Raw genomic sequence first — 113,427 nt, 5'->3', positions numbered from 1 at the left:
CGGCCTTGTCGTATGTGCTATTGCAAGCGCGTCGAACGAATACGCTTCAGCGCGGCATGTGCCTTCACGATTGCCATCGGAAACTGATTGAAGAGTTTGGCAACGGAGAGCTCGCTCGCGCCGCGCTTCTGCGCAAAACCTTCAATGAGGTAGCCGGGCGCGATCACGGTCGCGTCGAACGCCGTCGCCTCCGGCCAATGCCGCCCGCCTTGCGTCGCTCCGGAAAAGGCACGCGGAATCACCACGATCGCAGCGTTGCGCTGATACCGCCGCGCAAAGGCAATGATGTGCGCCGCGTGAGGTCCGGTCACTTCAAGTGGTTCGTAGTCGCCGTCGGTGAAAACGGCGGCCATTGCGGCGCGGCGTTTCAACAGCTCACGCGTCCAGGCGAGCTTGATGTGGCCATCGTCCCAGTGTTGTGCCAGCGCGGCCCAGTCGGGCTCTCGCAGAGATGCCAGCACGTTTGCGCGTTCGGCGAAATCGACAGGGCGGCGGTTGTCCGGATCGACCAGCGAGAAATCCCAGAATTCGGTGCCTTGGTAGAAATCCGGCATGCCGGGAATGGTCGCTTTCAGTGTAATCTGGCTCAACGAGTTCAATGCGCCAATCAGCGAAGTGCGCTTGGCAAAGGTCTCAAGGGCCACAAGAAATTCCGGTGATTGCGCGGGATCGAGAATGCGCTCGAGAAAGACATGCAGGCCTTTTTCATAGGTGTCGTTCGGATTCAGCCAGCTCGTTTCCTGCTTGCCCTCACGCGCGGCCTTCAACGCATAGGCCTGCATGCGTTCGAGGAAGGTGTCATCGCGTGCACCAAGAGGCCACGCGCCAACCAGCGCCTGATACAGCATGTATTCGAACGCGGTGGAGGGCGAGCGCATCTCGCCGGCGACTACCAGATGCTCGGCATTCAGTATCTTCCAGCGACCGACCGCACTCGCCCATTCGCCCGGCATTTCCGCCAGCGCCAGCAATCGTGTACGAGCATCCTCGCCACGCTTGGTGTCATGGGTTGCCGTGGACGTCATGCCGTGCGGCCATTCCTGCGCACGCGTGACCATCATCTCGTGGAACCTGGCGACAGGTATCGCGTCTGCGGCCGGCTCACCGCCGACTTCATTGAGCGCCAGGAGGCGGTGATAGCGATAAAATGCAGTGTCTTCGAGCGACTTCGCCATGGTCGGCCCGGTGAATTGTTGCACCTTCAACGCAAAGCGCCGCACGCGTGGCTTGCTGTGGGCGGGCCGGCCCGGCTTCAGCAGGTCCAGCGTCAGCGCGTCGCGCAGGAAGTCGAACAGGCCTTCGTCGGTGCCGAACCAGTCGGCGCGGGCCTTCTCGATGGTGTTGGAAATCAATTGCCGATCCAGCGCCGATGGCCCCGTCGCGGTGAGATAGGTGCGATAGACCGGGAAATGCAGCACATAGAGTTCGAAGGCCTGACGTAACGTGTCGGCGGAGAAGTCGCGCGTCGAATAGTGGCCGTTTGCGATCCGCGCCAGCAGGCGCGTCAGCACGGTGAATTCGCTCAGCAGTAGCGTATCGAGCACGCGGCGCTTAGCTTCTGCCAGTTGTGGCTCGAATTTCGGCGAAGTATTGCTGACCTGACGCCATGTCTCGCCCAAGGGCTCCAGACCTTTCTCCTCGACCAGTACCTGGGTGATGACGTTGAGCCACTCATAGCCGGTGGTGCCATGCACGCCGGCGAAGGGCACCAGCTTCTCCTGCTCGCCGAGGATCTTCTCGACCACCACATAGAAGGGCTTCCAGCTGTTGCCATGTGCCTCGCGGACGAGGCGCCGCAGCCGCTGGAAATATTGCGAGGGATCGCGCAGCCCGTCGATATGATCGAGCCGCAGCCCTTGCAGTTTGTCCTCGGCGATCAGGCGTTTGACCAGCGAATGGATGGCCTCGAATGTGTCAGCATCCTCGACGCGCAAGCCGGCCAGCGTGTTGACGTCGAAGAAGCGGCGATAGTTGATCTCGCTCGAGGCGAGGCGCCACTGGCCGAGCTTGTAATGCTGGCGCTCCAGCAGCATGTGTAGCGCTTGGATCTGCGCCGGCCGGTCCAGTCCGGCGCGATAGGCGTCGAGGCCACGCGTGATCACTTCGGCTGCGCCCTCGATCGAAGTGAGTTGCTGCTTGAACGCTGGCGCTTCCTGCCGGTTTGGATGACGAAGGCTCTTGTGCTTGGCGGCCAGCGTCAGGATGGCGCGGCCGGCTGGCGTATCGCCCGCACTGGCTTCCTTGACGATGGTGCGCAGCATCTCGCTGTAGCGTTCCGGCGCGATGGGCAGGCGATGTTCGAAATACCAGGCCGAGAAACTGCCCTCTTTTGCGTCGTACTTCAGTTCGATCTCGCCGTTGTCCAGCGCCTCGCCATAAGAGCTGCCGATGATCGGCAGTAGCAGGCCCCCGCGTGCGCGGTAGGGTAAAGTATCCCAGTCGATGTCGAAGGAAACGGCGTGCGGCGAGGCCTGTCCCCATTCCAGCACGTCGAGCCACCACGGATTGTCAGCGAAATGCACGCCCACATGATTGGGCACAAAGTCGAGGATCAGGCCGATATCGCTGGCCTTCAGCGCAGCACTGAGGCGCTCGAAACCTTCTTCGCCGCCCAGCTCCGGATTGAGCTTGGTGTGATCGACAATGTCATAGCCATGCGTCGAGCCAGCGCGGGACTTCATGAAGGGTGAGGCATAGAGATGCGTGATGCCCAGCGCCTTCAGGTAGGGCGCAATGTTGGCCGCGGCATCGAAGTCGAAATTCTTGGTGAGCTGAATGCGGTAGGTCGCGAGGGGTATCGCAGGCGCCATTATTTGTCTCCGATCCGCCATTCGACGGACCACGGCGTCCCCACGCCAGTGTCGGTGTTGCCCCAGATTTTCATGCCGGATATCGGCTGCGCAGGCGTCACTGTCTCGTCGGACAGATTAGCCATTAGATGCAACCTGGTGCCATCACCCATCTTCCACGTTGCTGTGAGCAGACCCTCACCAGTCGCCTCGGCCTTGCCGAAGCGCGCACCCGCTAGGCGGGGCATGATGTGTTGCTTGCGCAGCGCGAGCAGTTCACGCACCAGAGCTAGCCGCTTCCGGCCGGACGCATTGTTGCGATTGTCCCAATCGACGAAGGCTGCCTGGAAGGAGCTCTCATGGAGCGGATCTGGAATCTCGTCGCCATATTTCTCATAGGCGCTGGCGAATTCCTTCTTGCGACCGTTACGCACGGCATTGGCGAGATCGCCTTCGAAATCGCAGAAAAATGGGAACGGCACTTTCGAGCCCCATTCCTCGCCCTGAAACAGCATCGGCACCATCGGCGCCAGGAGTGTAATGACCAGTGCAGCTTCGATGGCCTCGGGCCTGGCCAAGGTCTCCAGCCGATCGCCAAGCGCGCGATTGCCGATCTGGTCGTGGTTTTGCAGGAAGTTCACGAAGGCTGCCGGAGCGAGTTCGCCTGATGGTTCGCCGCGTTCAGCGCCCGCGCGATGCGCAGACGGTTGTCCCTGATAGGCGAAGCCGGAGCCCAGCGCATGCACGATATGATCGAGTGGGTTTTGCGCGTAGTCGCTGTAATAGCCTTTATCTTCGCCGGTCAGAAGCACGTGCCAGGCGTGATGATAGTCGTCGTTCCACTGTGCGCGATATTTGCCGCGCGGCGGGTTGGTGGCGGGATCGAGCAGGGTGGCACGGTTGTCGTCGTTTTCCAGAACGAGATGGATGTGTCGGCCGGTATCGGCGGCGAGCTTGCCGACTTCGCGGCTCAGCTCGTGCAGCATCGGGATCTCGCCCTGTTCGACGATGGCGTGGACGGCATCCAGTCGCAGCCCGTCGAAGCGATAGTCGCGCAGCCATGCCATGGCATTCTCGATGGCATAAGCGCGCACCTGCGGCAGGCGATAGTCGATGGCCGAGCCCCATGGAGTGTCGGCGCCGCCGAAGAAATCCGGCGCATAGAGGCCGAGATAATTCCCTTCCGGTCCGAAGTGATTGTAGACGACATCGAGAAACACCATCAGTCCGCGCAGATGCGCCTCGTCGATCAGCGCCTTAAGATCGTCCGGGCGGCCGAACATCGCGTCCGGCGCATACCACAGCACGCCGTCATAGCCCCAGTTGCGCTGGCCCGCGAAATCCGCCAGCGGCATCAGCTCAAGGGCGGTAATGCCGGTCGCGACCAGATGATCAAGCTTGTCGATCATGGCGCGATAAGTGCCCTCCGGCGTGAAGGTGCCGACATGGGTTTCGAGCAGCACGGTCTCTTCCCACGGCCGCCCGCGCCAGTCAGTGGCGCGCCACGGATAGGTCTTGTGGTCGATCACTTCGGAAAGGCCGGCGATGTCGTTCGGCTGAAAGCGTGAGCCCGGATCGGGGACATCGGTTTTGCCGTTGATCCTGAAGCGATAGGTCGCACCGGACTTCGCACCCGCGATCTCGGCCGCGAACCAGCCATCGTCGCCGGGCGTCAGTTGATGGATTTGACCGCCGAGCATCACATCGACGCGTTGAGCCGCCGGTGCCCACAACCGGAAGATTGCGCCTTTCTCAGTCAGCCGTGGTCCGAACGAATACCCGCTCATGCCGTCGTCCCTGCAAAAGCCAGCACCGAGCGCGGCGGCGCGTCGATGTCGCTGCCGGGCGGGAGGATGGCGATCGAGAGTTGATCCTCAGCAGTGTTAAGTATCTGCCGCCAGTTCTTGTATTCCAGCATCTTCGGCAGTTTGAACGGAATGCCATCGGGCGCCGCGTTAAGCACGATGAAGATCGGATTGGTGTTCTCGCCGGAGGCGCTCATCACGTAAGCGAGGAAGCGGCCGTCGGGAAACGCCCAGTCGGCCTCGGTCATCTCTTCGGCAGAGGGCGTCAGCCACAGAACGCCATAGCTGCCGTCCGCACGGCGACCTTCGAGCCAGCGCTGCGTGGTGATCTGAGGAAAGCGCCGTCGCAGTTGCGCCATATGGCCGATGAAGTCGGTGAGGTCGTCGTCCTTGTCGCCGAGATTCCCCCAGCCGACCCAGCCGATCTCGTTGTCCTGACAATAGGCGTTATTGTTACCGCCCTGGGTGTTGCCGACCTCGTCGCCGGCCAGCAGCAGCGGCACGCCCTGTGCGAGAAAGAGACAGGCGAGCTGGTTCTTGCGGAGCTGCCGACGCAGCGCCAACAGTGCGGGATCGTCCGTCGGGCCCTCGACGCCGAAATTGTTGCTGAGATTGTCACTGGAGCCGTCGCGATTGTCCTCGCCATTGGCCTCGTTGTGCTTCTCGTTATAGGCAAACAGATCGGCGAGCGGAAAACCGTCATGCACGGTGACGTGGTTTATGCCGGCGCGCTGCTTGCGGCAGTCATGGTTGAACACGTCGGATGAGCCGGTCATGCGGCTGGAGACTTCGCCGATCAGCGAGCCCTCGCCGCTCCAGTAGCGCCGCATGGCACTGCGATATTTGTCGTTCCATTCCGACCATTGCGACGGGAACGCACCGACCTGATAGCCGCCCATGCCGAGATCCCAGGGCTCTGCGACCATCTTGACGTTCGCAAGCACGGGGTCTTGCCTGATGGCGGTGAGGAAGCCGCTATTGCGATCGAAGCCATTCGGCCCGCGCGCCAGCGTGGTTGCAAGGTCGAAACGAAAGCCATCCACGTGACACACCTCGACCCAGTAACGCAGTGAATCCATCACCATCTGCAACACGCGCGGATGCGTAAGGTTCACCGAACTGCCACAGCCCGTGAAGTCGTCATAGAATCGTGGATTGTCCGGCATCAACCAATAATAGGAAGCGTTGTCGATGCCGCGATAGCTGAGCGTCGGGCCGAGGTGGTTGCCTTCGGCGGTGTGGTTATAGACCACGTCGAGCATCACTTCGATGCCCGCGTCATGCAGTCGCGCGACCGTCGTACGGAACGCATCGAGCGGATTGTCGGCGCCGTAGCGCGCTTCCGGGGCGAAGAAGGAGAGGGTATTGTAACCCCAGTAATTCACCAGCTTCATTTCCACCAGCCGACGGTCATCGACGAAGCTGTGCACCGGCAGCAGCTCGATGGTGGTAACGCCAAGCCGTTTGAGATGTTCAATCATCGACGGCGACGATAATCCGCGATAGGTCCCGCGCAGGCCGGCCGGGACATCCTTGCGTGTCTGCGTCAAGCCTTTGACATGGGCCTCATAGATGATGGTGTCTTCCCAGGGCACGCTCGGCCGCGTTTCCTTGCGCCCCCAGTTGAAAGTCTCGTCGACCACCACGGCCTTCGGCATGCCGCGCGCATTGTCGCGGCGATCGAAGGACAGATCCTCGCGCGAGGAGCCGGTGCGATAGCCGAAATGCGCATCGCTCCACGCAAGGCGCCCAGCCAGTTTTTTGGCATAGGGATCGAGGAGTAGCTTGTGTGCATTAAAGCGATGGCCGTGCTCGGGCTCATAGGGACCGTGTACGCGGTAGCCATAGAGCTGGCCAGGCGAAACATCATTGAGATAGCCGTGAAAGACGTGCTCGTTATATTCCGGCAGTTCGATGCGCTCAAGCTCACGTCGCCCCTGGCTGTCGAACAGACACAGTTCGACCTTGGTGGCGTTCGCAGAGAACAAGGCAAAGTTGGTCCCCCGTCCGTCCCAGTTTGCGCCGAGGCGGGAGGGCGTGCCGGCGGATAATCTCATGCTCTAGAATTCCGGTACGAGAAAGAGTGCGGCTAGCGGTGGAATGGTCAGACTGAGTTCGGGCACAAGTCCTGTTGCAATGACTTCGCCCGAATTTCCGACATTGCTGCCGCCGTAATGCGCGGCGTCGGAATTCAAGATCTCGCGCCATGTGCCTGTGAACGGCACGCGGACGCGGTAATTGTGATAGACGTTCGGCGAGAAATTCACGACCACGAGACATTGCGCGCGCGGATTGGTGCCTTTGCGCAGCCACGCGAAGACGTTGTTGCCGGCGTCGTCGGTGATCATCCATTCGAAGCCCGCTGGATCGCAGTCGAGCTCATGCAGCGCCGGTTGGTTGCGATACAGCTCGTTGAGATCGCGGATCAGTGAATGGATGCCGGCATGCTTGTCCTGTTCCAGCAGGTGCCAGTCCAGTGACGTGTCGTGATTCCACTCGCGTTCCTGGGCGAACTCGCAGCCCATGAACATCAGCTTCTTGCCGGGATGCCCGAACATGAAGGCGTAATACGCACGCAAATTGGCGAACCGCTGCCAGTCGTCGCCGGGCATGCGGCCTAAAATCGATCGCTTACCATGCACCACCTCGTCATGCGATAGTGGCAACACGAAATTTTCCGAGAAGGCGTATTGCAGCCCGAACAGAATGTCGTTGTGCTGGTACTTGCGATAGATCGGATCCTTGCTGATGTAATTCAGCGTGTCATGCATCCAGCCCATGTTCCACTTGTAGCCGAAACCGAGGCCGCCGAATTCGACCGGGCGTGACACCTGCGGCCATGCAGTGGATTCCTCCGCGGCCGTGGTGGCATGCGGAAATTTTGCGAACACCTCGGTGTTGAAGCGGCGCAGGAAGCTGATCGCCTCGATATTCTCGCGGCCACCATATTTGTTCGGAATCCAGGCGCCGGCTTCGCGGCTGTAATCGAGATACAGCATCGAGGCCACAGCATCAACGCGGAGACCATCGATGTTGTAGCGCTCGAGCCAGAACAGCGCGTTGGAGACGAGGAAGTTCACGACTTCCGTACGGCCGTAATTGTAGATCAGCGTGCCCCAGTCCATATGCCGGCCCTGCAGCGGGTTGGCGTGTTCATAAAGGGCTGTGCCGTCGAAATTGCCGAGGCCGTGCGGATCGTCGGGGAAGTGGCCCGGCACCCAGTCGAGCAGCACGCCGAGCCCTTCGGCGTGGCAAGCGTCGATCAGCAATGCGAATTCTGTCGGCGTGCCGAAACGGCTGGTCGGCGCATACATGCCGGTCGGCTGATAACCCCAGGAGCCGTCAAACGGATGCTCGTTGACGGGCAGGAATTCCACATGGGTGAAGCCGAGGTCGCGGACATAGCGCGGCAGCGTCTCCGCGAGATCGCGATAGGTCAGCCACTCATTGTCGCCCTTGCGGCGCCATGAACCGAGATGCACTTCATAGATCGACATCGGCTTGTTCAGCGCATTGACGTCGGTGGGCGCCGGGCGTGGATGCGGAATCCTGGTTTCGTCGAGCACGATCGAGGCCGTGGAGGGGCGTAGCTCCGCGGCGAAGGCCATCGGGTCGGATTTCTGCGTCAACTGGCCATGCGGGCCGATGATATCGAACTTGTAGTGATCGCCGGGCGTCGCGCCGGGGACGAACAATTCCCAGCAGCCGGGGCCGCGCACGCGCATCGGATGGCGACGCGCATCCCAGAAATTGAAATCGCCGACGACGCTGACGCGTTTCGCGTTCGGTGCAAGCACGACAAAGCCAACGCCGCTGACGCCTTCGAGTACCATCGGATGGGCGCCAAGCTTGTCATAGAGCCGTTGATGCGTGCCTTCACCGAGCAAATAGAGATCGAATTCGCTCAGGATGGGTGGAAAGCGATAGGGATCATCGAGATCGACGGACTTGTCGCCGTAACGCGCCCGCAATTGATACTTCGTCGAGCCATTGGCCAGCGCACCGACGAACAGGCCGGCATCATGCACACGCTCCAACGCCGTGGTGGCGCCATGATCGTCAATGGCATCGACATTCACGGCTTCAGGCAGGAAGGCGCGCACGACTGTTCTGTCGGCCTCCTTGTGGGGGCCGAGATAGTGGAATGGATCGGAGTGGCGGCCTTCGACGATTGCGTAAGCCTCCGCGGGCAAATTGGTCATACGACCTCCTCAGAATACTGGTTCAGAATGCGCAGGATGCCAGTCAGTGGCACGCGCAGCCAATCTGGCCTATGCGCAAGTTCGTATTCGATTTCGTAGAGCGCTTTCTCGATGAGAAAGAAATTCAGCATGCTCGTCGCAGCAGTCTGATCGGCAGGCCACAATCGCTTGTCGGTCATGGTCTCGCGATAGGCGTCAACGAAGGACGATGTGGCGCGTTCCCGCCAGGCATCGAGCGCCGCGGCAAGCTTGCCGGTGTCATCAGATGTAACCCTGAGCGCGCGTTCGAGCGCCGCCGTGGCTGAATAGTCGATCGAGCGGATGAGTCCGGCGATATCGCGTGCAGCGGGCGCCTTGCGGCGGCGGTCGGCAATCGACCGGCGCGGCTCGCCCTCGAAGTCGATGATGAAGATATCATCCTTGACGATCAGCATCTGGCCGAGATGGAAATCTCCATGATGGCGGATCTTCAGTCCGTCGGTATTCTCCGGCAGCAGCTCAGTCAGCCACCCCCGCAAGCCGTGGCGCAATTCCAGCACCTGATCGATCAGCGCGCGATCCGAATCCCTCGCAGCATTGCGACGTTGGGCGAGCGCGCTAAATACCGGCTCCGCACGCGCGACGATTTCGTTGATCCAGAGCCTGATATCGTCAGGTGACGTCGGCTCCGGCTTGAAATCCGGGATGTCGTCGCGGCTGGCCAGCGCCATCTGCATCTCGGCGACGCGGCGGCCAGTCTGCGACATATAGAGCAGATACGGTACCTGCTCTTCACTGTGCGGCGCGTGGTCATCCACCGCCAGCAGACGCTGCTCATCGGCAAAACGGTCGAGATAGGCCGATGTCACCGTCCAGGCATCGCCCTGATTCTGCACAAAGGCATGCACGATGGCGACGGCTGTGCGCTGATCGCCCTCAACCAGTTCGACGCTGCCAAGCAAAGCCGGCGTATTGGCGAATCCGGCGATATCCGTCAGGAACCGGCTGACTTCGATCTCCGGATTGATGCCGGCCTGCAGCTTGCGATAGATCTTCACAACATAATCGTTGTCGACCAGTGCAGTGCTGTTGGATTGTTCGGTCTCGACCGCACGGATATTCTCCAGCGGCGCAGCAGGTTTTTCAGCAAGCTTCGCGGTCGGCCGGAACTCCAGCCGGTTGCCCTCTTCTTCGACGGTCAGTGAAATTCGCAAATTGTGCAACAGCAGCGCAATGAAGATGTGGTCGGTGGCAACATCGAGCAGGGTACCTTCGCGCGCGCCCTGACGAACCGCGGCAAAGGCTTTCGGATTGTAGCGTTCGCGGTCGAAGCGGGTCCACTCGATCTGCATGGGCAGCAGATAGCGCGTCGCCACATTGCGCTGCGTGGTTTCGAAGAACGCCAGCCATGGGCGGTTGTCGCCGATCTCGCAGAACGGGATGGCTCCGGTGAGCACGGGCTGGATCGCCTTTTGCTGTCGCTCCGGATACCAGCGGCTGCGCGCCAGGAAGGAGGGCAGCACGTCGCGTTCGAACACACCACGCGTGCGGGCGAGAGTCATCCAGGTCGAGCCGAGCGGCACCACGAGCGTTTCGAATTCCGGCACCACCGGCGGCTGCGAATGTTCGGAGACATCGCGCAACTGCAACTGGAACCAGTAGAAACCGTAAGGCGCCAGCGTAATCATGTAAGGCAGGTCGCCGATCGGCGGAAATTTGGTGCGGCCGAGCATTTCCAGCGGCACGCGTTCCTTCCACGGCGACAGGTCGAGTTCGGTGGCCTGCGCGGCGCGCGACAGGTTGGCGACGCAGAGGATCGCTTCGTCGCCGAGTTGGCGTACATAAGCGAGAACGGAACGGTTGTCGGGGCGGATGAAGATCATGGTGCCGCGGCCGAAAGCGAGCGTTGATTTCCTGACAGCAATGAGGCGCTTGGTCGCCGATAGCAGCGACGACAGGCTGCGCGACTGCGCCTCCACGTTCACGGACTCGTAACCGTAGATCGGATCCATGATCGGCGGTGCATAAAGCCGCGCGGGATCGGCGCGCGAGAAGCCGCCATTGCGGTCCGGTGCCCATTGCATCGGTGTGCGCACGCCGTTGCGATCGCCGAGATAGATATTGTCGCCCATGCCAATCTCGTCGCCGTAATAGATGATCGGCGTACCGGGGAACGACAGCAACAGTGAATCCAGCAGCTCGATCTTGCGGCGATCGTTGTCCATCAAGGGCGCCAGGCGGCGGCGAATGCCGACATTGATGCGCGCACGCGGATCGTTCGCATAGGTCGACCACAGATAGTCGCGCTCGACGTCGGTGACCATTTCCAGCGTCAGCTCGTCGTGATTGCGCAGGAACATGGCCCATTGGCAGTCGGATGGAATATCCGGCGTCTGGCGCATGATGTCGGTGATCGGGAAACGGTCTTCCTGCGCGAGCGCCATATAGATGCGCGGCATCAGCGGGAAGTGATAGGCCATCTGGCATTCGTCGCTGTCGCCGAAATACTCCTGCACGTCCTCCGGCCACTGATTGGCTTCGGCGAGTAATAATTTGCCCGGCGCATAGGCGTCGAGCTCGGCGCGCAGATGCTTGATGACCTTGTGTGTCTCCGGCAGGTTCTCGTTGTTGGTGCCGTCGCGCTCGACCAGATAGGGGATCGCGTCCAGACGGAATCCGTCGACGCCGGCATCCAGCCAGCGCTTCATCACCTGCACCACTGCCGAGACTACGCGCGGATTGTCGAAATTCAGATCCGGCTGATGCGAGAAGAAGCGGTGCCAGTAATAGGCCTTGGCTTCCGGATCCCAGGTCCAGTTCGACTTCTCGGTATCGGTGAAGATGATCCGGGTGCCGTCGTACTTCTGGTCGGTGTCGCTCCAGACATACCAGTTGCGCGCGGATGAGCCTGCCGGGCTGCGTCGAGCGCGCTTGAACCAGTCGTGCTGGTCCGATGTGTGATTGATGACGAGTTCGGTAATCACACGCAGGCCGCGGCGCTTGGCTTCATGGATGAAGCGCTTGAAGTCCTTCATCGTGCCGAAGTCGGGATGGATGGTGCCGTAGTCGGCGATATCATAGCCATCGTCGCGGCCCGGCGAGGGATAGAATGGCATCAGCCACAGGGTGGTGACGCCGAGATCCTGCAGGTAATCCAGTTTTTCGGTCAGGCCCGCGAAATCGCCGATGCCATCATTGTTGCTGTCGGCAAAGGTCTTCACGTGCAGCTGGTAGATGATCGTGTCTTTGTACCAGAGCTTGTCGATCTCCTCAGCACGCTGTTTCGCTTTGACGTCGATATCGGTCATTACGTTCATGTCAACGCTTTCAGGCGAGGCAAAGGAAGAAGATGGCGGGGTCGCGTTGGGGATCGAGACGCAGGCGGATGCCGCCCCATTCGACGCCATGGCGCTCGCCGGTAATGATGTTCTCGATGGCGGCAACATTGCGCCGCTCGCCATCGACCATCACCTGCGTGTCGATGGGCAACCAGAATTCGTAAGCGTCGCGCGACAGCGCGATGGCGCCGGCGACCGTATTGGTGCCATCCACCGACTCCTTGACAAAGCCGATGATGTTGTCGTTCTCGACCGGCATGAAGCGCAGGTTCGATGTCTGCTGCAGTGCCGGGTTGGCGCGGCGCGCATGGTTCAGTGCAGTGATATAGGCCTTGATATTGCCCGGCGCATTCCAGTCGCGGGTCTTGATCTCGTATTTCTCCGAGTTCAGATATTCCTCTTTGCCCGGAATGGCCTCGTGTTCGAGCAGTTCGAAGCCGTTATAGATGCCATAGGTCGACGAAAGCGCGGCGGCCAGTGCCACCCGCGCCTTGAACATCCAGGCTTCACCGGATTGCAGGTGATAGGGCAGGATGTCCGGCGTGTTGACGAAGAAGTTGGGGCGATAGAATTCGCGCTCGGGATAGCCGCACAGTTCGTTGAGATACTGCTCGATCTCCCATTTCGCGGTGCGCCAGGTGAAATAGGTGTAGCTCTGCGAGAAGCCGAGCTTGGCGAGGCCCTTCATCAGCTTCGGACGCGTGAAGGCCTCCGCCAGAAACAGCGCATCCGGATGCTTCAACTGCACCTCGTGGATCGCCCATTCCCAGAACCGCAGCGGCTTGGTGTGCGGATTGTCGATGCGGAAGATCCTTACGCCCTGGTTGCACCAGAACAGCAGCATGTCGCGCAGCGCATTCCACAGCGATCCAGCGTCTTCGCAGTCGAAGTCGGGGTTGTGGATGTCTTCGTATTTCTTCGGCGGGTTCTCGGCATATTTCATCGAGCCGTCGGGCCGGCGCTTGAACCAGTCCGGATGCTCCTCGACCCACGGATGATCCGGCGAGCACTGCACGGCGACGTCGATCGCGACTTCCAGAGCGTGCTCCTCGCACGCAGCGATCAGCGCATGGAAATCCTCCATGGTGCCGAGTTCAGGATGAATCGCGTCATGGCCGCCTTCGGCGCCGCCGATGGCATAGGGGCTGCCGACATCGCCGGGCTCGGACGTCAGTGAATTGTTCTTGCCCTTGCGGTTGGTCTTGCCGATGGGATGAATCGGCGTGAAATACAGCACGTCGAAGCCCATCGCCTGCACGTCGGGCAGGCGGGCAATACAATCGCGGAACGTGCCATGCTGGCCGGGCACCGTGCTCTGGCTGCGCGGCACCATCTCATACCACGCGCCGTTGCGGGCACGGGGGCGGTCGATCATCAGCGGCAACAGCGGCGAGCGCGTCATGTCCGGGCGTAACTGCGCTTCGGCCATGGCGGTGCGCAGTTCAGGTGAGAGCAGCGGCTCATTGTCGCCGGTCTGCAGGAAATTCTCGCATTGCTTGACGATGAGCGCAGAAGCCTCGGGTCCGCCATTCTGCGCCTTGGTCATCAGGCCGGCGCCTTCGAGCGCATCCAGCGTGACATCCTGTCCGGCCTTCAGCTTCAGCTCGAAGCCGTGGCGCCAGGTCGCGAATTCGTCGGTCCAGGCCTCGATCGCATAGACATAGCGTCCGATGCCATCGGGGATGAATGAACCGCCCCAGCGGTCATTGACCTCCAGGGTCATCGGGACCCGATTCCACTCGCGGTCCTGCTCGCGGCGCCAGACGATGGCCGCGGCGATGATCTCGTGACCATCGCGGTACAGGTCGGCATAGACGGCGACAGGTTCGCCCACGATGCGTTTGACCGGAAAACGGCCAGCATCGATGATCGGATAGATGTTTTCGATATGGAATGCGCCGCCGATGCCGGCGGTGTCCACGATTTGGGATGTTTTGTTCACGGTGATGCCATCAACATGAGGTGTCGTCCCTGTTCGATTGTTCAAAAAGAGACGGTGCGATCATATACAAAGCCCCGTGACAGGGGTTTGGTTCCCCGTGGAACTCAGCTTAGATCGACGCGTTGAAATCGGCTATCCTCTTCCGCAAATTCAGAAATTTCCCAGCAACTTTCGATTGTTGCTCTGCAAACAGCGTGCCGAATGGACCTTTTCACTAAAGCTGCCGAACTCGGAATCCAGACCGGTTTTCATGACGGTCAGGGCCAGTGGCACACCACGAGCGAAGCGGCCCTGAAGATCATTCTGGACGCCATGCCGGTGCGCACGCCGCACCGTTTTGTGGAGAGTCCGGTCGTGGTCCGGGCCGGCGCGGCCGCCCGCACGGTCCTCAATGAGGCTGCCACTTTCCCTCTTGGCTGGAAAATCCTCGACGGGATTAAGGTTATCGCCGAAGGAACGACGGAGGGGCGCGAGATCGCGTGGCCGCGCGATCTGCCGGTCGGCGTGCACAGGCTCAGACTGGTGGACGCCAGGAAATTTCCCGACGAAGCGCCATTCATCGTCGCGCCGTCCAAGGCGTTCCCCGGCACCTTCGATCGGTCCTGGATACTGGCCGTTCAGCTCTATGGCGTGCGTTCGGAGCGCAATTGGGGCATCGGCGATTTCACCGATCTGCAGACCCTGATCAGACTAGCCGCCGATATCGGCGCAGGCGGCGTCGGCCTCAATCCGCTGCATGCGCTGTTCGACGACCGGCCGGCCGAATGCAGCCCGTATTCGCCGAACAGCCGGCTGTTTCTCAACCCGCTCTATATCGACGTCGAGGCGCTGCCCGAATATGCCGCAGGTGACTGCGGCAACAGACTTGCGGATCTGCGCGCGAGCCAATTCGTCGACTACGTGGATATCGCGGCCGCCAAGTCGAAGGCGATGCGTGCGGCCTTCGACGCATTCTGCGCGGACCCAGGTTCAGAACGTCAGAAGGCTTTTGCCGCATTCCGCGCCGAGCGTGCGCCGCTGCTGACGCGCTTTGCCTGTTTCGAGGTGCTGCGCCATCAGCAACAGACCGCATGGTGGGACTGGCCGTCGGAATGGCTGCTGCCCGATGATGCGACCTGCGAGGCCTTCCGCGCCGGGCCGGACGGCAAGGAAGTCGCTTATATCGAATACGTGCAGTGGAATGCCGACCTGCAGCTCAAGGCGTGCTTCGATTTGACGACGAAGCTCAGCATGCCCGTCGGCCTCTATCTCGACGTCGCCGTCGGCGTGCAGTCCGGCGGCTTCGATGCCTGGAACGAGCAGATCGCGATCTCGCGTCATCTCTCCGTCGGCGCGCCGCCCGATGCGCTGCAACCCGCCGGACAGAACTGGGGTCTTGCCGGCTTTAATGCCGCAGGCCTGGAAGTGCAGGGCTTCGCGCCATTCAAGGACATGCTGCGCGCCTCGATGCGCTATGCTGGCGCGGTTCGCCTCGATCATGTGCTCGGCCTCAATCGCCTTTACGTCGTGCCGCATGGCTACGACGCCGATAACGGCGCCTATGTAAGGATGCCGCTGGAAGCGCTGCTGGCCGTGACGGCGCAGGAGAGCGTCGCCAATCGCTGCGTGGTGATCGGTGAGGACCTCGGCACCGTGCCGGATGGCTTCCGCGATCATCTCGCATCCTGGGGCATCTGGTCGTATCTGGTGATGATGTTCGAGCGCGATGAACGCTATGCGTTCCGCGGCGTCGATTATTACCAGCCGAATGCGCTGGTGACCTTCAACACCCACGATCTGCCGACCTATGCCGGCTGGCGCAGCCTGCACGATCTGCAGCTGAAGCGTTCGCTCGGCATCGATCCCGGCGAGAGCGACGACGCCCGCCGCTATGCGCTGCAGATGCTCGGCGAGGCGCTGCGAGCGCAGGGCATCGAGACCGAGGATTTCCATGCCGTCGCTCACTTTCTCGCGCGTACGCGGACCCGTTTGCTGGCCGTGGCGTTGGAAGACCTGTTGGGTGTGATCGATCAGCCGAATATTCCTGGCACGATCAATGAGCATCCAAACTGGCGACAGCGGCTTCCGGTCGCGGTCGACAAGATGACCAAGGCCATCGATCTCGCGGCACTGAAACACGCCACAGCCGACCGGAGGCCAGTTACTTCCTAATTGATTGATCGGGCAGAAAGTCATTGTTCAGCAATATCGAAGATTATGCGCTGATCGGAGATTGCGAGACCGCCGCTCTGGTCAACCGCGACGGCTCCATCGACTGGCTCTGCTGGCCGGCCTTCGATTCCGATGCATGTTTCGCCGCGATCCTCGGCACCAAGGAACACGGCCGCTGGCTGATCAAGCCCGCCGCCGAAATCATCAAATGCGAACGTCGATATCAGGGCGATACACTGATCCTCGAAACGCGTCTGGTAACGGCCGACGGCGCGATCACACTGATCGACTTCATGCCGCCGCGCGGTGCCGCTTCCGACATCGTGCGCATCGTTCGCGGCGACCATGGCACCGTGAAGATGCGGATGGAATTGATCATCCGCTTCGGCTTCGGCAACAACATCCCATGGGTCAGACGCGCGGAAGACGGCGCGCTGCTCGCGATCTGCGGGCCGGACATGACGGTGCTGCGTTCGCCCATCGAGACCCATGGCGAGAACATGACCACGGTGGCCGAGTTCGACATCAAGGCCGGCGATAGCGTCCCCTTCGTGCTGACCTATGGTCCTTCGCATCTCAAACTGCCGGCGCCGATCAATCCTGACCATGCCCTGCGGGATACCGTCGAATTCTGGTCGGAGTGGAGCGGCCGCTGCACCTACAAAGGCCACCACCGCGATCTCGTGATGCGCTCGCTCATCACGCTAAAGGCGCTGACCTATGCGCCATCCGGCGGCATCGTCGCGGCGCCCACCACATCGCTGCCGGAAAAGCTCGGCGGCAGCAGAAACTGGGACTATCGCTTCTGCTGGGTCCGCGACGCGACCTTTACGCTGCTGGTGCTGATGAACAGCGGCTATACCGAAGAAGCGCGCGACTGGCACAACTGGCTGCTGCGCGCCGTTGCCGGCTCGCCCGCCGAAATGCAAATCATGTATGGCATCATGGGCCAGCGCCGCCTGCTGGAATGGGAGGCCGACTGGCTGCCGGGCTATGGCGGCGCGCTGCCCGTGCGCGTCGGCAACGCCGCCCATGCGCAGCTGCAGCTCGATGTCTACGGCGAGCTGATCGATTCATTCTATCAGACCCGCGTCGCCAATCTCGAACTCGATGGCGACACCTGGGCGGTCGAATGCGAAATTCTCGAACATCTGACAGCGGTCTGGCAGCGGCCGGATCACGGCATCTGGGAGCGACGCGGCAACGGCAAGCACTACGTGTTCTCCAAGATGATGTGCTGGGTGGCGTTCGATCGTGCCATCAAGAGCGCCGAGAAATTCGGGCTGGAGGGGCCGCTCGAGGCGTGGCGCAAGCTGCGCGACGAGATTCATCACGATGTCTGCGAGAAGGGCTATGACCCCCGCGAAAACACCTTCGTGGAATCCTATGGCTCGGACGTGCTCGATGCCAGCATCCTGCTGCTGCCGCTGGTTGGCTTCCTTCCGGCGTCAGACCCACGCGTGAAGGGCACTATCGCCGCGATCGAGAAGCACATGATGCGCGACGGCTTCGTGCTGCGCCACGATCCGCGCGAGGTGACCGACGAGATCCAGCCCATCGAAGGCGCGTTTCTCGCCTGCAGTTTGTGGCTGGCCGAGGCCTATATCAAGATGGGTGAGCTCGCCAAGGCCGAAGAATTGTTCGAACGTGTGGTGTCTATTGCCAACGATGTCGGGCTATTGGCGGAAGAATATGACCCGCTGGTGAAACGCCAGACCGGAAATTTTCCGCAGGCGCTGACCCATATCGCGCTGATCGCGGTGGCGCAGAATATCGATAGTGCGAAGCGTCCGCAGGAGAAGCCGGCGATGGAGCGGGCGAAGTAGGGCTCTTTCTTTTCCCTCCCCCCGCGCTTGCGTGGGGAGGGTGGCCGGCCACTTGGCCGGTCGGGTGGGGGTGGCGTGGCGAACTCCGAGCTCGTGGAGACACCCCACCCCGGCCTACCGGCCGACCCATGGCGGACGAATTCGTTCGCTAGACCCCACTGCGCTACGCTTGGGAGAGGGAGGCCGCTGTCGCCTGCGCCTCACCCCTCCGCGTTCTCCTTCAAAATAATCTCCACCGCGCCCGCAAAGCCTTCCTCCTCATTCGACGTCGTCACATCCGTCGCCTGCGATTTCACATCGTCGCTTGCATTGCCCATGGCGATCGACATGCCCGACACCTTGAACATTGGCAGGTCGTTGCGCATGTCGCCGATGGTGGCGATGGCGTCGGTAGAAATGCCCAGCCGCTGCGCCATCGCCTGCACGAAGGTGCCCTTGTTCTGATTGGGCGGCGTAATGTCGAGATAGTAGTTTTGCGAGCGCACCGCGACAGCCGTATCGCCCAGCGCCTTCTGCATGACGCCCTCGCAGCGCTCCAGCAGCGGAAAGTCCGCGCTGGCGCCGACGATCTTGCAGGCCTTGGCGAGATAGGGCGAGAAGTCATCCACCATCACGGCCTCATGCTGGATGGTGTCGCGCTCATGCGGCACATATTTGCCGTCGTCGCGCTTGATCACCCAGGCATCGTTGGTGAAAATCCAGATATCGACGCCGTGGTCTTCCAACACTTCAATGGCACGCTTGGTGGCAGCTTCCGGGATCAGGTGCTGCACGATGGGGTTGAGGTCGCCGTCCACCATGGAGCTGCCGTTGAACGGGCCGATCGGCAGCGTGATCCCCAGCGGCTTCACCAGGAAGCGCATGCCGACGGGCGGGCGGCTCGACGTGATGGTGAAGCCGATGCCGGCATCTTCCAGTTTCTTCACGGCCGCCTTGGCATTGTCGGTGAGGCGTTTATCGTGCGTGACCAGCGTGCCGTCGACATCGGACACCACGAGAGCGATTTTGGTCATGGTCTGATCCTTCAGGTCGGCAGTTGGCGGATGATGGCGGAGATGATGCTATCGACATCGTCATCGATGGATACCTTGATCGGGCGCTCGTCTAGGTCAGGGACTTCAAGCGTCCTGAACTGGCTGTCGAGCAGCGTCGGCGGCATGAAGTGATTCTTCCGCGCGGCCATGCGCTTGGCGATCAACTCCCTGGAGCCGTCGAGATAGACGATGCGAATGTCGTCGCGGCCGTGCAACAGCAGATCACGATAGGTGCGCTTGAGCGCAGAACAGGCAATCACGATTTTCTCGCCGGACGCGGTGGCGCGATTGATCTCGTCGGCAATGCTCTGCAGCCAGGGCCAGCGATCGTCGTCGGTGAGCGGCTGGCCCTGGCGCTGCTTCTCGACATTCGCCTTCGGGTGAAAATCGTCGCCATCGGCGAAGCGCCAGCCGAGGCGTTCAGCAAGCGCCTTCGCGATCGTGCTCTTGCCCGAGCTGGAGACGCCCATCACCACCAGAGCCTTGGGTGTCAGGGTCTTGGGTGCCAGAGTCTTGGGCGCGGTGTCAGCCACGCGCGTCGTCCGGCAGGGCGGCCTTGTCGCACAGCCACACGGTTTCGCCGTCCGACCGCGCGCGGTTGGCCGGTAGATCCTCGCCCTTTAACACGCGCGTCAGGATCGTGCGCTTGTCCTCGCCGCTCATCAGGAACAGCATCTCGCGGCATGAGGCCAGTGCCGGCAGCGTCAGGCTGACGCGCGGCACGAACGGCTTCACATGGGCTTCGGGCACGCCGACAACCCAGCGGTCTGTTACCTCGATGGCGGGGTAGCCGGGAAACAGCGAGGCCACGTGGCCGTCGGGGCCGACGCCGAGCAGTACCAGATCGAACAGCGGTTTGGCTTGATCGAGCTTGTCGGTGCCGTAGAAAGACTGCAGCTCGCGCGCATAGAGCGCGGCGCCTTCATCCGGATTCGCTGCATCGGTCTTGATCGCGTGCACATTCGCCGGCGGCGCGCAGGCGTCGAGGAACGCAGTTCGCGCCATTGTCATATTGTTGTTGGGATCGCCGGACGGCACGAAGCGGTCGTCGCCGATGAACCAGTGCACGCGGTCCCAGGGGATTTCGCTGCGATAGGGTTCGGTCGCGAGCAACTCATAGAGCCGCTTGGGGCTCGATCCGCCGGTCATGCAGATGGCGATGCGGCCGGGATTGGCTTCAATGCGCTCGATCAGCCGCTCGGCTGCGGCTTCTGCGAGAGCCGCCGCATCCTCGACCACGACGATATGGCGATTGGGCGCTGCCATGACGTCAGCTCAGTACGCGCCAGCTACGACCGTCGCGCTTGAGCAGGTCGTTGGCTTCTTCGGGACCTTCGCTGCCGGCGTTGTAGGTCTTCAGCCCGTCCTTGCCGGCCTTCTTCCAGGCATCGAGGAACGGTTGCACGGCACGCCAGCCGGCTTCCACGCTGTCGGCGCGCTGGAACAGGATGTTGTCGCCGATCATGCAGTCATAGATCAGCGTCTCGTATCCCGTCGCCGGCGCGGCCTGGAAGTAGTCCTTGTAGCGGAACTTCATCTCGACGCCGTCGATCTCCACGGCAGGGCCGGGCACCTTGGTGTTGAATTTCAGCGAGATGCCTTCGTTCGGCTCCACCGCGATGACGAGGAAATTCTCCGCGAGGCTTTCCACCGACATGTCGCGGAACATCGCGAAGGGCGCCTGCTTGAACTTGATCGCGACTTCGGTGCGTTTGATGCCGAGGGCCTTGCCGGTGCGCAGATAGAAGGGAACGCCGGCCCAGCGCCAGTTGTCGATCGACAGTTTCATCGCCGCATATGTCTCGGTGGTGCTGCCTTCCTTGACGTCCTTGGTCTTCAGATAATCACCAATGTCGGTATCGCCGACATGGCCGGCGACATATTGCGCGCGCACCGAATTATGCAGCGCTTCGGCTTCGGTCTGAGTGGTGACCGCGGCGAGCACTTCGGCTTTCTCGGAGCGCACAGCATTGGCCTCGAACCGCGCGGGCGGTTCCATGGCCACCAGCGATAGCAATTGAAACAGATGGTTCGGCACCATGTCGCGCAGCGCGCCGGTGGCGTCGTAGAACGAGCCGCGATGGCCAACGCCGAGTTTCTCGTCCACGGTGATCTGCACGTGATCGATATGGTTGCGATTCCAGATCGGCTCGAACATGCCATTGGCAAAGCGCAGCACCAGGATGTTCTGCACCGTCTCCTTGCCGAGATAGTGATCGATCCGGTAGATCTGCTGTTCGTTCATCAGGCTGAGCAGTTCGTTGTTCAGCGCTTTGGCGGAGGCGAGGTCGGTGCCGAACGGCTTCTCGACCACAAGGCGACGCCAGCAACCATTTTCCTTCAGCATGCCGGTGCGACCGAGTTGACGCGCGATTGGCGCGAAGGCCGATGGCGGCGTTGCCAGATAGAACAGACGATTGCCGCCGGTGCCGCGCGCTTCCTCGAGCTTGTCGAGGTCGTCGCGCATCTTGTCAAAGCTCTCCGGATCGCTCGGATCGGCCTCGATGCAGGTGACGCAATTCAGCAGTTTTTGCGCGATGGCGTCATCGACCGGGCGCGTCGCATATTGCTTGAGGCCCTTCATCAGGTCGTCGCGCAATTCGGCGCCGGTCATGTCCTTGCGGGCGATGCCGACGACGCAGAATTTCTCCGGCAGAAGATCGGACGCTTGCAGGTTATAAAGCGCCGCGATGACCAGCCGGTGCGCGAGATCGCCGGTGACGCCGAAGATCACGAATGCGCAAGGGTCTGGCTTCTTGGATTTGGCAAGGCCTGGAGCTTGTATCTCGGTCATGCGGGCTACGCCTTTGGTTTGATAATATCAGGCGCGTCCTGCCGTTTTGGATCCGGATGCTGATCGGGCTCTTTGTGGCCGCCGAAACCGGCGCGCATCGCGGATAGAATCTTCTCTGCAAATGTGTGTTCCTTGCGCGACCGGAACCGCGCAAACAGCGCCGCCGTGAGCACTTCGGCGGGCACAGCCTCGTCGATGGCGGCATTGACCGTCCAGCGGCCTTCGCCGGAATCCTCGACGAAGCCCGAATAAGTATCAAGCGTCTCGTTCTTGGCCAGCGCGGATGATGTGAGGTCGAGCAGCCATGACGGGATCACGCTGCCGCGGCGCCAAACTTCGGCGATATCGGGCAGATTGAGATCGAAGCGATGCGCCTCCGGCAGCGCCTCAATATTGGCATTCTTCATGATGTCGAAGCCTTCGGCATAGGCCTGCATCAATCCGTACTCGATGCCGTTATGGACCATCTTGACGAAGTGTCCGGCGCCGACCGGGCCGGCATGGATATAGCCGTTCTCGATGCGCGGATCGCGGTTGTCGCGGCCCGGCGTGCGCGGAATGTCGCCGATGCCCGGCGCCAATGTCTTGAAGATCGGATCGAGCCGGTCGACCACGGTCTTGTCGCCGCCGATCATCATGCAGTAGCCGCGATCGATGCCCCAGACGCCGCCCGACGTGCCGACGTCGATGTAGAACAGGCCCTTTTCCTTCAGCGCCTTGCCGCGGCGGACGTCGTCCTGCCAGAACGTGTTGCCGCCATCGATGATGGTGTCGCCGGGCTCCAGCAGCCTGGTCAGCGCATCGATGGTGGTTTCGGTGATCTTGCCGGCGGGCAGCATCACCCAGACCGCGCGCGGCTTGTCGAGCTTCCCAACGAAATCTTCCAGCGACGATCCGCCGGTGGCACCTTCGGAGGCGAGGCCGCTGACGGCCTTGGCGTCCTTGTCATAGACAACCGCGGTGTGACCGTTCTTCATCAGGCGGCGGACAATATTTCCGCCCATTCGGCCGAGACCGATCATGCCGAGCTGCATTGTGTGATGTCCTTTATTGATTGCGCATGACCCGAAGCAATGTCCGGGCCATGCGGGTCGTCGTTTAGTTCAATGCGGCAGTCATCGCCTTGTCGAGAACAGCAAGTCCGGCCTTGAGATCGCCCTTGAGATGGACGCGCAAAGCGCGGCGATTGCGATCCGTGAGTACGCCGAAGTCACCACGCGCCTGTGCAGCCTTGATGACACCGAACGACGCGCGGTAATCGGGGATGGCGAGATCCTTGGCATCATCAGCTGTGATCTGCAGGAATACGCCGGTATCGGGTCCGCCTTTGTAGGCCTGACCGGTTGAGTGCAGGAAGCGCGGTCCGAATTCGGCGCAGGTGGCGACCTTCTTCTTGTCGCGCACCGCCATCCGCATCTGCTGCAGCGTGTCGATATGCGCGCCGTCGCGTTCGACATAAGCGAGCAGGGCGACGTAATCGCCGGGCGTCACGCGGCGGAAATGCGCTTTCAGCCACGACGTCAGATCGCCATTGGCACCGGCCTTCTTCAGCAGTTCGGCATTGCTGTCGTCGGTGTAGAGGTCGACGTCCTTCGACGACACGACGGGTGTTTCCGGCGGCAGCGATCCGGTCTTCTCGAAGGCTTCCGTCAGCTCGCGTGTCTTGATCTTGGCGGCCTCGACATCCGGCTGGTTGAACGGGTTGATGCCCAAAATCGATCCCGCGACGGCTGTCGCGATCTCGAAGCGGAAGAATTCCTGGCCGAGATGGTCGATGGACGGCATCACGATGCGCGCAACGGGATGACCAGCTTTCTCCAGTGCCGCAAGTCTGTCGTCATGCCCCTTGTCGTCTTCGCCTGACGTGCGCAGGTCGATGAAGAAGCGATCGGTGCCATAGACGGAGGGCTCACCCAGCGTCTCGCCATCGATCGGGATCAGGCCCTTGCCGTCCTTGCCGGTGGATTCGGCGATGAGCTGTTCGGCCCATGCGCCGAAATCGGCGATCTTCTTGGATGAGAGGATCGTCACCTTGTCGCGGCCGTCCAGACCAGCATTGCCCATCGCGAGTCCGAGCTGGACGCCGGGATTTTCGGCGGGCGGCACGTCCGGTCCGCAGGAACGCACCATCGACAGCGTGAGATCCAGCAGTTTGGTGAGGTCGACGCCTGCGGCTGCTGCGGGCACGAGCCCGAAGGGCGACAGCACGGAGTAGCGGCCGCCGATGGTCGGATCGCCATGGAAGATGCGCGCGAATTTCTGCGTCTTGGCGACCTTCTCAAGCGACGAGCCGGGATCGGTGACGGCGACGAAATGGCCGCCGGCCTTGTCGGCGCCGACCGCCTTGGTCACTTCCTCGAAGAAATAGTTCTTCATCACATTCGGCTCGGTGGTGCCACCGGACTTGCTGGAGACGATGAACAGCGTGGTCGCGATCTTCACCGCGGCGCCCATGGCGCGTACCTGGGCGGGATCGGTGGAATCCAGCACATGCAGTTTCGGGAATCCCGATACCTTGGCGAAGGTCTGTGCCAGCACTTCCGGACCCAGGCTCGAGCCGCCCATGCCGAGCACCACCGCGTCGGTGAATCCCTCTGCCTTCACCCATTTGGCGAAGTCGTTGTAGTCGGCGAGCTTGGCCTTCTCGTCAAAGACGCTGTTCAGCCAGCCCAGCCACTTGTCTTCGTCCGCGCCGGTCCAGACCGACTTGTCCTTGTGCCAGAGCCGGCGAATTTTAGCAGCTGCGCGCCAGTCTTCGGTGGAGGTCTCGACCTTCTTCGTGATGCCGTCGCTGAGTGCCAGCTTCTGAGATCCGATCCCGTTACCCAGCGACGTGGCGCGCTTGTGCGCCACCGCGCCATAGAGCTTGTCGGCCGCGTCGGCGAACAGCTTGACGCCGTCCTCGACGAGATGGGTCGTGATCGCATCGAGCGAAATGCCGGTTTTGGCGAGATCGGCCAGCACCTTCTTCGCATCCTCGACATCCTCTTCAAGGCTGTCGCGCACCTCGCCGTGGTCGCGGAACGCGTCCAGCGTGGCGGGCGGCACGGTGTTGACGGTGTTCTTGCCGATCAGCTCTTCCACATAGAGCGTGTCGCGATAGTCCTTGCTCTTCACGCCGGTGGAGGCCCAGAGCAGCCGCTGCGGCTTGGCGCCCTTGGCGGCCAGTTTCTCCCAGCGCGGCCCGGCGAACAGTGTCAGATATTCCTGATAGGCCAGCTTGGCATTGGCGATGGCGACCTTGCCCTTGAGATCCCCAAGCCGGGCCTTCTCGGAGGGATCGTTGGCCTTGGCGATCTTGTCGTCGAGCTGCTTGTCGACCTGCGCATCGATGCGGCTGACGAAGAAAGAGGCGACGCTGGCCACATGGGAGGGATCGCCGCCACCGGCGACATACTTTTCGAGACCGTTGAGATAGGCCTCGGCCACCTCGACATAGGTCTTCTGCGCGAACAGCAGCGTCACATTGATGCTGATGCCTTCGCCGATCAGTTGCTGGATCGCGGGCAGCCCCTCCGGCGTCGCCGGCACCTTCACCATCAGGTTCGGGCGCTTGACGCTGGCCCAGAGGCGCTGGGCCTCGATGACGGTGCCCCTGGTGTCATTGGCGAGATAGGGCGAGACTTCGAGGCTGACGAAGCCATCGTCGCCCTTCATCTTGTCATAGACCGGCTTCAGCACATCGGCGGCGTGCTGGATGTCCTCGACGGCGATGTGCTCGAACAGGTCGGCAGGCGACTTGTCACCTGACTTCAGCGCCTCGGCAATCGGGGCATCATATTCGTCCGAACTTCCGATCGCCTTCTCGAAGATCGCCGGGTTCGACGTCACGCCCTTCACGGCGTCGGTGTCGATCAGCTTCTTGAGGTCGCCTTTGGCGACGAAGCCGCGGGCGAGGAAGTCCAGCCAGACGGCCTGACCATGGGATTCGAGTGCTTTGACGGGATTCATGATGCCTTGTTCTGCTTACAATTATCAAAAGGCCGATTGCCGCGTGAACGTGCCGCGGCCCGGTTCCAATGATCGCCCCAAACCCCTACGCATGGCAAGCCGAACGGTTCCATTCTGGCCGTGGGAGCCGGATCGCAATTCCGTGTTCGGCGGACCCGGTGCGCGAAATGACGATTGTGTAAATTTTGTGCGTCGGATTTATGAGGCTGTTTCCGCCGGAGACGCTGTCGGAGCACTTATGCGAAGGGCGATCGATGACCAAGGATGAGTTTTTGGAGGCCGCCCGAACGCGGAATATCGATCCGCGATCATTCGGTCTGGACCATCGTCGCGACGAGTGCCACGTACTGGAGACGCGCGACACAAAATGGACCGTATTTTACAGCGAGCGCGGCCTTGAGTCCGGCATCCGCCACTTTCCGACGGAATCAGATGCGTTGGAATACCTGTTGTCGGTCCTTCGCCCCGACTTCTGATCACGCTTTCCAGCCTGGATCGCGCTGCGCTTCGTCCGGGCTACGGTCGAATATAGAGATACCCTTGCGACTGCAGCTCTGCGATTTTGACCACGCCGCCTCGGTCGGCAATGGTGAAACCCGGCTGCAGCTGGGTGAGCGTTACCTCCTGCGCTCTCATTGTATTGGCGCAAGCGGCCATCTGCAGGCCGGCCTTGGCGAACTTCGCGACCCGGCTGGTCATATCGGGATTGGCCTGGGTCAGCGCGAAGGCGCGCAGCGCCGGGCCGAGCACGACCAGTGCGATGGTGACATTGTCAGGGCCGCCGACGCCGTCGAAATGATTTTGGATATTGCCGAGCGCAAAGCTAACCCGATCAGCATCGGCGAGATGATAGGCGACCTTCAGCTTGGCGGGCGGTTTCTCGTCGGCCGTCACGGCATTCGCTCGCGATGCCAATAATCCCGCGCCGACCGACGACAGGGCGGTACACAATAGGCTGCGTCGGTTCATGACCTGCTCCGGTTTGGCGTCAATCGCGCTCACTTGCTGCGCATCGCTGCGAGTTCCTTGCGGTCCGTGATCAACGATTCACATTCCTTCAGGTCCGTGCGGTCGAGCCGGAAAATCTTGTCGTCTTCGCCGCCGGTGAGCGCGTCGGTGCCGGGTTCTTCATCGGGCTTGCTGTTCTGCCAGATGCGGACCCGCTCGACGCGGACCAGCGTCGCGTCGTTTTCTTTGGCCAGGCCGATCCCAATGCCGCCGCCATCGCAATCGACGCTGCAAGCGAATTTCACTTCCTGGCCCTTGTCGGTATCCTGGATCTGGCCGCAAGAGCCGCTGGAATCCCAGTCGCCTTTGCGATGGCGATATTTGAATCCGAGCCGGAACGAGTAGGGCGTATAGCTTTCCTCGGGCGGATGCCCGGCGACGACCAGCAGCTTCATGGTGCTGACCTTCTGTTTGGGATGCCGTGCCAGATGCTCGGCGTCATAGCGCCGGACGAAGCAGGCATAGCTCAGCTTCGGACCCAGCGAGCCGGCAAACATGCGCTTGTTGAATTCGGCTGCCTTCACCGCATCGACCTTGACCGGCTCGTCCTCGGCGCGAGCAGCGCTGCCAGCAACGGCTGAAACCAGAAGGGCTGCGGTGAGGGCGGTGATCGGAAACACGCGGGCCATGGACGTCTCGCAAGGTGAAGCGGCCAGATCCGGGCCAGCTCACCTTGGTCGCGGCGGGGCTGGAATGCGTTCAAGACAGGGGAGATGAATCCTCAGATCGACCGGCACGAAAGTGCCGGTCGAAGCGGATTGGGGCGCCGGCCTCAGGCCGCGCGACGCAGTTGGACGTACTCGCCGACAGCCTTTTTTGCGGCGGGCGTTAGCGTGAACGAGAGCAAGGTCGAAGCGGCATCCTTGCGTGTGACGATGCCGCCCAGTTCGGCGCCGATCCCGTCGATGGTCAAAGTCATCGGCGCCCCGACGTTGGCGGCGGCAATGTTCTCGTCGATCATCGCGCCGCCCAATGAAAGGTCACGCACCGTCACATCGATGGAGCGGCCATGCAGCATAAGTTTGCCGCGGCGGCCGATCTCGAGGCGGATCGAGGTTCGCCGATCGACGTCGCTTGTGGATGTACGAATGACCCGTACCAGCGTGGCGCGCAACTGATCGATCTTGATCGCGATATCGGCCGATCCGTCGCGGATTTCCGCGGCGCGCCGGCCGGTTTCGATCGCTTCGTTCGAGACGGTGGAGATCTGGGCTGCAACCTCGCGAGCGGCATGCGAGGTCTCTTCGACGGTACGGGAGATCTCCTCGGTCACGATATTCTGCTCTTCGACTGCCGCTGCGATAACCGAGGATACTGCTTCAACCTTGCGGATCACGTCACCAATCAGGTTGATCGATGCGACCGATGCCAAGGTGGCTTCCTGGATCTCAGTGATCTGCAGTGCGATCTCGCTTGTCGCCTTGGCGGTCTGTTGAGCTAGCGATTTGACTTCCGAGGCGACCACGGCGAAGCCACGGCCCGCTTCACCCGCCCGTGCGGCTTCGATGGTCGCGTTGAGTGCCAGAAGATTGGTTTGGCTGGCGATCTCATTGATCAGGTTGGTCACCGTGCCGACCTTGGTCGCGGCCTCCGACAGCTTTCCGATCGTCGCCTGGGCGTGACCGGATGCGGTGACGGCTTCCAGGGTCAACGAACGCGAGGAGTTCACCTGCGTGGCGATTTCCGCGATCGACGAACTCAGTTGGGACGACGCCTTCGCGACGGTTTGCGCATTGGCGAGCGCTTCCTCCGCTGCGGCAGCAACGCTACTACTGTTCTCTCCGAGCATGACGGCGCTGTCGCTCATCAGCACAGCGCTGCCGCTCATCCGCTCGGTTCCGGCGGCTACTTCACCCACCGCGACGTTGGTTTCGCGCTCGACGGTCTCGGCCATCTCCTGTAACGCGCGCGCCTTGCTCTGTTCGGCACTGTGGCGACGCTCTTCTTCAAGCCTGGCCTCCGCTTGAGCCTTTTCGGCTGCCTTGATCTTGAACTGCTCGATCGAGCGTGCCATGTCACCAAGCTCGTCGCTACGGTTGAGGCCAGCGAGCCTGACGGTGAAGTCGCCTTCGCCGAGCTTCGTGACCGACCGGGTCATGGCCACAAGTGCAGACGACATCCGGCGAGCGATGATCAGCGTCACCGTGCCGAGCAGCGCAACGACGGCCAGAATGGCGATCATCAGGTTTTTTTCGCTGTTCCAAAGCTGAGCTTCGAGATCATCGATATAAACGCCGGTGCCGATCACCCACTGCCATGGCTGGAAGCCTGCCACATAAGACAGCTTCGGTTGCGGCGCAGCTTTGCCGGGTTTGGGCCATTGGTAGTCCACGAAACCGGCGCCGCTTGCGTTAACGACCTTCACGAATTCAACGAACAGCAGTTTGCCGGCGGGATCCTTCATGGAGCCGAGATCCTGCGTGTTCAGCTCAGGCTTGGTCGGATGCATGATCATGCGTGGACCAAAGTCATTGATCCAGAAATAATCGCCATTGCCGTAGCGCAGTTTTGAAATTCGCTCGGCAGCCTGTTTGCGGGCAACGTCATCGGTGACGCGACCATCGAGTGATGCGCCGTGCTCTTCCTTGGCAATACTGAGCGCAACCTCGGTGAGGTGCCGCAGTTCTTCCTGACGCTGCTCTTTCAGAGAATCCCTGAGATTGATCGTCTGCATCGCGGCCAGTCCGATCAAGCCGCAGAAACTCAATCCGATTATACTATAAATACGAAGTCCAACGGAAAAACGAAAGCGTGGCATGGCGGCCTATCCTTGATAAATGTCAACCAGTCCAATCTGAGTGGTTGCCTATTGTCGCATCAGGATGCCGCTATACTGTTAATCATCGCGTTGTTATCGGCGGTATTCGTACGAACTATCTATTTAAAAGTATCATCGCGCGAATTGTAGTAGCCAAATTGCGCACTGTTCACTCAAATCCTGCGCAGTCACTGTGATGAACGATTCAGAGGTCGCTCTTCGCCAGATCCCACATCAGCCGGTAGGTCCCCTCGGAAATCAGCTCCGCGGAAGCTGCCTTGACGGCTGCATCGAAGCGACCGTTCATGGTCGCCGTCACCGCATCCACATCGGTGCCGTCGATCATCACATACCAGTCGCGCGCCGCCGGATTGGGCGCGGCGGGATCGTCGGTGAGTGGCTTCGACAGCCGCGGATCGCTCTCCATCAGATGCATCGAGATGATGCCGTTGATATCGCCGGGATCGAGCTGTGCTTCGATAGCACTGCGCAGTGTGTCACCGCCATCGACGGGGGGGCGGATACGCACCAGACCCAATGCCGCGCCACGGCCCTGACCGCGGCTGACGGTGATCCGCGCTACCGAGCGCAACATGTTCTGGAAGCGGCCGATATTGGCCAGCGACCACTTGGTCTGGTTGGCCAGTGCCGTGCGATAGGCGTCGCTGTCCAGCACGTCGAATGTCGCGGTCGAATAGAGCCCGAGATATTTCGGCCTGGCGTTGACGGCCACGTAACGCCGGGCCTCGACGAAGCCTTCGATGGCGACGCGCTCGGCGAGATGCTCGCGGTCGTACCACGCGTTGAATTCCTGCTCATGTGCCGCGTCGATATCCATCGACGTCATCAGCATTCCCGTTCCCGCGATCGGCATTCCGGAAGTCCTATTTCAGTTTCCAAGCCTACTTCGACTTTGACGCCACATCGGCGATGGCCTTCATCACCGCATCGCGCATGCCGGGGTCATACAGGCTATGACCGGCGCCTTCAACGATGCGCATCTCAGCATCCGTCCAGCGCCTGGCCAGGGCGTGCGATGTCGCGGGCGGGCAGAGGAAGTCGTAACGGCCCTGAATGATGACGCCGGGAATGCCGGCGAGTTTGCCTACGTCTTCCATGAGCTGGTGCGGCCGCATGAAGCAATCGTGCTGGAAGTAATGTGCTTCCATCGCCGGCGTGGCCGGCATCGGCCGCGTGGTGTTGCCGAGTTCGGCACGGTCGAGCCGCGTGCGCTTCGGCGCGATTTCCGACAGGACGGCTTCGGTGCCGCCCCAGGCGCGGATCGCCGGGACATGCACGGCCGGATCGGCATCGAGAATACGGCGATAGAAGTTCGGCAACGGATCGGCGCGCTCGGCTTCGGGAAGGGCGCTCAGAAAATCTTCATGCAGGCCGGGATAGTGCCGCGGCAACATGACGTCGAATACATCATGCAATTCTTCCCGCGTGCCGAGAAACGTTGCACGCAGCACGATGCCGGTGACGCGGTCCGGGTGGGCCCGCGCATAAGCGAGTGCCAGCGTCGCGCCCCAGGAGCCGCCGACCACCAGCCATTTGTCGAAGCCGAATTTGGTGCGGATCGTTTCTATATCTGCGATCAGGTGGGGCAGCGTATTCGCCTCGCGAAAACCCTTCGGCTTGCTGCGACCGGCACCGCGCTGGTCGAACAGGACGGTGTGAAAGCGCTGCGGATCGAACAGCCGGCGATGATCGGGCTGGCAGCCCGAGCCGGGGCCGCCATGCAGATATACTGCAGGGATACCGCCCCGGTGGCCGACGGACTCCACATGGATCGTGTGGCCGTCGCCGACGTCGAGATGCTCGGAAGTGAGAGGCGCGAAGGGATCGGACGAACCGGTGGTTTTGCCGATATCGGCGTCAGGCGCCATGAGTGCTGTCCAAATGTGGTTCTTCCACTTCCAGCGTGCCGCCGTTGAAGTTGCGATAGATGAAACGGTCGCGGCCCTCAGTGGATTCCATCTCGGCCATCTTGAAGATTTCGGCGTGAACAGGCGACAGCGTGCAGGCCGGGTCGGTATTCCCGGCGTCGCCGGTCAGCGCAAAGGCCTGGCAGCGGCAGCCGCCGAAATCCACTTCCTTGAATTCGCAGCTCCGGCACGGCTCGGGCATCCAGCCGGTGCCGCGATAGCGATTGAAGGCTTCGGAATTCTGCCAGATCCAGGCGATCGAATGATTGGAGCGTACGGATTCGAATTCCATTCCGGTGATGGTCTCGGCGGCGTGGCACGGCAGCACTTTGCCGGCCGGGGAGATATTGAAGAATTGCCGGCCCCAGCCGCCCATGCATTTCTTCGGTCGCAGCGCGTAGTAATCCGGTACGACATAGTCGATATCGAGGATGCCCTTTAGGCGTACCTGCGCATCCTCGACGATGCGGCTGGTCTCGTCGATCTGATCGATGGTCGGCATCAGGGCGGCGCGGTTCTTCAGTGCCCAGCCGTAGTACTGCACATTGGCGACTTCGAGCCGGTCGGCATCGAGATCGACGGCCATCTGGATGATGTCCGGGAGCTGATGCAGGTTCTGCCGGTGCATCACGGCGTTCACCGTGAGCGGCAGATCGAGTTCGCGGGTCCACTTCGCGACTTCGAGCTTCTTCACGTGGCCATTCTTCAAGCCGCCGACGCGATCGGCAACCACGGGTTCATTGCCCTGGAAGCTGATCTGCACATGGCACAGCCCGGCATCCGCCAGTGCGCTGAGCTTGTCGCGCGTCAGCAGCACGGCCGAGGTGATGAGGTTGGAATACAGCCCGACATCGGTGGCGTGTTGCACCAGCTCGACGATGTCCTTGCGCGCGGTCGGCTCGCCGCCGGAGAAGTGGATCTGCAACACGCCGATCTCGGCGAGCTCGGAGAGGACCTTCTTCCATTCGTCGGTGGTGAGCTCCGTGCCGCCGCGATCGAGCTCGACGGGATTGGAGCAATACGGGCATTGCAGCGGGCAGCGATGGGTCAGCTCGGCGAGCACGGCCAAGGGAATGCCGAAGGTTTCAGCGGTCGAGCGCGTGCGCTCCATGATCGCAAGACTGTCGGCGGGATCGGCGAAGACGGGACTGGCATCTGTGAGAGTAGGGCTCATGCTGTCTTCTCCCGCGCTTGCGTGAGGAAGCCCTTGTCGGCGAGGTCCTGCAGCATGGCGACAACGTCGGCACCAATGTCGTCGCGCGGCGCGGCGTATTTCGCCACCAGCAAGTCGATGATGTCGGTGACGTTGCGCACGCCATCGCAGAGCTGCAGAATTTCCACGGCGATGTCGTCGGGCGCCAGCACGCGCTCCGGCGCGAGGATCACCCAGCGCTGGCGCGTTTCGTCGAATTTCAGCTTGGCGTGGCGCGGCAGCACGGGCTTGCTGTCCGCGCTGACGCTGATCCGGCGATTGCTGCGCAATTCCGACATCTCTCAGCCTCTAGTTCGCTGCCGGGACGAACGCGCCCGGCGGCACATGGCCGTCCACATAGGCATGATACAGCGCATCGAGCTGCACCCACAACACATTGGTCTTGAAGATCAGTGCATTGCACACTGCACGGCGCTCGGCCGGCGTGGTGGCGTGCTGCTTGACGTAATCCAGCGCAAAGCCGGCATCGCGCGGCGCCTGGGTCAGGCGGCGGCTGAAATAGCTCATGATGTCAGGGTTCACGAAATCATAGTGCTTCAGCATGCCGGAGATGCGCTCCTCATGCAGGTTCGGCGCGAACAGTTCCGTCAGCGACGAGGCGATCGCTTCCAGCGGTGTCTTGTCGCGCACGAAATGCACATAGGCCTCCACGGCAAAGCGCGTCGCCGGCAGGATGCCTTCGGTGGATTCCACATAGGCGCTGTCGAGGCCGAGGCCTTCGGTGAGCTTCAGCCAGCGTTCGATGCCACCCTCGGTGCCGGCATCGCCATCGTGATCCTCTATCCGGTGCCGCCATTCCATCCGTGTCGCGCGGTCGCGAAACCGCGAGATGACTACCGCATCCTTGATGGGGATCGTGCTCTGGTAATAATAGCGGTTCAGCGCCCAGGCCTGCACTTGGCCCTTGTTGAGCTTGCCGCCATGCAACAATTTATGAAACGGATGCAGGCTGTGATAGCGCGTCGCGCCGATATGCCGCAGCGTCTCTTCCAGTTGCGCGGCGTTGTCGAGCGAGACCGACACATCGAGCGACAGCGCAGATATCTTCACAGGGTGATCTCCATGCCGTTGCCGGGGATTTGCCAGCCGGCGGTGGTCAATGCGGCGCGCTCGGTGGAATCATGCAGCAGCGCCGGGTTCGAATTGTTGATGTGCAGGAAGAACTTTCTGGCGATGCCGGCGTCGGCCAATTCGCTGATGGCGCCCTGCGTGCCGGACATTGACAGATGCCCCATGCTCTGGCCGGTCTTCTGACCCAATCCCGCAGCGATCAACTCGTCGTCGCGCCAGACGGTGCCGTCGAAGAACACCAGCGGAGCGCCTGCGATGCGCGTCTTCAGTTCGGGCGTCACGCGCGCGCAGGCCGCAATGAAATAGAAATACTTGCCGCTAGCCTTCTCGGCGATGCGAAGTCCCAGCGTATCGCCGTCACCATCTTCGCCAGCCGGATGTGCCTGTCCTTCAAGATACCACGCGCTTTTGCCGGGGACGACGAAGGGCAGCACCTGCAGGCCGGACGGCGTGCCATCCTGCAGCGTCGGTTCGAAAGATTCGTCAATCTGGATGGCTTCGCGGCGCACGTTTTTATCCGAGAGCACGTTGAAGATGCTGTTGGCTTTCAGGATCGCCAGCACACGCTGGTGCGCATAGATTGTAAATGGCGAACCTTCCCGCATGGACAAGAGCCCGGCCACCGCATCGACCTCACCATTGGTGAGGATCACGCCGGCGATGGGCGAGTGCCTGACATGATCGGGATGGGGATGAAGCTGGGGCGTAGCGGTCACCTGCTGCCGCAGATCGGGCGACGCATTGACCAGGAACCAGTTGGCATTGTCGGTCGAGATCGCGACCGAGGCCTGACCGCTTTGCAGCTCCGGTCGTTCGCTGCGTGCCGCACGACAAATCCGGCATCCGCAGTTCCATTGCGGAACACCGCCGCCGGCCGCGGCTCCAAGAACGACAACACGCAACATGAAATCGCCCCGAACCGCCTAATTTGTCTCTTGAGCCATTCGCGTCTCGTGAAAAGACGCGGGGCGCCCGTCAGTGACGAAGGCGCCCCAAAACTTAAGATCTTAGCGTGAGCTCAAGTCTTACTTGCGCGCTGCGCAGGCGTACATGTTGATTTCCATGCCGACTGCAACTTCGACGATCTTTGGTGCTTTCCAGGCCATCATAATCTCCCGCTTGTCTGCAGTCAGGTACTGCATGACCACAACTGTAATCCCTGCCCAAAGGTTCGCCAACAACTTCGTCATCACAATGTGAAGCTGCGGGGGTACAATATGCGTGCAATGCACAATCGATTGCGCTGCAATATTGCAATGGCGAAAACGTTCCATAGATAGCGAAGGCCTTCGATTGAGGGGCACTCGATTCGTGTTCAGGCGCCGCATCTTCCGGGATTTTGGCGTCAGGGGTTTCCAGCGCCAAAGAGAATTGCCATGCCGCTTTATTTCTTCAACACGCGCATCAACGACGAGCTGGTGGTCGATCCCGAAGGCGAGGAGCTGCGCGATCCCGATCATGCCTGGGATGTGGCCCGGTCGATGATCCTGCAATTGCTGCGCTCCGAGGGCACGCCGAGCGATCTGCTGAAAGCGGTGCTGGAAGTCACGGACAAGGACGGTGAGATCGTGCTCGAATTCCCGTTCACCGAAGCGCTGCTCGATGCCACCGACGAGTCCGCAACACGGCATTAGAGCGTTGTCGAGCGAAGTGGGCACCGGTTCGCGTCAATACAAAAAGCCAGTGCCTCGGTTCTGATTCTATCAGAACCGAGGCACTGGTCGATTGCGGGAATCCGTGCAGACTTGCTCGCGCGCCATGTTTTGATTGCGCAGCGGCGTAAAAATATCCAACAGTGCGATCTGGAAAGCCTCGGGGGCGGCGCATCAGATGTGTGCTGCGCGCAGAGAAGGCTTCCTTGAAAGGGGAGAGATCCATGAGTGTTTACACCTCCGCACGTCAGGCATTGCTTGCCGGTGCGTTCATCGGCGTCTTTGCGAGCGGCGCCTTCGCCCAGCAATCCGACACGACACCAGCCACGCCGCCTGCGGCGTCGCCACCCGCTGCCGCGGCTCCAGCCCCGGCAGTCGCTCCCGCACCCGCTGCGCCGCAAGCTGCAGCTCCCGCGCCGGCCGCAACTGCGGCAGCAGCGCCTGCTGCGCCAGCCCTGCCGCCCGGCTCGCCGCTGATCGGCCGTCCAGACGGCGCCGCCGCAGCCAAGCTCGCGCCGGTTGCGCCGCCGCCGATTCCCTCCGCCGCCGACAAGCTGCCGCTCGCGAAGCTGAAGGTCCCCGCGGGCTTCAATATCGAGGTTTACGCCGCCGGCATGGCCAATGCGCGCTCGATGCGCGAAGGCGACAAGGGCACGGTCTTTGTGGGCTCGCGCCTCGTCGACAAGGTCTATGCCGTCATGAACAAGGACGGCAAGCGCCAGGTGAAGGTGCTCGCGTCTGGCCTCTATCGCCCGAACGGTCTCGCCTTCAAGGACGGCACGCTCTACATCGCCGAACTCTCGAAGATCTCCAAGATCGACAAGGTGGAGGACAATCTCGAAAATCCGCCGAAGCCGACCATGATCTACGACAACCTTCCGAAGGATGAAGCCCATGGCTGGAAGTTCATCGGCATCGGGCCGGACAACAAGCTCTATGTGCCGGTCGGCCAGCCCGGCAACAACGTGCTGCATGACGAGGCTCATGGCCAGATTCGCCGCATGAATCTCGATGGCACCGGCGCCGAGGTCTATGTGAAGGGCGTCCGCAACACTGTCGGCTTCGACTGGAATCCGACCAGCAAGCAGATGTACTTCACCGACAACGGCCGCGACTGGATGTCGGAAGCGGTGCCGGAGGACGAACTCAACCGTGTCACCAAGGCGGGTGAAGACTTCGGCGCGCCTTACTGTCTGCAGGGTAATATTCTCGATCCGGAATTCGGCTGGGGCAAGTCCTGCGCGGACTACACGGCGCCGGTCGGCCTGCTCGGGTCACATACGGCGGCACTGGGCATGCGGTTCTACACCGGCAAGATGTTCCCGGCCGCTTACAAGGACGCGATCTTCATCGCGCGCCACGGCTCCTGGAACAAGACCACGAAGCTCGGCGGTGACGTCGTTGTCGCGAAGCTGAACAAGGACGGCACGGTGAAATCCGTCGAGCCGTTCCTCACCGGCTTCATCGAGGATAACAAATATCTCGGCCGCCCTGTGGACGTGCTGCAGATGAAGGACGGATCGATGCTGGTGTCCGACGACTGGAACGGCGCGATCTATCGTATCACCTATGGCAAGCAGAAGGTGGCGGGCGCGAAGTAGCCAAACACCGTCATTCCCGGTTCACGCGCGCATCTTCGCGCGCGTGAACCCGGAATCCAGAAGTGTTTTATTTCCACTGTCACTCCGGGGCGTACGAAAGCGGCGAAGACGCTGAAGTACGGACCTCAGCCACTCCAATTGGAGTGGTGGTGAATCTCAAAGTGTTCAGCCATGTCGGGATTCCGGGTTCGCGCAAGAGCGCGCCCCGGAATGACGAGCTAAGTCGAAAGAAGCAACCCGATGCGCCCGTTTGCCGTCATCGTCCTCTCACTCGTCTCGTTGTCGTGCCTCGCTACGCCATCCCTGTCAGCCGAACCCATCACCGAGCGCGCCGCGCCGTGCCTTGCGTGCCATGGCGAGAAGGGCGTGTCTGAAACCGACAACACGCCGTCGCTCGGTGCGCAGCAGCCGGCCTATTCGCTGATCCAGCTCTATATGTTTCGCGAGAAGCTTCGTGTCGCCGAGCCTATGAACGACATGGCCAAAGAGCTCACCGACGACGATCTGCGCCTGTTCTCGGATTATCTGGCGACGCTGCCGAAGCCAGTCGCGCGCGAAGCCGGCGACCCTGCACGGATGCAGGCGGCGAAGGCGCTGACCTCGCAATTCCGCTGCGATAGCTGCCACAACGCGGATTTCTCCGGCCGCGACAACATTCCGCGCATTGCCAATCAGCGCGAGGATTATCTCGCCAAGACCATGCGCGAATACAAGGACAACTCCCGCCACGGCTACGATGCCACCATGGCCGATGTGATGCAGTCGATCTCCGAAGCGCAGATCGTGGAGCTGGCGTATTTTCTCGCAAGGGTGAACTGACATCGCGCGGGAGCCCGCGCGATGTCACTTCGGGACCTTTGTGGTTGGGGCCGGATTAAACATTTTTTCCTAGCTCCCATTGACAGTATCCCTTTCAGGATTATTATCCACATCGTCCGGCCCCGATGAGAGGGGCGATCGCGATCGTCACGGTCGCGGGGCTGGATGCGGTGGGCGCTGGAGATGCGGCGTTACGCGGTTCATGGAGGACGTCTGTCTTCGGGCAGGACGGATCTGCGCCAGCACTGCCACTGGCAAGGAGACGGCCGACCTTTGGATGGAAAGAATCCTGGACAGTGTGACGGACGACTTCATCCGAGGCGTTCGGTTCTTGGCTGCGCTAATCCGACTCATCGCAATGAGTCAGACAATGGTGATCTGAGGATTCATCTGGAAAGCCGGGCACCCCGTCAAACACCGCGTGCGGAACGCTGGGCACTTCCTCGCCCTGCGCCTCCGAAAGTCCTGATGCATTCACTATTGCGGAAGACCGCATCGCATCAGGTCCAAGGGTGCAACGGGCACCCGGCGTTCCGCACGCCCTCTCGATTGAGGGTGGGAAGGAATGCTCATAACTCGGACGCTTCGGCGCCGCGAGACTGCGAAATCGCGCCTGATTGGCAATCTCCGCCCGCCTGCGTTAACAAGCGACAAGCAATGGAGCACTGCATGAACGATCTCTGGCGCCTGTCGGCAACTGACCTCTCCGCACTCATTCGTACCCGCAAGGTGTCCGCCAGGGAGGCGACGGTGGCTGGCCTCGCACGGCTCGATGCAGTGAACCCCGCCGTCAATGCCGTGGTCGACCATCGGCCCGATGAGGCGCTGGCACGGGCGGATGCGATCGATGCGGCCATCGCTGATGGAGAGAATGTCGGCCCGCTCGGCGGCGTGCCTGTCACGGTCAAGGTGAATATCGATTACGCGACCTATCCGACATCGAACGGCGTGAAGATCCAGAACGGCATCATCGCCACGACCAACAGCCCGGTGATCGACAATCTGCTGAAGGCCGGCGCCGTCATCATCGGCCGCACCAATTGCCCGGCATTTTCCTATCGCTGGTTCACCACCAATCAGCTCTATGGCGATACCAAAAACCCGCGTGATCCCTCGCTGACGCCGGGCGGTTCGTCAGGTGGCGCGGGGAGCGCGGTCGCCGCGGGCATCGGTCACATCGCCCATGGCACCGATATCGCCGGCTCGATCCGCTATCCCGCTTATGCCTGCGGCGTGCACGGTCTGCGTCCAACCGTCGGCCGCATCGCCGCCTATAATCAGGCGTTGCCCGAGCGCATCATCTCCGGCCAGATCACTGCGGTGTCAGGCCCGCTGGCGCGCACCATCAACGATGTCCGCCTCGGCCTTGCCGCGATGTCGCAGCCCGACGCGCGCGATCCATGGTGGGTGCCGGCGCCGCTCGAAGGACCAAAGCGCGCAAAGCGCGCCGCCATGTGTCTGCGGCCCGACGGGCTTGCTATATCAGCCGATGTCGAAGCCGCGGTGCGCGATGCCGGAAAGCGGCTGGAGCGGGCAGGGTGGATCGTCGAGGAAGTCGAGAACACGCCGGCGCTGCGCGAGGCCGCAGCGCTGCAGACGCAAATCTGGTTCGGCGATGGCTATCAGGGCATGCTGGACGCTGCCGAGCGCGAGGGCGATCCCGCGGCGCTGGTCTGCCTACGCGGCCAGAAGGACAAGCTGGTCGACTTCGACAACGGCGGCCTGTCACGGGCGCTGGTGCGCCGCTCCACCTTCGTGCGCGACTGGGAGCTATTCCTGCAGACCTACAGCGTGGTGCTGATGCCGATGTCTGGCGAACTGCCATTCCCGGATCATCTGGATATGCAGGGCCAGGAATCGTTCGATCGCGTTTGGGCCGCCCAGATGCCACAAATTGGAATTCCCTTCATGGGCCTGCCGGCGCTGAGCGTCGCCACCGGCCTCGTCGGCCGCGCGCCGACCGGTGTGCAGGTAGTCGCCGGCCGCTACCGCGAGGATCTGTGTCTGCTGGCCGGCGAAGCCATAGAGGCCGGCGGTACCCCGCCGATGCCCTGCGATCCCATGACGGCCTGAAAGGGATCAGTGCGATGACCGGCATCTCGGATTTCTCTGCGAATGCACTGTCCGGCGAAACCGTCGCGCTCCGGCAGTTCGAAGGCCAGGTGCTGCTGATCGTCAACACGGCGAGCGCATGCGGATTTACGCCGCAATATGAGGGGCTGGAGAAATTGCAGCAGGATTTTGCGCCGCGCGGATTTTCTGTGCTGGGCTTTCCCTGCAACCAGTTCGGCGCGCAGGAGCCCGGCGATGCCAAGGCGATCGAGAGCTTCTGCGAGACCAATTACCACGTCACCTTCCCATTGTTTGAGAAGATCGACGTGAATGGCGCTCACGCGCATCCATTGTATAATTACCTGAAATCTGAAAAGTCCGGATTGCTGGGGTCGGGAATCAAATGGAATTTCACCAAATTCCTGGTCGACCGTTCCGGACGGGTCGTCGAGCGTTTTGCGCCGACCACCAAACCTGAATCACTGCGAGAGAAAATCGAGGCGCTGCTATGACCGACAACACCAACGCATCAACCGATCTGCCCGATCGCCTGTCCACCGATCCGCGAAGCCCGTTCTACAATGCCGAAGTGCTGCAGCGCGATGTCGGCATTCGCTTCAAGGGCGCCGAGAAGACCAATGTCGAAGAGTATTGTGTCAGCGAAGGCTGGGTGAAGGTGCCCGCAGGTGCAGCAAAGGACCGGTACGGCAATCCGCTGCTGATCAAGCTGTCGGGCCCTGTGGAGCCGTATTTCCGCGATTAAGGCCGGGAAAGCGCCGAAAGCCCTGCTGCCGGAAATTGACCTGTTCGCAGCAGGGGCTGACTAGCAAAAAGGCGTTGCCCGCATAAATTTGAAGCTTAAAGTAATTGCAGTTTCCGGCTACGCTGTGTCCGTCAGCATGATGGACACAGTCGGGCCGTCGTGATTGCAATGCGTGCATGGCAAATGAAGGACCGGGAATGCAGGTGGTGTCGCTACGTTCGGACGCTCACACTGATGCGGAACCGGTTTCCGGCCGCAAATCTTCCGGTGTCGATTCTGCAGCGGCGATGATCGAGATCGATCACGTCTCGCAGCGCTTCCAGACCTCCGGCAAGCAAAGCCATCTGGCGCTGTCGGATATCAACCTCACCATCGAAGACGGCGCCTTCGTCTCGATCCTTGGACCTTCAGGCTGCGGCAAGTCGACCTTGCTCTATATTGTCGGTGGCTTCGTGCAGCCGACCGATGGCGTGGCCAAGGTGAAGGGTAAGGCGATCACGGGACCGGGTCCCGACCGCGGTCCGGTGTTTCAGGAATTCGCGCTGTTCCCGTGGAAGAACGTGCTCGGCAACGTCATGTACGGCCTGCGCCAGCAGGGCGTGAAGAGGGCCGAAGCGGAAGCCCGTGGCCGCAAGCTCTTGGAAATGGTTGGCCTCAAGGGCTACGAGAATTTCTATCCGAAAGAACTCTCCGGCGGCATGAAACAGCGCGTCGCGATTGCACGTACGCTCGCCTATGATCCTGCTGTCTTGCTGATGGACGAGCCGTTTGGCGCGCTCGATGCGCATACGCGCACGCGGCTGCAGAACGATCTGCTCGATATCTGGGATCGTCAGCGCAAGACCGTGTTGTTCGTGACGCATTCGGTCGAGGAAGCCGTCTATCTCTCTGACAAGGTGATCGTGATGTCGCGCTCGCCCGGCTCGATCAAGCAGATTGTCGATATCGACCTGCCGCGACCGCGCAAGCGTGCTGACCTCTTGCTCGATGCGCGCTTCCAGAAATACATCGTCGATATCGAGAAGATGATCGACGATGGCGGCAAGGATCATCTGTGATGACCGTGCGCGGGGTGCTCAAGACACTTTCGCCATTGTTCGCCTGCATCGGCTTGCTGTGTGTCTGGCAGATTGCCTCGCTGCGGCTGGATACCGAAAGCTCTCCGACCGCGCTGGAGGCGATCAAGGCCATTCCATCGATTCTCGGCGACAAGGGATCGCTGCTGAACATTCTCGATTCCATCCGTCGCATGGCCATCGGCCTCGTGCTCGCGGTGATGTTTGCGATCCCGCTCGGTTTGCTGATGGGGCGCATCAAGGCCGTCGCGGCCTTCTTCAATCCGCTGATGATGATCATCTATCCGGTGCCGAAAGCGGCGCTGATGCCCATCATCATGCTGTGGATGGGCGTCGGCGACGTCTCCAAGATCCTCGTTATCTTCCTCGGCGTCTCGCTGCCGATCATCTATCATGCCTTCCAGGGCTCCAAGGCCGTCGAAGAGAAGATGCTGTGGTCCGGTGCTGCGATGGGGATGTCGGCGCCGATGCGCATGCTGCGTATCGTGCTGCCCGCGGCGCTGCCCGAAATTCTCACGGGCTGCCGCACCGGTCTGGTGCTGGCATTGATCACGATGATCACCTCCGAGATGATCGCGCGCCAGTCTGGCGCGGGCAACATCCTGTTCAACTCGCTCGACATGGCGCAATACGACACAGTGTTCGCCATGATCCTGATCATCGGCGCCATGGGCATCGTCTTCGATGCGGCCTTCGAGAAGCTTCGCTTGTCACTGGTGCGCTGGTCGCAACCGCGTGACGACATGCCTCTCAGCTTCACGTGAGCGCAACATGACCCAGACACGCATCAATTCGGTTCTGCTGGGCATCACGCCGATCGTGCTGTTCATCGCGCTGTGGCAGTCGCTGATCTCTTTTGGCTTCGCGCCGACGAGCCTGTTGCCGCCGCCGGGCGCCGTGTTCGGCAAGCTGGCGAAGGACTTCTTCAACGGCGACTTCCTGCACGATATCGCCGCGACCCTGATCCGTCTGTTCGCCGGCTTCGGCATCGCGGTCGTTGTCGGCGTATTCATCGGTCTTGCCGCAGCGGTGAGTCCGGCGATCAATGCTGTGGTCAAGCCGCTGGTGCGCGTGCTGGCGCCGATTCCGAAGATCGCGCTGTACCCGGCACTGCTGCTGATCCTCGGCTTCGACCACGCCTCCAAGATCACGCTCGTCACCGCCGACGCACTGTTTCCGATCCTGCTCTCGACCTATTACGGCGCGTCGATGGTCGAGCAGAAGCTGATCTGGTCGGCGATGGCCGCCGGCACGCCGCGCTGGCAGATCCTGTTCAAGGTGGTGCTGCCCGCCGCGATGCCGTCGATCCTCACCGGCTGCCGCATCGGCCTCGTGATCTCCTGCATCGTGGTGTTCCTGGCCGAGATGATCACCTCGACCGACGGTCTCGGTCACATGCTGGTGCAGGCCGCGCGTACGTTCCAGACCGTGGACATGTTCGTGCCCCTGATCATGATCTCGATGCTCGGTCTGATCCTGAACAGCCTGCTGCACTGGCTGCGCAGCTATCTGCTGCGCGGATTTCCGGAGGTGTAGAAAGTACTGGCCGGTGCTCAAAGCACCGGCGGCTTCTGCAGCTGAAAGTGCTTCAGCAGATCCACGAAGGCCGACAGCCGTCCTTCACGATAGGCATCGACATCGAGCCCCTCGTAATTGAGGAAGCCTTCGCCGGTCTTGAGGCCGATCTTGCCCTCGGCCATATTGCGGCCGACGATCTCCGGCGACGAATAGCGATCGTTGTTCAGTGCACCGGTCAGGTACTTGCTGGCGTAGTACAGAATATCGCCGCCGCCCCAATCGACGAATTCAAGCAGGCCCAGCACCGCGAAGCGGAATCCGAAACCGTATTTGATCGCCTTGTCGATATCCTCGGGGCTCGCAACGCCTTCCTCGACCATGCGTGCCGCTTCGTTCATGGCCATCGCCTGGATACGCGGTACGATATAGCCGGGCGTCGCGGCGCAAACCACCGGCACTTTGCCGATGCCTTCGAGCATCTCCTTCACCCGCGCGGTGACCGCCGGATCGGTCTTGGCGCCTGGCGAGACTTCGACCAGCGGCACGAGATAGGCCGGATTCAGCCAGTGCGCATTGAGAAAGCGTTCGGGATGCTCGACGGCGCTGGAGATATCGTCGACCAGAATGGTGGAGGTCGTCGATGCGATGACCGGTGAGGGACCAGCGAGCTGTGACGCGCGGGCCAGCGCGTCACGCTTCTGATCGAGCACTTCAGGTACGCCTTCGAAGATGATCGCAGAGCTGCTCAGCGCGGCGCCGGCACCTGCTTCCGGGACGACGATGACGCGCGACACCAGCGTCTCAATGTCGGCTTCAGTGAGCAGGCCGAAGCGCGCCATGCTGGCAAAAGTCTTGCGAATCTCGCCGAGCGCCTCGGCTTCCAGCGCCTTGAACTTGTCGGCGTAGCGCGCCTTGAAGTCGACTATCGCGACATTGTGGCCGGCATAGGCAAAGGCGACGGCAATGCCGCGGCCCATGCGACCTGCGCCGAGACATGCGATGGCGGGACGAATGCTCATGCGGCAAAGCCTTCGCGCAGCAGCTTCAACAGACCGGCGCGGTCGAGCTTGCCGAAGCCGAGGCTGTCGAGCGTGCGGCCGCCTTCGAGGAAGTTCTCGCCGCAGATCGCGCCGCCGATGGCGAGGAACGCCTTGACCAGCGGTGTCTCCACGCCGGCGAGCGTAGCGCAGGACAGGAAGAACGACAGGCCAGTGCGCAGATCCTCGCGCATGTAGCGATGCTCGGTCAGCACGATATGCTCGCGCCAGTCACCTGAGTCGGTCAGGCGATCATGCGAGCCACGGCCATACATCCACTCTTCGCCTTCCTTGGCGTAGTGGTCTGCTAGCGGGAAATGCGCGCCGTTGTACCCGAAGGCCTCGCGGATCGCGATGCGCTCGGCATCGAGCGCATCGGTGACGCGACGGATCGCGGGCTGCGTACCCTCCTTGTGAATGTCCCAGGTCGGGAAATGCTCCAATGGTCCGGCATTCATCACGATCAGCGGCGGATGGATGATCGGGCCGGCATTCATCAGCGCGCCGGACAGCGCGTCACCACACGGCTCGATGACGCCGGGGAAGGCCTTGTCGATGACTTTGCAGGCGTAGTCCATCATGTGAAGCGGGAACACGCCGGTCGGGAGCCGCTTGGCGCGGATGGTGATAGCGACCTCGAACGGGCCATGCTTGCGCGCCAGCCAGGGCAGCGTGCCCGTCTCGGCGAAAGCGACCTTGGCGGTGTTGCCGGCGTCGTGCGCGGCCTTGGCGAAAATCATTGAGCCGAAGGTGGCCGGCGGCAGATAGACGACCTGACCGTCCTTGAGGTGAGGCGCGATCCGCTTGGCGATATCGGGCTGCGCAAAGGCTGGTGCGGGGCAGAGGATCAGTTCGACGTCCTTGATCGCTTCAGCAATATCCGTCGTCACCAGCGTCAATTGCGTATCGTGGGTGCCCTGCGCATTCTTGACCTTGATGCGCGAGCCGGCCTTCTTGTGTTCGGCAACAGCCTCGGTATCGCGACGCCACAAGCGGACATCATGGCCCTGCAATGCGAAATCACCCGCGGCTGCGAAGGAACCGTTGCCGCCACCCAATACTGCGATCTTCAATTGGTCTCTCCGTCGCTCGGCGTTCCCGCCTGAACCTGCTTCAGTCTGAAATGCTGCACCTTGCCGAGCGCCGTGCGCGGCAAATCTGTAACGAATACGATGTCGCGCGGCTGCTTGTAGCGCGCGAGCTGCGTCAGAACATGGGCCTTCAGCGCCTCGGCCGTCACGCTGCAATTTGGCCGCAGCAGGACATAGGCAACGGGCACTTCCTGCCATTTGGGATCGGGCACGCCGACAACGCCGACATCGGCGACATCAGGATGTTCGAGCAGCACGCGCTCGACCTCGGCGGGATAGACGTTCTCGCCGCCGGAAATGATCATGTTCTTCTTGCGGTCGTGGACCCAGAAATAACCGTCATCATCGCGTGTGCCGATATCGCCGGTGCGATACCAACCGTCATGAAGCGCCTCGCGCGTCGCGGCCTCGTTGCCCCAATATTCGTAGAACACGTTGGGGCCGCGCACCGCGATCTCGCCGGTGGCCTTGGCAGGCAGCTCGTTGCCGTTGTCGTCGATGATGATGGCTTCGCAGCACAGGCCAGGCAAACCCGTCGATCCCGTACGCGACAGGTCGCCGCCGAGCCGCGTATAGACCGAGATCGGGCAGGTCTCGGTCGAGCCATAGACCTGTAGCACCGGAATGCCGCGCTTGGTCAGGCGTTCGATCAGATGCGGCGGCACGATGCTGGAGCCGGTGGACACGGCCTTGAGGCAGGACACATCGGTCGGAGCCCAGCCGGGATGCTCGGTCATCGCCTGGATGAGCGCGGGTACCCAGACGGTCAATGTCGGGCGCTCCCGCGCGATCGCTGCGAGCGTCGAGTCCGGCGTAAAGCGCGCATGGATCGTGACGCTCGCGCCATGATGCAGCGCCGGTGTCGTCTGGATGTTGAGGCCGCCGACATGGAAGAACGGCAGCACGGTCAGCACGTGATCGTCCGAGGTGAGGCCATGCATGTGCTGGCTCATCACGCCGTTCCACAGCAGCGCTTCCTGGCGCAGTACGGCGCCTTTCGGGCGACCGGTGGTGCCCGACGTGTAAACGATCAGCAGCGGGCAGGAGAGATCGGTATGCGGATTACGGCCATCGCCGGAGGCGCGGGACAGCAGGGTGTCGAGTGTCTGGCCGGGCGCAGGTGGTGTGAAGTCGAACGCGACCACGCGGGTGTCCGGCAAATCCTTCGCAAGCGATGGCAGGATCGCCGCAAAGCCTTCTTCCAGCACCAGCACCTTCACCGAGGCGTCGGAGAGGATGAACAATTGCTCGGCAACCGCGAGCCGCCAGTTCAGCGGCACCATGATCGCGCCAAGCCGCGCGCAGGCATAGAGCAGTACGAGATAGTCCGGCCTGTTCAGGCTCAGGATCGCGACGCGATCGCCGCGACCGACGCCGCATTCTGTCTTCAGTGCCTTCGCCGTGGCCTCGATCCGCGTGTTGAACGCGGTATAGCTGAGCGTCTCGCCCTCAAAATGAATCGCGGGCTTGTCCGGCGTGAATGCGGCGTTGCGTGCGATGAGGCTCGAGAGATCCACGATTACTCGTCTTTCTCGCCGGCCTCGTAGAGTGCTTCGCGACCGATACGGTCGAGGCAGAGTTCGGCGGTCCAGGGCAGCATCAGCGCGCCGCAGCGGCTGTCGCGATAGATGCGCTCCAGCGGCAGCGTCTTCAGCATGGCCTGGCCGCCGCAGGTTCGGATTGCCAGTGCGGCAAGTTCGTTGGCGCCTTCCATCACGGTGTACTGAGCGGCGTAGGCGCGCAGCACCTGCTCCTTGCTCGGATTGGCACAGGCTTCGGTCACGGCCTGGAACCAGGTCGACTTGAGCTGTTCGAGCTTGATTTGCATTTGCGCGACGGCAATCTGCTTGGTCGGATACATCCGGCGCTTGACCGGCGGCATGCCCGGGATTTCGCCGCGGAGATACTTCACGGTGAAATCGTAGGAGGCCTGCGCGAGGCCAACGTAAGTTGGCGACAGCGTCAGGAACATGTGTGGCCAGCGCATCGCTGCCTGGAAATAGACGCCGCGCGGCATCAGAGCTGCGTCTTCCGGGACAAATACGTCCTTGAAGATCAGCGTACGCGAAACCGTGCCGCGCATACCGAGCGGATCCCAGTCGCCGACGACCGAGACGCCTTCGGACTTGGCCGAGATCGCAAGATACAGCGTGTTACGGCGTGAAGCCTTTTCGCCCTCGGCTACCTCAGTGCAGAGTACGCCGTAGTAATCGGCGAAGCCCGACAGCGACGCGAAGATCTTCTTGCCGTTGACGATCCAGCCGCCCTTGACGGGCCTGGCTTCGGTGCCGAAGGCTACGCCGCCGGCAGCTGCTGCGCCGCCTTCGGAGAACGGCTGCGAATAGATCGCGCCGTCTTCGACAATGCGCTTGTAGTGGATGGCGCGGCGGCGGTGCTGTTCGGCGCGCATCTGGTCATCCATGTCGAGGTCATCGGCGAGTGGGCCGGACCACAGCGTCGAGCAGACATGCATGTTCCAGGTCAGCGCGGTAGCGCCGCAATAGCGGCCGATTTCGGCAGCAGCGAGCGAATAGGTCTGATAGCCGGCGCCCGAACCGCCATTGGCTTTCGGGATCGAGATACCCAGCAGGCCCGCCTTGTGCAGGTCCTTGTAGTTCTCCAGCGGAAAGGTGGCCTCGGTATCCCACTTCGCGGCGCGGCCAGCGAAATTGGCCTGCGCCAGCTCGCGCGCCTTGGTGATCAACCCGGCCTGTTCGTCATCGAGACGATGAGCCTTGGGATCGAACATCGGCTTATCGAGGACGATGCTGTCGAGGTCGGGCTTGCTGGCAGGCTTGTTCATGAGGTTGACCCCGAAAGGTTGTGGCTGGTTTTGAGGAAGTCGGCGAGTACTTCATTGAATTCGTGTGGACGTTCGAAGCTGGCGAGATGGCCGACGCCTTCGAGTTCGACATAGGTCGAGCCGGGCACGAGGCCTGCCATCTTTGCCATCGTCTTTGCCGGAGCGTTGTTGTCTTTTGAACCGGATAGGACTAAAGTCGGTATTTTGATGTCCGCGATGTTCTTGCGCAGATCGAAGCCGATCATCGCCTTCATCGAAGCGCGATAGGTGTCGGGCTTGACGGAGGCCATGCAGTCGCGTGCGAGTTCAAGGCCGGCAGGATCTGCATCATCGCCGATCAGGCCCGCGACCAGCTTCGGCGCCATCGAGACCATGGTCTCGCCGCGGTCGAGCGGGCCAAGCCGGGCGTCGATGAAGTTCTTTTGCCATTCGCCGTCTGAACTGCCGAAGGCCGAGGTCGTCTGAGCGAGCACGATGGCGCCGGCGAGATCGGGATAGTCGACCATGAACCGCTGTACGATCATGCCGCCGATGGAATGACCGACCAGTACGGGCTTCACGGCGCCGATCTGTGCGAGAAAATCCTTCAGCGCTTCGGCGAAAGCCGGAATGCTTGGCGCCGGTAGCTGCGCCGAGCCGCCATAGCCCGGCATGTCCCAGCCGATAGCGTAATAGCGGTCGCCGAATGTATCGATCTGGTGGCGCCAGCCGCGGCCGGCGCCGCCGATCCCATGGAGAAACACCAGCGGCGTTGCTGCGGAATCGCCTTTGGCTTCAAAGCCGAAGCGGCCGTCCTTCGTCGTCAGGGCTGCAGAATTTGGCACGCGTAGGCCTCCTGTGCTGTCGGACAAGACAATCCTAGCATGTCCGAGATATATGAAAAGCGATAGTTTTAGACTTAAAGGGTTGTGGGTTGCCTCATCCGGAGGCACGGCCGGTGTCGCCGGTCACGCCTCCAATCGAGGGATTATGCATCTCGGCTTGGCAACGGTGTGGTGCCCGGCAATCGCCCTTGTCCGAAATTTCTTTAGGTTTAAAACAATGTCGATTGCCGATGTATCGAGGGAGGAAGCCATGTCCGATCAGTCATTTTTGTCCTGGCCATTTTTCGAGGACCATCACCGCGAACTGGCCACGGGTCTGTCGCGCTGGGCGAAAGCGACCTTGCCGGGATTGGTCGATCATCATGACGTCGACGGCTCCTGCAAGCGTCTCGTGAGGGCGCTTGGCGATGGCGGGTGGCTACGCGCGGCGGTGCCGGCGAGCCATGGCGGAATGTATCCAACTTTCGATGTGCGCTCACTGTGTCTGATCCGCGAAACGCTGGCCTATGAAACTGGTCTCGCTGACTTTGCGTTTGCGATGCAGGGTCTGGGCACCGGTCCGATCAGTCTGTTCGGTTCGGAGGCGCTGAAAGATCGCTATCTGCCACGCGTCGGCAGCGGCGAAGCCATCGCGGCTTTCGCATTGTCCGAACCTGATGCTGGTTCGGACGTCGCTGCCATGTCGACGACGGCTGTGCCGGATGGTCCTGATCATGTTCGGATCAACGGTTTGAAGACCTGGATTTCCAATGGCGGCATTGCCGACCAGTATGTGGTGTTCCTGCGCACCGGCGAATCCGGCGCGCGTGGCATCAGTGCTTTCGTCGTCGATGCCGGTACGCCCGGCTTCACCATTGCGGAGCGTATCGATGTGATCGCGCCGCATCCGCTGGCGACGCTGAAGTTCGAGGATTGCCGCGTGCCTCTGGCGAACCGCATCGGCAAGGAAGGCGAAGGCTTCAAGGTGGCGATGGCGACGCTCGATGTGTTCCGCTCGACGGTAGGCGCAGCCGCGCTTGGCCTCGCACGACGTGCGCTCGACGAGGCGCTGCATCGGTCGGTAACGCGGAAAATGTTCGGTCATACGCTGGGCGATCTTCAGCTGACGCAAGCGGGACTCGCGGAGATGGCCACGTCCATCGATGCGTCGGCTCTGCTGGTCTATCGCTCGGCCTGGACCAAGGATCAGGGCGCGGCGCGCATCACACGCGAAGCCGCCATGGCAAAGATGTATGCGACCGAAGCAGCGCAGACCGTGATCGACCGCGCGGTGCAAATCTTCGGTGGCATGGGTGTGCAGTCCGGCGTCAAGGTCGAAGAGCTCTATCGAGAGATCCGTGCGCTGCGCATCTATGAAGGCGCCACCGAAGTGCAGAAGGTGATCATTGGTCGCGAGCTGATCAAGGCGGCACAATCCAACTAAGTCGATCAGGCGAGCCGATCACGGCTCGCCTGACACTTCACGCGGCTGTCGCTTCCGCTTTGTAGTTCGGCGCCGATGCGAGAAAACGCGCATAGGCATCGGCGTCCGGCGGTGTGAATTTCTCCACCAGCGCGCCGCGCCGTTTGCTGGTGGCACCCATGTCGTCGAGCAGTTCGTCGAAATGCTTGAAGTGATAGGGCGCCACACAAAGTCCGCCATAAACGCCGGCAGCGGGGCGTTCGACGCGCTTGAAATGTAGCATCTTGTCCATGTCGGCGTACATCTCGGCAGGCGTTGGCTGTTTAGCAAGCTTTTCGTCGGCATAGCGCACGAGCCAGTTGGCTGCCATCTCCGCCGTTAGCACCGAACAGAAGCTGGAATTGAAGCCGACAAAACCCATGTCCGGCAGATCCGGATTGGCGATCACACGATACAGCCGATATTGCCCATCTGCCTGGATCAGCTTGTCGCGATATTGCTGCGGCAGAAACGGCACGCCGAGTTTAAAGCCAATGGCCAGCACCGCAACGTCAGCCTCGACACGCTGACGGCCTGACATGACGATGGTCTTCCCGTCATAGTGATCGAAGGTGCCGCGAATGGCCTTGATGCGGCCATCTGCGACCATGGGGAAGAAGTTTGGGGTGGCGATCGGCACCGAGCAGTTGATGCCGTCCTCGATGCGTCCTTCCGGCACCATGTCGCATTTCTTCAGCTTGAGCTGGGTCTTCAACATGGCCTCCAGCCCGCGCCAATTGGCCCAGATGAAAGGCTTGGCAATGGCATGGTTGATCTTCGACAGCGCACTCGATCCCCAGCCGCGGAACATTTCCTCCTGCGCGCGAATATAGAGAATGCGCTTGAAGTTGATCAGGCCGCCGATGAAATAGGGAATGCGCCACACCGGCTCGCGATAGACGAAGGTAACGGCGCTGGCGCCGGTATTGACCGAATGCACGGCGATATCAGTGGCCGATTTCGAGCCGCCGAGCACGACGACTTTCTTGCCTTTGACAACGGATGAATCGGTGTGCTCCGCCGAATGCAGGATCACGCCGCCGCTAGCCTTGAACGTGTCTTCGCCGGGGTGATGCAGCTCCTTGCGCTCGTTGAATTGTCCGGTGCAAACCGCGACGAAATCGAATGTTTCCTGTGCGGTGGTGTCAGCCGCATCGCGTGTCTCAAGCGTCCAGCCGGGCAGGCCGTCACTGCGCCGATTCATGCTGATGACGGCGGTGTTGAAACGCATCAGGGGGATCAGATTGTAGTCCCGTGCATAGTCGGTCAGATAAGCGTGGACCTGCGGTCCCTTGGGCCATTCGGGATAGTTCGCGGGCATCGGCTTGTCAGTGAAGCGATAGAGCTCCTTGGGGCTCTGGGTCTGCACCTCCGGATAAGAGCGCGCCGGCTCCCAGACGCCGCCGAGATCGCCGCTGCGCTCCAGCACGGTGACCTTATGGCCGCGTGCGGCGAAGGATTTTGCGGCGGCAAGGCCAGCGATGCCGGCGCCGATAACGCAAACACTCTTCTGCTTGACCATGGCTTATCTCCTGTTTGAATGCAGCGACGGATAGCAGGCGTGCGGGGTCACGCGCGCCGACAGGTGTCTGCGTGGAACGCCTGCGATATGTGAAGGTGAAGTTCGGTCGACGCGGCCTAGTCGTTGGCTTCCGGTGGCAGGAAGTTCACTTCATGCTCGGCGGAGACCCGCACGATGGCTTCAATGTCGCTCATATTGTGCAATTGCTTGAACAGGGCTTCGAGCTTCTGCGTCGGCGAGACCCAGAACAGGGCCCGGGCGGGCTTGTCCGACTTGTTGAAATAGCCATGCGGAATGCCGCGGGGCAGGCGGACCAGGTCGCCAGCGTGGGCGCGAACCCATTGACCGTCGAGCTTGAGGTCGAGAACACCCTCCTGAACCAGGATGAATTCTTCCTGGGTCGGATGGATATGCACCGGCACGAACTGGCCGGGATCGCTGTTGGTTTCGAAAGCAAAGGTGGAGTCGGTCACGGCTTTCGGGAAATAGACCTGCCCGAGGATATTCCACGTGGTGCCGTTATATCCCGTGCCGTTCTGGGTAATGCCTTTTTCAAGTGCCGCCATGGTCCTGCTCCCTTGGGTTTCACGTCTGCAAGAATGCTGCGTGACCTCGTGACTTGTCTCTAGCCGTTGAACGAATCCGCTATCCAAACGACGAAATAAATTACCGGTGCAACCGAGGGCCTGGCCACGCTGCGCTGCACACTCGTCTTTGGCGGCGGACTGCCTGCGCATTCATTGTGCAGCACGGCAACATTTACGGCGAGGCGCCGGCTATGCGGCGTGACGCGACATGGATAGTCTAGGCTTCAAATAACGCAGGCGATCGGACCATGGTTTTGGACGCAGCCGTATCAGGGAATGCCCAGCCGGCCCGGGCCGCAAGGCTTGCGGCTTTCTCCCGCGTTTTCACCAGGGATATCGACGAGGCCGCCGACTCGATCGGGCGCATCTTCTGTCCGCATGCGCTGGACCCCTTGCAACGTTCCTGGCCGGATTTTCACGCGCTCCATAATTGTGCGGCGTTCGATGGTTTCTCGGTGAACTACGTCTCCTATGGGGGCTCGGTGGCGATCGACCCTGGCTGCCTTGATCGCTTTTTCCTGCTTCAAATTCCGATGCACGGCGGCGCCCGGGTCACCACGGGTGGCCGGACGATCGAGGCGTCGGCAGGGCGTGTCGCCTCCTTGCTGTCGCCGACCATGCCGACAAAGATGATTTGGCAGGACGATTGTGCCAAGCTGATCCTGCTGGTCGAACGGCGGTTGGTGGAAGAGCGCGCTTCGGCGCTGGCGGAGAAATCCGGAACGGTCATTGAGTTCGATCCGCAGGTCGATCTCAATACGCCGTTCGGCCTCGCGATACGCTCCCAGATCGAATATCTGGTTGATCTCGCAGAACACCGTGCACCTGGGCGGCAGATTTCGCCGATCATGGCGGCGACACTGCGTGACTCCGTTATCGGGCTTCTTCTCACAGGCCAGCGTCACAGCCTCACTGACACCATCGACCGCAGTCTTGCACGCCTTGGTCCGCTGCCAGCGGTGCTGAGAAAGGCACAGGATTATCTCGAAGCGCACGCTACCGAGCCGCTCGATCTCGACCGGCTCGCGCGGGCGGCTGGCATCGGGATACGGTCGCTGCAGCTTGGCTTCCAGAAGCATTTCGGCATGTCGATTTCCGACGCTTTGCTGGATATCCGCCTGACGCATTTGAATGCACGGTTGCTGCGGGCCATGCCGGGCGAGCGCGTCATCGATATGGCCTTCGATCTCGGCTTCACCCATCCGAGCCGGATGGCCAGCGTCTACCGCGCCCGCTATGGCGAGAGTCCGTCGGATACGCTCCGCCGGACCCGCTAGCGGCAGCCTGTGCGCAGGCCGCTTTCTTGCAAAAGCTTGAAGTTTAAAATAATCTCCGGAGCGGCTCATGGGGAGCCTGCGGAAGGTGACACATGTCCGGATTGTCTCGCTCCTCCCACGCTCTGGTGACCGGCGGCGGTCGCGGCATTGGCCGCGCCATCGCGGCATCGCTGGTACAGGCCGGCGCGACCGTCACTATCATAGGCCGCAATCTCGCGGTGCTGAGCGAGGTCGTCGCTGCTGGTGACGCGCATCATGCCGTCGCCGCTGATGTGTCCGATCAGGCCGCGCTGAATGCCGCGATTGCGGATGCGGCGAAACGTCAGCCGATCGATATTCTGGTCGCCAACGCAGGTGCTGCAGAATCTGCGCCGTTCGTGAAGTCCGATACTGCCCTGTTTCAGCGTATGATGGACGTCAATTTCATGGGCGTCGTCTATGCGGCGCAGGCTGTGTTGCCGGAGATGGTCAAGCGCAAGAGTGGCCGCATCGTCGCGGTGGCGTCGACGGCTGGCCTCAAGGGTTACGGCTATGTCAGCGCCTATAGTGCAGCGAAGCACGCCGTTATCGGTCTGGTACGCTCGGTGGCGCTGGAAGTCGCAAAGAGCGGTGTCACCGTGAATGCGGTCTGCCCGGGCTTCACCGAAACCGATCTACTCGAAGGCAGCATCGACAATATCATGAGCAAGACCGGTCGCACACGCGAACAAGCTGTTGCCGAATTGGCGAAGCACAATCCGCAGGGACGTCTGGTGACGCCCGGCGAAGTCGCCGATGCCGTGTTGTGGCTGTGCGGCACTGGCGCCAGTTCCGTCACCGGACAGAGCATCGCGGTCGCCGGCGGCGAAGTTTGATCGAACCGTAACAACAAGAACCGAACTGTCTTCAGGGAGCCAATATGTCTGTCATGGTCAAGAACAAGGTCGCCAATCCCGTTACGCTGCCGCTGGCCGAGTTCAAGCCCGAGCATTTCCTGCTGGCGGTGGCCGATGGTATCGCGACGGTGACGCTGAACCGGCCTGAGCGCAAAAATCCGCTGACCTTCCAGAGCTACCGCGAACTGACCGATTTCTTCCGTGCTTGCGCGATGGATGACGACGTCAAGGTCGTTGTCGTCACCGGCGCCGGCGGAAATTTCTCGTCGGGCGGCGATGTGTTCGAGATCATCGGTCCGCTGATTGAGATGAACACCAAGGATCTTACCGCCTTCACACGCATGACCGGCGATCTGGTCAAGGCGATGCGAGCCTGCCCGCAGCCGATCATCGCCGCGGTGGAGGGCATCTGTGCTGGCGCTGGCGCAATCATGGCGATGGCCTCCGATATGCGTCTGGCTGCGACCGGCACCAAGGTCGGCTTCCTGTTCAACAAGGTGGGCCTGGCCGGCTGCGATATGGGCGCCTGTGCGATCCTGCCGCGCATCATCGGCCAGTCCCGTGCGTCGGAGCTGCTCTATACCGGTCGCTTCATGAGCGCCGAGGAAGGCGAGCGCTGGGGCTTCTTCAGCCGCATCGTTGCGCCTGCGGAGGTGCTGAGCCAGTCACAGACACTGGCGAAACAGATTTCCGAAGGCCCGACCTATGCCAACACCATGACCAAGCGGATGCTGTCGATGGAATGGGCAATGTCGATCGAAGAAGCCATCGAGGCCGAGGCCGTGGCCCAGGCCCTGTGCATGACCACCGAGGATTTCGCGCGGGCGTTCCATGCCTTTGCGAACAAGCAGAAGCCGAAGTTCGAGGGCAACTGAGGCCCTTCTATCTGCCGGACCGGAGCGCGAGCGGGCCGGGCATGGTGATAATTTGATGTGCATCAAAGCCGGCGAATTGCCGGTTTGTCGGGCTTGCCAGGAATTGTTTTAGGTTTAAAATATCTCCATTCAGGCACGACTGCGGAGGCTGTCATGAAGATCGCGATTATCGGTGGCGGGCCGGCGGGCCTCTATTCTGCGATCCTGCTGAAGAAGCAGCGGCCGCAGGCAGAGATCACGGTCTATGAGCGTAACCGTCCCGATGACACCTTCGGCTTCGGTGTGGTGTTCTCCGACGCTACCCTCGATAACTTCGAGAAATACGATCTTCCGAGCTATCAGCGCATCACCCAGGAATTCGCCTACTGGGATGACATCGCCGTGCACTTCCGCGGCACTGTCCATCGCGTCGGCGGCAACGGCTTCTGCGGCTGTTCGCGCCGCACGCTGTTGATGATCCTGCAGGACCGGGCCCGCGAACTCGGCGTCCATCTGCTGTTCGAAGTCGATATCACCGACGAAGCGCGTTTTGCCGATGCGGATCTGATCGTGCTGGCCGATGGCATCAACAGCCACTTCCGCAACAAATATATCGAGCACTTCTCGCCGGAAGTGGATCTGCGCTCAAACAAGTTCACGTGGATGGGCTCAACCAAGCCGCTCGATGCTTTCACCTTCCTGTTCCAGGAAACCGAGTGGGGGCCGTTTATTGCGCACGCCTATCAGTATGAGGCTGGCCGCTCGACCTGGATCTTCGAGACTGATCCGGAGACCTTCAAGCGCGCCGGCCTCGAAGGCCTCGGCGAGCAGGAATCGGCTGATCGCATGCACGATATCTTCAAGGGCTTCCTCGGCGACCACAAGCTACTGATCAACCGTTCGATGTGGCGCAACTTCCCGATGATCCGCAACAAGCGCTGGGTCAAAGACAACATGGTGTTGCTCGGCGACGCCAAGGCGACGGCACATTTCTCCATCGGCTCCGGCACTAAGCTCGCCATGGAAGATGCCATCGCATTGCATGACGCAATGGCGAAGGCGCCCACTGTTGAAGCTGGGCTGTATGAATACGAACATGGTCGCCGCGAGGAGACCGAGAAGATCCAGCACTCCGCCGACGTCTCGCTGGTCTGGTTCGAGCACGTCGATCGTTTTTGGGATTTCGACCCGGTGCAATTCGCATTTGGTGTGATGACCCGTGCCAAGGCGATCACCTACGATAACCTGACCTTGCGCGCGCCTGACTTCGTCAAGGAAGTCGACAAGTCATTTGCGCAGAAGGTGAAGGCGCAGGGCTTCGACGTCGATCTCGCGAAGCCCGAGGTGCCGATGTTCCAGCCGTTCAAGATGCGGGATATGGTGCTGGCGAACCGCGCGGTCGTCTCGCCGATGTGCATGTATTCGGCGGAAGAGGGCGTGCCGAACGATTTCCATCTGGTGCATTACGGCTCGCGTGCCATTGGTGGTGCCGGTCTCATCTTCACCGAAATGGTCTGCGTCGGCCGTGACGCACGCATCACGCCCGGCTGCGCCGGTCTCTGGACCGACGAGCAGGAAGCGCAGTGGAAGCGCATTGTCGACTTCGTGCACAACACGTCGGCCGCCAAGATCTGTCTGCAGCTCGGCCATGCCGGCCGCAAGGGGGCGACCAGGCTGATGTGGGACGGCATGGACCGCCCGCTCGCCGACGGCGCTTGGGACATCGTATCGGCGTCGCCGCTGCCCTATTATCCGGACAGCCAGGTGCCCGCGGAAATCCACCGTACGGCCATGGATCGCGTTAAGGCCGAGTTCGTGGCAGCGACGATCCGCGGCGATCGCTGCGGCTTCGACATGCTCGAGATGCACACCGCGCACGGCTATCTACTGGCGAGCTTCCTGTCGCCGCTGACCAACAAACGCACCGATGAATATGGTGGCTCGCTCGAGAACCGTCTGCGCTTCCCGCTCGAAGTGTTCACCGCGATGCGCGCGGCATGGCCCGTGCACAAGCCGATGTCGGTGCGTATCTCGGCGACCGATTGGGCCGAAGGCGGCAACACCGGCGACGATGCCGTGGAAATCGCGCGCGCCTTCGCCGAAGCCGGCGTCGATCTTGCCGATATTTCGACGGGGCAGACGGTGAAGGAGTCGCGTCCGATCTATGGCCGCATGTTCCAGACGCCGTTCTCGGATCAGGTCCGCAACGAGGCCCGCGTCGCCACCATGTGCGTCGGCAACATCACGTCCGCCGATCAGGTCAACACGATCCTGGCCGCCGGCCGTGCGGACCTCGTCGCGCTTGGCCGTCCGCACCTGACCGACCCGTCCTTCACCATCAAGGCGGCCGCTTGGTACGGTGCAAAGGACGCCTATTGCCCGCCGCAATATATGCCCGGCAAGGACCAGATTTTCCGCAACAGCGTCAGGGACAAGCAGGATTTCGAAGACCTGAAAATTAAGGCTAAGCCGAAGACCCGCGCCGAGATGCGGGCGGAGGCGGCAAAGCCACTTGCAGCTGAATGACCGGGCATGCGAGTTTAGCGGCTAAATTCTGGGCGTTGCGTAATTTGGAGTTGAGCTGATGAAAGCGATCATCGTAGGTGGCGGCGTTGGCGGTCTGACCACCGCCTTGATGTTGCGGGCACGCGGCATCAATTGCGAACTCTACGAACAGGCTGACTCGATCCGCGAACTCGGCGTCGGCATCAACACGCTGCCGCACGCGATCCGCGAACTCGCCAGCCTCGGTCTGCTCGACAGGCTCGATGCGGTCGCGATCCGTACCGATGAATTGCACTATCTCAACCGCCACGGCCAGGAAGTCTGGCGTGAGAAGCGCGGCTTCGGCGCGGGCCACGACGTGCCGCAATTCTCGATCCATCGCGGGCGGCTGCAAACCACGATCCATCGCGCGGTCGAAGAGCGCCTTGGCGCCGAGGTGATCCACACCGGTCGCCGGCTCGGCCACTTCACGCAGGACGAAGGCGGCGTCACGGCTTATTTCTTCGATCGCAACAACAATCATGTCGAGACTGCGCGCGGCGATATCCTGATCGGAGCCGACGGAATCCACTCCAAGGTGCGCAGCACGTTGTTCCCGAACGAGGGGCATCCGGTTTGGAACGGCCTGATGCTGTGGCGCGGTGCGCGCGACTGGCCGGCGTTCCTGACCGGAAATTCGATGATCGTCGCCGGTGGCCTCCATGCCAAGGTCGTGGTCTATCCGATCGCTGAAGGCGAGACGGCCGGCAACCGGCTGACCAATTGGGCCGTGTTGGTGAAAACCGGCGAGGGCGGCACGCTGCCGCCGCGCCGCGAAGACTGGTCTCGCGCCGGCAAGCGCGAAGAACTGATGCCGCATGTGGCGCGTTTCAATGTGCCGCATATCGACGTGCCCGCGCTGATCACGGCGACGCCTGAGTTCTGGGAATATCCCTGCTGCGACCGCGATCCGCTGCCATACTGGTCGGGCGGCCGCGTCACGCTGCTCGGCGACGCCGCGCATCCGATGTATCCGGTCGGCTCCAACGGCGCATCGCAGGCGATCCTCGATGCGCGCGCGCTAGCCGACTCGCTGGCTCATGCCGAACATCCGCGCCAGGCGCTGATGGCTTATGAGCGCAAGCGCCTGCCGATGACCGCGGAGATCGTGCGCTCCAACCGCCGCGGTGGTCCGGAAGGCGTCATCGATGCGGTCGAGCAGATCGCCCCAGATGGTTTTGACAATGTCGAGAACGTGCTGAGCTACGCGCAGCGTGAAGCCATCGTGAAGGGCTATGCGCACAAGGCCGGCTTTGCTGCGCAGCCCGGGCTGGCCGTGGTGAACGGCTGATCCAACCGCTGCATGCGCGATCAAGCTGATACGAAAATGGCCGGGCAAAGCCCGGCCATTTTGCGTCGATGCCTGTAGCTATTAGCGCCGCGCCTTACGCGCCGGGAGGCGGCGGCAGGAAGTGGATGTTGTATTCGGCAGCAAGCGCCACAACGTCCTCGGGCTTCTGCTCTTTCATGTTGTGGATCGCCCAGAACAGATCGTAGAGCCGGCGGCTCGGCGAAACCCAGAACAGCACCTTCGCGTTCTGATCGGACTTGTTGAAGATGCCGTGCGGAATGCCGCGCTGCAGGCGCACCAGATCGCCCGGCGTAGCCGAGGTCTCGGAGCCGCCGAGGAAGAAGTCGAGTTTGCCTTCGAGGATGTAGAGATATTCGTCTTGGTCGGGATGGATGTGCGGCGGCACGAAGGTGCCGGGCGGGAACGTGGCGTGCCACGAGAACGAGTCCTCGCTGCAGTTCTTCGGCACATAGGTCTGGCCGAGAATGTTCCAGGTGATGCCCTGCATGCCCTCATTGGCGCGGGTGATGCCGGCGATCTCGGTTTTCATGGTTGGTCCTTCCTTGGGTCACGCATTACGACGCGTCGGGTGGTACTCGAAAACAGTTGATCAAACGTGGAGAAAACGGTCCTTCACGGTGGAGTCGCTCTTCAGTTGTTCCGATGTGCCGGTCCACACCACGCGCCCCTTTTCGATCACCACATGGCGATCGGCGAAGCCGGCGAGTGCATCGACGTTCTTGTCGATCACCAGAATCGACTGATGCTCGGCCTTGAGCTTCTTCAGGCAATTCCAGATTTCGAGGCGGATGAGCGGCGCGAGGCCTTCGGTGGCTTCATCGAGAATGAGCAGCTTCGGATTGGTCATCAGCGCACGGCCGACCGCCAGCATTTGCTGCTCGCCGCCCGACAACTGCGTGCCGAGATTGCTGCGGCGTTCCTTGAGGCGCGGAAACAACTCGTAGATCTTATCGAGCGTCCAGCGCGCCGGCGGATGCCGCACGGCGGCGGTGGCGACCAGGTTTTCTTCCACGGTGAGCGTCGGGAAGATCTGGCGACCTTCCGGCACGAGACCGATGCCAGCCTGGGCGATGCGATAGGACGGCAAACCGGTCATCGGCTTGTCGTCGAAGGTGACGGTGCCGCCAGTGGGATGAATCATGCCCATGATGGCGTTGATGGTCGTGGTCTTGCCCATGCCGTTGCGGCCGAGCAGGGTAACGACTTCGCCGGCACCGATATTCAGCGAGATATCGAACAGCACCTTGGCTGCACCGTAAGCAGCCTGAAGATTTGAGACTGAGAGCATCAGGCGGCCTCCTCGCCGAGATAGGCAGCGCGGACTTCCGCATTGTCACGAATGCTCTGCGGCGAACCGGAGGCGATGATGCGGCCGTAAACGAGGACCGAGACGCGGTCAGCCAGTGCGAAGACGGCGTCCATATCGTGCTCGATCAGCACGATGGGAAGCTCCTTGCGCAGCTCCTGCAGCGTATTGATCAGCCGCTGCGATTCATCGTGGCTGGTGCCAGCGAGCGGTTCGTCGAGCAGCAGCAGCTTTGGCTTCGCCGCCAGTGCAATGGCGATTTCAAGCTGGCGTTTCTCGCCATGCGACATCTGCCCGGCCGGTACGCTTGCGCGGGCGGCGAGGCCGAAGCGCGACAGCAGGGCCATGGCGGTGTCGTTCAGTGCCGGCTCCTTCGACGCATTGCCGAAGAAACTGAAGCTCGATCCGCTGCGCGCCTGCACGGCGATGGCGACGTTCTCCAGCGCGGAGAAGCGCGGCAGGATCGAGGTGATCTGGAAAGAGCGCACCAGACCCATCCGCGCACGCTCTGCCATTGGCAAGCGCGAGACGTCCTGGCCGTCAAAGATAATGCGGCCGGAGTCCGATTGTGCGTGTCCGGAGATCTGGTGGATCAGCGTGGTCTTGCCGGCGCCGTTAGGGCCGATGATGGCGTGCAATTCGCCGGCCTCGATATTCAGCGACACGTCGTCGGTGACGCGCAGCGCGCCGTAATTCTTGCAGATGTTCTGCAGTTGAAGCGGAGCGCTGCTCATGACTTGCTCCCGAACAGTCCGGTGATGCCGCCGCGGGCGTAGAGCACGACGAGAATGAGGATGGGTCCGAAGATCAGCGCCCAGTTCTCCGTATAGTGCGACAGGATATCTGCGAGCAGGCTGAACACCGCGGCGCCAATGATCGCGCCATGCAGCGAGCCGAGTCCGCCGAGCACGAGTACGAAGATCAGGTCGCCGGAGCGTTGCCAGGCCGTATAGGCGGGGCTGACGAATTCGGTCTGGTTGGCAAGCAGAAACCCGGATACGCCGGCGATCATGCCGGCAATGACGTAGGCGGTGAGCTGATAGCGATAGGGCGCAAAGCCGATCGCTTCCATACGTACGGGATTCTCGCGAATGCCGCGTAGCACCCGACCGAAGCGTGACGCGACGATGGCGCGGAGCAGCAGATAAGCACCGAGCAGCACGCCGAAGGCGACGTAATACATCGCCACATCGTTCTTCAGGAACTTCGAGCCGAAGAACATGCTGCGCGATGCCAGCGTTAGCCCGTCGTCGCCGCCATAGGCAGCCAGCGAAGTGCCGAGGAAGAACAGCATCTGGCCGAAAGCCAGCGTGATCATGATGAAATAGACGCCCTTGGTCCGCAGCGAGATCGCGCCTGTGAAGAGAGCGAAGATGAGCGAGACACCGAGCGCCACCGCAAGCTGGATGAAGCCGTCGGTGATGCCGTGGCTGGCGAGGATCGCAACGCTGTAGGCGCCAAGGCCGACATAGGCGGCATGGCCGAACGAGATCATCGCGCCGTAGCCGATCAGCAGATCGAGCGACATGGCGGCGAGCGCCAGGATCATGATGCGCGTGACCAGCGCGAGAATGAAGCTCTGCGATCCCCACAGCGCCGAGAGCGGCACCAGGGCGAAGATCACAAACACGATCAGCGGCAGCAGATAGGCCCGGTTGGCACGCGGAGGCGTTGCGAGGGCCGGCGAAGCGGGGGCGTCGAGGTCGAGGAGATTGTTCATGGTCTGCTCCCGTTACTGCTTGGACGGGAACAGGCCGGATGGCCGGAAGAATAGCACCGCAGCCATCAGGATATAGATCAGCATCGGCGCAATGGCGCGGCCGGTCTGGCTGGCGGCCGAGGGATCGAGCAGCAGCTTGAGCAGCGTGGGCGCGAAGAAACGTCCGAGCGTATCAACGAGACCGATCAGCAGGGCTGCGATGAAGGCGCCGCGGATCGAGCCGATGCCGCCGATGACGATCACCACGAAAGCAAGAATGAGTACATTGTCGCCCATACCGGGCTCGACCGAGAGGATCGGCGCAACCATGGCGCCGGCGAAGCCCGCGAGCATGGCGCCGACGCCGAACACGATGGTGAACAGCAGGCGGATATTGACTCCGAGCGCGGAGACCATGGCCGCATTGCTGGCGCCGGCGCGCACCAGCATGCCGAGCTTGGTCTTGTTGACGACGAGATAGAGGGCTAGACCGACGGCAAGACCGGCGGCAATGATGACGAGGCGCCACACCGGATACAGCATGCCGTCGGTGATCTCGATCGCGCCCGACAGCGCATCGGGAATTGCGACATTCAGCGGCGCTGCGCCCCAGACATACTTGACGGCCTGATTGAGGAAGATGATGACGCCAAAGGTTGCCAGCACCTGATCCAGATGGTCGCGATCATACAGATGCCGAAAGATCAGAACCTCCAGCAGTAGCCCAAAAAGCAGTGCAGCGGGCAGTGCCAGCGCGAGGCCGGCTACGAAGCTGCCGGTCATGGTGGTGAAAGCGGCGACCAGATAGGCGCCGACCATGTACTGCACACCATGTGCAAGATTGATGAAGTCCATGACGCCGAACACCAGCGTGAGGCCGGCGGCGATCAGGAACAGGATCAATCCGAACTGCAGGCCGTTCAGGATCTGGACGAGGGCAAGCGTGAGGGTCATCAGATAACTTGGTTTCTATACTGAGATAAACACGGGCCGATAAAACACCGGGCCGTCCCGCCTTCGCGGCAACGGCCCGGTAATGACTGATCGCCAGGGCGATTACTGCGCAGCGCAGTCCTTGGCGTAGCGATCACTGTAGTTCGAGAACACCTTCTCGACGATCTCGGTCTGGAACTTGCCATCGGCGCGCTTGGCAACCTTGGTCAGGAAGAAGTCCTGAACGGGATAGCCGTTGTTGCTGAACTTGAAGCCGCCACGAATCGACGGGAAGTCTGCTTTCTTCATGGCTGCAGCCACCTTGGTCTTGTCCGAGAGGTCGCCCTTCACGGCAACGACGGCGCTGTTGATCAGCATGGCCGCGTCATAGGACTGGAAGGCGTAGGTCGCCGGCACGCTGTTATAGGCTTTCTCGTATTCCGCCACGAACTTCTTGTTCTGCGGAGTGTCAAGGGTCGGTGCCCAGTTTGAGCCACCGAACATGCCGATCGCCGCGTCTTGCTGAGCCGGCAGCGTCGATTCATCGACGGTAAAGGTCGACAGGAACGGAATGCGGTCGAGCAGGCCGGCCTGCTTGTACTGCTTGACGAGGTTCACGCCCATGCCGCCCGGCATGAAGGTCAGCACGGCGTCAGGCTTCATCGATGCAATCTTGGAGAGTTCGGCCTGGAAGTCGAGCGTACCGAGCGGGATGAAGGATTCTTCGACAATCTCACCCTTGAAGTCCATCTTCACGCCGGCGACGAAGTCCTTGCCGGCCTGATAGTTAGGGGTCATCAGGTAGATCTTCTTGTAGCCGCGTTTCTGGGCGACGTTGCCGAGGATCTGATGGATCTGGTCGTTCTGATACGACGTCACATAGAAGTACGGATTGCACTCCTTGCCCGCGTAGCTCGACGGGCCGGCATTCGGCGAGATCAGGAAGGTCTTGTTCTCGGTCACCGGCTTGTGGATCGCGCCGAGGATGTTGGAGAAAATCGGACCGACGACGAAGTCGACCTTGTCGCGCTCCAGAAGGCCCTTGACCTTGGTGACGGCGACGTCGGGCTTGAGTTCGTCATCGACGACGATGACTTCGACGTCCTTGCCGCCCATCTTGCCGCCGAGATCCTTGACCGCGAGATTGAAGCCGTCGCGGGCCTGCTGGCCGAGTACGGCACCGGCGCCCGACAGCGACACGATTACGCCGACCTTGATCTTCTCTTGAGCCGCCGCTTTTTGAGACATGGCCGGCAGAGCCGAGACGCTCATCAGGGCGGCCAAACCGGCCAGTTTGAAAGACTGCTTCATCAACTTCTCCTCCATTCGGCTGCGACAGGCAGCCGAAAAATGCGCCAACCCAAAATTTGTTCTTTTGCCTAGCTTATGCTCACCACGGCGGCAGCCGCAAGCAGCGTAAGTGATCTGCAGGCTCAAGAAATCAGTCGATTTGGCTATGCAAACCGCAGGCCAATTTATTTGAACCTTAAAGAAATATTCAAAATCGACGGCGGTCAAGCTGCGGCGTTTTGGCTTGCGGTGGAGCGGAAATTCCTTGAAGGTCAAAGGATCGGTACCGGGGCGGTACGAGATTGTGGATTGCCGGTCTCGTGGCCGCCGCGGGAGCTCCAAGCAGGTAAGATTGCATCATGATTCTCGATTCCGAGACCAAGGCCGTCGAACTTCCCGATGATCACGGCGATGAGCTGCGCCTGTGGCTCCGGCTCCTGACCTGTACCACCTTGATCGAGGGCGAAGTCCGCAGCCGTTTGCGCGAGCGCTTTGACGTGACGCTCCCACGCTTCGACTTGATGGCCCAGCTCGACAAAGTGCCCGACGGTATGACCCTGTCGGATGTCTCGAAGCGGATGATGGTGTCGAACGGCAATGTTACCGGCCTGGTCGAGCGTCTGGTCGAATCCGGCCATGTCGATCGCCGCACCTCCGACACCGATCGCCGGGTGCAGGTGATCCGGCTCACCAAGCTTGGCCGCGCCGAGTTCCGCAAGATGGCCGAAGAGCACGAGACCTGGATCGCTGAGATATTCAGCGATCTGGCGCCGAAGGATGTCCGCGAGCTGATGCGCTTGCTGGCCAAGACCAAGGCTTCCGCGCAGAAAGCGGCGCAAAAGGCAGCGAACGGCAAGGCGTTGTAAACGCGACGCGGTGAGTGCAGTGATCGATCTCGAAGCCGAATACAACAATCGCGCAAAAGTCCCGGAAAGCTCTGCGCTGATCGCCGGCTGGGCGCAAGACGCCAAAGCCTATCGTGACAGCGGCGTGCCGATGCGCGTCATTCCGTATGGTTCAGGCGCGCGGAATACGATCGATTACTTTCCGGTCGGCGATGCAGGTCCGGTCGTCGTCTTCATCCATGGGGGGTACTGGCAGGCGCTGGATAGCTCGTTTTTCAGCCATCTGGCACGCGGGCTGAACAGCCGTGGCATCAGCGTGGCGATCCCCAGCTACGATTTGTGTCCGAACGTCTCGGTCGGTGATATCATCGCACAGATGCGTGCGGCGACCAGCGAGCTGGCGAAGCTCGGCAGGCGGCTCGTCGTGTCGGGCCATTCGGCGGGCGGTCATCTCGCAGCCTGCATGCTGGCTACGGACTGGCGTGCGCTCGATCCCGCACTGCCGCAGGATCTGATCGTCGGCGCCTATGCGATATCCGGCCTGTTCGATCTGGCACCGCTGGTGCCGACGTCCATCAACAATGCATTGCATTTGAGCGATACCAGCGCCCGCGAGGTCAGCCCGTTATTCTGGCCGGCGCCTTCGCGCGGGTGTCTCGATGCGGTGGTCGGTGGTGACGAGGGCGTCGAATACTTGCGGCAGAGCCAAAGCATTGTCGATGCCTGGGGTGCCCGTATTCCTGCGCGCTTCGAGGCGCTTTCCGGCGCAAATCATTTTACCGCCGTCGCGCCGCTAGCCGATCCCCAGTCCGCCATGGTGCTGCGGCTGAAGGCGCTGGCCACGCTTTAGGCTGGCTTGCCTAAACAATCCGCGCAAATCGACGTTGTCAGCCGAAAATTTCGGCGTGTCGCGGGACTCCGCAGTTGCGGAAAACTGTTTTAAGTCTAAAATGATATTTGGATGACGTTGCCGGGCATCTGACGTGACGGGAGCATTGCAATGGCCGCTGATACTCAGCTGACAAAGCCTTATACGGCGCATGTTGATACGTTTGCGCGGGACAATATGCCCCCGCCGGAACAGCTGCCGGAGTTTCTGTTCACCCGGCCAGAGTTTCACTATCCGCCGCGCATCAATTGCGTGGTGCCGTTTCTCGATCGCTGGGTCGCAGAAGGGCGCGGCGAAGCGCCGTGCATGATCGGCCTGAACGAGAGCTACACCTATCGCGAACTCCATGAGCTCGTGAACAAGATCTCCAACGTGCTAGTCAACAAGCTAGGCCTCGTCACCGGTGGTCGCGTGCTGCTGCGCTCGGCCAACAATCCGATGATGGTTGCGACCTATCTCGCGATCATCAAGGCCGGCGGCGTTTGCGTGTCGACCATGCCGCTGCTGCGCGCCAAGGAACTGTCCTATCCGCTGCAAAAGGCGAAGATCTCGCTTGCGCTCTGTGACAGCAAGCTATCCGACGAGATGGAGAAGGCCAAGGCGGTCTCGCCCGAACTCAAGCGCGTGGTCTACTGGGGCGCCGGCGAAGCCGAACTCGACAAGATGATCGCCGAGGCCAGCCCGAAATTCACTGCCGTCGATACCGCTTCGGACGATATCTGCCTGATCGCTTTCACCTCGGGCACGACAGGCGATCCGAAGGGCACCATGCATTTCCACCGCGACATGCTTGCGGTGTGCGACGGCTTCGCTCGCAATGTGCTGCGTGCTAGCCCGGAGGATCGCTTCATCGGTTCGGCACCATTGGCCTTTACGTTCGGTTTCGGCGGCGTGCTGTTCCCGCTGCACATCGGCGCATCCTTCGTGGTGCTCGAGAAGGCCGGTCCGGAAGAACTGCCGTTGGCCGTCGCAAAGCACAAAGTCACGGTCTGCTTCACGGCACCGACCGCCTATCGCGCCATCCTCGGCAAGATCGATCAGTATGATCTCTCGACCTTGCGCAAATGCGTGTCGGCCGGCGAGACGCTGCCCAAAGGCACCTACGATGCGTGGCTGAAGGCAACCGGCATCAAGCTGATGGACGGCATCGGCGGCACCGAAATGCTGCACATCTTCATCTGCGCCATCGAAGAGGAAATTCGCCCGGGCTCGACAGGCAAGCCTGTGCCCGGTTATGTCGCCAGGATCATCGACGACGAAGGCAACGACGTGCCGCCCGGCACGCTCGGTCGTCTCGCTGTCAAAGGCCCAACCGGTTGCAAATATCTCGCCGATCCACGTCAGCTGAAATTCGTTCAAAACGGCTGGAACATCACCGGCGATACCTTCCTGATGGATGATGACGGTTACTTCTGGTACCAGTCTCGCTCCGACGACATGATCGTGTCAGCGGGTTACAATATTGCTGGTCCCGACGTTGAAGCTGCCTTGCTCACCCACGAAGCGGTGGTCGATTGTGGCGTTGTCGGTTGCCCCGATGCCGATCGTGGCATGATCGTGAAAGCCTACGTCGTTCTCGCCGTCGGTCAGTCGGGGAGCGACGCGCTGGCGACCGAGTTGCAGAACCACGTGAAGCGCGAGATCGCGCCTTACAAATATCCGCGTGCCATCGAGTTCGTGACGCAACTGCCCAAGACCGAGACTGGGAAGCTGAAGCGCTTTGCGCTTCGCCAACAGGCGGCGGCGGGCTTGTCACCGACCGTTGCTGCATAAGTTTGAAGAGCCGTTTTTTAGGGAGGATCGCCCGGTGAATGCACCAAAGGGCCCGACATTGACCGTGGTGCCAAACGCAAAGGGCGATGCAGCAACATCTGCTTCACGCGTACTGCAGCCGAGCGGATGGCCAATGCCCAAGGGTTATGCCAATGGCATGACGGCCGATGGCCGCATCGTTGTCACCGGCGGCGTGATCGGCTGGGACTCCGAGGAGAAGCTGAAGCCGGATTTCGTGTCGCAGGTGCGTCAGGCGCTGCAGAACATTTTCGACATCCTCGCGGAAGGTGGCGCGAAGCCCGAGCACCTCGTACGGCTGACCTGGTATGTCGTCGACATGGAAGAGTATCTCGGCAATCTGAAAGGGCTCGGTCAGGCCTATCGCGAGATATTCGGCGCACATTATCCGGCCATGGCGCTGGTGCAGGTCGTGCGTCTGGTTGAACTCGCTGCACGCGTCGAGATCGAAGCGACGGCGGTGGTGCCGCGTTAAGCGGCACTACTTTGCGTCGATAAATTCCGTCGGGCTCTTGCCCGTTACTTGCCGGAACGCGTGCGAAAACGCCGAGAAGCTGGCGTAGCCGAGATCGGCAGCGAGCTGCTTCACCGACGCGTTGCGGTTCATCGACAGCCGTTCGATCGCCTCCGCGATCCGCGCGCGTTGACACCAGCTCTTGAAGCTCAATTGCGTCTCTGCCGAAAACAGCCGCGATAGTGTTCGTGCCGACGTGCCGACGGTGCGCGCCAGTGTTTCGATCTCGTGCGCTTGGGTAGGATCGGCCAAAACGATCTCCGCGGCGCGTCGGCAACGGGGCTCTTGCGGGAGCGGCATGAATGTTGCGGGATCGCCAGCCTGATGCAGTTCGAGCATGGCAATCTCGATCAATAGCCGATTGCGCGCGACATCATCGCGCCCATCGAATAGCGCCAGGATCGACTCGTGCAACAGGCGCGACACGCGAACCACGAACTCCGCTGCGAGATCGCCATTGCGTCGATCCCGCGCCAGCCAGTCGACATTGAAGTACAGCGAACGCATCTCGATGTCGGCCAGAACGTCGATCGCGTGGGGCAGGTGGGCTGGCACCCAGACTGCGCGGTCCGGTGGCACCAGCCAACGGCCCTTCGGAGTCGTGACCTGCATAGTGCCCGCAGCGGCGAACACGAGTTGCGCCTCGCGATGGGCATGGGTGTCCAGGCGGATGCCCTTGGAGTAGCGCGTCGCCAGGATATGGACGCCGTCGGTAGCCGAGCGCCGTCGCTCGGATAAAGTCAGGATTGGCGGCTCTGCGACATTCATTGGCGACATCCCGTTAGAGCAAGCTCATATAACGGCATTCCAAGTTTGCCAAGGAATCGATTCATGAACGTCCCCAGCCGGGTCATCACCCTCGTCAATGTCGCCCATTTCATCGACCATTACGCGATGCTGATCTTTGCGGCTGCGGTGATCGTGATGGGTCCAACCATGAATATGACCTATACCGAGCTGCTGCCGTATGCGACGCCCGGCTTCATGGCATTCGGTGCTGGCTCGCTGGTCACCGGTTGGCTCGGTGATCGATGGAGCCGTCGGCATATGATGGTGATCTTCTTCTACGGCATCGGCCTGTCGATGATGGCTGTGGGCTTCGTTCAGACGCCGCTGCAGCTCGGTGCAGCCTTGTTTTCGGTCGGCCTGTTCGCGTCGATCTATCATCCGGTCGGCACTGCGATGATTGTCTCCTATGCCGACAAGCTGGGCAGCGCGATGGGTATCAACGGCGTGTTCGGCAACTTCGGCGTCGCGTCGTCCGCGCTGATCACCGGCGTGCTCGGTCAGTTCCTCGGCTGGCGCTGGGCCTTCATCGTTCCCGGCCTCGTGACCATTGCGGCCGGCGTGGTGTTCATGCGCGAGGTCGCACATGAGGATCGCTCAGGCTTCAAGCAGGCCGCCGCACAAGCGCGCGTCGCAAAGTCTGACATGTGGCGCGTGATCCTTGCATTGCTGGTCACGGTGGTCGCGATCTCCACCGTCTTCAACGCTATCACCGTCGCGCTGCCAAAGTTGTTTGCCGAGCGTCTGTCCGACATGACGGACAGCCCGGCATTGCTTGGCGTCATCGCTGCCTGTGTTTACGTCTTCGGCGCCGCGACCCAGTACAACATCGGCAAGCTGATCGACAAGCACTCGTTGAAGGCAGTGAGCGTGCCATTGTCACTGGTGCTCGCGCCATTCCTGTATTTCGCAGCGTCGCAGTCGAACGTCTCACTGATTGTCGTCGCGATCGGAATCATCATCGGCCTGTTCGGGCAGATCACCGTGAATGAAGCGATCGTCGGCAAATACACTAGTGAAGAGTGGCGTTCGCGCGCCTATGCCGTGCGCTACTTCGTCGGCTTCACTGCGGCCGGTGCTTCGGTCGGCCTCGTCGCATGGCTGTACGAGCAGGGCGGCTTCATTATGATGCTGCACGCCTTTGCCGCTTTGTCGGCGCTGGTGATCGTCGCCGCATTGATTTTGCCGCAGGAGTTGCCGCCAGCAAAAGCGCCTGTGGCTTGAAGCATCTCATTTTATGCTGGCGAGCAGCACGGGACCGGTCTAGTCACGCGAACACAATGCCACTTGCCTCCTGAACGGCGGCTGGAGAAAGTGCATTTTGCGCACGTCACATCCCAATCGCAGATTTCCGAACGGCCTCGGGAATAGCCTGCTGTCTGCGGTGTTGCGTACGGGGGCGCTGCTTTGTCACTACGATGACCGAGACGCTAGCCGCCGGGAATTGTTTTGCTGGATACGTCTGTGAACTTTGAAGCGCTTGTCGATGAAATTTATGAAGCCGGGATTGTGCCGGAGCGTTGGCCGCAAGTGTTCGACCGGCTTGCGGAGATGGCAGACGCGGAGGGTTCACTGATCTTCGCGGTGGCGCCAGGCACGCCACGCTGGATGTCATCGGAAAAGATTCGCGAACGAATCGATCGCTGGACGAAAGGGCCGTTCGCTCACGATAACCCGCGTGCTCAGCGATTGATTCCGAACACCGAGCCGCGATTTTTGACTGATCTTGATCGTTTCACAGCGGAAGAGCTCGATAATGAGAGCTTTTATCGTGATTTGCTGCGGCCCGGCGGGCTCGGATGGTGCGTTGGCACCTCGATCAGATCGCCGTCGGGAGACTTGCTCGTCTTGTCGGTTGAGAAGGCTTTTGCAAAGGGGCCAGTTCCTCGGGCGATTGCGGAGCAATTCGACCAGCTTCGCCCGCATCTGGCGCGGGCTGCCGTGTTGGCCGGGCGCCTCGGTTTCGAGCGCGCGCGCACCGCGGTCGCAACGCTTGAGATGATCGGGCTGCCCGCTGCGGCGCTAACGGAGGCGGGACGGGTCGTCGCAACCAATCCTGGTTTCCTTGCCAGCGCGGCTACGGTCAGCGTGGGCGCGCAGGATCAGGTGCAATTCAGCTCTCCGACTGCCAACACGCTGTTCCTGGAGGCGCTCGCCAAGCCTGTGTCTCTGGCCAAGACGGGTCGATCCATTCCCATTGCGGGCACCCACGAGAGCCCGCCCTTGATCGCGCATGTGCTGCCACTCCGTCTGGCTGGACTGGATGTTTTTGCGGGCGCTGTCTCGATCCTGTTCCTGACGCCGATCACCCAGCAACGCAGCCCAGGTCCAGAGCTTCTGCAGGCCTTGTTCGATTTGACGCCGGCTGAAGCGCGGATCACCAGCCTTCTGATCGACGGCAACTCGGTCGACTCCATCTCGAAAATGCAGAGTGTCAGCCTGAATACCGTGCGGACCCAGCTGAAATCCGTCTTCATGAAAACCGGCGTCGATCGCCAAATAGATCTGGTTCGGCTTCTGGGCCAGCCACGAGTTCAATTGATCCCGGACCGGCCTACCTGAAAACCCACGAAAAAGGCCGGCACGATGGCCGGCCTTGATGCGTAGTATGTCCGGTGAAAAATCGTGCAGTCGTCAATACACGGTCCGCCGAAGCGGTAATAAGAAACCGCTGTCATGCTGCTGATACAGCCGCGAAACAATTCCCCGGTATCGACGTAGGTCATTCCCGCGATATTCGCGTCACCCATTTGGGTGAAGCGCCCGACTATTTGTATACAACGCAGGGTTTCACGAATTGACGTGAACGAAATCACGTAACAGCGGGTAGATCTCGTTGTTCCAACGGCGTCCGCTGAATACGCCGTAATGGCCGACACCGGCCTGCATGTGATGGACTTTGCGATAGGCGCGAACGCCGGTGCACAAATCCTGGGCTGCCAAAGTCTGGCCGATCGAGCAGATATCGTCCTTCTCGCCCTCGACGGTCATCAGCCCCATGCGCTTGATCGATGCGCAGTTCACGGTCCGGCCCTTGTAGGTCAGCTTGCCCTGCGGCAGCAGGTGCTCCTGGAATACATCGCGGATGGTGTCGATATAGAACTCTCCCGGCAGATCCATCACGGCAAAATATTCATCGTAGAACGTCTTGATGACTTCGGCCTTGTCCGTCTCGCCCTTGGCAAGATGATCGGCGAGATCGACATGTGACTTGATGTGTCGTTCGAGATTCATCGAGACGAACGCGGTCAACTGAATGAAGCCGGGATAGACCTGCCGGAACGCGCCTTTGCACTGGAACGGCACGTAGTTGATCATGTTCTCTTCGAACCACTTCAACGGCTTGCTCTTGGCGAAATCGTTGACCTTGGTCGGCTGAATGCGGGTATCGATCGGGCCCGCCATCAGTGTCAGGCTTGCCGGGCGCGCGGGGTGATTGTCCTCCGACATGATAGCTGCTGCAGCCAGCGCTGACACGGACGGCTGGCAAATCGCTACCATGTGCGAACGCGGACCGAGCTCATTCATGAATGTGATCAGGTGCTCGGTATATTCGTCGAGGCCGAACTTGCCCTGACTGAGCGGAATGTCGCGGGGGTTGTGCCAGTCTGTGATGTAAACGTCATGATCCTGCAGCAGGGTCTTCACGGTGCCGCGCAGCAGCGTCGCGAAGTGGCCGGACATCGGCGCCACCAGCAGCATACGCGGCTGCTCCGGTGCATTCACTTTCTTGAAGTGCAGCAGCGATCCGAATGGCGTCTTGAAGGTGACTTCTTCCGTCACCTCGTGCTCGCTGTTGCCGACCATCACCTTGCCGATATCGAACTCGGGACGATGATAGGTGAGGGCGGAGCGCGAGATCAGCTCAAGCGCCGCCGCGAGGCGGCCGAACAGTTTCTCGGACGTGCCGGCCGGGACGAGATTGAGGTACTTCAACGCGGCAGACGCACCCGTGCGCCAAGGTGCTGTCAGATCCATGTGATTCTGGTAGGCCTGATACATCATTGACATCATCCGGAGCTATCCCTGCTTTGTTGCTATGCAATATTGAAGCCAGAGAAGAGTCAATTCGTCTGGAAAACTGGCACGTGGTTTGCTGAATAAAATTAAAGCAGCACAAGCAATGGGCAGCCGGGAACCGGTTACCCCGAGGGCTGACGGGCTGTCCAGGTTCGGGCGTAAGGGGATAAGTCATGGCCAACGCGACACTCACCATCAGCAGCAAGAACTACTCGTCGTGGTCATTGCGAGGATGGCTGCTGACAAAATTCTCGGGCCTTGAGTTCGATGAAGTCGTTACCGCGCCGGATGATGCCTCTGCCAAGGCCGAGATCCTGTTGCTGTCCTCATCGATCCTGGTGCCCTGCCTGCGCCATGAAGGGGCAGTGGTCTGGGATACGCTGGCAATCGCCGAATATCTCAACGAGATCATGCCGGAAGCCAAGCTGCTGCCGGCGGACCGCATCCTGCGGGCGCATTGCCGCTCGATTTCGGGCGAAATCCACTCCGGCTTTACGACATTGCGGGCGTCGTTGCCGGTCAACATCAAGGGGCATTTTCCAAACTTCAAGGTGTGGTCGCGGGCACAGGCCGATATCGACCGCATCTGCACGATCTGGCGCGAGTGTCTGTCGAAGTCCGGCGGCCCTTTCCTGTTTGGCACCCGTAGCATGGCGGACGCCATGTATGCGCCGGTGGTGACACGCTTCGCGACCTATGACGTCAAGCTCGATCCGCAGCTATCGGCCTATGCCAACATGGTAATGAACCTGCCCGAAATGCAGGAATGGATTTCCGCGGCCAGGCAGGAGCCTACCGATATCGAAGAGCTTGAGGTTGAGTACTGATTGATAGTTCGGCAACGCCATGCCGGCTTACGGATCGGGCAGGGCGTGCTCAACTTGTATCCAGAATTTGTAGCGCTCGCCCGGGATTTCCGCGGTTTGGCGGCCAGATCACCTGCTAACGAGCGCGATTGGTATCAAAACGCCTTTGACGCCAGCTGGCGCGATTTTCGCATAGCAGCAATTTCTCGCGAGCCGCATTGCGTTGGCTGCCGATCGATTGTGCGCCAATCACAGTTCGGTCCCCGGGTGTTTTTAAACACGTTGGAGGATCCCATGAATGTACATGCTGCGATCGACCTCAATTTGCCCAATCTGACGCGCCCTAATGGTGATCCTCTCCGCCTCAATCATGGGGATTTCGTAGCCATCGATCGCCACAAGGATACGACATACGAGGCGACCTATCGGCCGCAGGCACTCTATAGCCGCGCCAATGAGGGCTTTCACGCCAACAACGAAACCTTCCTCCTCCATGAGGTCGCGACCAATCTGCCGATCTATCGCGAAGATACCGGCCCTACCGATTTCCATCTGCATCTGCCTCCCGGCGGCTTCCAGCTCGTGCTGGTTACGTCGGGCATGTTCACCTTCGATTACGACGGGCGCTTCTACAATGTCGGCCCTGGCGCAGTGATGCTGCAAAGCGCGATCGTGCATCGCCAGCTGTTTTACACTTGGTCCGGTTTGTCGACCGAAGAGAACCTGAAGACCCCGCAGACGGTGGTGCCCGATGCGTTGTCCATGGGTTACTCCGGCAAGTTTCTTGAAGCCTTCGTAACCGATCCGACGACATTCCCGAACCCGACGATCGTGGGCCCCGATCAGATCAACGAAGCCGAGACGCCACGTGTGGCGTGGACCCATGCGCTGCATGATCGTCCGGAGGATGCAGGCTTCTGGCTTCAGGATCCGATGGCGCTGGATGCGCTCTTCAAGCCGCTGGCTGACGGTGTCGTCAAATCGGCCATGCCCGTTTACGTGCGGGATATCGGAATCGAGATTCCGAGCGGCCATCTTGTTACGGGTCACATCATCGCAACGGATCCGCATGGCAAGTCGCTCCTGCCGAAGAGCACCTCGGCGGTGGACGCCGCTTCTTTCGCGAAAGGCGAGGTTGTCATCTATCGCGTTATTCGCGGTACGGCCGAATTCCGGGATAGTGCGGGGAAGACGTTCGAGCTTGCGGCCGGTGATGTCGTGACCGCGGGCAAGAATTCGACCGGCCTCATCGGTCTCGGCGAAAACACGCAAGTCCTGCGGCTCGGCCTTCTCAAGGGCATGGAGCAGCTGCGAAGCTGGACGCCGACCCAGCGCGATGAAATCGACGGGCTTGCGGCCAAGATCATCACACAGAGGGACATTCGCCCGCTGCGGACCGAAGGCAAGCCTGTCGGCTATCTGTACGAGTAAGTCGGTCGTCCGTAGCCCCGGCGTCGTAAAGCAGGCACACGGCCATCACGCTGTACGGGGCAGTCGCCATCCGACCACGCGTGCCTCGACTATGCTGCCCGTCTCGGCATTGCGCCATTCGCCATCTGTGAAGACGCAAGGAAAGGGGAGCTGATAGGTGCCGCTGTGGTCCTCGCACAGCACCTGTACGGGCTGATCCGGCTCAGGATCACCCTGGCCATCGAATTCAGCCAGCCGTCGTTCGCGCGTCGCCATGAGGTGCTCCGGTCCAAGGAACGGGCGGACATCTTCTTCGTTCCCATCACACCTGGTTGACAGCCGGGTGCCAGCACCGCTTGGTCTTGGCGGCATGACGGACATGATGGGGAAAACGATGCGAGCCCGAACAATCCTTGCGATGACATTGCTGACCATTTTGGGCGCCGCCAAGGCGCAGGCGCAGGATGTGCCGGGAATCGAGATCTGCACGGTCGAAAAGACCATGGAGCGCCGCACCAGCTGCCTGCAAAGCAACGTCAATTTCCTGCAACAGACGCTAGGCAAGCTGCGGCTTGATCAGCAACAGCGGCTGGAGGCGGCCAATCGGCAGGTCGAGGCGCTAAAGGCTACCGTCGTTGCCCTGCAGAAAACGGTAGAGGAGCTGCAGGCGGCGCAGAAGAAGCCGGCGCCGGCTGCGAAGGAAGCTCCGGCTGCCGCGAAAGACGCGCCGGCGGCCAAGGATGCGCCAGCGCCTGCCAAGGATGCGGCGAAGTAGGGCGCTCTCCTTCTACTCGCTGCTCAGCACGGGTCCGAACAGTTCCCAGCGTTCACCCTTGAAACGCATCATCTGCAACTGCTGCAGGGGGCTGTAGTCAGTGGGACTGGTCTTGACGCGGGTGCCGGGCAGGAAGATGCCGACCTCATAATCGAGGCTGGTGGCCTGCTTCATCACATTCTCCCGCGTGAGGGTGTCGCCGCATCGCTCCAAGATATGCGCCAGCGTGCGCGCGATGCCGAAACCGTACAGCGTATAGATGTCGTTCTTGTCGCCGTCCGGATAATATTTGTCCATGAAGGCAAGCCATTCCTTGATGGTCGGATCATCCTTCCACTGCGGATCGGTAGGATCCTTCATATAGGCCGCGCTGATCACGCCCTGCGCATTGTCGAAGCCTGCCGGCTTGATCACTGAGCCGACCGATTGCGACACGTTGACCAGCATCTGCACCGGCTTCCAGTTCAGCTCGGCCACCTTCTTGATCGCCTGCGCGGCGAATTTCGGCGAGGCGATGTTGAGGAATACGTCAGGGTTGGCGGTCCTGATCTGGACGATCTGCGAATCCACTGTCGGTGAACTGGTCTCGAAGCTCGCCTGTACGGTGATCATCTTGTCGGCCTTGTCGCCGAGCCCTTCGCGCACGCCGCTGAAATAGTCCTTCCCCATGTCGTCGTTTTGGAACAGCACGCCGATCCTCGCGTCGGGATGGTTCTTCAGGATCCATGCAGCCCAGATGCGCCCCTCATTGTGATAGCTGGGCGACCAGCCCATGGTCCAAGGGAAGTGTTTGGGATCTGCCCACTTCGAGGCGCCCGATGACACGAACAGATGCGGCACCTTCTTGATGTTCATGTATTTCTGGATTGCGGAATTGGTCGCCGTGCCCAGCGGATTGAAGATCAGCAACACCTCGTCGCTCTCGACCAGCTTGCGAGCCTGTTCCACCGTCTTCGGTGGAGAGTAGGCATCGTCATAGCTGATGAAGTTGATCTTGCGACCGTTGATGCCACCCTGATCATTCAGCATCCTGAAATAGGCCGCTTCGGATTTCCCGATTGAGGCATAGGACGATGCCGGCCCGCTATAGGGCATGATGTTGCCGACCTTGATCTCGGTGTCGCTGGCGCCCGGATCGTATTTCTTCTGCGCGTGAGACGGCGTGACGAGCGCGCCGAGCATGAGCGCGGAAAGTGCGAGAGCCATCCCGCGGGGCAATGTCCTGAGCATCGTTTCCTCTGACGTCTTGTATTTCCACGGTGCGGTCCATCTGGGTGGACCATCGATTGCCGCAGCTTGCGTCGAGTATGCACGATTGCGGAGAGGGGGCCAGCAACGAGAGCGCGTGGCTCAGCACGCGTGCGTCCCCTCTGACTCGAGAGAGGGGACGCCAGAGCGTATCGCTTACGAGTTCTTCTCGCCGGACATCAGCGGTCCGAACAGCTCCCAGCTTTCGCCCTTGAATTTCTGCATCTGAAGCTGTTCGAGCGGGCTGAAGTCGGTCGGGCTGGTCTTGATCTTGGTGCCCGGCAGATAAATGCCGATCTCCATGTTGAGATTGGCGGCCTGCCTCATGATGTTTTCGCGCGTGAGGTCGTCGCCGCATTGCTTGAGTACCTGGACGATGCCTTGCGACACGCCGTAACCGAACACGGTGGCGCCGTCTTCCTTGTCGCCTTCGGGATAGTATTTGTCCATGAAGGCCGACCATTCCAGCATGCCCGGATCGTTCTTCCATGTCGGATCCTTGGGATCCTTCATATAGGCCGCGCTGAGCACGTCCTGCGAGTTGGCATAGCCCGCGGGCTTCATCACGCTGCCCACCGATGCCGAGACGTTGGTGACGATATGGACCGGCTTCCAGCCCATCTCGCCGATCTTCTTGATCGCCTGTGCAGCGAATTTTGGCGTGGCGATGTTGATGAAGACATCCGGATTGGCTGCCTTGATCTGCACGATCTGTGAATCCACCGTCGGTGAGGCCGTCTCGTAAGGCACCTCAGAGACGATGTAATCTTTGGCCTTGTCGCCGAAGCCTTCGTGCAGTCCGATGATGTAATCCTTGCCGAAGTCGTCATTGGCATAGAGTACGCCGACTTTCTTGCCGGGATGATTCTTCATGATGTATTGCGCGTAGATGCGCGCCTCGGCCTGGTAGCTCGGTTGCCAACCCATGGTCCAAGGGAAGTTCTTCGGATCGGCCCACTTCGCGGCGCCCGTTGAGACGAACAACTGCGGTACTTTCTTGGTGTTCATATATTTCTGGATCGCCGTATTTCCCGGCGTGCCCAGCGGGTTCATGATGAACAGCACTTCGTCATTCTCGACCAGCTTGCGTGCTTGCTCGACCGTTTTCGGCGGGCTGTAGCCGTCATCATAGCTGATGAAAGTGATCTTGCGGCCATTGATGCCGCCCTTTTCGTTGATCATTTTGAAATAGGCAGCCTCGGTCTTGCCGATCGTCGCGTAGGAGGATGCCGGGCCGCTATACGGCATGATGTTGCCGATCTTGATCTCGGTATCGGTGGCGCCGATGTCGTATTTCTTCTGCGCGTGGCTAGCGGTGGACGTAAGCGCTACGACAACGCCGGCGAGCAAGGTTGCTCGCAGAACTTTCCAGTCATGCTGCATGGTCAAGTGTCCTCCCTGTGGTTCGATCAACCGCATCGGCCCGTCTACGCAGGTTTTTGTGATGCGGCTCGAATGCTGGGGAGTATGCACCAAGCCCTGAAGTTGGAAAGCTGACTTAATCACCAAAGCGTGACGCGACGCACAACGCCGCGTCGGCATGTTTGTGCGTTGCGCTCAGTTGCCGGTGAATTTGGCTGGGCGCTTCTCGAGAAACGACGCCATGCCTTCGCGGAAATCCGCTGTGCGAAACAGCGGCAGCAGTTGCAGGAACACGTGATGGACGTGGTCGCCGAAACTTTCCGACAGGCCCGAGCGCATCATGCGTTTGGCAGCCTGCACTGCGAGTGGCGCATTGGCAGCGATCTCGGCCGCCACTGCATTGGCGCGCGTCATCAATTCCGCATCATCAACCACCTCGTTGGTAAGGCCCATCTCGAGGCTTTCGCGCGCCGACAATGTGCGGCCTGTGAAGATCAGCTCGGCCGCCTTGGCCCAGCCGATCATGCGCGGCAGAAACCAGGTGCCGCCGGACTCAGGCACCACGCCACGCTTGACGAAGGCTGCAGCGAATTTTGCGCTCTCTGCCATGATGCGCATGTCGCAACCGAGCGCGACGTCCATGCCGTAGCCGGCGGCGGCGCCGTTCATGGCGCAGATCGTCGGCTTCTCCATGTTGAACATGACGATTGGAGGCGCAGTCTTGAGGTCGAGCGTGGTGCGGCTGTTGTTGGCATCGTTAGCGGAGCCGATGCCGGTACCCTTGGTTGCGCTGGCCATGTCGAGCCCGGCGCAGAAGGCGCGGCCGGTGGCGGTCAGTATAACCACGCGTACGTCGGGATCGGAATCGGCTCTCAGAAACAGGTTGCTGAGCTGCGACAGCATCTCACGGGAGATTGTGTTTAACCGGTGCGGGCGATTGAGCGTGACGGTCGCGATGCCATCGGCGACAAAGTAGAGCACTTCGTCATCGGCTCCAGGCGCAACTGCGGTGTCGATCGGCATCGGTTTCCTCGGACTTTTCGCGTTATCGTTGATCGCAGCTAAAGCCGAATGGAAATTCCACGCAAGTGGCCATGCATTTGCGCGGCTTGGCAGCGCGGGACATGTTTGCTCTACTTTGGTCACGTGCGTCACACGCAACCGGCGTCATAACAAACCAAGAAAATGTCAGGGAGTTTCCATGTCCAGCCCCAACATCCGCGTCCTTGCCACCGATCTCGCATTCCCCGAAGGCCCGGTGGTGATGCCGGACGGCTCTGTCGTCCTGGTCGAGATACGTGCGCAGCAACTGACGCGGGTCTGGCCCGACGGCCGCAAGGAAGTGGTCGCGAAAATCCCGGGTGGCCCGAACGGCGCGGCGCTCGGTCCTGACGGCAAGATGTATCTCTGCAACAATGGCGGCTTCAGCTGGGCGGCATCGCGCGGCGCCATCATGCCCGGCGCACCGGAGCCGCATGAATATATCGGCGGCTCGATCCAGCGCGTGGACCTCTCTAACGGCAAGGTCGAAACCCTGTTCGACAAATGCGGCGCGCATCCGCTGAAGGGGCCGAACGATCTGGTGTTCGACAAACAGGGCGGGCTCTGGTTCACCGATCTCGGCAAACGCCGGCACCGCGATATGGATGTCGGCGCGTTCTATTACATGAAGCCAGGTGCGACCGAGGTCGTCGAAGGGCATTTCGGCATGCTGCCGGCCAATGGCATTGGCCTGTCGCCCGATGAGAAGACCGTCTATGTGGCCGAGACGCCGACGGCGCGGTTGTGGGCCTTTGATGTTGGTGCACCTGGCGAGGTGAAGCCGGCCGATGTGATCTATCGCGGCGAGCGCGGTCGACCCATCGCGGGCCTTGGCGGCTATCAGATGTTCGATTCTCTCGCGGTCGAAGCTTCGGGCAATGTCTGCGTGGCAACGCTGGTCAGCGGCTGCATCTCGGTGATTGCGCCGGATGGAAAATTGGTGGAACAGATACAAACTGGCGATCGCGTCACCACGAATATCGCATTCGGCGGCCCCGAGCTGAAGACGGCCTATATCACGCTGTCAGGCAAGGGCGAGCTGATCGCAATGGATTGGCCGCGCGGTGGCTTGCCGCTTAACTTCTTGAACAAGTAGCCTGAAGGAACGATCGATGCCGTGGCTTGAACCCGTTACGCTCAGAGGACCTCACGCCCGGCTCGAACCTCTTGCCAAAGATCACTGCGATGGTCTGATCGAGGCCGCCAAGTCAGGCGACCTTTCGAAGATCTGGTACACGGCGATCCCGACGCCCGAAAAGATGAGCGCCGAGATCGACCGTCGCCTCGCTCTGCAGGCATCAGGCGCGATGCTGCCATTCACGGTGAAAGACGCTGACGGCAAGATCGCCGGCATGACGACCTATATGAATGTCGATGCCGCCAACCGCCGGGTCGAGATAGGCTCGACCTGGTATGGCAAGTGGGTCCAGCGCACCGCGCTCAACACCCAATGCAAGTTACTGCTGCTCGGGCATGCGTTCGAGAAGCTGGATTGCATCGCGGTGGAATTCCGCACGCATTTCTTCAACCATCAATCCCGCCGCGCCATCGAGCGGCTCGGTGCCAAGCAGGATGGCATCCTGCGCAACCACCAGATCGCGCCGAACGGCACGCTGCGCGACACGGTTGTCTATAGTATCTTGCCCGGCGAATGGCCGACGGTGAAGGCGCATCTGACCTATCAGCTGGACGAGAAGCCGCGCTGACGATCAGACGGCGGTGCGTCGCTTGCGGGCAGGCGGATAAATCCGGTCAATCAGGCGATTGCAATAATCGGGTGTCGGTATCTGTTCGCTGAATAGCGCGCGATAGATGATCGGCGCCACCACATGGTCAATCACCTCGTCGATGTCGAAGGGCGTCTCGCCGCGCGCTTTGGCGCGTGCGTTAAGGGTGGTGAGGTGATCGCAGGTGAAGCCCGCACAGGCGCTGGGCAGTCCTTCCTTGAGGGCCGACAGCACGTCCCGCATAAGCGCCTGGCCGACCGGAGACGACATCTCTTCGGCATACTGCTCGATGAAGGCGCGCAGATCGCTTTCGACCGCGCCAGTGTCGTCGGGATCCGCGATCGGCCGCAGCCGCGCCACGGCGACGTCGGCAAGCAGCGCGGAGAGGTCGCCCCAGCGTCGATAGATGGTTGACGGCGTCACGCCAGCCTCGGCAGCGATCTGCGGCACGGTGATCTGGTTTCGGGTGGAAAGAGCCCCCAATTTGCGGACAGCATCATGCACGGCGCTCTGTATCCGCGCGCTGCGTCCACCAATCCGGACTCGTTCCTTCACCGTCACATCGGTCTCCCACGGTCGCACATGTGCAAAAAAATGAGATTCTTAACGCAAAATATTTGCATTAAGCTCTCGGGCGACCTAGATGCCTAATGCAATTACTTAGCTTTTAGGAATGAGCTATGCAAGGCAGTGCCGAAAAGACGTGTGTTTCCAATGCTCAAGCATCATCAGCCAGAGCCGGTTGGGTGTTGAAGCCATCGGCCATGACGGCATTCAGTTTTGCCGGGGCCGCGCTGGTCGCAGCCAGCAGCAGCGCGGTGACGCCGCTGTATCGGCTCTACCAGCAGTCGATGCACCTCTCGCCATTGATGATCACGCTGGTATTCGCGGTCTACGCGATCAGCCTGCTGGCGGCGTTGCTGACGGTCGGCGGCCTGTCCGATTATGTCGGACGCCGTCCGGTCATTCTCGGCGGTCTGTTGCTGAATGCCATCGCGATGGTGCTGTTCTCCTATGCCAGTGATGTCGGGCAATTGATCCTTGCGCGCGCCGTGCAGGGCCTTTGCGTCGGCACGGCGACAACGGCATTGGGCGCTGCGATCCTCGATACCGACCGCAAGCACGGGTCGCTCCTCAACAGCGTCACCGCCTTTCTCGGCCTGATGGTCGGCGCGCTCGGCGCCGCGGCGCTCGTCACCTTCGCGCCCGATCCGCTGCATCTGGTCTATGAGGTTCTATTCGCGCTGACGGCCGTGATGATTGTGCTGCTGTTCATGATGCCCGAGACCGTGTCGCGCAAATCGGGTGCGCTGGCCTCGCTGCGGCCGCATGTGCGCGTGCCCAGCCAATCGCGCGCCGCGCTGCTGCGCGTTGCACCGGCCACCGTCGCCACATGGGCGTTGGGCGGCTTCAGTCTGTCCTTGATGCCCACGGTGGTCGCAACAACGATGGGCGTCTCCGCGCCTTGGGTTGGCGGCGTCGTGGTCGCGACCCTGATGCTCGCTGCAGCACTGACCGTGGCCGCCCTTCGGCAGCTTCCTGCGCAGCGGTTGCTGGTGATTGGCACGGCCGCACTGTCGCTGGGCGTCCTCGTCTCGCTGCTCGGCATCTGGCAGCACAGCGTTGCGATGCTGTTTGCCGGTTCGGTGATCGCAGGTTTCGGCTTCGGCGCGTCCTTCGCCGGCTCGCTGAGCACGCTGCTGCCGACCGCCGAGGCGCATCAGCGCGCCGGTTTGCTGGCGGCGTTCTATGTGTTGTCCTATCTGGCCTTCAGCCTGCCAGCACTCGCTGCAGGTGTGGCTGTGCCATATGCCGGACTAGCCGTCGTGGCCTATGTCTATGGCGCCGTGGTCATCGTGCTCGCGATCATGTCGATGATTGCGTCGCTGCGCGGTGAACGCTGACGGTCAGACAGCGTCCGGCTGATACAACGTACCCACCGTCACCGTGCCGACGACGCGCGAGACGCAGGGACAAATCTTCGTGTTGCCGCTCTTCTGGTGCGCGCTGAAGAACACGTCGCGATGATCGATCTCGCCATCGACGGCGAGAACATCGATGGCGCAGACGCCGCATTCGCCGCGCTGGCAGTCGGACATCACTTCATGTCCGGCATCGTTAAGCGCATTGAGCATCGAACGGTTCTGCGGCACCACGATCTCGGCACCGGAGCCCTTCAGTCGCACGCGGAATTCCACTGTCGGTAACAGGCCGCTTGAACCGAAGGTCTCATAGCGCAGATCGGCTGGCGCGCGACCCGCGCTGTTCCAGGCGTGCCTTGCGGCTTCCAGCATCCGCATCGGTCCGCACATGATGGCGATAGCATCAGCGGGGAGGGCGCCGAAGGTGGCATCGAGATCCAGTCGCGCGGTTTCGTCGCTGGCGTGAACACTCAATTGTTCGCCCAGCAGCGCACCCATCTCGTCGAGATAGGCGGCATCCTGGCGGGACCGGACAGCATAATGAAGATGTATGTCGGCAGATCGTTCTTGCAGCGCATGTGCAATGCCTGTGATCGGCGTGATGCCGATGCCGCCAGCAATCAGGCAATAGGTTTTGCGGGCCCAGTCGATATCGAACAGCGACGACGGGTTGGAGATTTCGAGCCGTCCGCCGGGCTGCAGGGCCCACATCGCCTGGGAGCCGCCGCGGCTGTCAGGGGCAAGCCGCACCGCGATACGCAGCGTGTTGGTCGCGCGTTCGCCAACCAGCGAATAGGACCGCGTCTGCGGTTGGCCATCGATCAGGAGGTTGACGTTGATATGGCTGCCCGGCGGATAGGATGTCAGCGGCGCATCCGGCCGTAATGTGATCTCGCGGATACCCGGCGTCACATCGCGAATGGCATCGACGCTGCACCACATCCAGTGTTCTGCAAAACGCATGATGTGTCTCCGTTAGTCCGTTGCCGCAGATGTCAGCAGCGCCAGCGCCGGCAGCAAATCGAGATGCGTGCGGTTACGCAGAGCGAGCCGCAGATTGCGCACGGCCAGCCGTGCATGTTCGCGCATCACAGCTTCTGCGCGCGCGCCCTCGCGGTTTTCGATGGCGTCGACGACGATGCGGTGATGTTCCTGGCCGATCAGCAGGATGTTGTGCGCTTCCGGCAGTGCCGACTGCGCCATCACGAAGGCACTTGGCGACGCGAACGGCATTGCGGACACGCGATCAATCTGCCGGATCACCGGCGCGCTGCCGGAAAGGTCGGTGAGTAGTGCATGGAAACGCGCGTTCATCGTCACATAAGCCGAGAAGGCTTCGACCGAGATCGGATCTTGCCGCACCAGTTGATCCAGATCCGACAGACACTCTTTTAGCGGTTCGAGATTGCGGGCGCTGGCGCCGCGCTCCGCAGCAAAGCGGGCTGCGAGGCCTTCCAGAGTGCCGCGCAGTTCGATCGAGTCCAGAATGTCGCGCTCGGAGAACGCCTTCACCATGAAGCCGCCGGAGGGGATCGCCTGTAGCAGCCCCTCATCTTCCAGACGCACCAGCGCGAGACGTACCGGCGTGCGCGACACGCTGGTGATCTCTACAGCCTGCAATTCGCTGATGCGTTCGCCTGGGCGCAGCGTGCCGGACAGGATCATGTCGCGCAGGGCGAGCTGCGCACGCACGGTCTGCGAGATGGAGCGCTCGGTGTCGCGTTCGCTCATGATTTTACTCTGCCGCCTGCAGTTTGGTTGGCGCGCTTTCCTTCGCCACCATGCGGTCGATCACCCGGCGGCACCACATCGCGCCAGCATCGATATTGAGATTGTAGAACACGCGATCCGGGTTCTCGTTCATCGCCTGCTGCTGCGCTTCGAGAATGATCTCGTCCTCGCGGAAAATGCCGGCGACACCTTCGCGGATTTCCGTGGTGATCTTCTGCTCGGTGATACGATGGTTGCGCACGAAGGCCCAGAAATAGTGGCAGGTGGTTTCGGTCTCCGGCGTCATCGTGTTGAGCACGAAGCCGTTGACGCCCTGCGAGCGATCGCCCTCCGGCGCGCCGGTGCCTGCAGGTGCCACGCCGACATCGATATTGACCGTGCTGGGCGCCTGGAAGTGAATGATCTGCCAGCGATCAACAGGGCCGGGCTTGCCGAGTTGCGCAGCCCAGAACGGCGGCGCTTCGATGCCCTTCATCCAGCGCGTCACCGTGACGGTCTTGTCGCCATGGGTGACATCGAACGGAGCTTCGGCGACGTCGTCCTGGCCGATGCTGGAGCCGTGCACGAAGGTCTCGTGGGTGAGATCCATCAGGTTGTCGACCACCAAGCGGTAGTCGCACTTGGCATGAATGGTCTTGCCGTCGCCGGCCCATTCCGGATCGTCGTTCCAGTGCATGTCCGGCACCAGAGCGGGATCGGCCAGCGCAGGGTCGCCCATCCACAGCCAGATGAAACGATGGCGTTCGACCACGGGATAGGAGCGCACGCAGGCGGAGGGGTTGATGGTCTCCTGCGAGGGCATGAAAGTGCAGCGGCCCTGCGCGTTGTATTTCAGGCCGTGATAGCCGCAGACGACCGTATCGCCCTCAAGGCGTCCCTTGGAGAGCGGCACCAGCCGGTGCCAGCACGCGTCTTCCAGCGCACTGACACCGCCATCGGCGCGGCGATACATCACCACATGCTTGCCGCAGATCGTGCGCGGGAAAAGCTGATGCTTGATGTCGGCATCCCAGGCGGCGGCGTACCAGGCGTTCAGCGGGAATGAAGCGGGCATCGTGTTCCTCCATGGCGCAGTCACTGAGTCCTGTCTGTATACAGGATCGACCTTGGAAAGGACGATATCCCAATAAAGTGGGGATGAGAACCGATTAATGTATACTGAAGTTTGGTAATAACTGCAAAATAGGTATTAAAAAAACCGCCCCTAGGGGCGGTTTTCCATGAAGGCTGTATACCCTGAGGCGGGTCAGACCTCGCGGCGGTTCAAGAATGCCAGCCGCTCGAACAGGTGGACGTCCTGCTCGTTCTTCAGCAGCGCGCCATGCAATGGCGGGATCAGCTTACGCGGATCGCGTTCGCGCAGCATCTCCGGCGACATGTCCTCATTGACCAGCAGCTTCAGCCAATCGAGCAACTCAGACGTCGACGGCTTCTTCTTCAGGCCGGGCACGTCGCGCACCTCGAAGAAGATTCGCATCGCTTCGGCGACGAGGCGCTGCTTGATGCCGGGGAAGTGGACCTCGACGATCTGGTTCATGGTATCGATGTCGGGGAACTTGATGTAGTGGAAGAAGCAGCGGCGCAGGAACGCGTCCGGCAATTCCTTCTCGTTGTTCGAGGTGATCATCACGATCGGGCGCTTCGCCGCCTTGATGGTCTCGCCGGTCTCGTAGACGTGGAATTCCATGCGATCGAGTTCGAGCAGCAGGTCGTTCGGGAACTCGATATCGGCCTTGTCGATTTCATCGATCAGCAGCACCGGGCGCTCTGCATGGGTGAAGGCTTCCCACAGCTTGCCGCGCTTGATGTAGTTACCGATATCCGAGACGCGGGGATCGCCGAGCTGGCTGTCGCGAAGGCGCGAGACGGCATCATATTCGTAAAGGCCCTGCTGCGCCTTGGTGGTGGACTTGATGTGCCAGGTCAGCAGCGGTGCGCCGAGCGCCTTGGCGACTTCCTCGGCCAGCACGGTCTTGCCGGTGCCCGGCTCGCCCTTCACCAGCAGCGGGCGTTCGAGCACGATGGCGGCATTGACGGCGACCTTGAGATCATCGGTCGCGACATAGTTTTCGGTGCCGGTAAACTTCATGGAGTTCTTTGCCTTGTTCTTCTTGCCGCACGACAGCGCGCCGCCGGAATGATGGAGATCGCGGTCGGCGATCGCAGAATGTGTGGATGCGAGGTTAGCGCCGGATCAGCGACAGGATGACGAGCACGATCACCGCGCCAATGGTGGCGTTGATGATATCGCGAATCGCGCCGACGCCAAGGCTGACGCCCAATCGCGGCAGCAGCCAGCCGGCGACCAGTGCGCCGATGATGCCGATCACGATATTGCCGAGCAGGCCGAAGCCGGCACCCCGAACGATCAACCCGGCCAACCAGCCGGCAATGGCACCGATCAGCAATGCTGCGAGAATTCCCATGGATCAATCCTTCGCGGGCGACACTGGGTGACGCGCCATCCCCGTTGTGATGTTAAGCCGTCGGCCGACTTGACCTGCCGGCACGTTTCCGGGCGAAGTTTAATTGAATTATTGGTCAGGTCCAGCCACCATTCCGGGGCATCCAGGGCGGCTTTACGATGACGAGAAACATATCATGGCGGGGAAAAGCCGGGTGGTGCGGCGGCAATTGGCGGATCAGCTGTCGTGCGAAAATCCCGCACTGAAATATTCGCGTTGCAGCGCCGAATTGGCGACGACGCAATCTCGACCACGTCGTTTGGCCTCGTAAAGCGCCAGATCGGCCTCGCCGACCAGAACGGCTTCGTTCGAGGTTAGGCTATTCCGGCTGGCGACGCCGACGCTGATCGACAGGTGGCCACGGGTTGATGCCATATTTGGAATCTCCAATGCCCTGACCCGAAGACGCAGGGCTTCCGCGATAGTGATCGCATCGGCCTCGGATACGTCCGGCAAAACGATGGCGAATTCCTCGCCGCCATAGCGTGCGGACAATGCCGGCGTATTGATCGTGGCATCCGCGATGACGGATGCGACGCGTTTCAGGCATTCGTCGCCGGCCTGGTGGCCGTTGCTGTCATTGTAGCCCTTGAAGTTGTCGACGTCGATCAGCAGCACGGATATCTGTTCATGTTGCTCATAGGCACTGCGCAGAAAGCCGTCGAGCGTGCGCCGGTTCGCCAGTCCCGTCAGTCCGTCAGTGGTCGCGAGTTCTGCGAGTTTGGAATTCAGCGCCGTCAATTCGTCTTGCATGCTCTTGCGCAAGGTGACGTCGCGCAGCACGCCGACGATCTCGACCTTTTCGCGATCCGTCGCGCGCATGGCCAGCTTGAAATTTACTTCCACCCACGCCAGTGATTTGTCGTCGCGATAGGTTCTAAAGATCACCGTGCGGTTTGCGGTGAGATCTGTCAGTTGCGCGCTGGCAGCCTTCACGGCTTCGACATCGTCCGGATGTACCAGTTCGAAGCAGGAACGCCCGAGCAGCTCGTTTGGACTGTGTCCCAAAACGAACTCGACCGAATGCGAGACGAAGACGATGTTTCCGAGGCGATCGAGCAGAATGATGACATCAGCGATGTTGTCGGCGAGCAGGCGATAGCGGGACTCGCGCTCGCGGAGCGCATTTTCCATGTTGAGGCGGAAGCGAAACTGGGTCGATAGCAGTGCGGCAAGCAGAATCACGGTGCAGAGCAGGACGGAAGCAACGATAACGTCCGATAGCAGATTGCTCCTCCATGTCGCCAGCACCTGATCCTCTGGAATCGCGACCGTGACGATCAGCGGATACTGCGTGGTTTGCTCGTAGCTGAAATATTTGGTGATGCCGTCAAACGGCGAATCGATCTTGTAGGAGCCGGCCAGACTCTGTTTCAGACGGGTCTGAATGAGCTGAGTTCCGGAGAGGTCCTTCCCAACCTCCATCGATGGCCAGTGAAGCAGCAGCGTACCATCGCTTCGGATCAGGCTGATGCCGCCGCTCTCGCCGATCTGGAATGTCTTGTAGAAATCGCTGAAGTACTGGTTGTCGATCGCGCCTGTCAGCACACCTTTGAAGCTGCCATCGGGGCCGTCGATCCGCTTCGACAGGATGATTGACGTGCGGCCGGTTAGTCGCGACGTGATGGGGGCGTTGACCCTGATAGTGGAGTCGGTGTGATCGCGATGATAGATGAAATAGTCGCGGTCGGAATTATTGTGTGATGGCGTTTCCGGTAACGAGGAATAACGCCAGTTGCCGAGCGTATCGAATACACCGATTTCGCGCAGCTGGGGCAGCGCATTCGCCGTATTGGCCAGAAACGCGTTGAAGCGATCCGGCTGCGGGTTCTGGTACTTCAGCAGGTCCGCCATCCCGCTCATGGCGACATCGATCGCCTGTATCGAGCGCGACGCATGTTCAACCAGCGAATGTGCGAGGTTTCGACTATCGGTCTCGCTTTGCGCCAGCATGGTTTTGCGGGCATCGAGCGCCTTCCAGACGACAAGCCCGAGAACGCACGCGCTCATCGCCAGCACGAACAGCGTGACGATTACGCCCGGCGCGGAGAGCCGGCTCGGCGAACTGCTGGTCGTTGTCGTAGGCACGGTCATTCGTTTCTACGTTGACTGCAAAACAGGCCATCACATGGCCATCGTTGCCTTCACGATAGCCAAGAATGCCCGCCGATGGCGTGACACCGCGTTGCTTGGTTACCGACGCCGGAATTGTTGAAACAAATACCTGCAATCTGGAAAACGATTGCCTCACCATGCCGCGGAGCGGAATTCGCCCCGGTCTGACTGACAAATCTCGCTTATTCCGGATGTGCGCCGCGATGGCGCGCCACGGAGCTGCGTACGCTTCTACCACATCCGGCCCTTGACGGGGGCGGGTGGTCGGGCAATCTGTCAATCATGTTCTTGCAATTCTTCACATCGTTGCGCGATGCGCAGGTCCCGGTGACCCTGCGCGAATATCTCACGCTGATGGAGGCGCTGGACGCCGACCTCGCGGATCAGTCGGTGGAGAATTTCTACTATCTGTCCCGCGCCGCGCTGGTGAAGGACGAGCGCAATCTCGACAAGTTCGATCGGGTGTTCGGCACGGTCTTCAAGGGGCTTGAGAGCCTGCTCGACGCCATGGAAAAGGCTGAGATTCCCGCCGAGTGGCTGAAGAAGCTCGCCGAGAAGTATCTCACCGAGGAAGAGAAGAAGCAGATCGAGGCCATGGGCTGGGACAAGCTCATGGAAACCCTGCGGAAGCGCCTTGAGGAGCAGAAGGAACGCCATCAGGGCGGCAACAAATGGATCGGCACCGCCGGGACCTCACCGTTTGGCGCCGAGGGTTACAATCCCGAAGGCATCCGTATCGGCCAGGAAAAGAGCCGCCACCGGCGCGCGGTGAAGGTCTGGGACAAGCGCGAGTTCAAGGATCTCGACGGCAATGTCGAGCTCGGCATCCGCAACATCAAGGTGGCGCTGCGCCGTCTGCGCAAGTTTGCCCGCACCGGTGCGCCGGATGAACTCGATCTCGACACCACGATTCGGGAGACCGCCAGTCACGGCTATCTCGACGTCCACATGCGGCCGGAACGGCGCAACGCGGTCAAGGTGCTGGTGTTCTTCGATATCGGCGGTTCCATGGATTCGCATATCGAGCAGGTCGAGGAACTGTTTTCGGCGGCGAAGAGCGAATTCAAGCACATGGAGTATTTCTACTTTCACAACTGCCTCTATGAAGGCGTGTGGAAGCAGAACAAGCGCCGCTTCACCGACCGCACGCCGACCTGGGACGTGCTGCATAAGTATGCGCATGACTACAAAGTCGTGTTCGTCGGCGATGCCTCGATGTCACCCTACGAGATCATGGTACCCGGCGGTTCGGTCGAGCATGTGAACGAGGAGTCCGGTTCGGTCTGGCTGGAGCGGATCACGCAGACCTATCCGAACGCGGTCTGGCTCAATCCCGTCGCCAAGCGGCACTGGGATTACTCTGAGTCCACCACCATCATTCGCCGGTTGTTCTCGGAACGGATGTATCCGCTGACGATTGAAGGTCTCGAAGGCGCAATGAAGGAACTGGTGCGAAAAGCATGACCCAAACAATTACCCGCGGCTACAAGGCGCTGCTCGATGAAGCCAACAAGCAGATCGAGACGATGAGCGTCGAAGACGTGATGAAAGCTGCGCAGAGCTCTGACGTTATCATCGTTGATATACGCGATCCCCGCGAGATCGAACGCGAAGGCAAGATCCCCGGTTCGTTCTCCTGCACCCGCGGCATGCTGGAATTCTGGATCGATCCGGAAAGCCCGTATGGCAAACCGGTCTTCCAGGAAGACAAGAAGTTCATCTTCCATTGCGCCAGCGGCTGGCGTTCGGCGCTGGCAGCGAAGACGGCGGCCGATATGGGCCTGAAGCCGGTGGCGCATCTGGGCGGCGGTTTCACCGCCTGGCGCAATGCTGGCGGTGCGGTTGAGAAGGTCGAGCCGAAGGCGTCGAAGAGCTCGTAACCATCATTCGTCATGCCCGGCGAATGCCGGGTATCCACGTTTGGGCGACAAGTGAAGACGTGGATGGCCGGGATAAGCCCGGCCATGACGGCGTTTCACAATAAAAGGGCACTTGTGCATGGCATCCACCGATCCTCTCGTCTCCACCGAATGGCTCGCCGCTCATCTCGGTGATCCCAAGGTGAAGGTCATCGACGCGTCGTTCAAGATGCCTGGTGTGCTCCCGCTCCCGGTCGATGATTATCTCGCCGCGCATATTCCGGGTTCTGTGTTCTTCGATGTCGATGCGATCTCCGATCACTCCGTCGATCTGCCGCATATGTATCCGGACGCCGCGCAATTCGCCCGTGATGTCGGCGCGCTCGGTATTTCCTCCGACGATACGGTGGTTGTCTATGACGCCGGTGGTTGGGTCGCAGCTCCGCGGGCGTGGTGGATGTTCCTGTCTTACGGGCACACCAATGTGAAAGTGCTCGATGGCGGGCTGAAGAAGTGGAAGGCCGAAGGCCGCGCGACCGAAACTGGCAAAGCATCGCCGAAGCCGGGCACCTTCAGCGCGGTGCTCGACAAGTCCTATGTGCGCAGCAAGGCGCAGGTGGTTGCCAATCTGGATTCGCGCAAAGAGCAATTGATCGATGCGCGCGCCGCCAATCGCTTCGAGGGCAGCGTTCCGGAACCGCGTGCTGGCATTCGCTCCGGCCACATCCCCGGTAGCCGCAACCTGCCTTACAACGTGTTGTTTGATGCCGCGACGGGCACCATGAAGCCGATCGACGAATTGCGCAAAGCCTTCACGGGCACGGGTCTCGAGCTCGACAAACCTATAGTTACCACATGCGGTTCGGGCGTGTCGGCTGCGGTGCTGACACTCGCGCTCTATCGCTTGGGCGTCCGCGGCTCGGCGCTCTATGACGGCTCATGGTCGGAATGGGGACAGCCAGACGGGCCGCCGGTCGCGACCGGCCCGGCGTAACCGGGAGGCGCGGTCAGCGCGCGACCGGCAATCCGAATGGGTCCATTTGCTGCGGTGCTGCGGCGGCGACGGGTCTTGCTGCAACGCGCCGCTTCTTCACGACCAAGGGCCTCTTCACAACCTTCTTGACTGGCTCGGCAACGGGTTTCGCTTTCGGCAGCGGCACCGGTTCGGTGTCGACGGGTGGTCCGCCCAGCACCGCGATCTTCGTCGAGGACAGTTTTGCATCGTCGCCGGTCAGCGTGGCCGTTGGCTGCGACACCGCCGGTGTCGCTTCCGCCTCTGCCGCAGGGGCGGGAACACCGATTGCCGGGGCAGAGGTAACAACCGGTTCGACAGTAGTCGCCGGCACGGCGGCAATGGTCGTTACAGGCTTCGGCTCCTCAATCTTCGTCGTTTCCGACATCGCTGCAATTTCAGGCATTGGCGTTGCCACCGAGGCGGTGGTTTCGGTTGCGGGTGCCGCCTGTGTCGACAAAGCCGCGATCGCCTCGGGCGGGGCCGGTTTTTCCGGCGCCGAGGGCGCGGTGACGAGGGGGGCTTGTTCGACCGCTGTTGTCACTGGCACCGCCGGCGGCGTGGCAACCTCCGGAGCTGGGGCCGGCGTCTCGACGCGTAACATGGCCAGCGTCGGCGGAGCTTCGACGGGTTGCTGGGCGAAGGGGGTCTGCGGCGGTCGTCTGATCGGAATGGCGGCGAATTCCTGATGGGCAGAGCGCAGCAGGGCTGCGGCGCCGAGGCCGAAGACCACCAACGACACTGTGAGCAGGACGGCTGCGAACAGGAATCGGAAACCCGGAAGCATGAATGGCAGTTCCGCCTTCGGACAGATTGTGGAAGGCTCTCGACGAACATGGGAACGCGGTGACAACACTGGGCGACAAACTTGGAGTGATCCGTTCCGGAGCACCGGCCGCCGCCAAAGCGTCGCGAATCACGTCCATTTGAGGATAACGCACGGTCTCAGGAACCGTTTGTTAAAAAGTGAGATGCACAACAAATGGCGTGTTCCTGCACTTTGATTTCAACGGGGGTGAGGCAAGATAGCCACGCCCGCCTGCGATCTCGCGAATATGACCGAAATGGGAAGCTTTTTTCCGGAATTGTCTTGAATGCGCCGTGATCCTGCGCGATCTGACAGCATGTTCCGGTTTCTGCTTGAGCTTATACAAGGGCAATGATGAACAGGCGTGTTTTGACGACCAAGCGTCGTCAGGTGACCAAGCGTTTGCTGGTGACAGTGGCGACCGTGGCTCTCAGTAGCGTTGCGGCTCATTCGTTCGCAGTCGCACAGGGCTATCCTGTTGGCTCGCCAAGTGGCTATTCAATCCCTGCCGATCCCAATTATCCCCCGGGCGGATATCCGGCTGCGTCGCAGTCCCGCAGCGCCATGGACGCGATGCCCGATTTCGACTCGCTCGATGAAGACGATACGCCGCCCTCGCGTGGTGGTCGCCCGATGACCGGCCTCTCCGCACCTGGCGTGTCGGCTCCGGGCCCCGTGATGTCGCCGGATGACTCGCGCTATGGTCGCCCGGCCGGTGCAGCTCCGGTCTATTCCGATCGCGCCATGCCGCAGGGCCCGGTGATGTCGCCCGACGATCCACGTTACGGTCGCCCGATGGCGCCGCCTGCGGTGGTGTATTCCAACCGTGGCAACGGCGATGGCGCCATGCGTCCGCCCGAAGGCATGGGCGCTCCGGTGACCGGTTCCGTTCAGCAGGGCCAGGGCCTGGGTGCCAATGGCAGCTCGGTGATGGTGGCGTCGCTGCCGGCGGAAGATCAGCCGGAAACCGGCCCCGCGCAGTTGCCGCCGCAATTTCGTCGGCAGGAAGTGAATTTCGTGACGAAGGAGCCCGCGGGCACCATCGTCGTCGATACGCCGAACTACTATTTGTACTATGTGCTCGGCAACAATCGCGCGATGCGCTATGGCGTTCGTGTCGGCCGCGACGGCTTCACCTGGAACGGCGTCCAGAAAATCACCCGCAAGGCCGAGTGGCCGGATTGGCATCCGCCGACCGAAATGATTGAGCGTCAGCCCTATCTCCCGCGCTTCATGGCTGGCGGCGAGGGTAATCCGCTCGGTGCCCGGGCCATGTATCTCGGTTCGACCGTCTATCGTATTCACGGCACCAACCAGCCGTCGACCATCGGCAAGTCCGTGTCGTCGGGCTGCTTCGGCATGCTCAATGACGACGTCTCGGATCTGTTCGAGCGCACCAAGGTCGGTACGCGCGTGGTGGTGATGCCGGGCAAGGCTCCGGCGACCACGGCTTCGGCTCAGCCGGTTCCCGGTCCGAGTGCGAATGCCGCTCCCGGGCCACTTCCCGGCACCCAGCCGACATCGGTTCAGCCGCTGCCGGCTCCGGTCAGCATTCGCTGACCGAACTCAACTGGCTTCGAGAAAACGGGCGCCGTGTGGATCACGCGGCGCCCGTTTTCCTTTGTGTTGTGAAAGCTGGTGTCAGTTGAGCTTGCGCACGGGCGCGCTGTTCAACCAGCCGCCAATGCCCTCGATCATTTCCGCATAGATCCGCTTGTAGTTTTCGGCAGTGACGTAGCCGAGATGCGGCGTGATCACGACATTGTCGAGCTTGCGCAACGGGCTGTCGAGCGGGAGTGGTTCGTGGGAATAAGTGTCGATGCCGGCGCCGGCGATTTTTCCCGCCTGAAGGGTCTCAAGCAATGCGGTTTCGTCCACGATCGGGCCGCGTGCCGTGTTGATGAGATACGCGGTGTGCTTCATCTGCGCGAGATCCGCGCGTGAAACGAGCCCCCGCGACCGATCACTCAACACGAGGTGGATTGTAATGATGTCGGCTTGGGCGAACAATTCTTCCTTGGTGGCGTAGGTCACGCCGGCTTTTTCGCAGGCCTCGGGCGTCAGATTGGTGCTCCAGGCAATGGTCTTCATGCCCAGCGCGCGACCGATGCCGGCGACCTGACTGCCGAGCTTGCCGAGGCCAATGATCCCGAGCGTCTTGCCCTCGATATCCTCGCCGATCGTGACCTGCCAGGGCTTGCCCGCCTTCATGCGTGCGTTTTCAAAGCCGATCTTGCGGGTCAGCTCCAGCATCAGTCCGATGGTCAGGCCGGCCGTCGGATTGCCCACCATCGCTGTACCGCAAATGGTGACGTCATGCGCCTTCGCGGCTTCGAAATCGATCGCTGCATTGCGCATGCCTGACGTGATCAGCAGCTTGAGTTTCGGCAGAGTCTCGAACATCGCGCGCGGAAATGGCGTCCGCTCGCGCATGGCGCAGATGATCTCGAAATCCTTCAGCGCCGTGGCGGCCTCGTCTGCCGAAGCGAATGGCTTGTCGAAGACCGTGACCTCGATGCGATCGTCAAGCACGCTCCAGTCGCCGAGTCTCAAGGCCACGTTCTGATAGTCGTCGAGAATTGCACAGCGCAGCCGCGTCATGGGATCGTCCATCCAGTGTGGTGATGACGGCAGATGAGGCCGTCAGGGGACGAACACATTGCGCGCCTCGCGGGCATGCGCAAGCGTCTGCAGCGCTGGCGGCAGTGCGATCAGCTTAATGTGAGGGCGGGACCGGCGCGGACGGGTCCTTGGCGCGGCAGGCCGGGCCTGGGCCGCGCATGTAATGCTGCTCGGGCCGGTAAGGGTCGAAGGCGGCGACGAAGAATAGCTGCCAGAACGTCCGGATTTCGTGGAGTAGGCCTGGGCGCGCCGCGCGGGTTTCGGCGCCGGCTGGAGAGGGGACTGATGTAATGATCGCCATGACGAGGCTCCGCCTGTCTGCCCGCGACTTCAGTCGCGAGGGGCATGATTGATCGCCCTGCCAGCACTCTTGGCGGAAGTCGTTAAAAAGCGGTTTTAATTGTCACAATGGCTGCATTGGAGAAGTGCAGAGTTACCAAATCCTTAAGACCCCCGGTTGCCCTTTCGGGGCCACGCCGCTACATCAGCGACAACCCATTTTTCACGCCCGCGACGGTTTTCAAGGATCACGATGGCTCGCCAATTCGTCTACTTCATGCAGGGTCTGACCAAGGCCTATCCGACCCGCAAGGTGCTGGATAACGTCCATTTGTCGTTCTACCCGGACGCCAAGATCGGCGTGCTCGGTGTCAACGGCGCCGGTAAGTCGACGCTACTCAAGATCATGGCGGGGCTCGACAAGGAATACACTGGCGAGGCCTGGGTCGCGCAGGGTGCGCGCGTTGGCTATCTCGAACAGGAACCGCAGCTCGATGCGTCGTTGAATGTCCGCGAGAACGTCATGCTCGGCGTTGCCAAGCAGAAGGCGATCCTCGATCGCTACAATGAGCTGGCGATGAACTACTCGGAAGAGACCGCCGACGAGATGACCAAGCTGCAGGACGAGATCGAGGCGCAAGGCCTCTGGGATCTCGACAGCAAGGTCGATCAGGCGATGGACGCGCTGCGTTGTCCGCCTGACGATGCCGACGTCACCAAGCTCTCCGGTGGCGAGCGCCGCCGTGTTGCACTCTGCAAGCTGCTGCTCGATGCACCCGAACTGCTGCTGCTCGACGAACCGACCAACCATCTCGACGCCGAATCCGTGTCGTGGCTCGAAGGCCATCTGCGCAACTATCCGGGCGCGATCCTGATCGTGACCCATGACCGCTACTTCCTCGACAACGTAACGTCGTGGATTCTCGAACTCGATCGCGGTCGCGGCATTCCCTATGAGGGCAACTATTCGTCCTGGCTGGTGCAGAAGCAGAAGCGTCTGGCGCAGGAAGGCCGGGAGGACGCAGCCCATCAGAAGACGCTGGAACGCGAGCAGGAGTGGATCGCCTCGTCGCCCAAGGCACGTCAGGCCAAGTCGAAGGCGCGCTACCAGCGCTATGACGAGCTGCTCAAGAAGGCCAGCGAGAAGCAGACCCAGGGTGCGCAGATCACCATTCCGGTGGCTGAGCGCCTCGGCGACAACGTCGTCGACTTCGAAGGTCTCACCAAGGCCTATGGTGATCGCGTGTTGATCGACGATCTGACCTTCAAGCTGCCGCCCGGCGGTATCGTCGGCGTCATCGGCGCCAACGGCGCGGGCAAGACGACGCTCTTCAAGATGATCACCGGCCAGGAGAAGCCCGATAGCGGCACGATCACCGTCGGTGAAACCGTTCATCTCGGTTATGTCGATCAGTCGCGCGATGCGCTCGACGGCAAGAAGACCGTGTGGGAGGAAATCTCGGGCAATAACGAACTGATCCTGCTCGGCAAGAAGGAAGTTAATTCGCGCGGCTACTGCTCGTCGTTCAATTTCAAGGGCGGCGACCAGCAGAAGAAGGTCGGCGCATTGTCCGGCGGTGAACGCAACCGCGTGCATCTCGCCAAGATGCTGAAGTCCGGCGCCAACGTCCTGCTGCTCGACGAACCGACCAACGACCTCGATGTCGACACGCTACGTGCCCTGGAAGAGGCGTTGGAAGACTTCGCCGGTTGCGCAGTGATCATCAGCCATGACCGCTGGTTCCTCGACCGTATCGCGACCCATATGCTCGCTTTCGAAGGCGACAGCCACGTCGAATGGTTTGAAGGCAACTTCCAGGACTACGAGAAGGACAAGATGCGTCGTCTCGGGCAGGACTCGATCATCCCGCACCGCGTGAAATACAAAAAACTGACGCGCTGAGGGGAATTTCAAAATGGCCGACTGGAGCGCGCAGCAGTATCTGAAGTTCGAGGACGAGCGAACCAGGCCGGCACGGGATCTGCTCGCGCAGATTCCGCTCGTCGATGCCCGCAAGGTCGTCGACATCGGCTGCGGCCCCGGCAACTCGACGGAGCTTCTGGTCAATCGATGGCCCGACGCGTCTGTCATCGGTGTCGATACGTCGGCTGATATGTTGCGGCAGGCGCGGGAACGACTGCCCGCGCAGACGTTCATCGAAGCCAATATTGCCCATTGGGTGGCGCCGACCGGCTCCGATGTCTTGTTTGCCAATGCCGTGTTTCAGTGGGTGCCGGATCACATCAAGCAGCTGAAGCGTCTGGTTACTGCATTGCCTGAAGGCGGCGTGCTGGCTGTGCAAATGCCGGACAATCTCGACGAGCCCTCGCACATCCTGATGCGCGAAGTTGCCTATCTCGAGCCGTGGCGCGCGCAGCTCTCGAAGGCTGTGGAGCTGCGTGACTCTTTGCCGAAACCCGGGGCCTATTACGATGCGCTGCAGCCGCTGTGTTCCCGCGTCGAGATCTGGCACACCGTCTACAATCATGCGTTGGCCGATGCCGCCGCGATCGTGGAATGGGTGAAGGGCACCGGCTTGCGCCCGTTCGTTGATCCGCTGGAACCGCCGGAGCGCAAGGCCTACATCGCTGAATACACCGCCCGTATCGCCGCTAGCTATCTGCCGCAGGCGGATGGCAAGGTTCTGCTGAAGTTTCCGCGGATATTCATCGTCGCTGTCAAATAGCTGATGCGGCCAGTTGCCGCGCATGCACGACATCATCCCGTCCCGAACGCGCCGCTATAAGATCGGCGCTTTCACCGCATTCCGATTCGACCCAAAGCGAGCCTCCCCATGTCCATGACGCCCGAAACGCCATTGCCACCCCGAGGAAAAGGCGGGGCGATGCGACCGATTCCGGCGCTGATCTTTGGCTCGCGGTGGCTGCAGCTACCGCTCTATATCGGCCTGATCGTGGCGCAGTGCGTCTATGTTGTGCTGTTCCTGAAAGAACTCTGGCATCTCATCGCGCACTCGTTCGATTTCAGCGAGCAGCAGATTATGCTGGTCGTACTGGGCCTGATCGACGTGGTGATGATCTCCAACCTGCTGGTGATGGTGATCGTCGGCGGTTATGAGACCTTTGTGTCGCGGCTCAATCTGAACGGTCATCCGGATGAGCCGGAATGGCTCAGCCACGTCAATGCGAGTGTGTTGAAGATCAAGCTGGCGATGGCGATCATCGGCATCTCCTCGATCCATCTGCTGCGCACCTTCATCGAGGCCGGCAATCTCGGCAGCACCAGCGCACGCACGACGAACTACACCGAGACCGGCGTGATGTGGCAGACCATCATCCACATCGTGTTCATTCTCTCGGCTGTCGGCATTGCTTATGTCGACAAGCTCTCGAACGGCGTTGCTCCGCATCCGCCAGAGAACGGTCACGGCAAGTACGGCCACGGAGGCCACGCGCATTGACGGTGAAACTGGGCACGGGGACGACACTGCGATCGATTTCAATCGTCGTCGTCCTGTGCCTGATGATTGTACCGGTTTCGTCCCTCGCTGGGCCCGACGCCGGCTTCACCACCTTCATTGCCTCGCTCTGGCCGGAAACCCAACAGGCTGGCGTCTCGCGCAAGACCTTTGATGAGGTCACGCGCGGGCTGGAGCCGGACTACAAGCTTCCGGATCTCATTCTGCCCGGCCGTCCCGCCACCGGTGCGCCGTCGCAGGCCGAATTCGTGCAGGTGCCTGCCGACTATGTGAAGGAAGCCAGCATCATCCGGCTGGCCGGCGAGGGGCAGCGGCTGCTGCAGAAGCACCGCGCGACACTCACCGCCATCGAGCAACGCTTTGGCGTGCCTGGCACGATCATCCTGGCGATCTGGGGACGCGAGACCGATTACGGTCGTTATGCGCTGCCCTATGATGGCATTCGCGTGCTGGCGACGCAGGCTTATGTCGGCCGGCGCAAGGACCAGTATCGCGGTGAGTTCATTGCAGCGCTGAAGCTGATCGAAAATGGCGACGTCACGCGCAAGGATCTGCGCGTGTCTTGGGGCGGCGCGACCGGGCTCACGCAGTTCCTGCCGTCAGAGCTCGGCAAGCACGGCGTCGATTTCGACGGCGATGGCCGTGTCGATATCTGGAAGTCGGTGCCGGATGCGCTGGCATCCGCAGCGCAGCAGCTCGCCAACAAGGGTTGGCAGCGCGGTCTGCGCTGGGCCTATGAGGTGCGTGCGCCCGCCAATGCCGACTGCAGCATGGGTGTGCCTGAAGTGACAAAGCCGATCGGTGACTGGATTCGCGCGGGCTTCATTCCGGTCCGTGGCGAGAAGCTCAGCGCGGCGGAGCAGGCGCAGCCGGCATCGCTGCTGCAGCCGGAGGGCATCTATGGGCCGGCCTTCCTGACGACGAAGAACTATTTCGTCATCAAGGAATATAATTTCTCCGATCTCTACGTTCTGTTCGTCGGCCATCTCAGCGACCGGATGGCCAACGCGCAGCCCTTTGCGACGCCGTGGTCAGCATCGAACCAGTTGCGCAGTACCGATGTCGAGGCCATGCAGCGGCACCTGACGAGGCTTGGTCTCTATGCCGACAAGATGGACGGCAAGGCCGGCATGAAGACGCGCGCCGCGCTCGGCTCCTATCAGAAGTCAGCGGGCCTCAAGGTCGATTGCTGGCCCAGCGAAACGGTGTTGCGCGCGATGAACGCGAGATAGTCAGCACTTTTGAACCTGGAACGAAAAACCCGGCCGCGTAAACGGCCGGGTTTTGAATTTGGATCGTGCGCGCGAATGCGCTGTCGTCAGGTCAGATCAATCACAGACCTCGACCGGGCGCGAACGCCAGATGCCACGATATTCGTCCCACACGCGCTGACGGACAACGCGGCAAGCCGGTTCGACATACACCGGAGCGGGGGCGTAGCCGTAGCCGTAGGCCGGAGCCGGGCGGCTGGCAGCAATGGCGCCACCGAGGAGAGCGCCACCGATCAGGCCACCGGCAACGCCGGCGGCGATACGGCCTCCGTCGGCCTTTGCGGCAGGCGCAACAGCGACCAGCGAACCGGCAACCGTCGCGGCGGCGAGCAAGGCGGAAATCGTCTTCTTCATCTCAAGTCTCTCCAGAAGGGCGCCGCAAGCGACGCGCGGTTAAAGGTCTACTCACGCTGCGATTCGAATCGGCGGTCTCACTTAGAAAAGCGCCCAACCGTCAATTCGATGTAAACGTTAGCCAGTCAGTGATCCGAAAAAGCGGTTTTTTCGGGCCATTGCAAGCATCACGCACTGGAAATGTCGTAGCTTTCCGGTGCGTGACAGGAGATCATAGCGATCTCGGAGACTACGCGATCTTAGCCGCAAACACGGACACGGCGGATGCGCCAGCCATAGCCGTCCCAGAAGCGTTGACGCTGCCAGAAACAGTTGCCGTAGTAACCTGGGCCGGCCACATAGGCAGGACGGCCGTAATAGCCGTAGCCGGGACCGTAATAGCCGGGACCATAGTATCCTGAACCGGCAGCGATCGCGCCGCCAAGCAGAGCGCCGCCAATCAGACCTGCAGCCACCGCGCCACCGTCGCCGTGTCCACGCCAGTGCTGCGCGCTTGCCGACGTCGGAGCCATGGCGGACACGGCTAGGGTGACAACCGCGGCAATGGCCATCAGAGTTTTCTTCATGGCATTCCCCTTCTCAATCGGCTTCGCTCACAAATCGCGCTACCTGACGCGAAAAGTTTCATACTTCACTTGAATGATCAATGAACGGGACCGCGCCATTCGGGTTACATCTTGATATTGAAAGCTATTCTCGATGTGCGCTCTCAACCCTATCGAAGCTGTTGTGCAGTCTGCCGGTTGCGGGGTAGGGCGCCAATCTGGCCGCCCCCTTTAGATCACTGTGGGTCGGGACTATTTAGATTCATTCCAATTTCTTTCGTGCGATCAGTAGTTTGGAATAGCTTCAAAGTCGGCGTTTTCCTTTTGCATCGGGCGGCCCTCTTACATATCCAAGAGTGGTCCTGACCTGCGAGCTCGCCTTCATCTCATGATTGTTTGTTCCTGCAACGTCTTTTCTGACCACGATATCCGTAATGCCGTTGCTGGAGAGTGCCCGCCGCGCACGCCGGGGCAGGTCTATGGGTGTCTCGGTTGCAGTGCTCAGTGCGGCCGGTGCGTACGGACGATCAAGAAGATCATGGACGAAGCGCTGGGTGCGTGCGCCAAGTCCTGCTGTTCCGGCTGCCCGCATACGGCGGCGCATGGGCATTCTCACGTGGAAACCCACGCGCATATCGAGCTGGCTGCTTTTGCCGCCGTCGATGCGGCAGCATAAACGCCCATCAAATCAAATTCTTACATGATTTCCCGCGCTCCTCGCCGAATTGGCTAAAGAGGGGTTGTTCTGGCACATATTCTGATTTAGAAAGATTCTAAATTAGATGAGGGCCTGTTTCGCGCAGGTTCTGTACCCAGGAGAACATCATGAAGGGCGATCCCAAGGTCATTGAATTCCTCAACAAGGGCCTGCGCAGCGAACTGACTGCGATCAGCCAATACTGGCTGCATTTCCGGCTTCTGAACCACTGGGGTCTGATCGACATGGCCAAGATGTGGCGCAAGGAGTCGATCGAAGAAATGAACCACGCGGATCGTTTTACCGACCGCATCCTGTTCCTCGACGGCTTTCCGAACATGCAGGTGCTCGATCCGTTGCGCATCGGCCAGACGGTCAAGGAAATCATCGAGTGCGATCTGGCCGCCGAAATCGGCGCCCGCACGCTCTATGAGGAGGCCGCCACCTATTGCCACGGCGTCAAGGATTACGTTTCGCGCGACCTGTTCGAGCAGCTGATGAAGGACGAGGAGGGTCACATCGACTTCCTCGAAACCCAGCTCGATCTGATCGAGCGGATCGGCATCGATCTCTACACCCAGAAGCATATGGGTGGCCTTGAGAGCGAGTTCTAAGCCCGAACTTCTACGGCGGCATCAATAGACGCCGAGTAACGTCGTCCGCCCCTGTTCCGGCAGGGGCGGTTGCGGCACATCGCATTTGGCGAATGCCGCCCGGATCGCCGCAGCTGATCCATCCAGCGGATATTCTACTGCCGTTCGGCCGCCGTTGATCGACCTGATCCGCACATAGAGCGTCGTCGCGCCAGCAAGCTCGCGGACGAAACTTGCGATCTCGGCCCGGTCTTCAATGACGATGATCTGGTTTCCCCGCACGATCCGCGAGCCGACGTTATCGTGCCCTGGCTTTCCATCGAAGCGATAACCCAGGATGGTGTTGCGGTTGCTGCCGATCTTGAAATCAAAGGCAAAGCGGATCAGCGGCGCGCCATTCATGCAGGTCAGCTGCATTGACGACACCCGCGGGAAATCCACATTGCTGTTGGAGGCTTCGGCGAAGACATAGGCGCTGGGCAATGCGGCGTCGGTGACGCGGTCGATCTGATGGGGGATCCACCATTCGCCCGAGCGCGTTTCGCCTCTTTCCGTGACGAATGGATCACGCACGCAGCCGCCAAGGATGAGGCCCGCGACCGTCATCAACTGGATCAACGCAACGCTACGCACAACGCTCTCCCCAAGCGTTGTCGATATACAACCTTAAGGAGATAAATTCAACAATGGTTGTGTGCGAGGCGGCCCGGGGGCCTTGGCCCCTTCAATCACGCGATGGCCGAAGCATTATAATTGCTGACGATAAGCGACGTCGATCTGGTCCTGCGTCATCGGCTCACCGAGCTTGGTCTGATCGTGGACCATTTCGGAGATGCTCGGCATCACCGAGCGCTTCACCTGTGCCTCGGGCGACCACAGCTTCGAACGCATCAGTGCCTTGCCGCAATGGAAGTAGGATTCGGTCACGGTGATGCTCAGCACCGCGCGCGGAAGTTTGCCGAACTCTTCCATCGTCGCCATCAGTTCGGGGTCCTTCACCAATTTGGCGACGCCGCTAACACGCAAGGTGTCGTCGATACCGGGCACGAAGAAGATCAGCTGCACATGGCCGCTGCCCGCCATCAGATTCTGGAACGTATCGATGCGGTTATTGCCGGGACGATCCGGCATCTGCAGCTCGGTGGGAGAGACGATCCGCACGAAGCCGATGCCGCCGCCGCGCGGTGACGCGTCGACGGTGCCGTCAGGGCCCGACGAGGCCAGCACGCAGAACGGCGACAGCGAGATGAACTTGCTCGAATGCACGTCGAGCGTCGGCCGCGCCTTAGCGATCACGCGTGGATGTGGAGTTGGATAAATGGTGCGGAGTTCTTCCGCTGCGACGTCGGTCACGTCTGCTCTCCCAATGCGATCTGATCGCTCAAACTACCATGGTAACGCAGTGCAGAATAGAACGGTCGCGCAGGTGGCGCCGCATCCGGCATGGCGTCACCACATGGACGCTGGCATCTCATGATCGCCTGGCCGCTGCCGTGCCATCATCATTCTTTGAGGGGCGGTTCGAGTTCAATTGCGATCAGGGCTTGTCCACGATGCGTGTTTGCGGACGATCGCTGCCTGACGCCGTCTCCTGGTGCCACTGGCCCCTCTCGTCCTCGTAGGAAATCACCTCGGTCCGTCCGGGCACCCTCTGCTCGGCCGCCGCGCGCTTGGCGGCCGCTGTGGCGAGTGCGTGCGTCGCATACGGCTCGGAGAAGACGGGTCCCACTTTATAGGCCCAGCCGCCATCATGCTCGACGATCACATAGGTCACTTCCGTCATGGTGGTCTCTCTTCTATCCTGCAGTTCCCGCGGTGCCGCTGTCAGCGCGATCTAACGCGCAACGCGTTGGAATCGCCTCAAGTAGCGCCCGATTGCCTGTGGATTGCAAGGCCACACCCTGGCACCGTTTCGTGATCGCTATCACACCGCATCAGCGGGAACGAAACAACTGATGATGATTTCGCCGCGGTGGCGCACATACCACACCACGGCTTCGCCGACCGGGTTGCCACGATCGCGGATCACGGCGCGGGTCGGCACCTCTGTCCATACGCCTTCTATCGGCACCCAATAGGCGCCATTGCGCACGTCATATTCGGTGCGATGTCCATCGGACATATCGCAACACGGCACGCCATTGGGGCTAATGACGCTTTTGAACCAGGTGCGGATATCATCGGGAACATCGTTGAACTGGCCGCGATCGATCGCATGTGCTGACGCAGCGATCATCGTGAACGCCGCCAGTAGCGCTATTTGAATCATTCCCCGCATGCGAACCTCACATCGGTGTTGCCTCACGCGCGGACGCCACGTGCCGCGCGAGACGACTCGGATTCGTGCGATGATTAAGCCCGAGCAATGGCGACGACGCCTGCCCAAAAATTATGCCCGGCTTGACGAGTTGGGGATCGCTGCAGTGCGGGACCCTGTGGCCCGCGATCTATTGGCTTGCGCGACGGCCGTGCTAGCATCGCGTCAAGCGGTCCGATCAATGGCCGTGCCGGGAGGACCATCATGCCGAGCCGCACCGTCAGCACGCTCTGTGCTGCGTTGATCACGACCTTCGTCTGCACCAGCACTGCAGCTTTCGCTGCGGACTATCCCGCGCCGAAACAGAGCGACTGGATCGCAAAGGATTTCAAGTTTCACACCGGTCATGTGATGCCCGAGTTGAAGCTCCACTATACGACAATTGGGGAGCCAACGGGCCAGCCGGTGCTGGTGCTTCACGGCACCGGCGGTTCAGCCCAGAGCATGCTGACGCCGGTTTTCGCCGGCGAGTTGTTCGGTGCAGGCCAGCCCCTCGATGCCACGAAATACTACATCATCATTCCCGACGCGCTCGGTCACGGAAAATCATCGAAGCCGTCCGACGGCATGAAGACCGCGTTTCCGAAATACAATTACGACGACATGGTCGATGCGCAGCATCGGCTGTTGATCGAGGGGCTTGGCATCAGGCATGTGCGGATGGTGATCGGAAACTCCATGGGCGGCATGCATGCCTGGATCTGGGGCACAAAATATCCCGATGTGATGGACGCGCTCGTGCCGATGGCATCGCAGCCGACCGAGATGAGCGCGCGCAACTGGATGATGCGGCGTATGATGATCGAGACCGTGCGTGCCGATCCCGACTACAAGGACGGTAACTACACATCGCAGCCAGGCATGATCAAATATGCCAGCGTGATGTATGGCATCGCCACGGCCGGTGGCACGCTGGCCTATCAGATGCTGGCGCCGACCGGTGCCGCTGCCGACAAGAATGTCGATGATCGGCTCAAAACGCCGTTTGTCGCCGATGCGAATGACTTCATCTATCAGTGGGAATCGTCACGCGACTACAATCCATCGGCAGGTCTGGAAAAGATCGCGGCTGTTGTGTTGGCCGTCAACGCAGCCGATGACGAGCGCAATCCGCCCGAGACCGGGCTGATGGATGCTGCGCTAAAACGGATCAAAAATGCAAAACTGCTGCTGATCCCGGCAAGCACCGAGACTCGTGGTCATCTCACCACGGGCGGTGCAAAACTCTACAAACAGCAATTGCAGGAGTTACTGCAGACCGCACCGCAGCGAACCATGTAGGCGGGGGAGGCGGCACTGGCCAAGTCCGGGCCGCCTCTCAGGCGATGGATTAATCGTCTTTGTTCTTGTGTTTGCGTTTCTTCTTTTTCTTCTCGCCGCCGTCTTCGTCGGCCGGCCCATCGGTTGCATCGTCGGCCTCGATCATCGCGGCGACGCGCTCGACGACTTCCTGTTGCTGTTCGCGCAGCAGGGCCTCTTCGCGCTCCTGCGCCTCGCGGGTGCGCATCTGGCGATGATCTTCCCAGGCGTCGAACACCATGTGCAGCCACGGCATGATCTGCTCGAGCGTCGGCAGTGTGCCGGGAGGTCCCTGCTCGCCGCGCGGGCCCGCTTCGCCCTGCGCGCCAGGCTTGCCCTGAAGGCCCTGTTCGCCCCGTGGTCCCTGCGGTCCGCCCTTGCCCTGGGGACCGATCGGACCGGGCTTGCCATTGACGCCAGCCTTTCCGTCCGGGCCGGCCTTGCCGTTCACGCCAGCCTTGCCCTGCGGCCCCGGTTTGCCATTGGCGCCGGCCTTGCCGGCTACGCCTGGCTTGCCCTGCGCGCCTTCTGGCCCCGGACGTCCGGGATGGCCCTGCGGTCCCGGAAGCCCCGGTTCGCCGCGGGGGCCGCGCAACCCGGTCTGGCTGATCGTCTCTTTTGCCACGCCTCACACTCCGTATTGATTCTGTCCGGCCGCTTGTAACAGGGGATGGATGACGGCTTCAATTCGCTGGATGTGATCCATGTTACGGCGCTTCGAACCGGGTGCTGTAAAGCTGCGTCCAACCGGGAGACATCATGGAGACGCGCGATGCATCCGTCCACGCGGTTGAAACTCGCCTCGCTGTTCTTTGCCGTGGTCTGGACCATCGGCATGATCTGGTTCAGCGGGCTGTTCAACACGGTGAATGTGCTGATCACGGCTTTCGCCGGCGTCGTCGTCGGCTATGCCGGGTATCGCCTGATGCGCTGGCATCTGCCGCGCGGACGGGTGCCGTCGCGCAGCGAGGAGACACGCTGAACTCTTTGGCCACCGTTATGCGCCGAACGAGGCCACGCATTCGATCTCGATCAGCATGGCCGGATTGGGCAGCGCCTGAACCACGCAGGTCGTGCGCGCCGGATAGGGCGGTGGCCCGAACGCTTCGGCATAAAGCGCATTCATCGGTGCGACATCCGATGCGCGCGTCAGCAGCACGTTGACCTTGACGAGGTGCGAGATGTCGGTGCCGGCGTCCTTCAGCACCCGCTTGATCGTGCGCACCACAAATCCGAACTGCGCCTCGAATTGTTCCGGCAATTGGCCATTGGCGTCGAAGCCGGGAATGCCGGAGACGAACAGGAGATCGCCGACCCGCGCCGCATAGGACAGTGGCGGCGTTTTGATACCGGCGGGGGCAGGGAAGTGCTGGATGGGCATGGCGGAGCCTCCGTTTGAGAAGTGAAGGCTCAGTGTAGCACCCGTGGACCTTGGAGCACTTGCAAACATTGCCGCGCTGTCGAACCGGAATGAAGCGTGGACCGACTTACTGTTTCATCGGTGAAGGGCCAGCACGCATGAGGCACCATCTGGTACTGCTAGCCTTGCTGACGCACATCAGTTCTGCCCATGCGGGCGAGATACGCCGCAGCGCGCTCATGCAGGTGAAGCCGGATTCGATCTGGTTCGAGGACCGAGCCAAACTGGCACATTGGCAGGCCTTGCGGAGCGCCGGCGATGCAAAAACTTTGACGTCGTATCAGGACGGCCTGCTGCAGGCGCGCGAGGCATGGCAGTTCACAAAGCCGCTCACCGTCAGAATTCGCGGCTTTGAGCCGACGACGCATCTGGTCGAGGTGGAGATGCAGACCGAAGGCCGGCTGCAGGGTTCCACATGGGTGCTGGATCCCAGCGCCATCGTGCAGTAGCGCTATGCGCTAGGCTAGACGTGCGACGGCACATCCGCGCCATCGGCCGAATATTGCTTGATCTTGTTGCGCATGGTGCGGACTGAAACGCCGAGCACGCGGGCGGCATGGGTGCGGTTGCCGTCGCAGCGCGCGAGGGTCTGGAGCATCAGCTCGCGCTCTACCTCCTGAACGGTGGCGCCGATCAGCATCGGCACGACTTCGCTGGGATCGGAGGCAGGCACGAGAACGCCGGATTCCGGCACGGAATGGTCGCGCGTATCATCAAGGCAATCGTGAAGGATCTGGTGTGGCATCGGCATCTCCCGATCAACGCCTGCTTCATGCGTGAAGCATAAACATCGAGAATGAACAGCCCCTCAGCCGCTGCGGCAGGGTGGGCAAGATTGGTTAACGAAAGGTTAATGCGGTGACGGGCGGTTCCATCCGCTGAGATTGTACCCGCGTGAGCAACAAGATGGAGGTTCGGCGGTCGATAGGCTCCGGACGTCGCTTCGCCCCCTCGGTCAAGTTCTCCGGCTTTGCCAAATATAAGACTTTTCACCTAGGTTTAAAGTCTGTAAGTTGGAGTGGGACGAGAGAGGAGGATGCAATGGACACTCTGCTGGATTTTAAACGTTGCCTATTCTTCGTGGCGGACGAGCTCAGTGATATCAAAAGGGAGTTGATTTTCAGAAGGTTACTCCGCTTGACTATCAAAGCTGGGTACAGGGATGATCAGGACCGAGACGAGCGGGGGAGGTGGACCAGTGAGGGAGGCGTCACGGTCGAGACTTCTGATGGATTCCTCACGGGAATTCCAAGTATAGATCAGACCTCAGAAATTTTGAGCGACACGTTGGTCTCAGTCATGGAGGGTCTGGAATATTTGCCTTCCATGAGCGCCTCTCAATATGGAATCGCGGTTCATGCAGCTTTCGGCGTTGCCGTGAGTCAGCTCGATTTGCCGGGTGTCGGCGATATCGAGCGAAGCTTCAGTCTTGATGCTCTCGATCCGCGTTACGGTATGGCAGATACGATCAGAACAGACCTCACGCTTCGTAATATTCAAGGCGACATAATAGCGATCTACGATGTCAAAACGGGAACTGGGGAGATGTCCGCGAGCAGGGCGAACGAGTTGCGCGAGATGACGCGGTCATCTCCGAACACGCCTGTATTCGAATTGAACATTGTGCGCGGCATTTCGAGAAAATCGAAGAGGGCAGTAAGTGGCGGCACCATCCGTCTGGTTCTGCTTCACCCCACTCAAGTCGGGAGAGAGGCTGATGTCGATGGAGATGTATGTTCTCTCCGAGCGTAGCTTAACTTCTATCCAAGATTGGCAGCGGTCTATCGATACGATGGGATGCGCTGTACAACTGGCAACCACGGTTCCATTCGCAAAGTTGCATGGGGCGTTACCTGTGCGGCTGGGTCAGACGGTTTCCCATTTCGAATGTAGTCATTGGGACTTGGGAGATATCTTTCGCACTTACTCAAAAGTCGATTTCGATCAACGATGGAAATATGCACTCGCCTTTCGTTGGGGCGGTGATTTTGACGTCGCTTTCTCCGCTTATGTTGCTGCTGCGGCTTATGCCGAAGCGGTCGGCGGTATCATCTTCGACTGCCAGGAAGGCGCTTTAATTTCGTCGCAACGCGCGATTGAAATCGCCAATGATATAAAGCAAAGCAAGCCGGTGCTTGAAGCCGCCATCCGCGCAGTAGCAAGGGATGTCGTGCAGAAAATGAAGCGACGGCGATGATGCCAATAGTTGATGGACGAGCTTTTACCCTTGCTATCAATTCAAAAGGCCGGGCAGTTCGCCCGGTCTTTGATCAATGGTTTGGTTCAATCAGAGCACCAAGTAACTGAATTTACAGCGCCTTGTTACTCGCCTTCACTGCCTCGGCCTGGACATAGACCTGCTCGCCCATGTCCTTGAACTTCTGGCTCATCTGCGACATGCCGTCCTCGATCACGCCACTCATCGACATGCCCATAGACGACGCGCCGCCGAGGTTTAGTGCGGCCTTCTCGTTGTCGCCGAGCGTCGCCGCATAGTCGCGGACATCCTGCGTGATCTTCATCGAGCAGAATTTTGGCCCGCACATCGAGCAGAAATGGGCGACCTTGTGCGCGTCCTTCGGCAGCGTCTCGTCGTGATAGGCCACCGCGGTTTCCGGATCGAGGCCGAGATTGAACTGGTCCTGCCAGCGGAAGTCGAAGCGGGCGCGTGACAATGCATCGTCGCGCAGCTGCGCGGCCGGGTGGCCCTTGGCGAGATCCGAGGCATGCGCCGCGATCTTGTAGGTAATGACGCCGACTTTGACGTCGTCGCGGTTGGGCAGGCCGAGATGCTCTTTCGGCGTCACGTAGCAAAGCATCGAACAGCCGAACCAGCCAATCATGGCTGCGCCGATGCCCGAGGTGATGTGGTCGTAGCCCGGCGCGATGTCGGTGGTCAGAGGCCCGAGAGTATAGAACGGCGCTTCGCCGCATTCCTTGAGCTGCTTGTCCATGTTGATCTTGATCTTGTGCAACGGCACGTGGCCGGGGCCTTCGATCATCACCTGGCAACCCTTTGCCCATGCCACCTTGGTGAGTTCACCGAGTGTTTCGAGTTCGGCGAACTGCGCGCGATCGTTGGCATCCGCAATCGAGCCGGGACGCAACCCGTCGCCGAGCGAGAACGAGACATCATACTTGCGCATGATGTCGCAGATTTCCTCGAAGTGCGTATAGAGGAAGCTCTCCTTGTGATGCGCGAGGCACCACTTGGCCATGATCGAGCCGCCGCGCGACACGATGCCGGTGACGCGGTTCGCGGTGAGGTGGATATAGGCGAGACGTACGCCGGCATGGATGGTGAAGTAGTCGACACCTTGTTCGCACTGTTCGATCAGCGTGTCCTTATAGAGCTCCCAGGTCAGCTTGACCGGATCGCCGTCGCACTTTTCCAACGCCTGGTAGATCGGAACCGTGCCGATTGGAATCGGCGCGTTGCGCATGATCCATTCACGCGTGGTGTGAATGTTGCGACCCGTCGAGAGATCCATCACCGTGTCCGCGCCCCAGCGGATCGCCCACACCATCTTGTCGACTTCTTCTTCCACCGATGACGTCACGGCGGAGTTGCCGATATTGGCATTGATCTTGGTGAGGAAGTTGCGGCCGATGATCATCGGCTCCAGCTCGGCGTGGTTGATGTTGCACGGGATGATCGCGCGGCCCCTGGCGATTTCCGAACGCACGAATTCCGGTGTGACGAACAGCGGCACTTCGGCGCCGAAGCTCTCACCGTCGGCGCGCGCGGCCTCGGCGCGTTCGAGTTGTACCTTGCGACCGAGGTTTTCGCGCTCGGCGACGTAGATCATTTCCTTGGTGATGATGCCGGCACGGGCGAATTCATATTGCGTGATCATCGCATCGCCGGTGCCACGTAGCGGCTTGTGATATGCCTTGAACGATTTCGCCGCATGGGCCGCACCGACATTGCCGTTGTCTTCCGGCTTGATTTCGCGACCCTGGTATTCCTCGACACCGCCGCGCTCCTTGACCCATTCGATGCGCGCGCGCGACAGACCGTTATTGACGTCGATCAGCACGTCCGGATCGGTGTAGGGGCCCGACGTGTCATAGACCGGCAGGTTCGGCTCGCCGGCGCCCTCGGAGAGAATGATCTCGCGCAGCGGCACGCGCAGGTCCGGCGCGCTCTCCGGGATCGCATAGATCTTGCGCGACGAGGGCAGGTTGCCGGTGGTGACGGCGGGCAGGGTGGTGTCGGGATTGGAGCGGATGTTCATGGACTAATCCTCCGTTGTCGTTCTTGAAATGTCAGGCTGCTCGGGCGCTAGCGCCAAGCCATTGATGGACGCGTGCGTCGGGATCGGCGTGTTGGGTGACGTCGCTGACGACGGCGATGGAATCTGCGCCGGCGGCAAAGATCTCTGCGGACTGTTCGAACTTGATGCCGCCGATCGCCACCAGTGGCAGCGTGCCGATGCGCTTCTTCCACGCCGCGATTTTCGGAATGCCCTGCGGCGCGAAGCGCATGGACTTCAGCGTCGTGAAGAAGATCGGCCCGAGCGCGACGTAATCCGGCTTCGCGCGCAATGCGGTTTCGAGTTCTTCCTCGTCATGGGTTGAGAGGCCGAGCGTGATGCCCGCCCTCTTGATCGCAGCGACATCGGCCTCGGCGAGATCTTCCTGGCCGAGATGCAGATGCTGCGCCTTGAGGTCGATGGCGACGCGCCAGTAGTCATTCACCACCAGCTTGGTCTTGGTGCCGTTGGTGAAGGCCAGCGCTTCGCGAAACAGCGTCGTCGCAGCGTCGTCGTCGAGATCCTTGGCGCGGAGCTGCACGG

The 113,427-nt window shown here is 61.0% G+C and carries 108 protein-coding genes (1 of these 108 running past the window's edge); 46 read left to right on the top strand and 62 right to left on the bottom strand.

What is annotated here, in order from left to right; genetic code table 11:
• Positions 1–17 precede the first annotated feature (17 nt).
• The 6 genes from treY to CIW50_RS12425 are packed head-to-tail and all read right to left on the bottom strand — an operon-like array spanning position 18 to position 14,055.
• Positions 18–2,810 carry a malto-oligosyltrehalose synthase gene (treY, locus tag CIW50_RS12450; protein WP_149531496.1) on the bottom strand — a complete coding sequence of 931 codons (2,793 nt, stop codon included), beginning with the start codon at positions 2,808–2,810 and terminating at the stop codon, positions 18–20.
• Entirely contained in the window at positions 2,810–4,576 is a 1,767-nt protein-coding gene (gene treZ / locus CIW50_RS12445) for a malto-oligosyltrehalose trehalohydrolase (protein ID WP_149531495.1), read from the bottom strand. The genes treY and treZ overlap by 1 nt, the downstream gene beginning before the upstream one ends.
• Positions 4,573–6,651, bottom strand: a complete 2,079-nt coding sequence (gene glgX, locus CIW50_RS12440; RefSeq protein WP_149531494.1) for a glycogen debranching protein GlgX — start codon at positions 6,649–6,651, stop codon at positions 4,573–4,575. Before glgX ends, treZ begins: the two co-directional genes overlap by 4 nt.
• A 3-nt stretch (positions 6,652–6,654) precedes the next feature.
• Complete coding sequence (gene glgB / locus CIW50_RS12435) at positions 6,655–8,796, bottom strand: 1,4-alpha-glucan branching protein GlgB (RefSeq protein ID WP_149531493.1); 2,142 nt, start codon at positions 8,794–8,796, stop codon at positions 6,655–6,657.
• Positions 8,793–12,092 (bottom strand): maltose alpha-D-glucosyltransferase, encoded by a 3,300-nt coding sequence (gene treS / locus CIW50_RS12430; RefSeq protein WP_149531492.1) that lies wholly within the window; start codon positions 12,090–12,092, stop codon positions 8,793–8,795. Before treS ends, glgB begins: the two co-directional genes overlap by 4 nt.
• Before the next feature lie 10 nt (positions 12,093–12,102).
• Positions 12,103–14,055 (bottom strand): alpha-1,4-glucan--maltose-1-phosphate maltosyltransferase, encoded by a 1,953-nt coding sequence (locus tag CIW50_RS12425; protein ID WP_149531491.1) that lies wholly within the window; start codon positions 14,053–14,055, stop codon positions 12,103–12,105.
• Between the two features lie 201 nt (positions 14,056–14,256).
• On the opposite strand from CIW50_RS12425, the gene malQ reads away from it, so the two are divergent.
• Together malQ and CIW50_RS12415 are read left to right on the top strand one after the other, a co-directional pair.
• On the top strand, positions 14,257–16,206 hold the full coding sequence (malQ, locus tag CIW50_RS12420; RefSeq protein WP_149531490.1) for a 4-alpha-glucanotransferase: 1,950 nt from the start codon (positions 14,257–14,259) through the stop codon (positions 16,204–16,206).
• 23 nt (positions 16,207–16,229) lie between these two features.
• Positions 16,230–18,032 (top strand): glycoside hydrolase family 15 protein, encoded by a 1,803-nt coding sequence (locus CIW50_RS12415; protein WP_149531489.1) that lies wholly within the window; start codon positions 16,230–16,232, stop codon positions 18,030–18,032.
• A gap of 200 nt (positions 18,033–18,232) precedes the next feature.
• On the opposite strand, the gene CIW50_RS12410 is transcribed toward CIW50_RS12415, so the two are convergent.
• From CIW50_RS12410 to CIW50_RS12385, 6 genes are all read right to left on the bottom strand, one after another.
• Positions 18,233–19,045 carry a Cof-type HAD-IIB family hydrolase gene (locus tag CIW50_RS12410; RefSeq protein WP_149531488.1) on the bottom strand — a complete coding sequence of 271 codons (813 nt, stop codon included), beginning with the start codon at positions 19,043–19,045 and terminating at the stop codon, positions 18,233–18,235.
• Positions 19,046–19,056: 11 nt separating this feature from the next.
• On the bottom strand, positions 19,057–19,536 hold the full coding sequence (locus CIW50_RS12405; protein ID WP_149531624.1) for a gluconokinase: 480 nt from the start codon (positions 19,534–19,536) through the stop codon (positions 19,057–19,059).
• A 55-nt stretch (positions 19,537–19,591) separates the two neighbouring features.
• Positions 19,592–20,332 (bottom strand): 6-phosphogluconolactonase, encoded by a 741-nt coding sequence (pgl, locus tag CIW50_RS12400; RefSeq protein ID WP_149531487.1) that lies wholly within the window; start codon positions 20,330–20,332, stop codon positions 19,592–19,594.
• Positions 20,333–20,336: 4 nt separating this feature from the next.
• Positions 20,337–21,860 (bottom strand): glucose-6-phosphate dehydrogenase, encoded by a 1,524-nt coding sequence (zwf, locus tag CIW50_RS12395; protein ID WP_149531486.1) that lies wholly within the window; start codon positions 21,858–21,860, stop codon positions 20,337–20,339.
• A 5-nt stretch (positions 21,861–21,865) separates the two neighbouring features.
• On the bottom strand, positions 21,866–22,894 hold the full coding sequence (gnd, locus tag CIW50_RS12390; protein ID WP_149531485.1) for a phosphogluconate dehydrogenase (NAD(+)-dependent, decarboxylating): 1,029 nt from the start codon (positions 22,892–22,894) through the stop codon (positions 21,866–21,868).
• 64 nt (positions 22,895–22,958) lie between these two features.
• On the bottom strand, positions 22,959–25,811 hold the full coding sequence (locus tag CIW50_RS12385; RefSeq protein WP_149531484.1) for a bifunctional transaldolase/phosoglucose isomerase: 2,853 nt from the start codon (positions 25,809–25,811) through the stop codon (positions 22,959–22,961).
• Positions 25,812–26,065: 254 nt separating this feature from the next.
• Between CIW50_RS12385 and CIW50_RS12380 the strand changes: the two genes are divergently transcribed.
• Positions 26,066–26,287, top strand: coding sequence for a hypothetical protein (locus CIW50_RS12380; protein WP_149531483.1), 222 nt, complete (start codon positions 26,066–26,068; stop codon positions 26,285–26,287).
• 40 nt (positions 26,288–26,327) lie between these two features.
• On the opposite strand, the gene CIW50_RS12375 is transcribed toward CIW50_RS12380, so the two are convergent.
• From CIW50_RS12375 to pqqA, 10 genes are all read right to left on the bottom strand, one after another.
• The gene (locus CIW50_RS12375) at positions 26,328–26,780 is read right to left on the bottom strand and encodes a DsrE family protein (protein ID WP_149531482.1); all 453 of its coding nucleotides are present in this window, start codon (positions 26,778–26,780) and stop codon (positions 26,328–26,330) included.
• A gap of 29 nt (positions 26,781–26,809) precedes the next feature.
• The gene (locus CIW50_RS12370; protein ID WP_149531481.1) at positions 26,810–27,448 is read right to left on the bottom strand and encodes a hypothetical protein; all 639 of its coding nucleotides are present in this window, start codon (positions 27,446–27,448) and stop codon (positions 26,810–26,812) included.
• Between the two features lie 143 nt (positions 27,449–27,591).
• Entirely contained in the window at positions 27,592–29,577 is a 1,986-nt protein-coding gene (locus tag CIW50_RS12365) for a cache domain-containing protein (RefSeq protein ID WP_149531480.1), read from the bottom strand.
• 205 nt (positions 29,578–29,782) lie between these two features.
• Positions 29,783–30,451, bottom strand: coding sequence for a DUF4286 family protein (locus tag CIW50_RS12360; protein ID WP_149531479.1), 669 nt, complete (start codon positions 30,449–30,451; stop codon positions 29,783–29,785).
• Between the two features lie 28 nt (positions 30,452–30,479).
• The gene (gene pip, locus CIW50_RS12355) at positions 30,480–31,466 is read right to left on the bottom strand and encodes a prolyl aminopeptidase (protein WP_149531478.1); all 987 of its coding nucleotides are present in this window, start codon (positions 31,464–31,466) and stop codon (positions 30,480–30,482) included.
• Entirely contained in the window at positions 31,456–32,679 is a 1,224-nt protein-coding gene (pqqE, locus tag CIW50_RS12350) for a pyrroloquinoline quinone biosynthesis protein PqqE (protein WP_149531477.1), read from the bottom strand. Before pqqE ends, pip begins: the two co-directional genes overlap by 11 nt.
• Positions 32,676–32,996, bottom strand: coding sequence for a pyrroloquinoline quinone biosynthesis peptide chaperone PqqD (gene pqqD / locus CIW50_RS12345; protein WP_149531476.1), 321 nt, complete (start codon positions 32,994–32,996; stop codon positions 32,676–32,678). The genes pqqE and pqqD overlap by 4 nt, the downstream gene beginning before the upstream one ends.
• Before the next feature lie 10 nt (positions 32,997–33,006).
• Positions 33,007–33,762, bottom strand: coding sequence for a pyrroloquinoline-quinone synthase PqqC (pqqC, locus tag CIW50_RS12340; RefSeq protein ID WP_149531623.1), 756 nt, complete (start codon positions 33,760–33,762; stop codon positions 33,007–33,009).
• Positions 33,763–33,764: 2 nt separating this feature from the next.
• Positions 33,765–34,694, bottom strand: a complete 930-nt coding sequence (gene pqqB, locus CIW50_RS12335) for a pyrroloquinoline quinone biosynthesis protein PqqB (RefSeq protein ID WP_149531475.1) — start codon at positions 34,692–34,694, stop codon at positions 33,765–33,767.
• Between the two features lie 120 nt (positions 34,695–34,814).
• Positions 34,815–34,895, bottom strand: a complete 81-nt coding sequence (pqqA, locus tag CIW50_RS12330) for a pyrroloquinoline quinone precursor peptide PqqA (protein ID WP_089267584.1) — start codon at positions 34,893–34,895, stop codon at positions 34,815–34,817.
• Between the two features lie 270 nt (positions 34,896–35,165).
• Here pqqA and CIW50_RS12325 point away from each other — a divergent pair, with 270 nt between their 5' ends.
• From CIW50_RS12325 to CIW50_RS12285, 9 genes are all read left to right on the top strand, one after another.
• Positions 35,166–35,423, top strand: a complete 258-nt coding sequence (locus CIW50_RS12325) for a DUF6894 family protein (RefSeq protein ID WP_089267437.1) — start codon at positions 35,166–35,168, stop codon at positions 35,421–35,423.
• Positions 35,424–35,665: 242 nt separating this feature from the next.
• On the top strand, positions 35,666–37,042 hold the full coding sequence (locus CIW50_RS12320) for a PQQ-dependent sugar dehydrogenase (protein WP_246664233.1): 1,377 nt from the start codon (positions 35,666–35,668) through the stop codon (positions 37,040–37,042).
• 240 nt (positions 37,043–37,282) lie between these two features.
• A complete protein-coding gene (locus CIW50_RS12315) occupies positions 37,283–37,861 on the top strand; it encodes a c-type cytochrome (protein WP_149531474.1) in 579 nt (192 codons plus the stop codon).
• Between the two features lie 669 nt (positions 37,862–38,530).
• Complete coding sequence (locus CIW50_RS12310; protein WP_149531473.1) at positions 38,531–39,934, top strand: amidase family protein; 1,404 nt, start codon at positions 38,531–38,533, stop codon at positions 39,932–39,934.
• A 14-nt stretch (positions 39,935–39,948) separates the two neighbouring features.
• Entirely contained in the window at positions 39,949–40,425 is a 477-nt protein-coding gene (locus CIW50_RS12305; protein WP_149531472.1) for a glutathione peroxidase, read from the top strand.
• Positions 40,422–40,676: a DUF3297 family protein gene (locus CIW50_RS12300; RefSeq protein ID WP_149531471.1), complete on the top strand. Its 255-nt coding sequence runs from the start codon at positions 40,422–40,424 to the stop codon at positions 40,674–40,676. Before CIW50_RS12305 ends, CIW50_RS12300 begins: the two co-directional genes overlap by 4 nt.
• Before the next feature lie 287 nt (positions 40,677–40,963).
• Complete coding sequence (locus CIW50_RS12295) at positions 40,964–41,734, top strand: ABC transporter ATP-binding protein (RefSeq protein ID WP_246664254.1); 771 nt, start codon at positions 40,964–40,966, stop codon at positions 41,732–41,734.
• Positions 41,734–42,516, top strand: coding sequence for an ABC transporter permease (locus tag CIW50_RS12290; protein WP_149531469.1), 783 nt, complete (start codon positions 41,734–41,736; stop codon positions 42,514–42,516). The genes CIW50_RS12295 and CIW50_RS12290 overlap by 1 nt, the downstream gene beginning before the upstream one ends.
• A 7-nt stretch (positions 42,517–42,523) precedes the next feature.
• Complete coding sequence (locus CIW50_RS12285) at positions 42,524–43,288, top strand: ABC transporter permease (protein ID WP_116660881.1); 765 nt, start codon at positions 42,524–42,526, stop codon at positions 43,286–43,288.
• A gap of 17 nt (positions 43,289–43,305) precedes the next feature.
• Here the strand turns inward: CIW50_RS12285 and CIW50_RS12280 are convergent, their stop codons facing one another.
• The 5 genes from CIW50_RS12280 to CIW50_RS12260 are packed head-to-tail and all read right to left on the bottom strand — an operon-like array spanning position 43,306 to position 49,025.
• Positions 43,306–44,289 carry a 3-hydroxybutyryl-CoA dehydrogenase gene (locus CIW50_RS12280; protein ID WP_149531468.1) on the bottom strand — a complete coding sequence of 328 codons (984 nt, stop codon included), beginning with the start codon at positions 44,287–44,289 and terminating at the stop codon, positions 43,306–43,308.
• On the bottom strand, positions 44,286–45,380 hold the full coding sequence (locus CIW50_RS12275) for an NAD/NADP-dependent octopine/nopaline dehydrogenase family protein (RefSeq protein ID WP_149531467.1): 1,095 nt from the start codon (positions 45,378–45,380) through the stop codon (positions 44,286–44,288). The genes CIW50_RS12280 and CIW50_RS12275 overlap by 4 nt, the downstream gene beginning before the upstream one ends.
• Positions 45,377–46,915: a class I adenylate-forming enzyme family protein gene (locus tag CIW50_RS12270; protein WP_149531466.1), complete on the bottom strand. Its 1,539-nt coding sequence runs from the start codon at positions 46,913–46,915 to the stop codon at positions 45,377–45,379. The genes CIW50_RS12275 and CIW50_RS12270 overlap by 4 nt, the downstream gene beginning before the upstream one ends.
• 2 nt (positions 46,916–46,917) lie before the next feature.
• Positions 46,918–48,201, bottom strand: coding sequence for an acyl-CoA dehydrogenase family protein (locus CIW50_RS12265; protein WP_246664232.1), 1,284 nt, complete (start codon positions 48,199–48,201; stop codon positions 46,918–46,920).
• Positions 48,198–49,025, bottom strand: a complete 828-nt coding sequence (locus CIW50_RS12260; RefSeq protein WP_149531465.1) for an alpha/beta fold hydrolase — start codon at positions 49,023–49,025, stop codon at positions 48,198–48,200. Before CIW50_RS12260 ends, CIW50_RS12265 begins: the two co-directional genes overlap by 4 nt.
• A gap of 250 nt (positions 49,026–49,275) precedes the next feature.
• On the opposite strand from CIW50_RS12260, the gene CIW50_RS12255 reads away from it, so the two are divergent.
• Positions 49,276–50,448, top strand: a complete 1,173-nt coding sequence (locus CIW50_RS12255) for an acyl-CoA dehydrogenase family protein (protein WP_149531464.1) — start codon at positions 49,276–49,278, stop codon at positions 50,446–50,448.
• Positions 50,449–50,485: 37 nt separating this feature from the next.
• Here CIW50_RS12255 and CIW50_RS12250 read toward each other — a convergent pair whose 3' ends face one another.
• Both CIW50_RS12250 and CIW50_RS12245 read right to left on the bottom strand, forming a co-directional pair.
• Positions 50,486–51,988: a flavin-containing monooxygenase gene (locus tag CIW50_RS12250; protein ID WP_149531463.1), complete on the bottom strand. Its 1,503-nt coding sequence runs from the start codon at positions 51,986–51,988 to the stop codon at positions 50,486–50,488.
• Positions 51,989–52,104: 116 nt separating this feature from the next.
• Positions 52,105–52,554 (bottom strand): cupin domain-containing protein, encoded by a 450-nt coding sequence (locus tag CIW50_RS12245; RefSeq protein WP_092150797.1) that lies wholly within the window; start codon positions 52,552–52,554, stop codon positions 52,105–52,107.
• Between the two features lie 269 nt (positions 52,555–52,823).
• Between CIW50_RS12245 and CIW50_RS12240 the strand changes: the two genes are divergently transcribed.
• The 5 genes from CIW50_RS12240 (at position 52,824) to CIW50_RS12220 (ending at position 59,416) form a co-directional block, all read left to right on the top strand.
• Positions 52,824–53,852 (top strand): AraC family transcriptional regulator, encoded by a 1,029-nt coding sequence (locus CIW50_RS12240; protein ID WP_149531462.1) that lies wholly within the window; start codon positions 52,824–52,826, stop codon positions 53,850–53,852.
• A gap of 92 nt (positions 53,853–53,944) precedes the next feature.
• Complete coding sequence (locus tag CIW50_RS12235) at positions 53,945–54,706, top strand: SDR family NAD(P)-dependent oxidoreductase (protein WP_149531461.1); 762 nt, start codon at positions 53,945–53,947, stop codon at positions 54,704–54,706.
• 53 nt (positions 54,707–54,759) lie between these two features.
• On the top strand, positions 54,760–55,602 hold the full coding sequence (locus CIW50_RS12230) for an enoyl-CoA hydratase family protein (protein WP_149531620.1): 843 nt from the start codon (positions 54,760–54,762) through the stop codon (positions 55,600–55,602).
• Between the two features lie 153 nt (positions 55,603–55,755).
• Positions 55,756–58,107, top strand: a complete 2,352-nt coding sequence (locus tag CIW50_RS12225; protein WP_149531460.1) for a bifunctional salicylyl-CoA 5-hydroxylase/oxidoreductase — start codon at positions 55,756–55,758, stop codon at positions 58,105–58,107.
• Between the two features lie 58 nt (positions 58,108–58,165).
• The gene (locus CIW50_RS12220) at positions 58,166–59,416 is read left to right on the top strand and encodes a flavin-dependent oxidoreductase (protein ID WP_149531459.1); all 1,251 of its coding nucleotides are present in this window, start codon (positions 58,166–58,168) and stop codon (positions 59,414–59,416) included.
• 94 nt (positions 59,417–59,510) lie between these two features.
• On the opposite strand, the gene CIW50_RS12215 is transcribed toward CIW50_RS12220, so the two are convergent.
• The 6 genes from CIW50_RS12215 to CIW50_RS12190 all read right to left on the bottom strand — a co-directional run bounded on the left by CIW50_RS12215 (position 59,511) and on the right by CIW50_RS12190 (position 64,686).
• On the bottom strand, positions 59,511–59,966 hold the full coding sequence (locus tag CIW50_RS12215; RefSeq protein ID WP_068732164.1) for a cupin domain-containing protein: 456 nt from the start codon (positions 59,964–59,966) through the stop codon (positions 59,511–59,513).
• A gap of 60 nt (positions 59,967–60,026) precedes the next feature.
• Positions 60,027–60,725, bottom strand: a complete 699-nt coding sequence (locus CIW50_RS12210) for an ABC transporter ATP-binding protein (protein ID WP_149531458.1) — start codon at positions 60,723–60,725, stop codon at positions 60,027–60,029.
• A complete protein-coding gene (locus CIW50_RS12205) occupies positions 60,725–61,477 on the bottom strand; it encodes an ABC transporter ATP-binding protein (RefSeq protein WP_149531457.1) in 753 nt (250 codons plus the stop codon). The genes CIW50_RS12210 and CIW50_RS12205 overlap by 1 nt, the downstream gene beginning before the upstream one ends.
• On the bottom strand, positions 61,474–62,463 hold the full coding sequence (locus CIW50_RS12200) for a branched-chain amino acid ABC transporter permease (protein ID WP_149531456.1): 990 nt from the start codon (positions 62,461–62,463) through the stop codon (positions 61,474–61,476). Before CIW50_RS12200 ends, CIW50_RS12205 begins: the two co-directional genes overlap by 4 nt.
• Before the next feature lie 12 nt (positions 62,464–62,475).
• Positions 62,476–63,396: a branched-chain amino acid ABC transporter permease gene (locus CIW50_RS12195; RefSeq protein WP_149531455.1), complete on the bottom strand. Its 921-nt coding sequence runs from the start codon at positions 63,394–63,396 to the stop codon at positions 62,476–62,478.
• 102 nt (positions 63,397–63,498) lie between these two features.
• Positions 63,499–64,686, bottom strand: coding sequence for an ABC transporter substrate-binding protein (locus tag CIW50_RS12190; RefSeq protein ID WP_149531454.1), 1,188 nt, complete (start codon positions 64,684–64,686; stop codon positions 63,499–63,501).
• A gap of 75 nt (positions 64,687–64,761) precedes the next feature.
• On the opposite strand from CIW50_RS12190, the gene CIW50_RS29030 reads away from it, so the two are divergent.
• The 5 genes from CIW50_RS29030 (at position 64,762) to CIW50_RS12170 (ending at position 68,665) form a co-directional block, all read left to right on the top strand.
• Positions 64,762–65,028: a hypothetical protein gene (locus tag CIW50_RS29030; protein ID WP_172980297.1), complete on the top strand. Its 267-nt coding sequence runs from the start codon at positions 64,762–64,764 to the stop codon at positions 65,026–65,028.
• A complete protein-coding gene (locus tag CIW50_RS12185; protein ID WP_172980296.1) occupies positions 65,025–65,531 on the top strand; it encodes a MarR family winged helix-turn-helix transcriptional regulator in 507 nt (168 codons plus the stop codon). Before CIW50_RS29030 ends, CIW50_RS12185 begins: the two co-directional genes overlap by 4 nt.
• Positions 65,532–65,541: 10 nt before the next feature.
• A complete protein-coding gene (locus CIW50_RS12180) occupies positions 65,542–66,360 on the top strand; it encodes an alpha/beta hydrolase (protein ID WP_149531453.1) in 819 nt (272 codons plus the stop codon).
• Positions 66,361–66,504: 144 nt separating this feature from the next.
• Complete coding sequence (locus CIW50_RS12175) at positions 66,505–68,172, top strand: AMP-binding protein (protein ID WP_502707480.1); 1,668 nt, start codon at positions 66,505–66,507, stop codon at positions 68,170–68,172.
• Positions 68,173–68,206: 34 nt separating this feature from the next.
• A complete protein-coding gene (locus tag CIW50_RS12170) occupies positions 68,207–68,665 on the top strand; it encodes a RidA family protein (protein ID WP_502707470.1) in 459 nt (152 codons plus the stop codon).
• Between the two features lie 6 nt (positions 68,666–68,671).
• On the opposite strand, the gene CIW50_RS12165 is transcribed toward CIW50_RS12170, so the two are convergent.
• Complete coding sequence (locus CIW50_RS12165) at positions 68,672–69,472, bottom strand: AraC family transcriptional regulator (protein WP_246664231.1); 801 nt, start codon at positions 69,470–69,472, stop codon at positions 68,672–68,674.
• Positions 69,473–69,535: 63 nt separating this feature from the next.
• Between CIW50_RS12165 and CIW50_RS12160 the strand changes: the two genes are divergently transcribed.
• Together CIW50_RS12160 and CIW50_RS12155 are read left to right on the top strand one after the other, a co-directional pair.
• Positions 69,536–70,714 carry an MFS transporter gene (locus CIW50_RS12160; RefSeq protein ID WP_149531449.1) on the top strand — a complete coding sequence of 393 codons (1,179 nt, stop codon included), beginning with the start codon at positions 69,536–69,538 and terminating at the stop codon, positions 70,712–70,714.
• A gap of 240 nt (positions 70,715–70,954) precedes the next feature.
• The gene (locus tag CIW50_RS12155; RefSeq protein WP_149531448.1) at positions 70,955–72,052 is read left to right on the top strand and encodes a helix-turn-helix transcriptional regulator; all 1,098 of its coding nucleotides are present in this window, start codon (positions 70,955–70,957) and stop codon (positions 72,050–72,052) included.
• A 228-nt stretch (positions 72,053–72,280) separates the two neighbouring features.
• On the opposite strand, the gene CIW50_RS12150 is transcribed toward CIW50_RS12155, so the two are convergent.
• A complete protein-coding gene (locus tag CIW50_RS12150) occupies positions 72,281–73,504 on the bottom strand; it encodes a polyhydroxyalkanoate depolymerase (RefSeq protein WP_149531447.1) in 1,224 nt (407 codons plus the stop codon).
• Between the two features lie 179 nt (positions 73,505–73,683).
• Here CIW50_RS12150 and CIW50_RS12145 point away from each other — a divergent pair, with 179 nt between their 5' ends.
• A complete protein-coding gene (locus tag CIW50_RS12145) occupies positions 73,684–74,337 on the top strand; it encodes a glutathione S-transferase family protein (protein WP_149531446.1) in 654 nt (217 codons plus the stop codon).
• 273 nt (positions 74,338–74,610) lie between these two features.
• Entirely contained in the window at positions 74,611–75,747 is a 1,137-nt protein-coding gene (locus CIW50_RS12140; protein WP_149531445.1) for a glucuronate isomerase, read from the top strand.
• A gap of 45 nt (positions 75,748–75,792) precedes the next feature.
• Here CIW50_RS12140 and CIW50_RS12135 read toward each other — a convergent pair whose 3' ends face one another.
• Complete coding sequence (locus tag CIW50_RS12135) at positions 75,793–76,002, bottom strand: hypothetical protein (protein WP_149531444.1); 210 nt, start codon at positions 76,000–76,002, stop codon at positions 75,793–75,795.
• Between the two features lie 118 nt (positions 76,003–76,120).
• On the opposite strand from CIW50_RS12135, the gene CIW50_RS12130 reads away from it, so the two are divergent.
• The gene (locus CIW50_RS12130; protein WP_502707469.1) at positions 76,121–76,501 is read left to right on the top strand and encodes a hypothetical protein; all 381 of its coding nucleotides are present in this window, start codon (positions 76,121–76,123) and stop codon (positions 76,499–76,501) included.
• 12 nt (positions 76,502–76,513) lie between these two features.
• On the opposite strand, the gene CIW50_RS12125 is transcribed toward CIW50_RS12130, so the two are convergent.
• The 3 genes from CIW50_RS12125 to CIW50_RS12115 form a co-directional block, all read right to left on the bottom strand.
• Positions 76,514–77,707 carry an ABC transporter substrate-binding protein gene (locus CIW50_RS12125; protein WP_246664230.1) on the bottom strand — a complete coding sequence of 398 codons (1,194 nt, stop codon included), beginning with the start codon at positions 77,705–77,707 and terminating at the stop codon, positions 76,514–76,516.
• A gap of 198 nt (positions 77,708–77,905) precedes the next feature.
• Entirely contained in the window at positions 77,906–79,132 is a 1,227-nt protein-coding gene (locus CIW50_RS12120; protein WP_149531617.1) for an ABC transporter substrate-binding protein, read from the bottom strand.
• Positions 79,133–79,306: 174 nt separating this feature from the next.
• Complete coding sequence (locus CIW50_RS12115) at positions 79,307–80,134, bottom strand: enoyl-CoA hydratase/isomerase family protein (protein WP_149531442.1); 828 nt, start codon at positions 80,132–80,134, stop codon at positions 79,307–79,309.
• 178 nt (positions 80,135–80,312) lie between these two features.
• Between CIW50_RS12115 and CIW50_RS12110 the strand changes: the two genes are divergently transcribed.
• The gene (locus CIW50_RS12110; protein WP_149531441.1) at positions 80,313–81,248 is read left to right on the top strand and encodes an SMP-30/gluconolactonase/LRE family protein; all 936 of its coding nucleotides are present in this window, start codon (positions 80,313–80,315) and stop codon (positions 81,246–81,248) included.
• A gap of 16 nt (positions 81,249–81,264) precedes the next feature.
• Complete coding sequence (locus tag CIW50_RS12105) at positions 81,265–81,858, top strand: GNAT family N-acetyltransferase (RefSeq protein WP_149531440.1); 594 nt, start codon at positions 81,265–81,267, stop codon at positions 81,856–81,858.
• Between the two features lie 3 nt (positions 81,859–81,861).
• Here CIW50_RS12105 and CIW50_RS12100 read toward each other — a convergent pair whose 3' ends face one another.
• Positions 81,862–82,440 carry a TetR/AcrR family transcriptional regulator gene (locus CIW50_RS12100; RefSeq protein ID WP_149531439.1) on the bottom strand — a complete coding sequence of 193 codons (579 nt, stop codon included), beginning with the start codon at positions 82,438–82,440 and terminating at the stop codon, positions 81,862–81,864.
• Between the two features lie 203 nt (positions 82,441–82,643).
• On the opposite strand from CIW50_RS12100, the gene CIW50_RS12095 reads away from it, so the two are divergent.
• The gene (locus CIW50_RS12095; protein WP_149531616.1) at positions 82,644–83,783 is read left to right on the top strand and encodes an MFS transporter; all 1,140 of its coding nucleotides are present in this window, start codon (positions 82,644–82,646) and stop codon (positions 83,781–83,783) included.
• A 3-nt stretch (positions 83,784–83,786) separates the two neighbouring features.
• Here CIW50_RS12095 and CIW50_RS12090 read toward each other — a convergent pair whose 3' ends face one another.
• From CIW50_RS12090 to CIW50_RS12065, 6 genes are all read right to left on the bottom strand, one after another.
• The gene (locus tag CIW50_RS12090) at positions 83,787–84,764 is read right to left on the bottom strand and encodes a PDR/VanB family oxidoreductase (RefSeq protein ID WP_149531438.1); all 978 of its coding nucleotides are present in this window, start codon (positions 84,762–84,764) and stop codon (positions 83,787–83,789) included.
• Between the two features lie 12 nt (positions 84,765–84,776).
• A complete protein-coding gene (locus CIW50_RS12085) occupies positions 84,777–85,532 on the bottom strand; it encodes a GntR family transcriptional regulator (RefSeq protein ID WP_149531437.1) in 756 nt (251 codons plus the stop codon).
• Positions 85,533–85,536: 4 nt separating this feature from the next.
• Positions 85,537–86,586: an aromatic ring-hydroxylating dioxygenase subunit alpha gene (locus tag CIW50_RS12080; protein ID WP_149531436.1), complete on the bottom strand. Its 1,050-nt coding sequence runs from the start codon at positions 86,584–86,586 to the stop codon at positions 85,537–85,539.
• 192 nt (positions 86,587–86,778) lie between these two features.
• Positions 86,779–87,621, bottom strand: coding sequence for an AAA family ATPase (locus CIW50_RS12075; protein WP_149531435.1), 843 nt, complete (start codon positions 87,619–87,621; stop codon positions 86,779–86,781).
• 94 nt (positions 87,622–87,715) lie between these two features.
• The gene (locus tag CIW50_RS12070; RefSeq protein WP_068732215.1) at positions 87,716–87,958 is read right to left on the bottom strand and encodes a GlsB/YeaQ/YmgE family stress response membrane protein; all 243 of its coding nucleotides are present in this window, start codon (positions 87,956–87,958) and stop codon (positions 87,716–87,718) included.
• Positions 87,959–88,174: 216 nt separating this feature from the next.
• A complete protein-coding gene (locus CIW50_RS12065; RefSeq protein WP_149531434.1) occupies positions 88,175–90,091 on the bottom strand; it encodes a diguanylate cyclase in 1,917 nt (638 codons plus the stop codon).
• A gap of 303 nt (positions 90,092–90,394) precedes the next feature.
• On the opposite strand from CIW50_RS12065, the gene CIW50_RS12060 reads away from it, so the two are divergent.
• The 3 genes from CIW50_RS12060 to sseA all read left to right on the top strand — a co-directional run bounded on the left by CIW50_RS12060 (position 90,395) and on the right by sseA (position 92,965).
• The gene (locus CIW50_RS12060; protein WP_149531433.1) at positions 90,395–91,576 is read left to right on the top strand and encodes a vWA domain-containing protein; all 1,182 of its coding nucleotides are present in this window, start codon (positions 90,395–90,397) and stop codon (positions 91,574–91,576) included.
• Entirely contained in the window at positions 91,573–91,992 is a 420-nt protein-coding gene (locus CIW50_RS12055) for a rhodanese-like domain-containing protein (protein WP_149531432.1), read from the top strand. The genes CIW50_RS12060 and CIW50_RS12055 overlap by 4 nt, the downstream gene beginning before the upstream one ends.
• A gap of 118 nt (positions 91,993–92,110) precedes the next feature.
• The gene (gene sseA, locus CIW50_RS12050) at positions 92,111–92,965 is read left to right on the top strand and encodes a 3-mercaptopyruvate sulfurtransferase (RefSeq protein WP_149531431.1); all 855 of its coding nucleotides are present in this window, start codon (positions 92,111–92,113) and stop codon (positions 92,963–92,965) included.
• A 13-nt stretch (positions 92,966–92,978) separates the two neighbouring features.
• On the opposite strand, the gene CIW50_RS12045 is transcribed toward sseA, so the two are convergent.
• Positions 92,979–93,770, bottom strand: a complete 792-nt coding sequence (locus CIW50_RS12045; RefSeq protein WP_149531430.1) for a hypothetical protein — start codon at positions 93,768–93,770, stop codon at positions 92,979–92,981.
• Between the two features lie 372 nt (positions 93,771–94,142).
• Between CIW50_RS12045 and CIW50_RS12040 the strand changes: the two genes are divergently transcribed.
• Positions 94,143–95,351 (top strand): L,D-transpeptidase, encoded by a 1,209-nt coding sequence (locus CIW50_RS12040; protein WP_502707464.1) that lies wholly within the window; start codon positions 94,143–94,145, stop codon positions 95,349–95,351.
• 81 nt (positions 95,352–95,432) lie between these two features.
• Here the strand turns inward: CIW50_RS12040 and CIW50_RS12035 are convergent, their stop codons facing one another.
• Both CIW50_RS12035 and CIW50_RS12030 read right to left on the bottom strand, forming a co-directional pair.
• The gene (locus CIW50_RS12035) at positions 95,433–96,392 is read right to left on the bottom strand and encodes a D-2-hydroxyacid dehydrogenase family protein (RefSeq protein WP_149531428.1); all 960 of its coding nucleotides are present in this window, start codon (positions 96,390–96,392) and stop codon (positions 95,433–95,435) included.
• A 115-nt stretch (positions 96,393–96,507) separates the two neighbouring features.
• Positions 96,508–96,714 carry a hypothetical protein gene (locus tag CIW50_RS12030; RefSeq protein WP_149531427.1) on the bottom strand — a complete coding sequence of 69 codons (207 nt, stop codon included), beginning with the start codon at positions 96,712–96,714 and terminating at the stop codon, positions 96,508–96,510.
• A gap of 231 nt (positions 96,715–96,945) precedes the next feature.
• Between CIW50_RS12030 and ettA the strand changes: the two genes are divergently transcribed.
• The 4 genes from ettA to CIW50_RS12010 all read left to right on the top strand — a co-directional run bounded on the left by ettA (position 96,946) and on the right by CIW50_RS12010 (position 101,364).
• Complete coding sequence (gene ettA / locus CIW50_RS12025) at positions 96,946–98,595, top strand: energy-dependent translational throttle protein EttA (RefSeq protein WP_149531426.1); 1,650 nt, start codon at positions 96,946–96,948, stop codon at positions 98,593–98,595.
• A gap of 13 nt (positions 98,596–98,608) precedes the next feature.
• Complete coding sequence (gene tam / locus CIW50_RS12020) at positions 98,609–99,379, top strand: trans-aconitate 2-methyltransferase (protein ID WP_149531425.1); 771 nt, start codon at positions 98,609–98,611, stop codon at positions 99,377–99,379.
• 108 nt (positions 99,380–99,487) lie between these two features.
• The gene (locus CIW50_RS12015) at positions 99,488–100,114 is read left to right on the top strand and encodes a TIGR00645 family protein (protein WP_149531424.1); all 627 of its coding nucleotides are present in this window, start codon (positions 99,488–99,490) and stop codon (positions 100,112–100,114) included.
• 62 nt (positions 100,115–100,176) lie between these two features.
• On the top strand, positions 100,177–101,364 hold the full coding sequence (locus CIW50_RS12010; RefSeq protein WP_149531615.1) for a lytic murein transglycosylase: 1,188 nt from the start codon (positions 100,177–100,179) through the stop codon (positions 101,362–101,364).
• A 96-nt stretch (positions 101,365–101,460) separates the two neighbouring features.
• Here the strand turns inward: CIW50_RS12010 and CIW50_RS12005 are convergent, their stop codons facing one another.
• Both CIW50_RS12005 and CIW50_RS12000 read right to left on the bottom strand, forming a co-directional pair.
• Complete coding sequence (locus CIW50_RS12005; RefSeq protein ID WP_149531423.1) at positions 101,461–101,757, bottom strand: hypothetical protein; 297 nt, start codon at positions 101,755–101,757, stop codon at positions 101,461–101,463.
• A 239-nt stretch (positions 101,758–101,996) separates the two neighbouring features.
• Positions 101,997–102,323, bottom strand: a complete 327-nt coding sequence (locus CIW50_RS12000; protein ID WP_149531422.1) for a hypothetical protein — start codon at positions 102,321–102,323, stop codon at positions 101,997–101,999.
• 367 nt (positions 102,324–102,690) lie between these two features.
• On the opposite strand from CIW50_RS12000, the gene CIW50_RS11995 reads away from it, so the two are divergent.
• Positions 102,691–102,978: a (2Fe-2S)-binding protein gene (locus tag CIW50_RS11995; protein WP_149531421.1), complete on the top strand. Its 288-nt coding sequence runs from the start codon at positions 102,691–102,693 to the stop codon at positions 102,976–102,978.
• 149 nt (positions 102,979–103,127) lie between these two features.
• Complete coding sequence (gene bfr, locus CIW50_RS11990; RefSeq protein ID WP_149531420.1) at positions 103,128–103,613, top strand: bacterioferritin; 486 nt, start codon at positions 103,128–103,130, stop codon at positions 103,611–103,613.
• A gap of 21 nt (positions 103,614–103,634) precedes the next feature.
• Here bfr and CIW50_RS11985 read toward each other — a convergent pair whose 3' ends face one another.
• The 4 genes from CIW50_RS11985 to CIW50_RS11970 all read right to left on the bottom strand — a co-directional run bounded on the left by CIW50_RS11985 (position 103,635) and on the right by CIW50_RS11970 (position 105,861).
• Positions 103,635–104,225: a hypothetical protein gene (locus CIW50_RS11985; RefSeq protein ID WP_246664228.1), complete on the bottom strand. Its 591-nt coding sequence runs from the start codon at positions 104,223–104,225 to the stop codon at positions 103,635–103,637.
• A gap of 114 nt (positions 104,226–104,339) precedes the next feature.
• Positions 104,340–104,945 (bottom strand): MSMEG_1061 family FMN-dependent PPOX-type flavoprotein, encoded by a 606-nt coding sequence (locus CIW50_RS11980; RefSeq protein ID WP_149531419.1) that lies wholly within the window; start codon positions 104,943–104,945, stop codon positions 104,340–104,342.
• 184 nt (positions 104,946–105,129) lie between these two features.
• Positions 105,130–105,375, bottom strand: coding sequence for a DUF2188 domain-containing protein (locus CIW50_RS11975; RefSeq protein ID WP_116660835.1), 246 nt, complete (start codon positions 105,373–105,375; stop codon positions 105,130–105,132).
• A 141-nt stretch (positions 105,376–105,516) separates the two neighbouring features.
• Complete coding sequence (locus tag CIW50_RS11970; RefSeq protein WP_149531613.1) at positions 105,517–105,861, bottom strand: hypothetical protein; 345 nt, start codon at positions 105,859–105,861, stop codon at positions 105,517–105,519.
• A gap of 252 nt (positions 105,862–106,113) precedes the next feature.
• Between CIW50_RS11970 and CIW50_RS11965 the strand changes: the two genes are divergently transcribed.
• A complete protein-coding gene (locus CIW50_RS11965) occupies positions 106,114–107,190 on the top strand; it encodes an alpha/beta fold hydrolase (protein ID WP_149531418.1) in 1,077 nt (358 codons plus the stop codon).
• 49 nt (positions 107,191–107,239) lie between these two features.
• Here the strand turns inward: CIW50_RS11965 and CIW50_RS11960 are convergent, their stop codons facing one another.
• Positions 107,240–107,833: a collagen-like domain-containing protein gene (locus tag CIW50_RS11960; protein ID WP_149531417.1), complete on the bottom strand. Its 594-nt coding sequence runs from the start codon at positions 107,831–107,833 to the stop codon at positions 107,240–107,242.
• A 147-nt stretch (positions 107,834–107,980) separates the two neighbouring features.
• Between CIW50_RS11960 and CIW50_RS11955 the strand changes: the two genes are divergently transcribed.
• A complete protein-coding gene (locus tag CIW50_RS11955; RefSeq protein WP_149531416.1) occupies positions 107,981–108,190 on the top strand; it encodes a hypothetical protein in 210 nt (69 codons plus the stop codon).
• Between the two features lie 15 nt (positions 108,191–108,205).
• Here the strand turns inward: CIW50_RS11955 and CIW50_RS11950 are convergent, their stop codons facing one another.
• On the bottom strand, positions 108,206–108,589 hold the full coding sequence (locus CIW50_RS11950; protein WP_149531415.1) for a RidA family protein: 384 nt from the start codon (positions 108,587–108,589) through the stop codon (positions 108,206–108,208).
• 137 nt (positions 108,590–108,726) lie between these two features.
• Between CIW50_RS11950 and CIW50_RS11945 the strand changes: the two genes are divergently transcribed.
• Positions 108,727–109,077, top strand: coding sequence for a hypothetical protein (locus CIW50_RS11945; RefSeq protein ID WP_149531414.1), 351 nt, complete (start codon positions 108,727–108,729; stop codon positions 109,075–109,077).
• A gap of 14 nt (positions 109,078–109,091) precedes the next feature.
• Here CIW50_RS11945 and CIW50_RS11940 read toward each other — a convergent pair whose 3' ends face one another.
• The gene (locus tag CIW50_RS11940) at positions 109,092–109,373 is read right to left on the bottom strand and encodes a helix-turn-helix domain-containing protein (RefSeq protein ID WP_149531413.1); all 282 of its coding nucleotides are present in this window, start codon (positions 109,371–109,373) and stop codon (positions 109,092–109,094) included.
• 296 nt (positions 109,374–109,669) lie between these two features.
• Between CIW50_RS11940 and CIW50_RS11935 the strand changes: the two genes are divergently transcribed.
• Together CIW50_RS11935 and CIW50_RS11930 are read left to right on the top strand one after the other, a co-directional pair.
• Positions 109,670–110,380: a hypothetical protein gene (locus CIW50_RS11935; protein WP_149531412.1), complete on the top strand. Its 711-nt coding sequence runs from the start codon at positions 109,670–109,672 to the stop codon at positions 110,378–110,380.
• Positions 110,346–110,825, top strand: a complete 480-nt coding sequence (locus CIW50_RS11930) for a hypothetical protein (protein WP_149531411.1) — start codon at positions 110,346–110,348, stop codon at positions 110,823–110,825. The genes CIW50_RS11935 and CIW50_RS11930 overlap by 35 nt, the downstream gene beginning before the upstream one ends.
• Before the next feature lie 112 nt (positions 110,826–110,937).
• On the opposite strand, the gene thiC is transcribed toward CIW50_RS11930, so the two are convergent.
• Positions 110,938–112,866, bottom strand: a complete 1,929-nt coding sequence (gene thiC, locus CIW50_RS11925; RefSeq protein WP_149531410.1) for a phosphomethylpyrimidine synthase ThiC — start codon at positions 112,864–112,866, stop codon at positions 110,938–110,940.
• 31 nt (positions 112,867–112,897) lie between these two features.
• Positions 112,898–113,427 carry the 3' portion of a thiamine phosphate synthase gene (locus tag CIW50_RS11920; protein WP_149531409.1) on the bottom strand. Its footprint extends 79 nt past the window's final position, so only the last 530 of its 609 coding nucleotides appear in the window; the start codon falls outside the window, past its right edge — the gene reads right to left on this strand; its stop codon occupies positions 112,898–112,900.

The sequence above is a fragment of the Tardiphaga sp. P9-11 genome, from assembly GCF_008329525.1.
Classification (GTDB): Bacteria; Pseudomonadota; Alphaproteobacteria; order Rhizobiales; family Xanthobacteraceae; genus Tardiphaga.
This window is presented reverse-complemented; position numbering and strand designations above follow the sequence as displayed.

What these genes read in the sequence shown, in the direction of transcription:
- CIW50_RS29030 (WP_172980297.1), top strand. Translation starts at nt 64,762, where the DNA reads ATGCTCACCACGGCGGCAGCCGCAAGCAGCGTAAGTGATCTGCAGGCT.
- CIW50_RS12015 (WP_149531424.1), top strand. Translation starts at nt 99,488, where the DNA reads ATGTCCATGACGCCCGAAACGCCATTGCCACCCCGAGGAAAAGGCGGG.
- treZ (WP_149531495.1), bottom strand. Translation starts at nt 4,576, where the DNA reads ATGAGCGGGTATTCGTTCGGACCACGGCTGACTGAGAAAGGCGCAATC.
- CIW50_RS11955 (WP_149531416.1), top strand. Translation starts at nt 107,981, where the DNA reads ATGCATCCGTCCACGCGGTTGAAACTCGCCTCGCTGTTCTTTGCCGTG.
- CIW50_RS12240 (WP_149531462.1), top strand. Translation starts at nt 52,824, where the DNA reads ATGGTTTTGGACGCAGCCGTATCAGGGAATGCCCAGCCGGCCCGGGCC.
- CIW50_RS12290 (WP_149531469.1), top strand. Translation starts at nt 41,734, where the DNA reads ATGACCGTGCGCGGGGTGCTCAAGACACTTTCGCCATTGTTCGCCTGC.
- CIW50_RS12125 (WP_246664230.1), bottom strand. Translation starts at nt 77,707, where the DNA reads ATGGCTCTCGCACTTTCCGCGCTCATGCTCGGCGCGCTCGTCACGCCG.
- CIW50_RS12060 (WP_149531433.1), top strand. Translation starts at nt 90,395, where the DNA reads ATGTTCTTGCAATTCTTCACATCGTTGCGCGATGCGCAGGTCCCGGTG.
- CIW50_RS12120 (WP_149531617.1), bottom strand. Translation starts at nt 79,132, where the DNA reads ATGCAGCATGACTGGAAAGTTCTGCGAGCAACCTTGCTCGCCGGCGTT.
- CIW50_RS12320 (WP_246664233.1), top strand. Translation starts at nt 35,666, where the DNA reads ATGAGTGTTTACACCTCCGCACGTCAGGCATTGCTTGCCGGTGCGTTC.
- zwf (WP_149531486.1), bottom strand. Translation starts at nt 21,860, where the DNA reads ATGACCGAGATACAAGCTCCAGGCCTTGCCAAATCCAAGAAGCCAGAC.
- CIW50_RS12190 (WP_149531454.1), bottom strand. Translation starts at nt 64,686, where the DNA reads ATGAAGCAGTCTTTCAAACTGGCCGGTTTGGCCGCCCTGATGAGCGTC.
- CIW50_RS11945 (WP_149531414.1), top strand. Translation starts at nt 108,727, where the DNA reads ATGAGGCACCATCTGGTACTGCTAGCCTTGCTGACGCACATCAGTTCT.
- CIW50_RS11930 (WP_149531411.1), top strand. Translation starts at nt 110,346, where the DNA reads ATGTCGATGGAGATGTATGTTCTCTCCGAGCGTAGCTTAACTTCTATC.
- CIW50_RS12370 (WP_149531481.1), bottom strand. Translation starts at nt 27,448, where the DNA reads ATGGCCCGCGTGTTTCCGATCACCGCCCTCACCGCAGCCCTTCTGGTT.
- malQ (WP_149531490.1), top strand. Translation starts at nt 14,257, where the DNA reads ATGGACCTTTTCACTAAAGCTGCCGAACTCGGAATCCAGACCGGTTTT.
- CIW50_RS12000 (WP_149531422.1), bottom strand. Translation starts at nt 102,323, where the DNA reads ATGAAGAAAACTCTGATGGCCATTGCCGCGGTTGTCACCCTAGCCGTG.
- tam (WP_149531425.1), top strand. Translation starts at nt 98,609, where the DNA reads ATGGCCGACTGGAGCGCGCAGCAGTATCTGAAGTTCGAGGACGAGCGA.
- CIW50_RS12230 (WP_149531620.1), top strand. Translation starts at nt 54,760, where the DNA reads ATGGTCAAGAACAAGGTCGCCAATCCCGTTACGCTGCCGCTGGCCGAG.
- CIW50_RS12145 (WP_149531446.1), top strand. Translation starts at nt 73,684, where the DNA reads ATGGCCAACGCGACACTCACCATCAGCAGCAAGAACTACTCGTCGTGG.
- CIW50_RS12325 (WP_089267437.1), top strand. Translation starts at nt 35,166, where the DNA reads ATGCCGCTTTATTTCTTCAACACGCGCATCAACGACGAGCTGGTGGTC.
- CIW50_RS12315 (WP_149531474.1), top strand. Translation starts at nt 37,283, where the DNA reads ATGCGCCCGTTTGCCGTCATCGTCCTCTCACTCGTCTCGTTGTCGTGC.
- CIW50_RS12085 (WP_149531437.1), bottom strand. Translation starts at nt 85,532, where the DNA reads ATGAGCGAACGCGACACCGAGCGCTCCATCTCGCAGACCGTGCGTGCG.
- pqqB (WP_149531475.1), bottom strand. Translation starts at nt 34,694, where the DNA reads ATGTTGCGTGTTGTCGTTCTTGGAGCCGCGGCCGGCGGCGGTGTTCCG.
- CIW50_RS12105 (WP_149531440.1), top strand. Translation starts at nt 81,265, where the DNA reads ATGCCGTGGCTTGAACCCGTTACGCTCAGAGGACCTCACGCCCGGCTC.
- CIW50_RS12245 (WP_092150797.1), bottom strand. Translation starts at nt 52,554, where the DNA reads ATGGCGGCACTTGAAAAAGGCATTACCCAGAACGGCACGGGATATAAC.
- CIW50_RS12305 (WP_149531472.1), top strand. Translation starts at nt 39,949, where the DNA reads ATGACCGGCATCTCGGATTTCTCTGCGAATGCACTGTCCGGCGAAACC.
- CIW50_RS11995 (WP_149531421.1), top strand. Translation starts at nt 102,691, where the DNA reads ATGATTGTTTGTTCCTGCAACGTCTTTTCTGACCACGATATCCGTAAT.
- CIW50_RS12295 (WP_246664254.1), top strand. Translation starts at nt 40,964, where the DNA reads ATGATCGAGATCGATCACGTCTCGCAGCGCTTCCAGACCTCCGGCAAG.
- CIW50_RS12285 (WP_116660881.1), top strand. Translation starts at nt 42,524, where the DNA reads ATGACCCAGACACGCATCAATTCGGTTCTGCTGGGCATCACGCCGATC.
- CIW50_RS12165 (WP_246664231.1), bottom strand. Translation starts at nt 69,472, where the DNA reads ATGAATGTCGCAGAGCCGCCAATCCTGACTTTATCCGAGCGACGGCGC.
- CIW50_RS11950 (WP_149531415.1), bottom strand. Translation starts at nt 108,589, where the DNA reads ATGCCCATCCAGCACTTCCCTGCCCCCGCCGGTATCAAAACGCCGCCA.
- CIW50_RS12045 (WP_149531430.1), bottom strand. Translation starts at nt 93,770, where the DNA reads ATGCTTCCGGGTTTCCGATTCCTGTTCGCAGCCGTCCTGCTCACAGTG.
- pqqA (WP_089267584.1), bottom strand. Translation starts at nt 34,895, where the DNA reads ATGGCCTGGAAAGCACCAAAGATCGTCGAAGTTGCAGTCGGCATGGAA.
- CIW50_RS11935 (WP_149531412.1), top strand. Translation starts at nt 109,670, where the DNA reads ATGGACACTCTGCTGGATTTTAAACGTTGCCTATTCTTCGTGGCGGAC.
- CIW50_RS12160 (WP_149531449.1), top strand. Translation starts at nt 69,536, where the DNA reads ATGAACGTCCCCAGCCGGGTCATCACCCTCGTCAATGTCGCCCATTTC.
- CIW50_RS12220 (WP_149531459.1), top strand. Translation starts at nt 58,166, where the DNA reads ATGAAAGCGATCATCGTAGGTGGCGGCGTTGGCGGTCTGACCACCGCC.
- CIW50_RS12235 (WP_149531461.1), top strand. Translation starts at nt 53,945, where the DNA reads ATGTCCGGATTGTCTCGCTCCTCCCACGCTCTGGTGACCGGCGGCGGT.
- CIW50_RS12055 (WP_149531432.1), top strand. Translation starts at nt 91,573, where the DNA reads ATGACCCAAACAATTACCCGCGGCTACAAGGCGCTGCTCGATGAAGCC.
- CIW50_RS11965 (WP_149531418.1), top strand. Translation starts at nt 106,114, where the DNA reads ATGCCGAGCCGCACCGTCAGCACGCTCTGTGCTGCGTTGATCACGACC.
- CIW50_RS12140 (WP_149531445.1), top strand. Translation starts at nt 74,611, where the DNA reads ATGAATGTACATGCTGCGATCGACCTCAATTTGCCCAATCTGACGCGC.
- glgX (WP_149531494.1), bottom strand. Translation starts at nt 6,651, where the DNA reads ATGAGATTATCCGCCGGCACGCCCTCCCGCCTCGGCGCAAACTGGGAC.
- CIW50_RS11940 (WP_149531413.1), bottom strand. Translation starts at nt 109,373, where the DNA reads ATGCCACACCAGATCCTTCACGATTGCCTTGATGATACGCGCGACCAT.
- treY (WP_149531496.1), bottom strand. Translation starts at nt 2,810, where the DNA reads ATGGCGCCTGCGATACCCCTCGCGACCTACCGCATTCAGCTCACCAAG.
- pip (WP_149531478.1), bottom strand. Translation starts at nt 31,466, where the DNA reads ATGGCGCCTGACGCCGATATCGGCAAAACCACCGGTTCGTCCGATCCC.
- CIW50_RS12255 (WP_149531464.1), top strand. Translation starts at nt 49,276, where the DNA reads ATGTCCGATCAGTCATTTTTGTCCTGGCCATTTTTCGAGGACCATCAC.
- CIW50_RS12040 (WP_502707464.1), top strand. Translation starts at nt 94,143, where the DNA reads ATGATGAACAGGCGTGTTTTGACGACCAAGCGTCGTCAGGTGACCAAG.
- CIW50_RS12405 (WP_149531624.1), bottom strand. Translation starts at nt 19,536, where the DNA reads ATGGGCGTCTCCAGCTCGGGCAAGAGCACGATCGCGAAGGCGCTTGCT.
- CIW50_RS12280 (WP_149531468.1), bottom strand. Translation starts at nt 44,289, where the DNA reads ATGAGCATTCGTCCCGCCATCGCATGTCTCGGCGCAGGTCGCATGGGC.
- CIW50_RS12225 (WP_149531460.1), top strand. Translation starts at nt 55,756, where the DNA reads ATGAAGATCGCGATTATCGGTGGCGGGCCGGCGGGCCTCTATTCTGCG.
- CIW50_RS12375 (WP_149531482.1), bottom strand. Translation starts at nt 26,780, where the DNA reads ATGAACCGACGCAGCCTATTGTGTACCGCCCTGTCGTCGGTCGGCGCG.
- CIW50_RS12135 (WP_149531444.1), bottom strand. Translation starts at nt 76,002, where the DNA reads ATGGCGACGCGCGAACGACGGCTGGCTGAATTCGATGGCCAGGGTGAT.
- CIW50_RS12210 (WP_149531458.1), bottom strand. Translation starts at nt 60,725, where the DNA reads ATGCTCTCAGTCTCAAATCTTCAGGCTGCTTACGGTGCAGCCAAGGTG.
- CIW50_RS12065 (WP_149531434.1), bottom strand. Translation starts at nt 90,091, where the DNA reads ATGACCGTGCCTACGACAACGACCAGCAGTTCGCCGAGCCGGCTCTCC.
- CIW50_RS12360 (WP_149531479.1), bottom strand. Translation starts at nt 30,451, where the DNA reads ATGCCGATCGCGGGAACGGGAATGCTGATGACGTCGATGGATATCGAC.
- CIW50_RS12195 (WP_149531455.1), bottom strand. Translation starts at nt 63,396, where the DNA reads ATGACCCTCACGCTTGCCCTCGTCCAGATCCTGAACGGCCTGCAGTTC.
- CIW50_RS12310 (WP_149531473.1), top strand. Translation starts at nt 38,531, where the DNA reads ATGAACGATCTCTGGCGCCTGTCGGCAACTGACCTCTCCGCACTCATT.
- CIW50_RS12115 (WP_149531442.1), bottom strand. Translation starts at nt 80,134, where the DNA reads ATGCCGATCGACACCGCAGTTGCGCCTGGAGCCGATGACGAAGTGCTC.
- CIW50_RS12250 (WP_149531463.1), bottom strand. Translation starts at nt 51,988, where the DNA reads ATGGTCAAGCAGAAGAGTGTTTGCGTTATCGGCGCCGGCATCGCTGGC.
- pgl (WP_149531487.1), bottom strand. Translation starts at nt 20,332, where the DNA reads ATGGCAGCGCCCAATCGCCATATCGTCGTGGTCGAGGATGCGGCGGCT.
- CIW50_RS12075 (WP_149531435.1), bottom strand. Translation starts at nt 87,621, where the DNA reads ATGAAGTTTACCGGCACCGAAAACTATGTCGCGACCGATGATCTCAAG.
- CIW50_RS12035 (WP_149531428.1), bottom strand. Translation starts at nt 96,392, where the DNA reads ATGACGCGGCTGCGCTGTGCAATTCTCGACGACTATCAGAACGTGGCC.
- CIW50_RS12265 (WP_246664232.1), bottom strand. Translation starts at nt 48,201, where the DNA reads ATGAACAAGCCTGCCAGCAAGCCCGACCTCGACAGCATCGTCCTCGAT.
- bfr (WP_149531420.1), top strand. Translation starts at nt 103,128, where the DNA reads ATGAAGGGCGATCCCAAGGTCATTGAATTCCTCAACAAGGGCCTGCGC.
- CIW50_RS12070 (WP_068732215.1), bottom strand. Translation starts at nt 87,958, where the DNA reads ATGGGAATTCTCGCAGCATTGCTGATCGGTGCCATTGCCGGCTGGTTG.
- CIW50_RS12185 (WP_172980296.1), top strand. Translation starts at nt 65,025, where the DNA reads ATGATTCTCGATTCCGAGACCAAGGCCGTCGAACTTCCCGATGATCAC.
- treS (WP_149531492.1), bottom strand. Translation starts at nt 12,092, where the DNA reads ATGAACGTAATGACCGATATCGACGTCAAAGCGAAACAGCGTGCTGAG.
- CIW50_RS12300 (WP_149531471.1), top strand. Translation starts at nt 40,422, where the DNA reads ATGACCGACAACACCAACGCATCAACCGATCTGCCCGATCGCCTGTCC.
- CIW50_RS12150 (WP_149531447.1), bottom strand. Translation starts at nt 73,504, where the DNA reads ATGATGTCAATGATGTATCAGGCCTACCAGAATCACATGGATCTGACA.
- CIW50_RS12130 (WP_502707469.1), top strand. Translation starts at nt 76,121, where the DNA reads ATGCGAGCCCGAACAATCCTTGCGATGACATTGCTGACCATTTTGGGC.
- CIW50_RS12110 (WP_149531441.1), top strand. Translation starts at nt 80,313, where the DNA reads ATGTCCAGCCCCAACATCCGCGTCCTTGCCACCGATCTCGCATTCCCC.
- CIW50_RS12205 (WP_149531457.1), bottom strand. Translation starts at nt 61,477, where the DNA reads ATGAGCAGCGCTCCGCTTCAACTGCAGAACATCTGCAAGAATTACGGC.
- CIW50_RS12030 (WP_149531427.1), bottom strand. Translation starts at nt 96,714, where the DNA reads ATGGCGATCATTACATCAGTCCCCTCTCCAGCCGGCGCCGAAACCCGC.
- CIW50_RS12385 (WP_149531484.1), bottom strand. Translation starts at nt 25,811, where the DNA reads ATGAATCCCGTCAAAGCACTCGAATCCCATGGTCAGGCCGTCTGGCTG.
- CIW50_RS12080 (WP_149531436.1), bottom strand. Translation starts at nt 86,586, where the DNA reads ATGCCCGCTTCATTCCCGCTGAACGCCTGGTACGCCGCCGCCTGGGAT.
- CIW50_RS12380 (WP_149531483.1), top strand. Translation starts at nt 26,066, where the DNA reads ATGACCAAGGATGAGTTTTTGGAGGCCGCCCGAACGCGGAATATCGAT.
- ettA (WP_149531426.1), top strand. Translation starts at nt 96,946, where the DNA reads ATGGCTCGCCAATTCGTCTACTTCATGCAGGGTCTGACCAAGGCCTAT.
- CIW50_RS12365 (WP_149531480.1), bottom strand. Translation starts at nt 29,577, where the DNA reads ATGCCACGCTTTCGTTTTTCCGTTGGACTTCGTATTTATAGTATAATC.
- CIW50_RS12095 (WP_149531616.1), top strand. Translation starts at nt 82,644, where the DNA reads ATGACGGCATTCAGTTTTGCCGGGGCCGCGCTGGTCGCAGCCAGCAGC.
- pqqD (WP_149531476.1), bottom strand. Translation starts at nt 32,996, where the DNA reads ATGTCGGAATTGCGCAGCAATCGCCGGATCAGCGTCAGCGCGGACAGC.
- glgB (WP_149531493.1), bottom strand. Translation starts at nt 8,796, where the DNA reads ATGACCAATTTGCCCGCGGAGGCTTACGCAATCGTCGAAGGCCGCCAC.
- sseA (WP_149531431.1), top strand. Translation starts at nt 92,111, where the DNA reads ATGGCATCCACCGATCCTCTCGTCTCCACCGAATGGCTCGCCGCTCAT.
- CIW50_RS12005 (WP_149531423.1), bottom strand. Translation starts at nt 101,757, where the DNA reads ATGAAGAAGACGATTTCCGCCTTGCTCGCCGCCGCGACGGTTGCCGGT.
- CIW50_RS12010 (WP_149531615.1), top strand. Translation starts at nt 100,177, where the DNA reads ATGATTGTACCGGTTTCGTCCCTCGCTGGGCCCGACGCCGGCTTCACC.
- CIW50_RS11970 (WP_149531613.1), bottom strand. Translation starts at nt 105,861, where the DNA reads ATGATTCAAATAGCGCTACTGGCGGCGTTCACGATGATCGCTGCGTCA.
- CIW50_RS12200 (WP_149531456.1), bottom strand. Translation starts at nt 62,463, where the DNA reads ATGAACAATCTCCTCGACCTCGACGCCCCCGCTTCGCCGGCCCTCGCA.
- CIW50_RS12410 (WP_149531488.1), bottom strand. Translation starts at nt 19,045, where the DNA reads ATGACCAAAATCGCTCTCGTGGTGTCCGATGTCGACGGCACGCTGGTC.
- pqqE (WP_149531477.1), bottom strand. Translation starts at nt 32,679, where the DNA reads ATGAGCCCTACTCTCACAGATGCCAGTCCCGTCTTCGCCGATCCCGCC.
- CIW50_RS11975 (WP_116660835.1), bottom strand. Translation starts at nt 105,375, where the DNA reads ATGACGGAAGTGACCTATGTGATCGTCGAGCATGATGGCGGCTGGGCC.
- CIW50_RS12215 (WP_068732164.1), bottom strand. Translation starts at nt 59,966, where the DNA reads ATGAAAACCGAGATCGCCGGCATCACCCGCGCCAATGAGGGCATGCAG.
- thiC (WP_149531410.1), bottom strand. Translation starts at nt 112,866, where the DNA reads ATGAACATCCGCTCCAATCCCGACACCACCCTGCCCGCCGTCACCACC.
- gnd (WP_149531485.1), bottom strand. Translation starts at nt 22,894, where the DNA reads ATGCAGCTCGGCATGATCGGTCTCGGCCGAATGGGCGGAAATATTGTC.
- CIW50_RS12090 (WP_149531438.1), bottom strand. Translation starts at nt 84,764, where the DNA reads ATGCGTTTTGCAGAACACTGGATGTGGTGCAGCGTCGATGCCATTCGC.